We start from the raw sequence: 108,422 nt of genomic DNA, 5'->3' as shown, positions 1-108,422 counted from the left end.
TTAGCGGCTGCAAATGTACAACCTTTTTCCTTTCCTAAACAAACTTTTTATCTGGTTTTTATTAAGTTTTTTTGAAGTGAAATATACAGCGCTGAAAACGTGTAACTTATAATACATACTTCTATTTGAATTCTAACAAGACTATTAAAATAAACCTCTTTTTATTAAACTTATTAAAATAACAATATTTAGGACATGTTAATAGGTATACAATCAACGTCAAAAAACATAGAGAACCTTTTCATATGAATTTAAAAACTTATTGCGCAACTAATAGTTTTCTAATATCTTTGCAATCTTAATAAAAAAATATGATTCAAATAACGTTACCAGACGGTTCAATAAGAGATTTCAACAGTGGAAGTACTCCTATGGATGTTGCTAAGAATATTAGCGAAGGATTTGCTAGGAATGTAATTTCTGCAAAATTTAATGATACAACCATTGAAACTACTACTCCACTGACTGAAAATGGGAATTTAACGCTCTATACATTTAATGATGCTGATGGTAAAAAAGCCTTTTGGCATTCATCAGCCCACGTATTAGCACAAGCTATTACTTCATTTTATCCAAATGTAAAATTAACTATTGGCCCTGCCATTGAAAATGGTTTTTATTATGATATAGATTTAGGTGAAGATGTTATTTCTGAAAAAGATTTCCCTGCTATAGAAAAGAGGTTTTTAGAATTAGCCAGAGGGAAACACGAATTTAAAATGCGTGAAGTTAGCAAAGCTGATGCATTGGCAAAATATACAAACGAAGGAAACCAATATAAAGTTGAGTTAATAGAGAACTTAATTGATGGTGATATTACTTTTTGTGACCACTCAGACTTTACAGATTTATGCCGTGGTGGACATATTCCAAATACAGGACTGATTAAAGCTGTAAAAATAATGAGTGCTGCAGGTGCATATTGGAGAGGTGATGAAAAGAACAATCAGCTTACACGAATTTACGGTGTTACATATCCTAAACAAAAAATGCTTACTGAGTATTTAGAACTACTTGAAGAAGCAAAAAAACGAGATCATAGAAAACTTGGAAAAGAATTAGAACTATTTACTTTTTCAGCAAAAGTAGGACAAGGATTGCCTTTATGGTTACCTAAAGGAGCTGCTTTAAGAGGTAGGTTAGAAGATTTCTTGAAAAAAGCTCAAAAGAAAGCCGGCTATGAGATGGTAATGACCCCTCATATAGGTCAGAAAGAATTGTATGAAACTTCTGGTCACTACGCTAAGTATGGTGAAGACAGTTTTCAACCAATACATACACCCAAAGAAGGAGAAGAGTTTTTATTGAAACCTATGAACTGCCCACACCACTGTGAAGTTTATAATTTTAAACCTTATTCTTACAAAGACTTACCTAAACGATTTGCTGAATTTGGAACAGTTTATAGGTATGAGCAAAGTGGAGAATTACATGGACTAACACGTGTTAGAGGCTTTACTCAAGATGATGCGCATATTTTTTGCACACCAGATCAACTTGATGAAGAATTTAAAAATGTAATTGATTTAGTTTTATACGTTTTTAATTCTTTAAGTTTTGAAAACTTTACCGCTCAAGTTTCTTTAAGAGATCCTGAAAACAAAGAAAAATACATTGGTAGTGATGAAAATTGGGAAAAAGCCGAAAGTGCTATTATCAATGCTACTAAAGAAAAAGGGTTAGATTATGTAATTGAGTATGGTGAAGCTGCGTTTTACGGTCCTAAATTAGACTTCATGGTAAAGGATGCGTTAGGCAGAAGTTGGCAGCTAGGAACCATTCAGGTTGATTATAATCTACCTGAAAGATTTGATTTATCATACAAAGGTGCCGACAACCAGTTACACCGTCCGGTTATGATTCACAGAGCTCCTTTTGGTTCAATGGAACGTTTTATCGCTGTTTTATTAGAGCACACAGCAGGTAAATTTCCACTTTGGTTAACACCTGAACAAGTTATTATACTACCAATCAGTGAAAAATATCAGAAATATGCAGAAAATGTTTTACATTTGCTAGAAAATTCCGAAATTCGCGCCCTCGTAGATGATAGAAATGAAAAAACTGGTCGAAAAATTAGGGATGCTGAATTGAATAAGATTCCATTTATGTTGATTGTTGGTGAACAAGAAGAGAAAGATGGTTCTGTTTCAGTTAGAAAACAAGGAGAAGGAGATTTAGGATCATTTACAACAAACGAATTTATTTCGTTTTTGAATAAAGAAATTAATAGTACATTAAAACAATTTTAGTTTAATTTAAAATTTACGGTTATAGCAATCAAGAGACGATCAGGGGGAAGAAAGCCTTGGAGAGTAATTAAGGAAGATCAACATAGAATTAATGAGCACATTAAATTTGTTGATGAAGTACGTTTAGTAGGTGAAAACGTTGAAGTTGGCGTATATTCAATTTCAAAAGCAAAATCACTTGCAAGAGAACAAGAGTTAGATTTGGTGGAAATTTCACCAAAAGCCAAACCTCCTGTTTGTAAAATTATAGACTATAAAAAATTTCTTTACGAACAAAAAAAGAGAGAAAAGGCACAAAAATCTAAAGCTTCGAAGGTTGTTGTTAAAGAAATTAGATTTGGTCCGAATACAGATGAGCATGATTTTGAATTCAAAAAGAAACATGCCATTAAGTTTTTACAAGACGGCGCCAAATTAAAAGCTTTTGTGTTTTTTAAAGGAAGATCTATTATTTATAAAGATCAAGGACATATCTTATTATTAAGATTGGCTACTGAATTAGAAGAATACGGAAAAGTTGAGCAAATGCCTAAATTAGAAGGTAAACGAATGATTATGTATTTAGCTCCAAAGAAAAAATAAAATATTAAGCAAGATAAAAAGTAGAAGAAAATGCCTAAAATGAAAACAAAATCTAGTGCTAAGAAGCGTTTTAAGCTTACTGGTTCTGGAAAAATAAAAAGAAAACACGCTTTTAAAAGTCACATTTTGACTAAAAAAAGTAAGAAACGTAAATTAAAGTTAACTCATGATGGTTTAGTACATAAATCAGATACAGCTAACATTTTACAACAGTTAACTTTAAAATAATAAAGTTACAGGGAATTTAATTATTAACCTTGGAGTAGTGCTTATACAAGTATAAATTAATTTTTATCGCCTACTACAAAAAAACAAATTGAAATTATGCCAAGATCAGTAAATTCAGTTGCTTCAAGAGCTAAAAGAAAAAAGATATTGAAGCAAGCAAAGGGTTACTTTGGACGTAGAAAAAACGTTTACACAGTAGCAAAAAATGCGGTTGAAAAAGGAATGTTATATTCTTATAGAGACCGTAAAAACAAAAAGAGAACTTTCCGTGCTTTATGGATTCAACGTATTAACGCTGGAGCTCGTCAGTATGGATTGTCTTACTCACAGTTTATGGGGAAAGTAAAAGCTAATAACATTGAATTGAATCGTAAGGTTCTTGCAGATTTAGCGATGAACAACCCAGAAGCTTTTAAGGCAGTTGTAGATCAAGTAAAATAGATTTTTAATTTCTTGCTTATATAAAAAAACCCAATCATATTTGATTGGGTTTTTCTATTTATAAATTTCAGTAGTTTATTTTTCTATTTCGCGTAAGCTTTCCATTTTCTTGTTGGCCATAAAACTTGTAATCGTTTCAAAATGTTCTTTTACACGTTTATTTCCAAATTCAAAAACCTTATCAGCCAAACCATCTAAAAAGTCACGGTCGTGAGAAACCAATATTAAAGTACCGTCAAAATCTTTTAAGGCATCTTTAATAATATCTTTTGTTCTCATATCTAAATGATTTGTTGGCTCATCCAATATTAAAACATTTACGGGCTCTAACAATAATTTTATCATTGCTAAACGTGTTTTTTCACCACCAGAGAGCACTTTTACTTTTTTTGTAGTATCATCACCTCCAAACATAAATGCGCCCAATAAGTTCTTTATTTGGGTTCTAATATCTCCAACTGCAATATGATCAATAGTTTCAAAAACTGTTAGCTCTTCATCTAATAATGAAGCTTGATTTTGGGCAAAGTAACCAATTTTAGCATTATGACCCACTTCTAGTTTTCCTTCAAAATCAATTTCTCCCATAATAGCTTTTATCATGGTTGATTTACCTTCACCATTCTTACCAACAAAAGCAACTTTCTCTCCACGTTCAATTACTAAATTGGCTTTCTGAAAAACGGTATGTTCGTCATATTTTTTAGTTAATTCACTAACAACTACAGGATACTGTCCACTTCGTGGAGATGCTGGGAATTTTAACCGCAATGCTGAAGTATCAACCTCATCAACTTCAACCAATTTCAACTTTTCTAACATACGCACACGTGATTGCACTTGGTTTGTTTTAGAATAAGTTCCTTTAAAACGCTCAATAAAATCGGTATTTTCTTGAATCATTTTTTGTTGTTCATCGTATGCTTTTTGTTGATGTGCCCTTCTATCTTTTCGTAACTCTAAATATTGAGAATAATTAGCTTTATAATCATAGATTCTTCCCATAGTAACCTCAATAGTTCTATTGGTAATTGTATCAACAAAGGCTTTATCATGTGAAATTACGATCACAGCTTTTGCCGAATTCATTAAAAAATCTTCCAACCATTGTACACTTTCAATATCAATATGGTTGGTTGGCTCATCTAATAAAATTAAATCGGGTTTTTGAAGTAAAATTTTAGCCAACTCGATTCTCATACGCCATCCTCCAGAAAATTCAGAAGTTTTCCTATTAAAGTCTTCATTGGTAAATCCTAATCCTTTCAAAGCTTTTTCTACTTCAGCTTCGTAATTAATTTCTTCAATGGCATAAAATTTTTCACTTAATTCTGAAACGCGTTCAATCAATTTCATATAATCGTCGCTCTCATAATCCGTTCTCACTGTTAATGCTTCATTTACCTCATCAATTTCAGCTTTCATTTTAAATATTTCTGAAAATGCTTTTGAAGCTTCTTCCATAACTGTAGTATCATCTTGAACTAACAAATGTTGTGGCAAATATGCGATTTTAGCTTCTTTTGGCGCTGATATATTTCCTGAAGAAGGTTTTTTGGCTCCTGCAACAATTTTTAATAAGGTAGATTTTCCTGCTCCATTTTTACCCATTAAGGCAATTTTATCATTTTCATCTATGGAGAAAGAAACATTTTCGAACAATGTTGTTCCTCCAAATTGCATTGTAATATCATTAACTGTAATCATTTATCCTATTTTTGAAAGCCGCAAATATACATTGTTTTTTCTGATGTATAGTACTGATTTTTTTACACAAAAAAAGCAAGAATTTTTATTCTTGCTTTTAAATTTTATGAGTCAATATAAATTAAAATACTTCTCCTAATTCTTTTAATTTCTCTGTATTTTCGGCTAATTTTAATTCTTCAACAATTTTATGAATATCTCCATTAATCACATTCGATAAATCGTATAAAGTTAAACCTATTCTGTGCTCTGTAACACGTCCTTGCGGATAATTGTATGTTCTAATTTTAGCTGAACGGTCTCCACTAGCAACTAACGAGTTTCTTTTAGCTGAATCAGCAGCTAACTTTTTCTCTAATTCTTGCTCATATAAACGAGAACGCAATACTTTCATTGCTTTTTCTTTATTCTTATGCTGTGATTTTTGATCTTGACATTGCGCTACCAAACCTGTTGGGACGTGCGTTAAACGAACTGCTGAATAGGTTGTATTTACAGATTGACCTCCAGGACCTGAAGAACAAAAATAATCTACACGAATATCGCTTGGTTTTAATTCAACATCAAATTCTTCAGCCTCTGGCAATACCATTACTGTTGCTGCAGAAGTATGCACACGACCTTGTGTTTCAGTTTGAGGAACACGTTGTACCCGGTGCACTCCAGATTCAAATTTCATATCTCCGTATACATCAGTACCTGTAACACTAAAAATAATTTCTTTAAAACCTCCTGATGTACCTTCGCTAATATCTTCTACTTCAGTTTGCCATCCTTTATCAGAACAGTATTTTGTATACATTCTATATAAATCTCCTGCAAAAATACTTGCTTCATCACCACCTGTACCTGCTCTAATTTCAACAATTACATTTTTAGCATCTTCAGGATCTTTAGGTATTAACATAAACTTAATGTCTTCTTCCAATTTTGGAATACGGGCATTTGCTTCTTCTATTTCCATTTTTGCCATTTCAGTCATTTCTGCATCTGAACCATCAGCAATAATTTCTTTCGCTTCCTCTATATTATTTAATAACGATTCATATTCTTCAGCAATTTTCATTACTGCGCTTAAATCTTTATATTCTTTATTAATTTGAATGTAACGTTTTTGATCTGAAATAATATCTGGTTGGATGATTAAATCAGAAACCTCATCAAATCGTTGTTTTACTATTCTTAACTTATCTAACATCTACTTTTTTATTGGATTGCAAATTTACGATATTTTCTTGACACTCTATTTCTGCTCCATTATTACTTCTTAGAACAAGCAATTATTTAACAATTTTTTAGTTTCAATTTTGAATAATTTAATACTCAAAAATACCGTATTCACTTTTAATTGTTAATTTTTTAATTTCTGAAGCCTCCACTTTTCCAATAATTTGAGCGTTTACATTAAAACTGTTTGAAATTTCAATAATATCTGAAGCCACTTCAGGAGAAACATACAATTCCATTCTATGCCCACAGTTAAACACCTGATACATTTCTTTCCAATCTGTTTTACTTTGCTCTTGAATAAGTTTAAACAATGGCGGAACGCTAAACATATTGTCTTTTACAATGTGTAAATTATCTATAAAGTGAAGAATTTTAGTTTGCGCTCCTCCACTACAATGCACCATTCCATGAATATTCTTTGCGTTGTACTTTTCTAGTATTTTTTTAATAATTGGAGCGTAGGTACGTGTTGGAGAAAGCACCAATTTACCAGCATCAATTGGAGCGTTTTCAACAACATCGGTTAATTTCATATTTCCTGAATACACTAAATCTTCTGGAACTGCAGCATCAAAACTTTCTGGAAATTTCTCAGCTAAATATTTATGAAACACATCATGACGTGCTGATGTTAATCCGTTAGAACCCATTCCTCCATTGTATTCTTTCTCATAAGTTGCTTGTCCAAATGACTCTAAACCAACAATTACATCACCTGGTTTAATATTTGAATTATCAATAACATCGCAACGTTTCATACGTGCTGTAACTGTTGAATCGACAATTATAGTTCTTACCAAATCCCCAACATCTGCAGTTTCTCCACCTGTAGAATGAATTTCTACTCCAAAACTTTTTAAATCTTGAAGCAACTCTTCGGTTCCATTTATTATTTCAGAAATAACTTCTCCTGGAATTACATTTTTATTTCTACCAATAGTTGAAGACAACATAATATTATCTGTTGCTCCTATACACAATAAATCGTCAATATTCATTATTAAAGCATCTTGCGCAATACCTTTCCAGACAGAAATATCTCCAGTTTCTTTCCAATACATATAAGCTAAAGATGATTTTGTTCCTGCTCCATCAGCGTGCATTATTAAGCAATAATCTTCATCACCTGTTAAATAATCAGGAACAATTTTACAAAATGCCTTCGGAAATAACCCCTTATCTACATTCTTTATTGCATTATGAACATCTTCTTTTGATGCTGAAACTCCTCTTTGACTGTATCTTTTACTTATTTCTGAACTCATTTGTGCTTAATTATATTGTTTTGCAAAAGTAATTTTTCTTTTTTAATTATGATACATAAAAAAAACCGAATGCTATTTTCATTCGGTTTTTTTTATATTTAATTTGTATTATTCCCAATCTGGCATAAAAGCATCTTCAAACATTTTATTTCGATCTATATTATTATCACTATCGTAAAAAATAGAAGTTCTATAAATTGTATTGGTTGAAATTCCGTCGTTTGATGTATTTACAAATATAACTTCTGCTTCATTTGGAGAAAATCTTGGATCTAAATCATTCGTACCTTGTACTTTATTTATTGAAAGATCTGTTATTGTGGCTGTTGCAAATTCATAAATAAAAATTTTAGTATCTAATTGTCTATTATTTGAACTCTCGTAACCTGAAACGTCGTGTGTATAAACTAATAATTTATTATCAATTGAAATATTTAAACCTCCTGCAGCACCATTTACTTCAGATAGAATTGTAGTAAGTATATCTCCAGACATATTTATAGTATAAATACGTACATTAAAACCATTAATATCATTTGTTTTTAAAGCAATCATACTTTCATTATTACTCCAATCACATTCAGAAATAAAACTTCCATCAGATGTTTGGTAAATTAATTGCAATCCACTTCCATCCTTATTAATCTTATATAATTTATCGTAATTTGAATAAATAAGTCGATCTCCATTTGATGCCCAAGAGAAATCCATTTCATTCATATTATGACCATTCACAGGTACGGCTGAAGTTACCTGAAATACATCTGAACCATCAGTTTTCATTGTAAACAAATGGGTTGCATTATTAGCTGTTTGCAAAAATGCAATGCGGTTTGATGCTTGATTTTTTCTTGGTCTCCAGCTATTTAACTCTTCAAGTGTTAACTGTACTTCATTTTGGGCAACTGCATCATCTTCATTAAAACTAGCAGAATAAATTACATTGTTATTATTCGTAAACTTTTTAACATATAAATACCTATTATCTGGGTTTATCTTTGTTCTAAAAGAATTAACGGTACTTAATACCTCTTCATTTATACCATCATTAGCAGCTATTTGCCAAAAATATTTTACTCCATATTTTAAATCTGAAATTACATACGAACTATCAGCAATATCCAAAACTTCTAAAATTTCATTATCATAATCATTCTTCACTTGCAAGGTATACAATATTTCATCTCCACCAGGATCAGTTGATGACCAAGTTAATTCAACAGAAAGTTCATGGTATTCACTTCCATCTTCAGGTGTTTTTAACACGGGGGTTGTAGGCGCTTTATTTAAAGCTTCATCATCTTTCATTTCAAATATTACATTCACTTCAATACCTGCAGTTACTGTTGCTGATTCAAAAGTTGTTAAATAATTTTCCTTTGTAGCTCCTACAGAATAATCTCCTTCTTCAACGTCTTTAATAGTAAAGTACCCACCATCATCGGTAAAAACAGTATTATTTGTTGGGCTTAATGATACTTTTGCGTTTTCAATTGGCTCAAAACTATTTGCTTCAACAACTCTACCTGTAATTGTTCCAATACCAACTAAATCAACGGTATCTTCTTGACAACTTAAAAATAAACTGACAGCTATTAAAACAATTAAATTGACGATTTTTTTCATTTTTATTTTTTTAAATTATCAAAACATTTCAGAGTCTACCCTATTATAAGGTCTTCCTAAGTAAAAATTTAGACCAATACCAACCCTCCAATAATAATCGTTGTATTTTCCTTGTTCAATCCCTTCCTGCTTATCAGAAAATAATAGATTTTGTTCTCCAAAAAGTTTAATTCCAATATTATTCACTGGTAAATATTCTATTCCAAGTCCGTATTGAAATTTAAAAAGTGGGTTTTCGAGATTCAAATCTGTGATAGTACCAATTCCGGCATATACAAAAGGAGTTAAATCGTCGTAAGGTAAAATATCATATCCTAAATTTATATCAAAATTCATGTAATCTTCCTTATAAATCCCTTCATTTTCTAATTGAAAATACCCCAAACCAACATTTAAATTAAATTTTGGTTCATTAAAATAAAATTTATAAGAAACATTGGCGCTAATTTGTGCTGTAGAATTTGGGTAATCGTTTGAAACAAAAGTTGCGCCTCCTTCAGCATTTATGGCTGACTCACCTCTTCTATCTTCTAATTTTCTATCAAAAAGAACTGTAGCATCTGCTGCTGCTTTTTCATTTAAATACCTTTCTTTTACAATTTCAACTACAGGTTCTCCTCCTTTTGGATCCCACAAACCATCAATTATTCCTTCAGTAATTAACAATTCAACTGCTTTATCTATCGCTTCTTTTACCGCTAATTGTGCGGGTTCATTTTTAGTAACACCTGTTTCAACTTCTAACAAACGTTGAAGATTTACATATCTAAATAAATTAGCTGAAATACCTTGAGATAAAATTGTTTTTGAAACATAGACATTCTTTAATATTCGGCCGCTTGATGTTGAAACCGCTCTTAGGTAAACGGTAATTCTATCTTCTCTGTATTGTGTTGAAGCACCTACGCCAAAATATCTGGCTCCGGTTCCACCTGTAATTATATTGGAATCGTAAGAAACAACTCCACCTTCTAATATAATTCCAGCAAATAATAATGGAGGTATTGAAGTGGTTTGATTTTTATTGTCCTTACTGTATTCCTGCCTTGTAGAACGTATAATTTGTCGTTCATTTAATAAATTCCCAATATTTTCACGTTCAATTGGGTTAAACCATTCAGAGTCTTCCAGCGATTTTAATAAAATTGATGTTCCGCCTTGCGTCACAGCTGTACTAAAAGTAGATCCATTTTCAACAGGTTTGTATTGACCTGTTTGGTCTCTAAACTTATAAACACCTACAACGGTTTGTTCTACAGGTACAATATTTTCTAGTAGACCTTCCCTTTTTGTTGTATTTTCTCCAATTCTAGCCTTTTTTGTTTTAAAGGGCTGATTAAAAAAGGTTCCACAACTTGTTAATGAAACGAATAGAAATAAAGTAACTACTTTGCAATACTTTTTCATAAGTTCAGGATTTGCAATTTTATTCTTTAATTAGGTATGATAATTTGAGTTTGTTCACCTGTAATGGTATCCAAAATACTGACCGATAAACCTCCACTAGTTGGAGATATTTCAACAACCAAAGAACCAAATACATAGGTACCTTCAGTAAGTGCTTCATTACCAAATTGATCTTGGTATAAATCTTGAGATAAAGAATTAAGCAACTGACGGTTTAAACTTTCAGAAAAGTTTTCTAAATCAGAAGCTTGCTTAAAATCGAAACCAGCATCTTCCTCAAAGCTATTCTGTGCATTTGCAGAAGCTAACATTTGCTGGTAATTAAATGTATCTCCTCCAAAAAAAGGATTCATTGGCTTATAAACGATGTCTTGCGAATACAGTAAATAAGGTAGAATTAAAAATAAAATAGTACTAAAAACATTGCTCTTTTTCATACTTAAATTTAACCAATATTTTTTAAATTCTACTGTTTCTAAGTAATAATTTTCGTTGTTTTGCATATTGATTTATGTTTTGTAATGTTTGCTTTACTGCTGATTTTAAAAACTCTTCATCTGGACGTGGCATAAATTCATAAATCTTTCGATCATCAACTTCTATCGAAACAATACTGTTTCTTCCCAAATATGGTTTTTCTTTAATATTAATTATAAAAGGATATTTTATTCCTGAAGTTATATATGCTTGGTAAAAATAATCGTGAAAATCTTTGCCCATTTTGGTAATTACATCATCAACAACAATCCCTGTAATTACAAACTCTCCCTCATTCACAACCTCATTTTTTTTTTCTTTTTTCTCGGTAGGTAAAATTAATAATGAATCTTTTGAAACTAATATATCTTCATGTTTTATGAATAAATAAACCTTAATTTCTTCATCGCTTTGAATACTCAATCTCAATTCAGAAACATCTTTGCTTTCTTGAGGCTTTAAAGAAAACTCCCCTGATTGCCTATTACTTGAATAATTGCCCGATACACTCTTCTTTAACCCAACTAAATTATAAGTCAAATTATTTTTAAAAATAAGCTCACTATTATCTACATGCGCTTTTACAATAATAAAATTATCAATTTCTACTACGTTTATTTTTCCAACTACGTACTCGCTTAACTGGGCTTTTATAGTTACTGTACTAAAAAGTAAACTTAAAAAAATTAGTGTCGAAAAAGAATGGTTCATTTTCTAATAGTTTTTAATAATCATTGTTTTAAAACTTGAGTTCTGTATGATACTTATATTTTCAATGATAGAATTCTGTCCATATATTTGTAAAGAGTTCGCTTCTCCTTGCTGAATGATATTAAAATTCGATGGATTACTATTGTAATAGTTTATAAAGTTATAATAATTTTGATTCCCTTTTTGAATAACCTGTTGAGAATTGTTAGGTTTACTTTTAATATCGATTTCATTACTGTTCCCAATTTGATTTAAGGAAACCACATTAGCTTGTAGTTCATTATTAAAATCTGATTTATTGAAATTGTGAGAAACGGATGTAGATTCTATACTTGACTTAAAATACTGATTAATTAAATACGTATTTTCATCTGTTAATTTTTGGGCACTACTATTAAATGAAAATAAGCATAAAAGTAGTACTAGAAAAAATAATATGTTTTGTGCTCTTTTCATGCTTTTTTAAATTTTGAAAAAAAGGAGGGAAAACCCCTCCCTTTTTTTTTTAAATTAAACTATACTTTTTTTAATTAGTTACTCCTCCTACTTGAGTTACGGTTGCTGAATTATGATCTCCAAATTGGTTTACATAACTCATATTATTACCGTCTAAATTTCCTGTTTGGTCAACCAACGATTCATTGTGCTCTCCATCTTGAAGAACGAAACTTTGATTCCAAGCTGCATCAGAAACTAACTGAATTACTTCAGAATGGTTGTGCATACCAAATTGTCGCACACTACTAAAGTTATTACCTAGTGTTGTTCCATCTTGTTTTACATTAGAATGATTTTGATCTCCTTGTTGATAAACCCAACTAGTATTAAAAGAATCAGCTGCATCTTGTTTTACCATAGAATGGTTATGATCTCCCATTTGAGTTACTACACTCATATTCATTCCACCTATTGCATCTTGTTTTACCATTGAATGATTGTGATCTCCAATCTGCATAACACCACTCATATTCATTCCACCTGCAGCAACTTGTTTTACTTTAGAATGGTTTTTATCGCCTATTTGAGCAACAGTACTTCCATTAATACCATAATCTGTTGCTGTTTGTTCTACTTTAGAATGATTATGATCTCCTGTCTGCATAACTACACTACCATCTGTACCCATATTAGCATCTTGAATAACTGAAGATTTGTTATGATCACCCATTTGCATTGCTAAAGCATTATTCCAACCTGAAGTAGAAATTTGATTTACTGCAGATTTATTTTTATCGCCTACTTGTTGCACCCAACTAGTATTCATACCACCTAAATCAGCAACTTGAGTTACACATGAAAGATTGTCTTTACCATTTTGCGAAACAGTAGACATATTCATATCAAATCCACCAGGAGTGGCCGTTTGATCTTCTACAGAAGTATTTTTTTCTCCAAATTGATAAGCCAAAGCATTGTTGTTAGACCCATATTGTTTTTGACTAGCTTCATTTTCAGTTCCATCTTGAGTAATGGTAGCTAAACTACCAAAAACACCATTTGCCCCTGAATTTTGGATTTGGATTGCATAATTTCCTTTACCTTCTTCACTATATTGAGTTATAAATGCTCTATTATTATCATTCCACTGTCTTTGATACGCTACATTATATTCATCTTCTTGTAAAATACTTGCAAAGTTGAATTGAGCCCAACCAGAACCAACTATTTGATTTGCATAGTTGAAATTTCCATCTTGAAAAACAGTACCTACATTTTCTTGGCCTTGTTGATCAATAAAAGAGTTATTTCCATAACCTAATTGAGTTACTGTTGCAGTGTTTAAAAAATCTAATTGATTTATTAAAGAATAGTTACCATCTCCTATTTGTAAAACAGTGGCTATATTAGATAAATCAAACTGATTAACTTCACTATAATTATATCCAGGAGCAATTAAAGTTGTTGCTATTGGTGTTATTTCACAATCGAAACATTCACCTTGTCCTTCACCACCTTTCTCTCCCTTTTTCCCTTCATGTTCTTCTGTATCTTCACCTTCATCGTGAGAAGTTAATACTGTTTTACCTTGGGCAAATATCATACTTGTAGAAAATATTAATGCCATCACTAATAATAATTTTTTCATAATAAAAATTTTTAAATTAATTAATAAATTACATTTGATAAATTCATAGGGGGGACTAAACTATCTATTAGAATGCTTAAAATTTTACAAACAAACCAACATAGTTCTATGCTTTTAAAATATAGGGTGAAAAAATTCTATATGAGGTTTAAACTCAGGGTGAGTAAATTTTGGGGAATTGAAATTATACCAATTTATTAAATTTCAATTACTATACTAAAATATAAATACTTATCAAAAAATCAAAGAGTTACATCTAGTATTTTATTAATTTAGAATGTATATAATTAGGTACTTATGTTACACAACCTAACTAACATACTATATTTAATAAATAGTGTATTTTAATAAATAAAACGCTTAGAAACTAAAAATCCCGTAAATACGGGGTTTTTAGTTCTATATTAAATTTTTAGCTTATCTGGTGAATAATAACTCTCTATATTTGGTTAATGGCCATAATTTATCGTCAACCATAAGTTCTAATTTGTCGCAATGATATCTAATTTCATCTAAAAATGGTTTCACTTTATTACAATAGGCACTAGCTCTTTCTTCGTGATTTTGAATTTTGTTTGCTTTTTTTCGAGCATTAATCATTTTATCAATCTTATAATGAATTCCTTCAATATGTTCGGATATTCTTTTAATTAACTTTATTTGTTCTTTTGCATGCGCTTCAAAATCATTTCCAAAAATTGTTTTCAAACCAGAAACATTTTCAATTAACATATTTTGGTAAAACACTGCTGTGGGTACCACGTGATTCCCCGCAATATCACCTAAAACACGTGATTCAATTTGAATACGCATGGTATACTCTTCTACTTCAATTTCATAACGAGCTTTGGTTTCAACTTTGCTCATAACTCCCATTTCTTCATACATAGAGAGTACTTTATCTGAAATTTTCACTTTTAAAGCATCAGGTGTTTTTATGTTGTTACTTAATCCTCGCTTTTTAGCTTCTTTTTCCCATTCAACACCATAACCATTCCCTTCAAACAAAATATTTCGAGAAGATTTAATATATTCTCTTAAAACATTAAAAATTGCTTCGTCTTTTTTGAAGTTTTTTCCATCGATTAATTTATCAACTTCAATTTTAAAATCCTTTAGTTGTTTTGCTACTATTGTATTTAAAACAGTCATGGGATTTGCACAGTTGGCTGTTGAACCTACAGCTCTAAATTCAAATTTATTTCCTGTAAATGCAAATGGAGATGTTCTATTTCTATCTGTATTATCTAATAAAACATCTGGTATTTTACCAACTACATTTAATTTCAAATCTGTTTTTTCTTCTGGCGAAAGTTTACCATCAGTAACTCCTTCAAGTTCTTCTAATACCTCGCTCAATTGCTGACCTATAAAAACTGAAATAATAGCAGGAGGTGCTTCATTTGCACCCAAACGATAATCGTTACTTGCTGATGCGGTTACTGCTCGTAACAACTCTTCATTGTCATGAACAGCTTTTATAGTATTTATAAAGAATGTTAAAAATTGTAGGTTACTCATAGGTGTTTTTCCCGGACCTAATAAATTAACACCTGTATCTGTTGATAAGGACCAATTATTATGTTTTCCAGATCCATTAACACCTGCAAAAGGTTTTTCATGCAACAACACTTTAAAATTGTGGCGTGATGCTACTCTTCCCATAACATCCATTAATAAGGAGTTATGGTCAACGGCTAAATTTGCTTCTTCATATATAGGAGCTAATTCAAACTGATTTGGTGCAACTTCATTATGACGCGTTTTAACAGGTATGCCTAGTAACATACACTCGGTCTCTAAATCACGCATAAAGTTCAACGCTCTACTTGGAATAGATCCAAAGTAATGATCGTCTAATTGCTGACCTTTGGCTGAAGAATGTCCTAATAAAGTTCTTCCTGTTAAAGCTAAATCTGGACGACTAGCAGCCAATGCTTTATCTATTAAAAAATATTCCTGTTCCCAACCTAAAGATGAAGATACTTTTTTTACATTTTTATCGAAATATTTACAGATTGCAGTAGCAGCAGTATCCACTGCATTTAAAGCTCTTAAAAGTGGTGTTTTATAATCTAAAGCTTCTCCCCTATAGGAAACAAAAATTGTTGGTATACATAAGGTAGTACCATATATAAAAGCTGGTGATGTAGGATCCCAGGCAGTATATCCTCTTGCTTCAAAGGTATTACGAATACCTCCATGTGGAAAGCTAGACGCATCAGGCTCTTGCTGTACCAATTGATTTCCTTCAAATTTTTCAACAGCCATTCCATTGCCTATAGTTTCAAAAAATGCGTCATGCTTTTCAGCAGTACCACCCGTTAGTGGCTGAAACCAGTGTGTATAATGTGTAACTCCCTTGCCCATAGCCCACTCTTTCATTGCACTAGAAACTTGATCGGCAATTTTCCTGTCTATTTTTTTACCATGTTCTATAGCACTCATTACACCTACAAAAGCATCACGTGTAAGATATTGTCTCATAGCGTTTTCATTAAAAACATTGGCTCCAAATAACTCTGAACGCTTTTTTACCTCTTCAATAAATACTGGTTTTCTAGACTCCGCTTTTTCAACCGCATTAAATCTTAATATTGCCATTTCATTACAAATTTTATTCAAAGTACGAATATAGTATTTTTTTAAACTATTTATTTATCAAATAATCTAAAAAAAATTAAATTATTTTTGGATAACCCCTAAAAAAAATAGGGTATCAATAAAAATGATGCCTCATATTTAATTTCACCCCCTTATATTTTTATTGTATTGCAAAAAAAATTATTTTTGAACAAATTATTTTTATTTATTAAATTAATTAACACTATGGCAAAAATAAAATTAGAGTATATTTGGTTAGACGGATATAAACCAACTCAAAACTTAAGAAGTAAAACAAAAGTTGAAGAACACGAAAATTTCCAAGGAACAGTTGAAGAATTAGGAGATTGGTCTTTCGATGGTAGTTCAACAAAACAAGCTGAAGGAGGATCTTCTGACTGTTTATTAAAACCTGTTGCAATTTATCCTGATCCAGCTAGAATTAATGGTTACTTAGTAATGACCGAAGTTTATAATGCTGACGGTACACCACATGAATCTAATGGACGTGCCACTATTGATGATGATGATAATGATTTCTGGTTTGGATTTGAACAAGAATATTTCTTAATGGATTCTAGAACACAATTACCATTAGGTTTCCCAATTGGAGGGTATCCAGGACCACAAGGTATGTACTACTGCTCTGTTGGAGGAAAAAACACTTGGGGTAGAGATTTAGTTGAGGAACATGCTGATTTATGTATCGATGCTGGATTGAACTTTGAAGGAATCAACCAAGAAGTTGCACCAGGACAATGGGAATTTCAATTATTTGCTAAAGGAGCTAAAAAAGCAGGTGATGAAATTTGGATTGCTAGATATTTGCTAGATCGTTTAACTGAGAAACATCACTACTATATTGAATACCACCCTAAACCTGTAAAAGGAGATTGGAATGGTTCTGGAATGCATGCAAACTTCTCTAATACTATTTTAAGAGAGTGTGGTTCTGCTGATAAATATGCTGAAATTTGTGAAGCATTTAGACCTGTTACAAAAGAACACATTGAAGTATACGGAGAATATAACGATGAGCGTTTAACTGGATTACATGAAACAGCAGCTATTACAGACTTCTCTTGGGGAGTTTCAGATAGAGGAGCTTCTATTCGTATTCCAATTATCGCTGTTGAAAAAGGATACAAAGGATGGTTAGAAGACCGTCGCCCAGCTTCAAACGCAGATCCATACAAAATTGCTGCAAGAATTATTAAAACAGTAAAACCTATTAAATAATTTGAAGTTTATAAAATCAAAAAAAACACCGCAATTGCGGTGTTTTTTTATCTACTATTTTCAAATTCCTTAAAAGAACATTTGAAACATAAACAATCCGTACAAGGAAATAAGTAGCAATCCTTCTTTCCAAGTTAATTTCATGCTAACAGGCACAAAGTTTAAAGGAAGTATTAAAAAGGAAATAGCTAACATCCAAAAAATATCATTTGATAATAATGCTTGATCTACTATTTTAAAAGGCTGTACAATTGAAGTTATACCTAAAACAGCCAAAATATTAAACACATTAGAGCCTACTAAATTTCCTAATGAAATTGCTTTCTCTTTTTTAAGAACCGCAATTACCGAGGCTGCTAATTCAGGAATACTTGTACCTATTGAAATTATAGTAATTCCAATAATCCGCTCACTCACTTCAAAATGTTTTGCCATACCAATAGCACCATCAATTAGCAACTCTGAACCACCCCACAAGGCAACACCACCAATAGTGATAAAAAGCACATCTTTATACAAGGGTAATTCCTCATCATCTTCAGGCATTTCATCAACCACAGCTGTTTTTTGAAAACGTAATAAATAAATCAAAAATATAACTAAAAGGCTCACTAAAATAATTCCTTCTGTTCTACTTAAAACATTATCAAACGCAATAAATACATATAACAAAATAGAAGAAATCATCATTACCGGCCAATCAGTTTTATAAAAACTTTTTTCGACACTTATCGTAGAGAGCAAAATAGTTATTGCAAGTACCAACCCTAAATTAGCAATATTAGATCCAATAACATTTCCTAAGGCAATCTCGGCATGACCTTCTAAAGCTGATTTAACACTTACAATTAATTCTGGGGCTGAGGTTGCAAAAGAGACAACTGTCATACCAATTACAATTTTTGGTATTTGCAATCGGAGTGAAAATCCCACAGCTGCCTTCAATAACCAATTCCCCCCTAAAACTAACAGCAATAATCCAATTACAACAAACAATAAATTCATATCAAATATTTTTGCAAATATAATAGAATTAACCTCGATTTAATGAATCAACTTAATTTCTCATAAAACTATTTTTTTAATCAACTTTACAAAAAAATAGCATAAAACTATTATTTTATTTATCAGGTTAGTAAACCATGAATTTTATTGAAATAGTCTTAATGGTTATAATTTATCACAAATTCTCCTTTACTTTTAGTTTATTAAACTAAAGACACCTTTAGTTAATTACATATTTAAATCAATTTTAATTTTTTAATTACACTTATAAATAAAATTGTAGTAAAAAAATTACACCAATAAGTTTAAGTGGTTTTTTAACATCAAATTTACACTCACTTCAATTAATAGTATAACTAGCATTTGGAGACAGTTTGATGAATATCCTATCTTCAATATATAATTAATTCACAAACATTTTATTAACCTAAAAACTTATATTATGATCGCCATTTTAACACTGGTAACGGAACTTGTATTGACTATTATTGAATTTCTATTTTAACAAATACAACTTTTATTACTAAAAACAAATCTACTCCACTTTAACAAATACAATCTGTTTGTTATAGTTCAAAATCTCACATTTTGTGAGATTTTTTTATTTACGTAACTTTGCAATATGAAAAAAAATCTATTTATTTTTTTAGCAAAAGTTAACTCATTATTACTTCCTAGCTTCACAAAAAAAGGACTTGATATGGCTTATGCAAAGAAATGGCAATTGGCTATTATTGGATGGCGTTATTTTATTACAAAAAATAGTTTGTAAATAATAAAATTATATTATATTTGCACCCGTTAAAACGGCCTCGTGGCGCAACTGAATAGCGCACTTGATTACGGCTCAAGAGGTTACAGGTTTGAATCCTGTCGAGGTCACTAAAGCTAATAAGAATTAGCAACAAAACCATCTAAATCCTATGATTTAGGTGGTTTTTTAAGTTTTTAGGAGTACATAGAATTTGGTTCTATTTGATATAAAATGGTAGTTAACTGTCTGCTATTTTTGAAAGTGTCTGCTCAGCAGACACTTTCATTAAATCAAATATAAATTAGTATAGTGGATTTGACTTTCGTCACAAACAATGTTAAACATTTAAAAGACGACTGCTATGCGTACAAAAAACACATTCTCAACAAACTCTTGGATATAAAGTTCAAGATTAATTAACAACGAAGCACTCTTATATATAAGAGTAACTGTAAATGGAAAAAGACTTAATATAAGTCTAAAAAAGAAAATCCCTTTAAATATTTGGAACCCTAAATTAAAAAAGGCTAAAGGAACCAAAGCTTAAGCTAGGCAAATTAACCCGAATTTAACACCAGTAAAGTACTGCAACAAAATTACAGGGTATTAACCCTTATTTGAAACCCATTAAGCTAAATGTTAAATAGCTTATTTTTTTTCCTAATAATTAGGAAAAAATATAAATTTACATATCACAACAATAAATTCAACTTTATTTAATTTTAATTATTATGAAACATTTTATCACACTTTTTTTGATTTCTTTTTTAATAGTTGGATGTAACGATAACGACGATAACGACCATGATTATCACTTAGAATATACAAGTGTTATAAGTGCTGAACTTCCCGATGAATTTGTTTTTGGACGGACCTATAGAATTAATGTCACTATAGAGTTACCAAACAGTTGTTATTATTTTTATAATCAATATGATTATTTCTATGAAGGAACTTCAAGGCTTATTTACCCAATTGTACATGTTGATGATGGTGTTGCTTGCACTCAAAACATTAGAGAAATTACATTTACAATACCTGTACAGGCCCTACAGTATGAACCTTATATTTTTAAATTTTATCAAGGAGAAGATCCCGATGGGCAAGATAAGTTCTTAACTATTGAAGTTCCTGTAATTTAATAAAAAAGAGAGGCTAAAATTTCACCTTGCGAGCACTAATTTGTAATTAGTGCTCATGTAAAGAAAAACTGTACCTCTAAATTAAGTTTTATTCCGGTCACATAGAAGCAATCAGCTCCATTGATAAATCCAATTTAATCCGTTTCCAAAACAAACTTTAGAACAAAGTATGATCATACGTGAAAGTAATAAGGTGTTCACAATACGCTCAATTTATTTCATAAAATATAATTACAAGGGAATTTCATTAAATACACTAAATTTCAACTCTTCACCTTTTAAGAAGAGGTGCCAAAGGTAAAGGGATTAAACAACAACATTGACTTAACATAAATTTTTCTAATCGTCAACAGCCTTCATTTAGCTCTATTTATTTTTGTCAACGCAATAAACATATTGCTCGCACACAGCTACTATAGCTTCATTTTTAAAACCTTGTTAAACTCTATGTTTTCAGCATATTCCCCTTCTGAATTAGAAATTGAAATTTCTTGTGCTGTTAAACCAATTAACTGTAGGTCAACTTCATCTTCATTTAGAACTATATAAATATCAGCCTCTTCAGAAAAAGTAATGATAACTGATTTATAGATTAATTTTTTAACACCAAAAATAAAATGTGATTGTTTTTTTGATAATGAAACAACATCGTTTCCGTCCAAATTAAAATTTATATTGTTTAGATTCCAACCTTTTAGATTAGGAGCATCGTCCAACTCGTTAATTCTATTGCTGTAACCTTTGTAAGGATAAATAGCGGTAATAAAATTAAATTTTGACGCTTTCTTTGAAAGTATTGCCCATTGCTTTCCTCTTGTTCCACCACTTTCAGCCTTGTCTACTTTTCGAAGTTGAAAAATATCTGATCCAGAAGCGTCATCAAAAGTAGCTCTCACTAAATTTGGTTGATTTTCAAATGAATAATGACCTTGCCAAACTTGCTTAAAGTTATGCTCTTCTGAAGCTTTGAAATTATCTTTTACAATCCAAAAATCGTTTTTAATATTTATTACTTGTCGTGTGTAATTTACACCAACATTCTCAAAACCATCATGACTTCCTACAAACAAATCAAAATCTTTATTGGTATTCCAAGCAATGACTTTTGGATTAGGTAATTCTTTAAATTTCCCGAAACCGCTTCCTCCTTGATTTGAAGTGTATTGTTTTCCTTGCAACTCATCATCTACCAAAGCAACATTTTTTACCATAGAATTCTTAAAGAATCCGTAATCCTTTAAAGAATAACGAACCTGATAATTTGGCAACACCACTTTTTGGTTTGCCATTGCCTGAACACCCAACATATCTCCGTGTTGATGATCAGGTTTGTGAGCGTCTAACCCAGCAGAAATAATCATCATAGCATTGTTAGCTTCCCAACCATCTCTTTGAATATAATAACCTGTAGTTGGAAATTCAACAGATTTAATTGTTGGTTTTTGTTTCTGAATTGCAGTAAGTAGCTGCAATTGCTTTTTGTTTAAATACCAATACATTTTAGATTCCACATGGGTGTTTGCAAAATAACCTATTGAAGGATCTTCAAACAACAAATAACCTAAAGTTAAAGCCCCTGAAATATCATTTTTTTCAGCCCAAGGATTGTCAGTATCATCTTGTAAAACTGGAGCCGATTTATCTGGATAAGCAATATTTGCCAAGGTAGTAAACAAAGATTTTAACTTGTTTTCCCAAAACTCATCTACTTTAATAGCACTAATTTTCGCTAATTGATACACATAATAATAATTACCAATATCACTCATATGATAGTGTAAAGAACGCTCAAATTGAAATCCGTCGTCATTAATTTCTTTTGATAAATGTTCTTCTAGCAATTTCATTGCATGCTTGTACCAAACATCCGTTCCTTCAAAATCTCTTAATAAAATTGAAACCATAGCCAATGCCGATAAACCTCTTGTTTGATGATTTCCGGCATGAAACTCTTGATTTCTTTCAAATAAATAAGATGCATGCTGCAATAACGTCGCAATTGTTCTTAATTGTGCTTCGTCTGTATAATCAGCTTCACCCAAAAACATATTGTGAATTTGCAACCAATTTAAAACTCTGTACCCAGATCTAAATGCTTCATAAACGCCATTACCATCTTCAATTTTTTCATATTCCCCGTTATGTAAAGCTGTATTTAATGACTTCATCTGATTGATGAAATAGTTTAGATATTGAGCATCTTTACCTTGGTAATTGTAATAGTAAGCAATATCAACCATTTTATGCTGACGCGCTAAATGCCTTAAGGCATATGCATTTACCGGAGATCCGTTTAAATAGTTAAAAGGTAATACCCAATATGTATTGGCATTGTATTTTGAAATATGATCTAAGGCTCTATCGGTATGTCCGGCTTCATTCTCCGGATAAATTTCTTTGTAGTTATTAAAACGATCTTCAAAATTTTTCCAATCGTAAAAATAACGTTCTGAAAACTTTTCTCTTAAATAAGCTGCTAATTGTGCATCAGAAATTACACCTTTTTCAGCTAATTTCTCTTTAACTTCTTTAGTTAAGTAGTTTGAAAGTTTTGAATTTTTAACTACTTTTTTTGAAGGAATTTGTTGAGCAAAACCTATCCATGAAAAAAACAAATAGGTACAAAAAATTAAATATTTAAATCTCATAATTGTATTCTATTTGTTTTTAGTTTAACAATAAAAAAGGAATTAATTCGTAGGAATTAATACATTAATTTCATTTTCAGGTTTTCTTCTACTAAAATTTTACCAGAATTTTGAACCTTATTATTTGAATGTGAATTATTTTTTGCTCCCCACAACAATGCTACTAATTTTACTCTGTTGTTTTTAAATACATTGTTTTCAATGGCAACGTTTACAATACCTCTTGTGTTTAGTAAAATATTAGTAACCTCTTTTGCCCCGCAATTTTCAAAAGTACTGTTACTCACCAATAAATTACCACCAATGGTAGATTCATCATAGCCACCTCTATAATAATCAACTATATTACTTTTTACGTTGATAAATCGGCAATTATCAATGGTTAAATATTCAACATTATAATCTCCCTTGTCATTGGTTTCTTCTGAAAGTTCTATTCCGTTTTCACAATTAGAAATTGCACTATTTGTGAACGAAATTTCTTCAGCAAAAGTTTGTTTGTAGGCTTTCAAAACATAGTTGAAATTACTGATTTCACATCCTGAAACAAATAATCCAAAATGATTAGACATATTTTCTTTTAAACTTGCAAAAGCTTGTTGCGTTCCATTTCCTGAAAGCACCACGTTTTTAAACGTTAAAATACCGTAAGGATTCAATTCAAATAAAGGAGTGTTATTTGCTCCTTCAAAAACAATTTCAGCTTTTTTATTAGATGACGATTGAATTGTAATACTTTTATTAATTACCAATGATTTTGAAACCACAAATTGTCCTTCACTTAAAGAAATAATATCACCAGCTCTAGCTTCGGTAAGTTTTGCTGTTAAATCTGTAGCATTTGTAACTTCAAAAGTTACAGCTTCATAAGCTGGTTTTTCATTTGAATACCAGCTAGCTCCATATTTTTTCTTATCTAAAATAGAAGGATCTTTAGCTTCAGTTTGAATAGTTGCTCCTATTGAATTTGAATTGGCTCTTGAGTTTCCAAAAAGATCTTCTGAAATAGCTTCAAAACCATAACCATTGTAAGGTTCAATTTCATTTGAAATACCTATTGGAAGAAATATATAATCAGCTACTTGTGTTAATTCAAAACTGCTTGGTGTAATTCTTTCCTCATCTTTAAATGCAACACCTTGATTGTTGATGATATTACTTTTAAATAGTACTCCATCTGCTTTATCATGTTCAATTATTGGCTCAGTATCGCCCACTTTATTGTAAATTACATTATTTGCAACTACAGATCTTAGTGGTCTTGCTGAACGAATTTCAGACAAAGGCAATACATCTTTTTGAGCAATATTTGTACCTACTCCAAATTGCCAAGGCGATTTACAGTTTACATAGGTATTATATGCAACTATAATATCTGTAACCTGATTGTATCTATTTAATGGTGATTTTGGTATGCCATTCATAACCGCCAAAGGACTTCTAAAGTTTTCACCTATTAAGTTATAGAAATAATTATTTACAATTGAATGACCTGTATTTATAATTCTAATTCCTCCAATATTTTCGTTCTTCCCGTCTCCAATAAAGTAATTTCCATCAATAACGCAATAGTTTCCGTGTCTGGTTACCACAGAGCCTTCACTCATGTAAAATACATTGTTTTTAATTTCGTTGAAATTGGTTTTACTTGAAATTACCTCTACCTCTCCATTACATTCTTCAAACAGGTTGTTTGCTATAACGGTGTTACTTGGACTCATAGATGTGAAACTACTTCCTAACTGAATAGTTTCGCCTCTTGCACCACCTTTTCTTGGCCTAGGACCAAAGTGATTGTTCACAATTTGATGATAATTTCTAATACTTTGGTTTCCTTTTAAATCAACTCTAACTGTTGGTCCTCCGTTTGTTTTACCAGCAATATAACAATGATCTAATTGGTTGTGTTTTCCAAAAAACTGTACCCATAAATCATCATTATCACGTTGTAATTGATTAAAATCTAAAATTACACAATTGGTTACTCTACAATTATTAGCTACTTGATCTGGACTAATTCTAAATGCAATTACATTTTTAGTTGGTGTATGTCCGTTTCTAAAATACAATCCGCTAACCTCTAAATACTCGCCACCAAATTCTAAATTTGAAATTCCTTCAATAAAAACCTTTCCCGCTGTTTCGGCTCTTAATATTATAGGTTGTTCTTTTGTTCCTTTTCCAATAAATTTAATTTGTACATCTTTCCAAATACCATTGGCTAGCACAATTTCATCTCCAGGTTTTGCCCCTTCAATTGCTGAATTTAACTGTTGAATATCTTCAACATTAATTGTATTTGTTGGTACCTCATTACAGGATATGAACAACAAAATCGACATAACTACTACTAACTTTTTATACATTGTATGAGTGTTTTATAAATTTAAAAATTATGAATCCCAGTTCAATATTTTTTTAAAATCGTATGCTGAAGGATCCTCAACATATTTTTTAGTTTCTACGTAATCGCTTTCTCCAATATATATTAAGTGCTTCATAAACAATTGAGCCATATCAGATTCAATATTCACTAATCTTGGCTGAACCTTTCCATTTTCATCTTCAAAATCTTTTAAATATAACGGAGCTATATCTCCATTTGAATTTGCACTTACAATACACCCTGTTATTCCTTTGTCGTATAATTTCTTAACACCTATTCCTAATAAGGTACATAGTGTTAAGTCGAAAGCAATTGGTTTACAACATCTTAATTCGTACCCAATTTCAACTGGTCTAGATTTAATATCTAAGCCTAATTCTTTTAGTTTAACTTGTAATAAATAATTAAAAATGTGTGATTTACTCACATTTCCTAATTCTGGATGACCGTGATCATCATAGGTAAAATTAATTCCTGAGTTTTTTATTTCATCTTCATCCATAAAATGAAATACACCTTCACTAACCATTGCTACACCGTATTCAATGCCACGAATTTTACTTTTTATAATCGACGAAATAATCATATTTGTCAACTTTTCAAAAGTGATGTTGGTTTTATTGAACATTTCAGGAATAATCATCATTGGAAAATGACAGGCTGAAGCAATACCAAATGCTAAGTGTCCTGCTGATCGTCCCATTGCAGAAACTACAAACCAATTTTCACTGGTTCGGGCATCTTCATAAACCGTATTTCCAATACGAACCCCTTCATCTTTTGCTGTATGAAATCCAAAAGTTGGATTTCTATCAGGTAGCGGTAAATCGTTATCTATTGTTTTTGGAACGTGAATATGTGTTACATCTAATTTTTTATTTGTTAAATACTTTGTTAGTCTACTTGCTGTAGAAGCAGTATCATCACCTCCAATAGTTACCAATAATTTTACATTGTTATTTTCAAAAAAGTTTGCTTTAAAATCAGCATCTTTTGGTTTAAAACGACTCATAGTTAACGTAGAACCGCCTAGGCTAAAAATGCGATCAGCACTTTGATAGTCAAAAGATTTTACAGATGGGTTTTCAGAAAATAACCCTTTATATCCATGATGAACACCCAAAACATTATATCCATCTTTCAAAAATGTTTTAGCAAGCGTGCTAATAACAGTATTAATTCCAGGTGCCGGACCACCTCCACAAATAATTGCAATTGATTTTTTCAAAAGGGTACTCATTTTTTATGGTTAATTAAAGGGGACCATTCAATAAAAAAATTGAACACTCCCCTTTAATAAAAAATATTGTATTACTATATTCCTAAAGCTTGACCACCACCAATTTGGATCGTTTCAGCTGTAATAAAAGAAGCATCATCACTTGCTAAGAAAGAAACCACAGATGCTACTTCTTCTGGTTGACCTAATCTTCCTAATAAAACACTATTTGCCCAAGAAGCAAAAACTTCTGGCTTGGTTGCTTTAATTTGCGCGTGAAAAGGCGTATCAATTGTACCAGGGGATACTGCATTTACTCTTATTCCGTATTCAGCTAAATCTTTAGCTAACGCTCTAGTGATAGATTGTACTCCACCTTTAGACACTGCATAAATACCAGCTCCTGGTCCTGCACCATTCCATGCTGCATTAGAAGTATAGTTTATGATTGAAGCATTTTCACCTTTTTTAAGGAAAGGAATAGCTGCTCTTGAAGCAAAAAATACTGAATCAAGATTTAAAGCCATAACAAATTTGTATTGATCAGTTGTCATTTCTTCAAAACGAGCTCTAACTCCAATACCACCTGTATTGTTTACAAGTAAATCAATTTTCCCGTATTTTTCACCAATTTTAGTGATATTTTCAGTAACCGCTTCGTCATTTGTCATGTCAAAACCAATATACTCAGCTGTGATTCCTTCAGCAGTCAATTCTTCAACTCTTTGTGCTCCTATCTCATCTTCAATACCGTTTAAAACTACAGTATAACCATCTTGTCCTAATCTTTTTGCTACTTGAAAACCTATTCCACCTGTAGCTCCTGTAATTACTGCTACTTTTTTATTTAAATTACTCATTATTTTTATTTTTTGATTTTTATAATAATTCTTATTTTTTATTCTTCTACTGATTTAATATCTCTTGCAAAGAAATAAATTGCACCAACTCCTAGCGGCACAAAAACGGCTATTGCAATAAAAATTGGAGTGTACGATACTTCTGCAATTACTGGAATTAAGAAATTCATAATAATTACGGAGAAAACTCCTACCATTCCTCCAAGGCCAGCTAATGACCCTACTGATTTACCACTAAAAAAGTCACTTGGTAATGTTTGTACGTTACTAATAGCAAACTGAAATCCGAACAATACAAAGAATACAATTGCAACAAATATTTCAGCTGAATCAGCAAATAATACAGTTGCTATTAATCCTATAAGCATAATAACACCACCAATAAAAATGGTTGTTTTTCTACCTTTATCTATTGAATTAGTTTTGGCTATAATTTGTCCAGAAACATATCCTCCAGCAATACTTCCAATGGCAGCACCTACGTAAGGTACCCAAGCAAACATACCTACTTCTTTTACGTTAAAACCGTAAACATCAAATAAATAAATTGGCATCCAACCTACAAATAACCACCAAATTGGTTCTAAAAAGAAACGACCAATAACTATTGCCCAAGATTCTTTATGTGAAAGGATTTCTTTTAAACTTTTACCTTTAGTTTCAGATGTGGCATTTTGATCCGCTACACTTTGACCTTCAACAATATATTTTTGCTCTTCTTTAGTAATCCAAGGGTGTGTTTTAGGACCGCTTTTATTAATTAATAACCAAGGTATAATCCATAAAATACCAAAAGATCCAATTACCATAAAGGTAATTCTCCAACCATAAGCAACAAACAAAGTTGCTATAAATGGTGGTGCAATTACAGAACCAATGGAAGCACCTGCATTAAATAACCCTTGTGCAATGGCTCGTTCTTTAATTGGAAACCATTCAGCATTACTTTTAACACCTCCTGGCCAGTTACCGGCCTCAGATAGTCCTAAAGTACTTCTTAAAAACGCAAGTGAAAACATTCCTCTTGCCATAGAGTGAAAGAAAGAAGACAATCCCCAAACTCCAATACTAATAACATAACCTACTCTAGTACCCACTTTATCAAATAACTTACCTGAAAAAAGTTGTCCTAACGCATAGGCTACCATAAAAATATTTAAGATAAGGCTATAATCACTTTTTGTAAGTCCTAATGATTGTGAAATTGAACCTTCAACATTTTCATTTCCCCACATGATGGCGAGCGCACTTCTATCGATGTAATTAATAACGGTTGCCAAAAAAATTAGCCCAATTATTACCCATCTTAATCCTTTAATTTTCATAAATTATAATATTTAATTAACTGTATTATCCTTTGTATAAATCTGTATACCAATCTTTTAAATTTGATTAAGTAATATTTAAAAACTTTTGTTTTAATTCCTATTCAAATTCAATATTATTATCATTATAGCAATATTGATATAATTCATTAAAATGAATTTTCAATCTCATTTTTGCCTGTTTAGCATCTTGATTTTTAATTGCTTCAAAAATAGATCTATGTTCTTGTATCGCTAAATTAGCTTTACTTGTATCGCAAACATGATGTTTTTCAAAGTTGGTCATAATACCTGGTGTAATAATTAGCATTAATTTATTTAATGTTGTATTACCACTAGCGCTTGCTATACTTAAATGAAATAACAAATCTTCTTGTATAGCATCTTCTCCTTTTAAAACTTTTTCTTCGTAAGAAATAAGTGCTGATTCTAATTTAATTAAATCTTCCTTAGTTCTTCTAGTTGCTGCCAAACCTGCTGCTTTCAATTCTAATAAAATTCTTGTTTCAACTAATGATCTAAAATTAGGATCTTTCATTCCCAAAATTTCATCAATCATTCCATTAAGGGCTATAACTCCAATATTTGCTACAAATGTTCCACTTTGCGGAATAGACTTTAATAATCCATAAAATTCTAATTTTTGAATAGCTTCTCTAACATTGCTTCTAGATACTTCAAATCGTTCAGAAAGCATTCTTTCAGAAGGTAATTTATCTCCAGGTTCTAAGTTTTTGAAGTTGATCAATTCTCTTATTCTTGAAATAATAGAGTTTTGAACTTCATGATTGTCATTTTTTGTTATTATATCTAAATTCATTTTTAAATATTGGTTGAGTGATTAGCGCTCAATTTATAAAAGTGTAAGAATATTAAATAATCCACTTTGGACATAACATTTCAAATAATTGCTCATATTTTATAAGATTTTACTGGTCTAACAATTAGACCAGTATAATCTCACCAAAATATTAATCAAACTAAAATTATAGTCATACTTAATGGTTTTTATTTAAAAACTTTAATCAGTTAATAGTTCTTTTACTTTTTTAATTAATGTGATGCTTCAAGTTTGTAATATTTAACTTTAGAAAATGCATTTTCTCGTTTACTTACAAGGTAGTTTCCTGCTTTAAAATAATTTTCAAAAACACCCCACTTTTGCATGTGAATATCATCATAAACAACTGATGCATTGTTATTTAAAATCACTTCCATTCTACCTTCAGAAACTTTCACTTCTAATGTAAACTTATCAAAACCTACATACTCTGGAAATGAATATCCATTATCATCACCCCATGCATCTGTATATAAAATTTCAGTATCTGATGCATTTAAATCTTTTAATACTTTTGTTTTAACTCTAACTTTACCATCAACCCAATAAATTTTTAATATTGGTGGTGCATTGTTATCATCTTCACCTATTAAATCACGCTGTTCATTGGTTAATCTGCCATGAATTTGCATAATAATAGTTCTATCATAATCTCCATTTTCATCTTTTGAAATTTCAGCCATTGAAAGCGTTCCTTTTAAATGTCCCCCTTGTTTAAAGGTCCAATTTGTGGCGCTTTTATCTGAAGGATTCATAAGCTCACGCAATTCAGTTCTTGAATAAGATGAGTTAGCTGTTGAGCTATTAGGGTATGTATAAAAAACAATAGCTCCGTTGATTGAATCGTTGAACATAAATGGTTTCAACGTTTGGTTAGTAGCATAATCTAATATCTCTGGAGGCAACACTTCCGTAGGTTTTCCTATTGGAAGTGTAACTTTCCAGTGACTTAAATCTATAGTTGGCAAATTATACGTTTGTTCAATATCTTCGTTTATATCATCTTCAGGAGTAACAATAACTACTGTATCCTCTTCAGAAATATTATCTTGATTCTGGCAACTTACATTAATGCTCAAAACAAACATTAATGCAGCTCCCAGGTAAAACTTAAAACAAACTCTATTAACCATAATTAATATTCTATTATTCTTCTTTTAATGCAATTGAAAATTCATCAATTCTAGCTTCTGCTCCTTCATTTGTAATTAAAATAGCAATTGTAGAATTATCTCCTGAATTAAAAGGTAAATCAACTTGTACATAGGTATTAGCATCATCTTGATCAGTACCTGTAAATGATGTAATTGTAGCACCTGCAGCTTCACTTAAATCTGATATTGAACCTCCTAAAATAGCAACTGTTATTGATCCAACAGGGCTAGTTTTGATTGTATAATGATACGTTAGTACAAAGTCTACATTTTTTGTTACTGCTATTTCTTGGTATGCTGTTCTACCTCCATCAGAAGGAAATTTAGCCGCTTGATCTCCAAAAGAAACTGGTGAACCTGTAATTTGCATAACTGATCCAAAACTACATCTCCAAGAATCACGTCCATCACCAGTACCATCAGGTAAAGATAAATCTTCAAAACCTGGCTCTAAAATAACAGGAATAGGAATTACTGGTACTTCTGGTTTCAAAACAATAATCTCTTTTGAAACAGTACTTACAACACCCAATTTGTCAGATGCAGATAAAGTAACTGTATAAGGTGTACCATCTTCATCAGTAGCTTCTTCAGCATACACGTGTGTTGGATCTTGACTTGTAGATGTTGATCCATCTCCAAAGTTCCACTCATAATCTGTTGCACTTACTGAAAAATTCGCAAAATTATATTCCAAATAATCTTCAGTAACAGTTGCTCCAAAATCAGCACTTGGCGGTGTATCATCAGGCTTAGAATTTGCTTCAGGTAAATCAAACTCACAAGAAGTTAAAGACAACATGAATACCGCAACCATTAGTACCGAAGTACTGATGTGTTTTAAATATTTTATATTATTAATCATAATAAACTGTTTTTAATTAATTTTTAATTACTTATTAGTAACCTGGGTTTTGCGTTAACAACCCAGCACTTAATCCAATTTCTCCTTGTGGAATAGGTAATAAAAGATCTGTTGGTGAATATCCATAACCATTATCTGCAGAGAATTTAGTGTATACTTCATTTGCAGCACCAAACCTAATTAAATCAAACCAACGTTGGTTTTCAAAAGCTAATTCAGCTCTTCTTTCATCTAATAACTCTTGCTTAGTTATACTTGAAGCCAAAGGCATATCAGCTCTTGCTCTAATTTTATTGAAGGCTATTAAAGCACTTGCATCAGACGTTTCAGTAGCTGTACCCATTGTGGCTTCAACATACATTAATAAAACATCGGCATATCTCATAATTATCCAGTCGTTTCCTGCTAAAGTAGGATCTCCTGAAGTTGGCTCAATACCTAAATTAGCGTCTCCATTAGGGATGTATTTTGCTACTTGATTTTGTGAAATTTGTATTTCATCCAATCTATATGAATACTTAGTTCTGCTTCCTCCTAGCAAATCTAATGCAGCAGCAGCTTCAGTTGTTACATAGTTTAAACCTACTGTTCTACCAACTGAGTTCAACCATTCAGCAGAAAAGTTTTGACTATCAGTTGCATTATCTCCATCATAAACAATAGCCCAAATTACCTCATCATTACCTTCATTATAAAAAATATCTTTAAAATTAGATTCTAATGTAAAACCAGCTCCCATAACATCTAAACATAATTGTTTTGCTAAACTGTGTTCACCCAATGTTAAATATACTTTAGCTAATAATGCTTGTGCAGCAGATTTTGATGCTCTTCCATAAGTACCAGCACCTAAACCATCAACAGCAGTTATAAGATCAGAAACAATTAAATCATACACAAGATCTTCATTAACTCTTGTAAATTGAATTTCTTTTTCTAAAGGGTCAATAACTTTATCAATTAAAGGAATATCTCCAAATAAACGAACTAAATTGAAATAAGCATAAGCTCTAACAAATTTAGCTTCAGCTTCAAATGAAGGTTTCATAGCATCAGATGCTGATCCTAAATTATTTAAAACAATATTAGCTCTGTAAACTACATTGTAATAACTTCTGTAATAATCAGCTACAATACCATTTGTTGGATCTACATTAAAAGCATCAAATTGTGCAGATTCACCTTCTCCACTTTTAGTTCTAGTGTTATCACTACGCATTTCAGTTACTTGAAATTCTTGTTGAATTCCATGGTTATCAGTACTACGTGTTGAATTCAATCCTTGAATTCCATCATACATATTGATTACACCTGTCAAAATCTCACTATCATTCTTGAAATAACTATCAGCTGTTATAGCAGATAAAGGTTCAGGTGATAGGAAATCACTACAAGAGGAAATTGATACTCCTACGAATAGTAATATTAATATTTTTATTTGTCTCATAATATTTTTATTTAATGGTTAAATTAAAAGTCTAAATTGATACCCATAGAAATAGTTCTAAACACCGGACTACCAGCTCTTTGATAACCATAGGTTGTAGGTGATGTATTATCAACTGATTCAGGATTAAAACCTGTATAATCATCAGCAGTTAAGTACATTAAATTACTTCCAGTAGCATAAATTCTTAAACTACCCATACCCCATTGCTCCATTAACTCTTGAGGAAAATTGTACCCAATATTTACGTTACGTAATGCAATGTATGACGCATCTTGAATGATATCACTTGTAAATATTTTTTGTTTGATAAATTGTTGATCTGGAGTGGTTGCAGGATCGAAATCTTGTCTACTATTAAAGTGGTTGAAGATATATTGATCTCCCATATTTCTAATTTGAGCACCGTGACTTCCTTGAAACATAAACGCAACATCAAAATTAAATATTTTGAAATTATTAGAGAAACTCCAAATAAAATCTGGATATGGATCACCTAAAATAGCTTTATCATCATCGTCAATTAAACCATCTCCATTTAAATCTTTTACATATACATCTTGAGCTTCAGCACCTACTGGGTGATAAGGATTTTTAATGTATTCTAAAGGAATATCTTTATCAACTACCCATCCGTAGAAAGATGAAATTGGATTTCCTTCTAAGTTAATCCACTCAGCAGCTCTTTTTGTATCTACGTTTTGAATTTGACCGTTAGAATCAGCAAAATCAATCAAGGTATTTTTATTCCATGAAGATAACCAAGATGCATCCCATCTAAAGTTTTCTTTATCAAATATTTTAGCTCTAAATTCAAATTCAAAACCTGCATTCTCAACTTCACCTAAGTTTACTAAAGCATTGCTAAAACCAGTTGTTGAAGAAATAGGGTTAAACAATAATAATTGGTCACTTTTTCTGTTGTAATAATCAAGAGATCCAGTAAATGTTCCATTTAAAAATCCAAAGTCAATACCAGGGTTAAATTCTATAGAACGCTCCCACTGTAACTCATTGTTTGCAATATTAATTGGATTGAAAGCTCCCAACCCATTGTAAGTTTCAGCGGCTAATAATGCTTGAGATGGGTAATAATTACCTAAAACATCACTATTTAACACACTATAACTATATAAGTTAATACTGTTATTACCAGTAACACCATAACTAGCTCTTAATTTTAAGTTACTAATAACGTTACTGTTATTTAAGAAATCTTCTTCAGAAACTCTCCATCCAATAGAACCTGCAGGGAAATTACCCCATTTGTAATCGCTACCAAAAACTGAACTACCATCACGTCTATAACTAAATGAAGCTAAATACTTATCATCATAAGCATAAGTTACCCTACTAATTAAAGATTGTAATGTTTTTTCCCAAGAAAGTTGATTAGCTGCAGCAATTGTAGTTGCATTGTTTATCGTTTGAACATTGTCATTATCATAACCAGTTCCTTGAATTGCAGCATATGTTTCTGTTTCATATTCAGCAGCATATCCTAAAATAACACCTAAATCATGCTTGTCAAAAGTTTTGTCGTATGAAAAATAGTTATCTGTAACAACTTTGTTGTAGTTTTGATCAGAATAATCCATTTGTGTAGCAGCTACCCCATTCCTACTTGCCTTAGTACCTTGATATCTAGATCTTTCAGTATTTTGATAAAAGTGAGAGAATGTAGTTTTAAATGTTAAATCATCAATAATTTCAAGTTTAGCATAAGCACTGCTAAACAATTTAAATTTAAGATCTAAACGCCTACGTTCTAGAACTTTAGCCCCTGGATTTGTATTTGAAGTATTACTAATATCTGTTCCACTTCCTGTACTTGGCATACCATTTACTAAATCGTAATCATCAAACATACGTTGTTGTGCATAGTCTCCAACTTGAACATCTGCATATGCAGCTTTGTTTGTATTTACATATTGAATAGTGTTTTCATCTAAATATAATGGCAACCAAGATGGTTGTCTTAAAATATCATGTGTAGAACCATCAAATCTTCTTGTTCTTGTATACGTAGGCGTTACTCTAACACCAAAAGAAAAACGATCAGTAACTTTAGTATCTAATTTAATATTTAAACCGTATTTTTTAAAATCATCAGTTAATAATACTCCTTCATCATGTAAGTAGTTTAATGAAGTACTAAACTTTGTTTTTTCGTTACCACCTCTCGCACTTAAATCATAACTTGTAATAGTACCACCATTAAAAATAATGTTTTGCCAAGGGTTGTCAACACCTAATAATTGTTTGTATTTTGTTTGATCTGAAAGCACACCGTTTGCTGCTAATTCAGCAGCTGCAGTTTCTGCAACAGTTAAAGTATAAGCATCACTATGACGCGCTTCTTTAATACCAGCAAAAGTGCTGAAACTAAATTTAGTATCTCCATCTTTACCTGATTTTGTTGTAATCATAATTACACCATTACCACCTCTAGATCCAAAAATAGCGGCAGAAGCAGCATCTTTTAAAACCTCAAAAGATTCAATATCATTCATATTCAATGAACTCAAAATATCAGAATCCATCGCTAATCCATCAACAACAACTAATGGACCTGAGTCTCCAGTAATAGAACCCGTACCTCTAATACGAATTGTAGGAGCTGAACCAGCACCACCATCTGTAGCTGCAATATTTACACCTGAAACTTGCCCTGTTAAAGCATCATCAACCCTTGCAACTGCAATTTGATCTAAGCTTTCGTTTACTACTTTTGATATTGCACCTGTTAAATGGCTTTTCTTTTGTTTACCATATCCAATAACAACAACCTCTTCTAATACATTTTGATCTTCAGCTAATTGAATTGAGATATTGTTTTGACCTGAAATAATAATTTCTTTTGTTTGAAAACCAACAAAAGAAAGTTGTAAAATATCACCAACAGCAACTTCTAATTGAAAATTACCATCAAAGTCTGTTGAAGTTCCTTTTGAGCTATCTTTAATTAAAAGGCTCACCCCAGGTATAGGGTCATTAACGTTTGAAACTACTGTTCCTTTTAACACATAGCTGTTTTGAGCTATTAAGGAAACATTTAGCAACAACATTAATAATAATGTAAGCTTAATTTTTAAATTCATAATAAAATTGTTTTTTGTTTAGTGTTTGATTTTATTAATACTTTGTATTAATTGTGTATAGATAGTTAATCTTAAATTTCCTAAACTTTATAAAAACTAGAATTTGAAGTTTATGAATAGTTTCATACTTTTGCAAAATCATGTTTTTATTAAGTAATTACGTGTTCAAATTACTTCCCACTCTAAAAGAAGTATTTTTTTAAAAGGATAGGCTGGCACCTGTCCTTTTTTTGTTTGGTTACATACTGTTCATTAAATCGATTAAATTTTTAATTATTAATAGTTTGTTTTTTTGGTTGCCCAAAGTGGTTGACCAGTTTGGTTTACCAAAAGTATGTTAATTATTACTTAAAAAAAAATATTTTAACACATATTTTAAATTACCTTATTTATTTACTTAATTAACATTTAAATTAATGAATAAAATAGTCGTAAAACTTAAACACCTCGCTAACATGAACTTAAATAAATAAACTACTCCGTAAAGTCTTCGCTAATTAGACTAAAAAAATCAATCAAGATACCTGATTTTCACCGATTACTACATAAAATACATATAGTAGAATGTATACAGAATCTTCTTAATTGAATTTTACTATTTATAACCACTCGTAATTACAAGCAGTTTTTTACTCATCTTTATCACCAAAATAAGACACCCCATCACCACTTAAGAAATCTTCTCTTACTGGGCTAAATGTATCTATTAGTTGTCCTTCTTCTAAACAAACTGCACTATGCCATAAGTTAGGTTCTATATACACTCCATCTCCTGCTTCAACAATTTGTTTAACTCCATCTATTTCAAATTCAAATTTACCTGAAACACAATAGGTTGCTTGTGTGTGAAAATGTTGATGTGGCGCACCTAATGCTCCTTTATCAAATTTCACGCTTACCATCATGATTTGATTATCGTAACCTAAGAATTTTCTTGATACTCCTCCACCAAGTTCTTCCCATTCCATTTCTTTTGTAATGATGTACTTTTCACTAAATCGTTTCATTTTTTTATTTTTTTTAATTAATTTATTCGTAATAATAAGAACCTACCCAAGTATAGTTCTTGTTGTTAATTGTTAATATATGTTTTGCTTCTTTTGAAGCATTTATATTTGCTGTAATAAATAGCTTCGTATTACCATTTATATTCGTAATTTCTATTGCCGTATAATCTGCTGTATCAAGAACGAGTTTTAATTCTTTTATACTGCTTTTTGAGTTTACTGCAGATTCTGTAACTGGACTGTAACTTCCGTGGGCTTCAATTGTTGAAACAAAAAGTGTGTTTTTAGTGTCTTTTCGTCTTAACATGAAAGCTGCTTCACGTCTTAAATTAAATTCTGGATCGTTTGCCCCAATTCTAGTGAATAATAACTCATCATTATTATTAGTTAATGATGTTAACGTATAAAATTTACCTTCATTTAACCATGATAGTTTACTGTTTTCACTAGCAGCTTTCGCTGTTCCTTCAAGATATAAGTGTTGATACCCATTTTCGCTTCCTAAAGTATTTAATGTTTTAGGTGTTTTGTACTCAAAGTTTGTTTGCAACACTTGCCCTAAGAAGTAATAAGGGAAATCATATTTATTTACTTTATTAGAAGTCACCTTCATAATATCTAACAGATATGGTTTTTCAAAATCTTCATCCTTTATAATTGCCATAGTACGAAGCATTGCTGTTCCAGGATATGCATTACTTTCTTTTGCACTTGCAACTTGTACGTTTTCATTTTCAAAAGAAAAATAATTTAGTATCGAATGATGTTGGCTTCCAATGTCATACTTCCCGTTAAAATGTGAAGTTTCATTTTGTGTTACTGTATTATGTGCAATGGTTTGTTTTGCCCAAGTTTTGTTTTCCTTTAGATAATTTCCACCACCTTTTTGCTCAATATTTACAAATCGGGCTAAGCCATAATCTTGAATTACTTCATCGCCTTTTTCATATAAGGAGTAAGATAATTTATCATAATGACCATGACTAGATCCTTGTGCAGCATATTTGAAAACTAATTCGATATCTTCATTTCTTAATATGGCAACACCACCTTGCTTCCCCTCTGGTCCATCAGATAAATTAATTGATTTTTTTTCAAATGGTTTTGCTTTTCCATTTTTTACACCAATCGCTACTGCTAAACCTGAATCATCTAATAATACTTTATTTTGTTCTGCAGCAATTGTTAACAAACCTGGATCTTGCGTACCAAAATGATATGAAATATCTACTGCCGTAACCAAAGCGCTTGTATAATAAGACATTCCTTTTTGACCATCATTCAATGGGAAAAATTCGCCATCTGCATCAGATAAATTTAATAAGGCATTAATAGATTTTAACAGTACACCTTCTTTGTATTCAAATATTTTCAATGCTGGTTTTACATTATGTAAAGCTTCTGCAAAAATTAAAAAAGGATACATAGCGTAACGTTGGTAATATGGCCCTTCATTATAATAACCATCTGGTGAAAAAGGTTCTTCTATGTTTGCTAAAAAACCAGCTTTACCGTCTTTATTTAAAAAACCACCATCATCATCTTTTTCTTTAGTATCTAATTTTAAATCTTTAATTCCATACAAAGCACGATCAATTAACTCTTCATCACCCATTACTAAACCAATCATACCAACAGCCGCATTTCCCCAAGTACTGTGGTTATGAACTCTTTGGTAAAATTGTGGACTATCTATTGAAATATGATCTGCAAATGGTCTAAATAAATTTGTTTCCAGCTTGTTGCGTTCTTCTTCAGATAAATAATTATAAACACAATCATAAGCCTGACTAACGTAAACTAACCAATTTGCATCATTTAAACATTGCCAAAACAATTTACCTCTTGCATATGACCTTGTTTTTGGATGCAATGGTAATGTTTTATACATTTCCTCGTATTGCATTAGCATGTCCTTTACATACTTAGCATATTTTTCATCATCTAAAATTTGATATAAAACTCCGGCCTTTTGAAGTATTAAAAAGTTTTTTTTGTGTACTTGATGCGTATACCCTCCAGAATAATCTTTAGGCACAGGCACATCAATTCCTAATTCAATTTCAGCATCAACTATTTTTTTTGTTTCTGCTAATGAGCTATCAAATAAAGGAACAGTTCCTAATTGCGCTCTTATTTCTTCAACTCCTTTTTTAGTAAGAATTAAACTTGGATGTTGAGAATCCGATTGAGACTCATTAACAACTTCAGTTTTTTCACCACAAGATATCGTAATAAATAAAATAACTAAAAATGCACTTTTAATAGGTATAAATTTTATAATTCTCATTCTTTTTTGTTTACTTATAGAATATAAAACCAAACTGGTTAACCAGTTTGGTTGACCAAATATATGGATATTTGTTTATTAAACAAGTAAATGTTAATAATTTTAACTTGTAACTGTGTTATTTTAACTTTTAAACTATTAGTTAATCAACTACAAATACGTAATACAATTTAAAGTTGATAATTAAATTATAAACTAAATTTATATTTCAACTAAATCTTTTTTTTAATATTCACCATAATCAAATGAAAAACCTTATCAGATTATAAAAGTTTTTAATTTGCTACTCTTTAAATTTAATTATATTTGAATTAGTATTCATCAAAAAAATGATAAAAATGCATTACAAGAACACGCTATTTCTTTTGTTATTATTTATTTTTGGAACAGTTTATTCTCAGGATATTGCTTCTTCAAATGAAAATTATTTTTCGAACAAAACAACTGCAACAACTGAAAATTTACAACTTAATGGAGATTATCAAAAAAAATGGAGTTTTGGAGGAAGTGTTGGTTTATCGTTTTGGAATAATGGCACCGATATTCTTATTGCTCCAAAAGCCTTTTACAATATTTCACCAATTGTTATTACTGGTGTTGGATTGACTTATATTTATTCAGATTATAAAACAAGTTTTTATACTTATAAATCAAATTCTTACGGTGGAAGTATATTTTTTGCAGCAAGACCTATTGAATTTATTCAAATTTCAGCTGAATACGAAGGCTTACAAACCAGTAGACGAGGAAATTTTGACGAAGATTACTGGAATAACTCTATATATTTAGGACTTTCATTTGTTTCAGGACCAGTATCTTTTGGAGTGAGATATGATGTATTATTTGACAGCGATAGGAGCCCTTACAGTTCTGCGATAAACCCTGTGATAGGTTTTTATTTTTAATAAATACTTTTTTTAAATTATTTGCTTAATTGTTAATTTAGGAGTTTAATTAAGTTTCAATTATTATAATTGATTTTATTTAAATATCTTTGAATTTTAAAATTGGTTTACCAGTTTGGTAAACCAAGAAGAATTTTCCTAAATTTACACAAAATGACAAATAAAAAATTTACTTTACTAGTGTTATTTCTTTTATTTCAAATACTAGTTACAGCACAAGCTACTTCAACTACAGTATCTAATATTATTGAATTTGATGCTGCAATTAAAAAAGCAGTTCCAGGCTCTAAAATTATTTTAAAAAATGGTATTTGGAAAGATGTTCATTTAAAAGCAAATGGTATTGGAACAAAAGAAGCTCCTATTTTAATTACAGCAGAAACTGATGGTGAAGTTATTATTACCGGAGATTCAAGATTAAATATTTCAGGAAAATATGTAATTATAAAAGGACTTTGGTTTAAGGATGGAACACCAACTACAAAATATTTAGTTGAATTTAGAAAAGATTCAAAAGATTTTGCCTATAACTGTCGCTTAACTAATTGTACTGTTTCATATTACAATCCATCTGACCCAAGCATAGAGAGCCATTGGATAGATTTATGGGGTAAAAACAACCGGGTTGATCATAATAATTTCACAGGCAAAGAAAACGGAGGAACAACGCTAGTTGTTTGGCTAAAAGGGCAAGAACATACAGAGAACAACCACCGAATTGATCATAATTTTTTTGGAAACAGACCTGAATTAGGAGCAAACGGAGGTGAAACTATTAGAATTGGTACGAGTACAAATTCTTTGAAATCTTCAAAAACGCTTGTTGAGTATAATACATTTAAACATTGCAATGGTGAAATAGAAATTATCTCAAATAAATCTTGTGACAATATATTCAGAAATAATTTATTTCTTGAAAGTGAAGGAACTTTAACACTAAGGCACGGAAATAATGCTTTGGTAGAAAACAATGTGTTTATTGGAAATAATCTTCAAAAGGCAGGTGGTATTAGAGTTATAAATGCTGGTCATACCATTCAAAACAACCTACTAATAAATGTTGTAGGAGATGATTATAGAGGCCCTATTGTTGTAATGAATGGTGTTCCTAACTCACCTTTAAACAGGTATAACCAAGTTAAAAACGTTACTATTCAAAATAACACACTCATTAACTGTAGCGCCGTTCAATTTGGGGCAGGAAAAGATGATGAAAAAACACTTCCTGCAATAAATACCATATTTGCCAACAACTTAATTACAAATACAAATGGTGGACAAATTATAAACGAACAAGATGAAATTAAAGGAATTCAGTTTTTTGGAAACATTGTTGACTCTGAAGCTACTGTAAACCCTAACCTATTTACAAAAGCAACCATTGATTGGCAAGTTCTTAAAAATTTACCAATGCCATCAGCAACAAACGAACTATTAAAAACAGCCAAAAAAACTGCTAAAAGTCCTAAATTTGATATGGCTAATTCAAAAAGAGAAACATTTGTAGCTGGTGCATTTAATTTAAACAATACCGTTTACCCTTCGGTTTTATTAGCTAGGACAGGCCCATTTTGGAATCCAATAATTGAAGAAAGAAAACCAAGTGTTGTTGAAAACACCAATATATTTGTTGAACCTGGGACTGAAACTATTAGTAAAGCACTTAAAAAGGCTGGTTTAAAAGGAACTTTAATATTAAGTCCAGGTACTTATACTCTTGAAAAAACAATGAAAATCAGCGGAGAAATAACTATTAAAGGGGATAACGAAAAGGGAGAAATTATTATTAAATCTGCCGATGATTTACAAAAATCACTTACCTACTTGTTTAGAGTAAATGAAGGAGCTACAGCTAAACTAGAAAATTTAACTTTAGACGGTGAAAGTAGCAGCACCACAATTAAATACGCTGTTGTGTCTCCTGATAAAAATTTAGCAGGTAAATACAACTTATATGTAAACAATTGTACTTTTCAAAATTTCTCAAATAAAGACGGAGGAGCTGTGTTTAAAGCCTATGTAGGAACTTTGGCCGATACAATTAGTATTAAAAATTCAATTATTCAAGACAGTTATAGAGGTTTAAACCTTTCGTATGAAAAAGGACCTTATGGAAAATACAATGCCGAAACTATTGTATTATACAATAGCGTATTTAAAAATATTGAAGAATTTGCTGTTAATTATATTAGATCTGGAATAAACCCTGTAACTAAAGGTGGAGAATTAATTGTTGATCAATGTGTGTTTAGTAAGGTTTACAATACTGAAAAAGGGTACATTTTAAAAACTAAAGCTATTAATTTTGTTACTATTAAAAATACTGTTTTTGAAAATAGCTACAAAGTTATAACTCCAGTAAGCTTAAGCGGCAGCAATAATAGTATAGATAACTCACTTGTTTTTAACTCTGGCTCAATAAAAGTAACTAATAAAGCTAAAAAAGGAACTGTTACTTATAAAAATCCTAAGTGGGAAGATCATCAACTATTTTTACCAAGCCCTAAATCTCACCTTCTTAAAGAAAATAATAAGGTTGGAAGAATTGGACTTATAACTCCTTTAAAAAATTAAATTTTAAACACATATTTATAAAAAAAGCATAGTTAATTAACTATGCTTTTTTATAATTCAAACTCCTTATCATCAGCTTCTTCACTCCATAAAGGCAATGTAAATATAAATTCTGTACCGACATTTATTTCACTATTCACCCAAATTTTTCCACCGTGCTTTTCTACAAAATCTTTACATAATATGAGGCCTAAACCTGAACCCTGCTCATTTGCTGTACCAATATTTGTATTTTTAACTTCAATATTAAAAACATTTTCAATATCCTCATTAGAAATCCCAACTCCATTATCAGTTATTGAAATTTCAACCATATCATTTTGAACTTTTGAAAGCACCCTTATTTCACCCTTTGGGTTTGTAAATTTTATAGCATTTGAAATTAAATTCCTAAGAATGGTATTTAACATATTCTCATCAGCTTTTACCGAAAGATTATGATCTACATTATTATAAATTTCAATTTCTTTTTTTATTGCTTGAATTTCTAATAAGGAAGTTACATCCATTACTTGGCGTACCAACTCAATCTTTTTCGGAATATATGTCAAATTACCCGATTGTGAATTTGCCCAAATTAATAGATTATTTAACAGCATAGAAGCTTTAATTGTAGAGTCCTTAATAATTTTCAGAAACTTCAATTGTTTCTCTTCTTCATACTCTCCACTATTATCAATTAACAGTTCAGTAAAGCCTTTGATAGAATTGAATGGATTTTTTAAATCGTGTGCAATAATTGAAAAGAATTTATCTTTTGTTTTATTTAACTGATTTAAATAATCTCTTTGCTCCTGAATTTCATCATTCATTTTATTTATTTGAAAATTTCTAAATTCAAGTAAATTATAGGCTTTCTTTTTTGAAGTTTGTTGATGAATTAACAGCACTAGTAAAAATGCAAACACAACAATTGCTATAATCAAGAAATATGAAATTTTCTTTTCATTTTTGTACTTTAATTGTGCTATCTCATTTTTAGATGATAAATCTGATATGGTATAATATGTTTCCTCTAATTTATTTAGAGCATTAAATAGTTGCACTTTTTTATCTTTATCATAACTATAAAGACTGTCTTTAACAACATCATGTTGCTTATATACTTTCAATGCTTCAGTAGTTTCACCAATTGCTTCATAGGCATCAGCTAAAAATTTCAAATTATCCAATTCAAAATCGAGCTTTCCAATTTTTCTTGAAATATCTAAGCTTTTTTTTGCGTAAAAAATTGTTTGATTGTATTTTTTTTGCTTTTCGTAAAGATCGGCCATATTCAAATAAATAATAGCTATCAATTCTTGGTCTTTTATTTTAGTTGCAATATTTAAACCTTTTTGAAAATATACTTTAGCTTCATTAAAATTTGATAATTGAATATTACAATCTCCTAAATTATTGTAATTAGTAGCTATTCCATTTTGGTCATTCAATTCTTCTTCTAAAATAATTGATTGTTTGTAATAATCTATTCCCTCATCATACACACCTGAATCACAATAAACATTCCCTAAATTTGTGTAAGATGCAGCAATCCCCTCATTATCTCCCAATTTTTCATACAACGTTAATGCATCTTGAAAATATTTTTTTGCATTTTCATAATTTTCCTGATCGTAATACAAGTTACCAATATCTATAAAATTCATAGCCTTTCCTTCAGCATCGTCAATACTTTGATATATTTTTAAAGATTTTAAGTAATACTCAATAGCCTTATCTTCTGCATATAAGTTAATATAACAATAGCCTATATAATTATATAACCTAGCCATATTTTTATTATCATTTAGCTCAATATAAATGGCTAAACTACGCTCAAAATTAAGAATCGCTTTTTCAAAATTGTTTTCAATTTCAAAATTAAATCCTTCGTTATCTAAAATTTTTGCAAGTTGTTTTTTATATAAAATTGAATCGGCTAATAACAACGCATTTTTAAAGTAGTAGTTTGAAGAGTCTTTTTCTAAAGAAGAAAATGAATTAGATAATTTAACATTTAATGAGATTTTAATAGAATCGTTCGCCTCTGCACGTAATGCTTGTTTTAAATAAGAAATTGTTACTGTATTTTGACCATATAAAACTATAGACAAAAACAAAGTGAAAAGAAACGTTATTTTATTTTTCATTAAATATTATTTGGGGTCACTAAATAAACGTCTAACACTTGAAAATTAAACGATTAAAAAAACAAATTTACTATTATTTTATCAATAATTAAACAAGTATTTTTCACTTTAATTTTGGATTAATATCAAGTACTTGTTCATTAAAATATTTACTTAGAAATTCAGTGGTTAAATAGTCACGTCCCTTAATATCTAAGGAATTAAGCATATATAATGAATCTAATTTTAAAATTTTTTTAAAACAACTATAAGAAATAGGTTTATAACTATAATGCCAAGGTTCATATTTAAAACCTTTTCGATATCCATTTTTTGTATACACTAAATAAAATCCAAATTTTTCTGAATTTTCATCCATCCATTTTTTCAATTTCTCATAACAGCCTCCTTTAATGAAATTTTTTTCAACCAAATAATTTGTTGGTGTTTTTACTGAATTGTCAATTATGTCAATTTCTGTTCCCCAATGATGGCGAGAAGTTCCTGGTAATGTTGAAAATTCAATAATTTTATCTAATACTTTTTCAGGAGACATTCCTTCAGCTGTATATTTTTTGTATTTTCTATTCCAAATATTTTTTTGTGTTGAAAAACTTCTATACCCTGAAAGTATTTTTATAGAAATGCCGTCTTTTAAAGCAGCTTCTTCCATTTTTAAAAATGCTTTATATGCATCTGGATGTAATTTCACCTTAGTACCAAATAATTCTAAATCACCCCTACCTGTTAATGCCAAATTTGAATAATCACACTGTGCATAGGTGCATAACCCAGTTATAAGTAAAAAATAAAAAATATAATTTCTACAATTCATATTATTTCAACTCATTAAACATTAAATAATGAGACCCCACATATTTGATATCAAATAATTCTCCTGCAATTTTAAACCCTTGTTTTTTGTAAAAATCAACGGCAATAACACGAGCATTACACCACAAATAATCTATTTTCTGTGTTTTCAAAATTTCTATCGCTTTATCAACCATTAATTTACCAGCACCTAGGCCCTGAAAGCTTTCTAAAGTAGCCATACCTCTTAGTTGAAACTGATCTCCATAAAAATTATTGTTTGAAACTTTCATAAAGCTTGAAACAGCAATTAATTGGTTATTTTTAAAAGCTCCCAAATGAAAAGTCTCCTTTTCAAAATCTCCATTGAACTTATATGGTAACGGAATATCTTTTCTCAACACTTCAAAACGAATTGTATAAGTTTCTTCTGTAAGGATTTTTTTAACTTTTATCATTTAAATTGAGTGTAAAACTACTTGTTTTTAATTTTAAAAAATGGTTTTTTAAACCATTCGTAGGCTAATTTACTATTAAAATAGAAATTATTGAAATTAATTTAATTTAGAATACTACTTTTTAAAAAGGTTTAAATATCCCTAAATCTTATAACACATCAACTATTTTACGCTATTTCAAAAACACAAATTACTGGTTATGAAGCAACTGAAATAAATAATAATTAACCCCCATAAAACCCTTACCGTATTATAAAAACAACACACATGATAACAACTTTATTTTTATTTAAAAAAATTGAAAATTTATTAAAAAAACGTTTGCTAAACTGTAAAAGGGTTGTATATTTGCATCACCAATTGCGAGAGTAGCTCAGTTGGTAGAGCTTCAGCCTTCCAAGCTGACTGTCGCCGGTTCGAGCCCGGTCTCTCGCTCAAAAAAAAAGCCAAACATTTGTTTGGCTTTTTTTTTATTTATATGTTTTTTTTAAGATTTTCTATACTTACTTGTGATTTCAAAAACGTGTTCTAAAATACGTTGTTCAACCTCATCAAATTCTTCATTTTTACGTTTCATTACCAAATTTGCAGTTTGTTTAGCCTTGTTAATTTGGTAAGTTGTAATACCAGCTGCTCCACCCCAACTGAATGAAGGTACAAAGTTTCTTGGGAAATTACTGCCGTAAATATTTGAACTTACTCCTACAACAGTTCCTGTATTAAACATGGTATTTATGGCGCTTTTAGAATGGTCTCCCATAATTAATCCACAAAACTGCAATCCTGTCTTCGCAAAATTTTCTGTTTCATAATTCCATAGGCGAACCTGCTCGTAATTATTTTTTAAGTTAGAATTATTAGTGTCAGCACCTAAATTACACCATTCACCTAGTACTGAATTACCTAAGTAACCTTCGTGACCTTTACTTGAAGATGCAAATAAAATAGAATTATTTACCTCTCCTCCTATTTTACATTTAGGACCCAATGTAGTTGCTCCGTAGACCTTAGAACCCATTTTAACCACAGCGTGTTCACACATAGCAAAAGGACCTCTAATAAGGCTTCCTTCCATTACTAAAGTATCTTTACCTATATAAATTGGACCTTCTGTTGCATTTAGTACCGAAAATAAGACTTGTGCACCTTCCTCAATAAAAATATTTTCTTTATTTAGGTATTGAACACCTTCAGGAATGGGTTCCGATTTTCTTCCATCAGTGATTAATTGAAAATCTGCTTTTAGGGCTTTGTCATTCAATGAAAATAAATCCCACGTATTTTTAATTTGAAGTAATTCAGCTTTAAATTCAATTTGTTCGTAGGTTTCAAAATCAACATCTTCTTGTTCTTCAGTAGTGTAAAAAGCAATTACTTCTTCATTTTGAAAAACAGCCTGATTTTCTTTTAAATTTTGAATAATTTCTACTAATTGTGTTGTAGGTAAAAATGAAGCATTTATCATTACATTTTGCTCCATTTCAACCATTGGATATTTTTCTTCTAAATATTCCTCAGTAAGTGTAGTTGTAGTGTAGCCTAAAAAAGTTTCCCATTTTTCTCTAATGGTTAAAATCCCTATTCTTAAGTCTGCTACAGGTCTGGTATATGTTAAAGGCAATAAAGAATCTCTAACTGTTCCATCAAATAAAATATAATTCATTTCGTAAATATTTTAAGCAAATGTACAGTAAGTTTTCACCTTTTCAAACGAAATAAACCACGGTATTTTATAAAATACTTTTTTTTCTAAAATAAGTATCAATTGTGTCTGCTGTATCAAAACAAGCGCTTACTGTGTTAATATCTGTACAGTAACGAGAATCAATAGTATGCCCTTTACAAGCTATTGCACTCATTTCAATGGTTTTAAAATCAGGATCAATATTTACACATTTTTCATATAAAGAAGCCATCGTATCTTCCATACTAATTTCAACATTATTTTTCAGCAAAAAACCTTTTAAATAATTTTCAATTGCAAATTGTGAATTTTTACAAACAGAAAAACCTAATAAATCTTCTGAAGGCTTCATTAATTCTTCTTTAGCCAATTCTAAATTTTTATCTGCCTCACTTAAAAATGCTTTTGACCTTGAATCTCCATCTATCATAGTTATATATTTTAAATAAAAGTGCCAAGTATACATAAAATACTTGGCACTTCAAAATTGTGATTAATTATAAATTTTTATAAAGCTCTAAACGCTCCCATTGAACATCAACTTGTTCTTGTGCTTGTTCTAACAACATTTTTGCTCGTTCTGCATCTTCTTTTACAACTCTAGTAAAACGAGTTTCAGAATACATAAACTCTTCTAATGGTGCTGAAGGTGCTTTAGAATCTAATTTAAATTTCTTTCCTTTAGGTGCTAATGGATTGAATCTAAATAATGGCCAGTAACCAGTTTCAATTGCTTTTTCTTGGTGTTGAGCTCCAAACTTCAAATCATAACCGTGATCTCCACAATGTGAGTATGCTATAATAATTGATGGCCCTGGATATGCAGCAGCTTCTTCAATTGCTTTTAATGTTTGCATATCTTTTGCTCCAATTGCAATTTGAGCTACATAAACATTACCATAAGATACTGCTTGTAAAGCTAAACTTTTCTTGTTACTTGCTTTACCATTCATTGCGAATTTAGCACTTGCTCCAAGTGGTGTTGCTTTAGAAGCCTGACCTCCTGTGTTAGAATAAATTTCAGTATCCATTACTAAAATATTAATATTCTCACCTGATGCTAATACGTGATCTACACCACCATAACCGATGTCGTAAGCCCAACCATCTCCACCAAAGATCCAAACAGCTTTTTTACGTAAATATTCAGATAAATTTCTTAATTTTTTAGATTCAAGAGTGTCTATTGATTCTAATTTTTCATTTAATTCAGCAATATGATCTAACTTCAATTCTTTTAAAGTTTCAGTCTCTTCTGTATTTGAAATAATATCATTTACTAAAGTACTTCCTACTTTATCTTCTAAACCTTTTAATAATACTGCAGCAATTTCTTGTTTTTTAGTTAACGCTAATTGCATACCTAAACCAAACTCTGCATTATCCTCAAATAAAGAGTTAGCCCAAGCTGGACCACGACCTTCTTTATTTGTTGTATAAGGTGTTGTAGGTAAATTACCACCATAAATTGAAGAACATCCTGTTGCGTTAGCAATCATAATGCTATCTCCGTATAATTGTGTAATTAATTTAATGTATGGTGTTTCACCACAACCTGAACAAGCTCCTGAGAATTCGAATAATGGCTCTAAGAATTGAGAACCTTTAACCGTACTTGTTTTAAGTAATTTTCTATCGTAATCAGGTAAGTCAATAAAGTAATCCCAGTTTGGAATCTCAACTGCTTCAACTTCTAATTTTTTATGTAAGTTAATTGCAAAAACACCTTCAACTTCTTTACTTTCTGCTGGACAAACTTGTACACAAAGATCACATCCAGTACAATCTTCTGGAGAAACTTGTAAAATATAGCTTTCAGTATCTTTATCAAACGGTCTACCTTTAGCTGGTACATATTTTAATCCTTCTGGTGCATTTTCTAATAAGTCGTTAGAAACTACTTTAGCTCTAATTGCTGCGTGAGGACAAATGTTAACACACTTGTTACATTGTGTACATCCTTCAGCATCATCCCAAGTTGGAACAGCATCTGCAATACCACGTTTTTCATATTGAGTTGTTCCTGTAGGGAATGTTCCATCAGCTGCAAAAGCACTTACAGGTAGAGAATCTCCATTACCTGATAAAATTGTTCCTAAAATTTCTTTTACAAAATCATCAGCATTCTCTGTCATCATAGGTAATAAACCTTCTTTATTTGTTGTATGACGAGGATACTCAACTTTTTGTAAGTTTTCTAATGATTTATCTACCGCATTAAAGTTCATTTGAACTACTGCATCTCCTTTTTTAGAGTAAGATTTTACAATTGCTTCTTTAATTTTCTTAATAGCTTCGTCTTTTGGAAGTACTCCAGAAATAGCAAAGAAACATGTTTGTAATACAGTGTTTGTACGTTTACCTAATTTAGCTTCTTGAGCTACTTTGGTTGCATCAATCACATAAAAATCGATATTGTTATCAATTATTTTTTGTTGCATTACACCTGGTAATTCAGTCCAAACTTTATATTTATCGTAAGGAGAGTTCAATAAGAATGTTCCTCCTTCTTTAATATGCCCTAATACATCGTATTTATTAATAAAGCTAAATTGATGACAAGCAATAAAGTTTGCTGTATTAATTAAGTATGAAGAATAAATTGGGTCTGGTCCAAAACGTAAGTGAGAAACTGTTTGAGCTCCCGCTTTTTTAGAATCATACACAAAATATCCTTGCACAAAATTATCTGTAGTTTCACCAATAATTTTAATTGAATTTTTATTTGCACCAACAGTACCATCAGAACCTAAACCGTAGAACATACAGTTAAATGTAGATTTTTTAGTTTGGAAATCTGGAGCATAAGGTAAACTCGTAAAAGTTACATCATCATTAATACCAATAGTAAAGTGATTTTTTGGAGAATTATTTTCTAGTTCATCAAAAATACCTTTTACCATTGTTGGAGTAAATTCTTTTGAAGAAAGACCATAACGACCACCAACAATAGTTGGCATACTTTCACCCATTTCAACGTACGATGTAACAACATCTAAGTATAACGGATCACCTGTACTTCCTGGCTCTTTTGTTCTATCTAAAACAGCTACTTTTTTAACTGTTTTTGGCATTTGCTCAATAAAGTTATGAACTGAGAATGGACGATATAAACGTACAAATAAAGCTCCTACTTTTTCTCCTTTTTCAACTAAAGTATCAATAGTTTCCATTACCGGCCCTTGACCAGATCCCATGATAACTATCACTTTTTCAGCTTCAGGATGACCTACATAGTAAAATAAGCTATATTTTCTTCCTGTGTGCTCATAAAATTCATCCATAGTATCTTGTACTATTTCAGGAACTGCTTCATAATATTTATTTGAAGCTTCACGCGCTTGGAAAAATACATCTGGATTTTGAGCAGTACCTCTTAATACTGGATTATCAGGATCTAATGAATTCTTTTTATGTTTCATTATTTCCTCTTCAGGCATCATTGCTTTTATAGTTTCGTCAGAAATAGCATCAATTTTAGAAATTTCGTGAGAAGTTCTAAAACCGTCAAAAATATTCATGACAGGAACTCTACTTTTTAAAGCAGCTACCTGAGAGATTAATGCAAAATCGTGTGCTTCTTGAACTGTTCCTCCAAATAACATTGAAAAACCTGTTTGACGAGCAGACATTACATCTGAATGGTCACCAAAAATTGATAACGCATGCGTTGCTAAAGTTCTTGCTGCAACATGTATTACAGTTGGTAGTAATTCACCAGCCATTTTATACATATTAGGTATCATTAATAATAAACCTTGTGATGCTGTAAATGTAGTTGTTAATGCTCCTCCTTGTAAAGACCCATGAACAGTACCTGCTGCACCGGCTTCACTTTGCATTTCAATAATTCTTGGAACATCGTTCCAAATGTTTTTTTGCCCTTTAGCACTATAAACATCAACATGCTCACCCATAGGTGAAGCAGGTGTAATTGGGTAAATAGCGCAGACTTCATTTGTTTTGTGTGCAACTATGGCTACTGCCTCATTAGCATCACAAATTAATTTCGTTTTTTCTGATTTCATTTTACGTTCTATTTATACTTAATAGTTTACAAAATCTTTACTAAAAAGAGAGAAACCTTGTAAACTATATAATTCGACTATTCGATTTAATATTGTAAAATTATACGTTTTATGTAAGAATTAGGATGATATATGTCAGCAAAAATAGACCGATTTTTATTTAGAAAGATTAAAAATAAATGAAATTAAAAATTGAAAACCAGATGGTTAACCTATCTGGTTAACCAATTAACTAATTCCATGTAACAATAATAACAAAACTTCAACCTTCTAATTTAACACAAAAAAAGGTTCTGTTTTGTTAAAAAACTATTTTTGAATTCAATAAAAAATTAAAAAATAATGATGAAAATATCTAAAACATTTAGCTCGATAAGCACTTAGAATGAATTTATAAATAATATATTTACATATCTAAATTTGATAAATAAGCTCCAAATGTATCTCTAAAAGAAAATCCTTTTGAAATGCGTTGTTTATTTAATTTTTTATTTTCAACCAAAGACCACAAAACAAATTCTTTTATAAACAGGCTGTCCTTAGATTCATTATCGGGCAAATATTTATTAATTAAAGCATCTAAAGGTGTAATACTATTTAAAATTGTACTATAATCTTTTTCAGAAGCGTCATCCATTAATTCAAAAGAACCATTCTCAAAAAACCAGTCTAATACTTCCCCGTACGGATCTTCTTCATTTTCGTGCTTTAATTTTTTAATCTCAGGAAAATAATTTGCAAACAGTGTTTTAGCTGCATTACCTATTAAAGATTCAGCTACAAAAGCTGCGCCCTCTTGTTCACCTTCATAAACCAACTCAATTTTACCTGTAATAGCAGGTACAATACCTAACACATCACTAAAACGAACAGTGGTATTTTTTTCTTCTGAATTTAAACACCTATACTCTGCGGTACTTAATAAGTTTTCATACGCTGTAATACTCATACGTGCACTAATACCACTTTTATTATCTACATATTCGCTATCACGTGCTTCAAAACCAATTTGCTCAACTAAATCTTTCACAATTTCTGGTATGTAAATTTCACAAGCTCTATTGGTTTGTAATTTGGCTTCTTGAGTTGTAATGGTTTTTGAAATTTGAATGTTTTCAGGATAATGCGTTAATATTTGAGAACCTATTCTATCCTTTAAAGGTGTAACTATACTTCCTCTATTTGTATAATCCTCTGGATTAGCTGTAAAAATAAATTGTAAATCTAAGGGCATTCTTAATTGAAAACCTCTAATTTGAATATCACCTTCTTCTAAAATATTAAATAATGCCACTTGAATTCTGGCTTGTAAATCAGGTAATTCATTAATTACGAAAATACATCTATTGGCTCTTGGAATCATCCCAAAATGTATCACTCTTTCATCAGCATAATTTAATTTTAAATTAGCTGCTTTAATAGGGTCAATATCTCCTATTAAATCTGAAATAGTAACATCGGGTGTTGCTAATTTTTCGTAAAAACGGTTAATTCTATGCAACCAAGAGATTTTTGTTTCATCCCCAAATTTAGAAACTTGCTCTTTTCCGAAAACACTGATTGGATTTAAAGGATCGTCATTTATTTCAGAACCTTCAATTACCGGTATATATTCATCTAACAGCTGCACCATTAAACGTGCTAATCTTGTTTTAGCCTGTCCACGCAATCCTAATAGGTTGATATTATGTTTTGAAAGTATTGCCCTTTCTAATTGTGGAATTACAGTGTTTTCGTACCCGTGAATACCTTTAAAAGAGATTTTGTTGTTTTTTAAATTCTCAATTAAATTAGCCCGTAATTCATCTTTTATGCTTTTTGAAGTATAACCCGTTGCTTTTAATTCTTTTATAGTTTTTATAGTAGTGTACATATTATCTAATTCTTTTTTTTCTATTATTTTCATAATCGTGAAAAATCATTTCACCTAAACCTTCCAATCCTGTATAAAAAGCTTTCCCCCTATTTGACTCAGTGAATTTCTCTACAAAAGATTGTAAATATGGATCTTGAGCAATCATAAAAGTTGTGATTGGAATATGTAATTTTCTAGCATGAGCTGCCATGTTGTAACACTTTTCAACAATAAATTTATCTAAACCATTGCTGTTTTTATAATATGTTCCATCGGGCATTTGTAAACAACTCGGTTTACCATCAGTAATCATAAAAATATGTTTATTTGTATTTCTTTTTCGTCTTAAAATATCCATTGCCAAATTTAAACCAGCAACTGTATTTGTATGGTAAGGCCCAACTTGTAGGTAAGGTAAATCTTTTACTTTTATGGGCCAAGCATCATTTCCAAACACTAAAATATCCAAGGTATCTTTAGGGTATCTGGTGGTAATTAATTCTGCTAATGCCATTGCCACTTTTTTGGCAGGAGTAATTCTATCTTCACCGTACAAAATCATACTATGGCTTATATCAATCATTAATACAGTACTCATTTGAGATTTATGATGTGTATCTTCCACCACTAAATCCTGTTCGGTTAACTTAAAACTTCCAAGACCGTGATTAATTTGGGCGTTTTTTAAACTTTCAGTAACTGATAAACGATCTAACGAATCTCCAAACTCAAAGTTTCGATAATCGCCTGTATGCTCATCTCCTAAGCCTGTAATTTTTGTTTTATGATTACCTACTCCACTTTTTTTAAGCTTTCCGAAAATTTGATTTAATGCATTTTTACGAATGGCTCTTTCTGTTTTTGCAGTAATACTACTTTTAGAATTGCCATCTGGTGTAATGGTTTCTTTTAAATAGCCTTTATTTTTTAAGTCTTCAATAAAATCATCAATAGTATATGCATCAGTCGTAAGCTTGTATTCTTTGTCTAACATTTTTAACCACTCAATAGCTTCATCAAAATCTCCAGAAGTATGCGTAATTAATTCTTTGAAAATTTCGAACAACATCTCAAAAGGACTTTTTTCTTTCGCCTCGTATGGTGTAAACTTAAAACCTGTTCTATTTATTTTTTTACTCATAACTTTCTAAATGTCATAAAAACTTAAAATGCGCTGTTTTACTATACCTAAAATTCTTTTATTGATATCTTTAGTCGATTTTTTGTAGAAAACATACTCTTCAACAGAAAAATGACCTATTATAAATCCTTTTAGCTCATTTTTTAGTTGTTGATCTTTTAAAAAAGCAACAGTAATAAATTTACTTTTCTGTTCCTCTGTATAGTTCTTAATTGCGATTTTCTTTAATTCAGTATAATTCTGAAAATAAGCGAATAACAAATTGTTCAACGATTTTATGATTGGGCGCAGTGTTTCATTTTGAAATATTTCTAGCTCTTTTGTTTTATCTAATATTTGTGCATTGGGAATTATTGGTCGAGATTTCATTCTAAAATAATACTATCTATTAGCAATTGAAATTTTTGGTTTTTCTTGTTCCCTATTAAAAAACCTATCTCTTCCAATTCTTTTCCTTTATAATTATCCATATCTAATATTCTACCTCTAAAAGTAGGTATTAAATCGGTTAATTTTATTTCAATAGTTTCCCATGCTGTTGTAGTTTGAAAATAAGTAGTGTACGAAAACTGATTGAACTGATTAGGTTTTACTCTAAATTGATATTTATTACCATCACCCTTTACTCGAATCTTTATCTTCTCAAATTTAGAAATATTTAATTTATCAAAACGATGTCTTAAAGATGAAAATCCACCATTATTAGCTGTTGAAACAGTTCCTGAAAAAACTGCATGACCTTCATTATTTAATTTAAAATCACCATTTGATTGCCCTCCCATAACTACATCATCAACTACACGCCAACCTATAAGACTGGTATTTTTATTAAAATCAATAATTGTTAAACTGGTACTTATTGTAACTGCCATAATTGCTATATAATTTAAGATAAACATTTCTTAATTTTTAATTTCACCAAAAAGCTCTATCAACTTTTTTGTTCTGTGGTTAAAAATTTCTATTAACTTAGGTTTTACCAAAATTGGATGAACCAATCTTCCTAAAAAACCAAGCGGCACTTTATAATCGATAATATCTTCCATTTCAACTCCGCCTTCAACGGGTTTAATAAAATGCTTATGATGCCAAAGCGCATATGGACCAAAACGCTGTTCATCTACAAAATATTCTTTATCAACCACGTGCGTAATTTCTGTAACCCAAGTTGTTTTAATTCCCAAAATAGGCGTTACAATGTATTGAATTATTTGTCCGGCAAACATTGGTCTATCCGCTCCGCTAATAATATCAAAACTCATATATTTTGGTGTAATTTCTTTTAGATTAGCTGGGTTAGATAAAAAATCCCAAGCATCATCCATAGAAATTGGTAACCGTTGTGTTGACGACAACCTATATACTTTTCCTTTCGTTGAAAATTTCATAAAATTAGTTATTAATAATAATGTATAAGTTTAAAGAGCTAGCCAACAACAACCAAACAAAATAAGGAACAATCCATAATGATGTTAATTTTAGTCTGTTTTTAAAACCGAATAAAAAGAAACCAACAACAAGCGTTAAATTTGAGATAATTAAAAAGCCTTCGAATATTAAATGTTTATTAAAAAATAGATAATTCCAGGAAACATTTAAAATAAATTGTACTGAAAACAAAAACCAAACAAGATATTTATGTTTACATTTCAAAATTAAATTTGCCATATATATTGAATAACAAATCATAATTGAAAACCACGCAGCTCCAAATACCCAACCCGGTGGTGTCCAAGGTGCCTTATTTAATGCTAAGTACCAATCCGTTAAAGGACCGTTATTCATAAAATAACTACCAATTGCTAACGCTCCAAAATTCAGCACTATAAATAACAATATGTATTTAAATTTTTTACTCAAAATATTTTGTGATTTTTGAACTCATAGGTTTTGTCATCGAATAGAAATAATCTATGTACGCACCATTTTCATCAATTAAGTATTTTTGAAAATTCCATTTTACCGATGAACTTTTAACGCCGTTCATTTCTTCTTTAGTTAACCAAGCATATAAAGGGTGTTGGTTTTCACCTTTCACATCAACTTTTTCAGTCAATAAAAAAGTAACTCCATAATTCACTTCACAAAAAGTTTTAATTTCAGTAAATGTTCCTGGCTCTTGACCTCCAAATTGATTACAAGGAACTCCAATAACTACCAACTTATCTTTATACGTTTTATATAATTTCTCTAAATCTTCGTATTGCCCTGTAAAACCACATTCTGAAGCAGTATTCACTATTAATATTTTTTTTCCTTTGAAATCACCTAAATTGATAGGTTCTCCTGAAATACTATTGATTTCGATATCATAAATTGAAGAAGTTGCACCCATTGTTTTTGACGTTTTATTTGTAAAGTTAAGTGTAAATACGGCTACTAATAAACTTGTAATTGTTGCTATAATTTTCATTTATATCTATTTTAATTATCTTTTAACTTTTAATAGTGGTAATACCACAATCCATTTCAATTATTTGACCAGACATTGACCCTGCCTTTTCTGAAATTAAAAAAGAAGCCATTTCAGCAATTTCTTCTGGTTGCAAATATTTTTTTAAAGGGTGTCTTTCAATCATTTGATCCTTCAATCTATCATTTCTCAAAAGCTTAGACGCTAATGTTGTATTAGTAACTGTTGGTGCAATCGCATTTACTCTAATTGTTGGTGAAAATTCTGCCGCCAAAGATTTCACCAAACCTTCTACAGCTGCTTTTGCCGAAGCAATACTTGCATGAAAAGGCATTCCTAATTTAGACGCTACAGTGCTAAATAATAACACCGATGGTTTAGCAGACTCTTTTAATAAAGGTAAATATTTTTGAATGGCCTTAACAGCTCCTAAGAAATTAATTTCATAATCGTTTTTAAAATCTTCTAAATTCAATCTATTAAAAGGCTTTAAATTGATGCTTCCAGGGCAATATATTAGCGTATCAATAGTTTCTAAATCGGGTAATTCATCAATCAAAATATCACAATTATAATGTGTTAAATTTTGATGATAGAATTCAGGATCTGATCTACTAATATTAATTACTTTATTATTTGTTAGTTCTAGCTGTGAAATTGCTTTCCCAATTCCTTTGCTTCCACCAATAATTACAATTGTTTTCATTGTTGAATTTTAAATAGTAATTCTTAAGTTTAAACGTTTTTCAACTTTCCGTTTTATAACGGTTAGGCGTTTCATAATATCCATCAATTCAGGATTTTTAGTTTTCTTATAAATCTCATTCAATCCTAAAATTAAGGTTTTTAATTTTTTTGAGGCAACAATTCTATCGCTAGTTGTTTTTAATGAAAGCTTTTGTTGCTCGTACCTTAGTGCTTCATTTATTAAATCCATAATTTACTGTTTTAAATAATTTTGAAGTTCAACAATTTTTTCTGGCTTATTAAATATACCTCCATAATAACTAGTTACTGTTGCTGAAGAATCATCTTTAATTCCTCTTGAAGCAACACACAAATGCTTAGCATCAATAATAACTGCAATGTCATCGGTTTCTAAAACCGAAGCTAATTCCAACGCAATTTGATTGGTTAAACGTTCTTGAACTTGTGGTCTGTTTGCAAAATATTGTACAATTCGGTTTATTTTAGAAAGCCCAATTACTTTTCCTGAAGACACATAAGCTACGTGTACTTTCCCAAAAATTGGGACAAAATGATGTTCGCAGTTAGAATAAAATTGAATATTCTTTTCAACTAACATTTGACTGTATTGGTATTTATTCTCAAACAAGGCAATTTTTGGCTTATTTTCGGGATTTAAACCTGAAAATATTTCATCAATATACATTTTAGCTACTCTTTTAGGAGTACCATTTAAAGAGTCGTCGGTTAAATCTAAGCCCATTACTTGCATAATTTCAGCAAATAAACCTGCAATTTTATCCTTCTTTTCGTCATCTGATAATTTAAAAGCATCTTTAGTTAAAGGAGTATCAATACCTGTATATAAATGATCGTCTCCTATTTCATCAAAACTAAAGCCATTTAGCTTGTTTCCGTTAGTAGGGAAATTCAACAAAGTTTCTTGGTGTTTCATAAAGCTTAATTTTTAATTCGTATTTATCCTCAATAAGAGGTCTTAAAATCATATAAATAATCATAGCAATGTTTTCAGTTGTTGGGTTTAAAACTTTAAACTCTTCAACATCTAAATTCAAATTTTTGTGATCAAATTTATCTAGCACATTAATTTTAATAAGATCTGATAAGTGCTTTGTATCTATCACATATCCCGTATCCTCATCAATTGTACCTATTAATTTTACTTCTAACTCATAATTATGTCCGTGAAAGTTTGGGTTATTACATTTTCCAAATACACTTGCATTTTTTTCATTAGACCAGTTTACATTATGTAAACGATGTGCCGAGTTAAAGTGTTCTCGTCTTGTTACAGCAACCTTATAATTCATTTTGTTCATATTTTACATATACAAAGTTAAACAATAAAATCAACCCACAAAAACATCACTATTGATTTTACTTATGATTTAATAAAGTTTTAACATAACCAATAATAAATTTTATCAATTTATTTTGTTTAATTTGTATTTAAATAATTTAAACAGAATTAAAAACACATATATTATGTCAAATAAAAAAATAAATGCAATAGAAATTATAACAATGTACATGAACTTTGTACTAGAAAACAATACAAAACCAACAACTGTTTATGCTTTTGCTAAAGAAAATAAATTTGAAGAAGCTTTATTTTATGCTCATTTTGGATCATTTGAAGCAGTTGAGAAATCAATTTTTAATGCTTTTTATGAAAACACCATAAGTGTTTTAGAAAAAAGTAAAGATTACCAAACATTTGATGCCCGAAATAAATTATTAAGTTTTTACTATACCTTTTTTGAAAACTTAACTGCAAATAGAAGTTATGTAAGTGCTGTTATTAATGCAGACTCTATGCAGCTTAAAAAATTAAGTACACTTTCTGAACTTAAAAATAGCTTTACTACTTATATTGATTCGTTAGAAATTGAAACTATTGATTTAAAACAAAAAAATCTTGCTCAAATTCAACAAAAAAGCATCAAAGAAAGTGCTTGGCTTCAATTACTAATAACCATTAAATTTTGGTTAAACGATTCTTCAGCCTCTTTTGAAAAAACAGACATATTTATAGAGAAATCCGTCAACACAAGCTTCGATATAATAGACACCACTCCTTTTAAAAGTATTATAGACTTAGGAAAATTTTTATATAAAGAAAAAATGAATTTAAATTTTTAATTATAAACACTCTTAAAATGTATTTCCAAAGAATTCCAATCAAAAAAACAAAATTCAACCTCCTTTTCATTACAATAATGATGTTATTATTTTCTTCTTGTACAAATGAAGACGATGAAATTTACATTGATCATCTAAATGAAAATAGTATTGAATACATAAACATGGAATTGGAGATACTTGATTTAGTAAATAATTATAGATCTTCAATAGGGCTGAACTCCTTAGAAAGAATGAATTTAATTTCAAAAGTTGCAGAGTCGCACTCAAATTTTATGGCTGAAACAGGAAGGTTAAGTCATGAAAATTTTCCAAAAAGAAATCAAGAACTAATGGCTAAAGCTAACGCAAAAGCAATTGGGGAAAATTTAGGATTTGGATATACTACAGCCAAAAGTGCTTTTCAAGCCTGGCTTAACAGTGGTAAACATAAAAAAGTTATTGAAGATAAAAAATACACTCATTTTGGAATTTCAATCAAACAAAACGCTAAGGGGAAAAATTTTTTCACTCACATATTCATAATAAGATAAACTTAAAAACATACAACTATGCTAAAAACTATAGATACAATTCCGGTTTCAAAAATTCACAGAGCCTCAAAACTAGTACAAACTGGCGCAAAGGTTGGTATGAATTATTTAAAATATTACGGTGATAAATTAGTAAACACTGAAGATGAAGCTAAAGAAAAATTAAACAAAAATAATGCTGAAGATATTTACGATGGTTTAAAAAAATTAAAAGGAAGCGCCCTAAAAGTAGCTCAAATGTTAAGCATGGAAAAAAGTGTTTTACCGCAAGCTTACGTAGAAAAATTTTCTTTATCGCAATTCTCTGTTCCTCCATTATCAGCACCATTAGTTTTAAAAACATTTAAAAAATACTTTGGCAAAGCACCCAGTGAAATATTTGACACCTTTAATGCAAACTCTGTAAATGCAGCAAGTATTGGTCAAGTTCATAAAGCAGTAAAAAACGGTAAAAACTTAGCTGTAAAAATTCAATACCCTGGTATTGCAAATAGCATTTCTAGTGATCTTACTTTGGTAAAACCTATTGCTATAAGCATGTTTAATATTAAAGGAAAAGATTCTGATAAGTATTTTAAAGAAGTTGAAGATAAATTAATTGAAGAAACCAATTACTTAATTGAAATGAAACAAAGTAAAGAAATTTCTGAAGCTTGTGCTCACATTCCTAACTTACAATTTCCTAAGTATTATTCAGAATTTTCTTCGGAAAGAATTATAACTATGGACTGGATGGAAGGCGAACATTTATCAGAATTTACAGCGCACAATACAAATGCTGAAAAATCAACCAAAATAGGTCAAGCATTGTGGGATTTTTACATGTATCAAATTCATACCCTTAAAAAAGTACACGCAGATCCACATCCTGGTAACTTTTTAATTTCAAAAGAAGCTAACTTAATTGCACTAGATTTTGGCTGTATGAAAACTATTCCTGATGATTTTTATATTCCATATTTTGAATTAGCTAAAAAAGAAAACATCAATAATCCTGAAATATTTCAACAAAAATTAATAGAATTAGAAATTTTAAGAGCTGATGATTCTCTTGAAGAAATAGCATTTTTCACAGCCATGTTTCATGATATGTTAAGCTTATTTACACAGCCTTTCCACCAAGAAATATTTGATTTTTCAGATCCTAATTTCTTTCAACAAATTGCAGAACTAGGAGAACGGTATTCAAAAAGCACTGAACTTAAAAAAATGAATGGAAACAGGGGTTCTAAGCATTTTATATACATTAACCGAACCTTTTTTGGATTGTATAATTTAATGTTCGATTTAAAAGCAACTAAAGTGAGCATCAACAATTTTAAAAATTTATAATGATTTACCTTAACAATCAAGAAATCAATAAATTAGAACACCTGTACAAAATTAACCTAATTAACAGTTGTGCAGGGTATAAATCGGCGAATTTAATTGCTACAAAATCAGCAACTGGCAACACAAATGTAGCTATCTTTAGTTCAGTAATACATTTAGGCTCTGAACCTCCATTATTAGGTTTTATTTTAAGACCAACTTCAGCCCCTAGAAATACGTATGATAATATTATGGAAACTGGTTTTTTTACTATAAATCACATCCACAATAACATTTTAAAAGACGCACACCATACATCGGCTAAATACAAAAAAGACATTTCTGAATTTGATGTTACCAATTTAGAAACTGATTATAAAAATAGTTTTTATGCGCCTTTTGTTAAAGATTGCCCTATTCAATTAGCTTTGAAATATATTGAAGCGTATGATATAAAAGCAAATAACACCAAACTTGTAATTGGCGAAATACAAGGACTGTATATTAAAGATGAACTTTTACACAATGATGGTTTCATTAATTTATCAGAAGGACAAATCGCTACCATAAACGGGTTAAATGGGTATGCCATTCCCCAATTAAAAGAACGTTTTAACTATCAAAGACCTATAAAATAAATGAAAATTCTTGTCACAGGAGCAACAGGCTATATTGGAAAACGCTTAATTCCGTTATTATTAAATGATGGCCATACTATTGTTTGCACTGTAAGAGACAAGGATAGAGCCCCTAAAAGTTTTAAAAACCATAAAAATATAACTCTAGTAGAAGTTGATTTTTTAAACCCTGAAAGTTTAAAAAACATTCCTAGTAATATTGAGATTGCTTACTATTTAATTCATTCTATGTCTAATTCATCAACTGAATTTCATACACTTGAAGAAAAATGTGCTGAAAATTTTAAAAAACATATCGAAAACACTTCAACAAAACAGGTTATTTATTTAAGCGGTATTACAAACGATACAAAACTTTCAAAACATTTATTATCTCGAAAAAATGTAGAAACAAAATTACAGTCAAAAAATTACGCCTTAACAACATTTAAAGCCGGTATTATTGTTGGGTCTGGAAGTTCTTCTTTTGAAATTATTAGAGATTTGGTTGAAAAATTACCTATTATGGTAGCTCCAAAATGGCTAAACACTAAAACACAACCTATAGCCGTTAGGGATGTTTTAACTTTTTTACAAAGAGCTATTAACAATAAAGATTTATTTGATAAATCATTTGACATTTTTGGCCCAGAAATACTTACCTACAAACAAATGTTGTTGGAATTTGCAAGCATACGAGGTTTAAAAAGACGTATTATTACCATTCCGATAATGACTCCAAAATTATCCTCTTATTGGTTGTATTTTGTTACATCAACCTCCTATAAACTAGCTGCTTCATTGGTAAATAGTATGGGTATTGAAATTATAGGAAATCCTAGTAATATCAATAAATTACTCAACATAACACCAATACCTTATAAAGAAGCTGTAGAAAATGCATTTGTAAAAATTGAACAAAACAGTATTGTTTCTAGCTGGAAAGATTCCTTTATAAGCAGTGAGTTAAACAGTGATTTACACGAACATATAAACGTACCTACATATGGCTGCTTTACTGATATAAAACAACGTACCGTAACAGATGTAGACTACACTTTAACTAAAATATGGTCTATTGGAGGTGAAAATGGATGGTATTACGGAACATTTTTATGGAAATTAAGAGGCTATTTTGATAAGTTTTTTGGAGGAATTGGCTTAAGACGCGGACGCACGCATCCTACAGAATTAAATAATGGCGATTCGCTAGATTTTTGGCGCGTAATTTATGCAAATAAAGAAGCTAAAAAATTATTACTATATGCTGAAATGAAACTTCCTGGAGAAGCTTGGCTAGAATTTAAAATTGAAGACAATATATTGTACCAAACCGCCACCTTTAGACCTCAAGGCATTGCAGGCAGATTGTATTGGTATGCAGTTACACCTTTTCATTGGTTTGTTTTTAACGGCATGATTTCTAAACTAGTTTAACTTTGAATCAAAGACTTTTTTACAATATCTAAATAGCGTAAACGGGCAAACTTATGTTCCACTATTTCTGGTATATTTTTGTAGTTAGGATTCCATTTTTTAATGTAATCAAAATCTGGATCAAATTTTTGTTGTTGCGTAGTTGGGTTAAAAACTCTGAAATAAGGAGCCGAATCGCAACCTGTACCCGCAACCCATTGCCAATTTCCATTATTTGCAGACAATTCATAATCCAAAAGCTTTTTAGCAAAATAGGCTTCACCCCAACGCCAATCAATTAACAAATGTTTGTTTAAAAAACTTGCAACAATCATTCTTACTCTATTATGCATGTATCCCGTTTGATTTAATTGCCGCATACCTGCATCAACAATAGGGTAACCTGTTTTACCTTGACACCATAATTCAAATTCTTCTTCATTATTTCTCCAAGGAATAAAATTGTATTTAGATTTAAAGTTATTATTTACAACTTTTGGAAAATGCCATAAAATCTGCATAAAAAACTCTCTCCAAATTAACTCGCTTAAAAATACCGCTTCAGTTTTATGGGCATACGCTACTAATTTACGAACACTAACCAAACCAAACCTTAAATGCACAGAAAGATTTGAAGTTTCTACAGAAGGAATATCACGATATAGATTATAACCTGGTATACAATTTACATTTATGGGCAACACTTCAATAGCACTTTTAACAAAACCAATAGTTGCTAACGTAGGAAACTCGAAAGTAGATTTCAAAAATTTATTCAACAATTCTTCGGAAGGGTAATTTTTAGGTAAACTTTGGTTGTATTTGGCCAACCATTTATTTTTATATGGTGTATAAACGGTATAAGGTTCACCATCTTGTTTAGTGATTTCATTCTTTTCAAAAATTACCTGATCTTTATACGAAAAAACTTGAATTCCTAAATTTTCACATAATTCTGTGATTTTTGAATCTCTTTGAAGCGCATAAGGCTCATAATCTCTATTGAAAAAAATTTGCTTCACACTAAATTTAGATAAAATAAATTTCCAGGCATTCTCAACAGTATCATTCAATATCAATAACGAAGTATTTTCTTTTTTTAATTGGTTATTAACATCTTGTAAAGTTTGATGTATAAATTGAACACGAGGATCATTTTTTGGTAGTTCTGACAAAATTTCTTTATCGAAAATAAAAATTGGGAGTACTTCATAGTTAGCATTTAACGCATGATAAAGTGCGCAATTATCTTTTAAACGCACATCTCTTCGAAACCAAAAAACAGCAACTTCTTTTTTCATTTAAACAATTTTATTTTTGAATTTCGGCTTGAATTTTTCAATTAAAATTAAAGCCATATACAACATATTAAAGGCATAAAAAGTATCTTCAACAGGAACAGTTCCTATTCTAACACCTAAATTTTCAGCATTATTATACCAAACCACCTGCTCTTCAATAAAGCTACCTGTAAGTAAACCATTCACTATAAAAAACGGAACCAACACCAATAAAAACGTAATGTAAAAACGGTTTAAAATTTTATCTTTCACAACCAAAGCATACATCATTAAACTAAGAAAAAGACTAAAATTAACCGTGGTATATGCTTTTGGAAAGCTAAAAACTAACACAATTACTGCTGTTGTTAACAAATTAACCGTTATAAAACGTGTTAATTTATTTGATAATTGAGTGTCTTTAAAAAAATATTGAAAAGCGTAATGTGTAAAAATACTGGCGTACGGAATACATATAAAAAAAAGGATTTCTTCTAAAGGCAAACCATAAATAGTTACTCCTAAATAGTATGCAGGATTAAAACCCCAAACTCCATTTTTAGTAAAAATTACATCCCAAATTAAAAAAGGAATTGCGACTAAAATTATTACTAAAAATACTGATTTCCAGTATTGAATAAAGCGCATTTTTTTTTCAAAACTATATATAAATGGTACTGAAAAACTTGCTATGTTAATCAATAAATATAAATAGGTCATACTTTAAAATACTTAAATGGCACATATAACATACCGAAACATTCACCTTCTTCTTTTCCTAAATGCTTGTGATGAACTTTGTGTGCTTTTCTTAAGCCTTTTAAGTATGCATTATTTGTTTTATTAAACCAGTTAAAACGCCTATGAATTAATACGTCGTGTACTAAAAAATAAGCCATTCCGTACAACATAATTCCTAAACCAATAAAAAATAAATAGTTTAAACCGCCTTGCACACCAAAGTAAAACAACGCAATACTTGGTATGGCAAAAATGATAAAAAACACATCATTACGTTCAAACCAATTTTGATATCGTGGCTGGTGGTGGTCTTCATGAAAATACCACATAAAACCGTGCATTACAAATTTATGTGTTAACCAAGTTACACACTCCATTAATAAAAAAGTACCTAAGGTAATTAATGCAAACATTATATGTTAGTTTCTAATTTAGTTAATATCTCTTTTTCGTTATCAGTTAAATTACTCACCAATAACATATTGTTAATTATTTTAAGCTTAAACGTATTATTATAATTGCTTTCAACTAATTGAGTTGAAAGCAATTTAAAATCTTCTTCAATATTATCGCTATAGTTTAAAAAACCTGGAATTTGTTTCTGCATTAAATAACGAATATACCGCATTTCAATATTTTTAGGATTGTTTAAAATTACAGCATCTAATTCTTTTTTACCAATTTTAAAATATTTCAGTTTCGTAAAAGGATTTTTAACAAAGCGAGATTTCATAAAATTCATAGCAGCAATATAACTTTTAGCTTCGGCGGAAGCATCCTTAGTTAATTGTTCTATAAAATTATCCGCTTGTTCTTCCGAAGAAATTTCAGGAAACTGATTTCTTACCTCTTCTACAACTGGAGAAGTTTTAAATGAAAATACAGAAATAAATAAAAAAAGTAAAATTTTCATTACAGTAAATTTAATTTATAAACCACAAATGATCTTGCTAATAAACTAATCTTCATTGGATTTGACACTCTAATACGTGTATTTAAAATTTCATTTGAAGGTGTACTATTCAATTTTTTCAACAACCTCCTGTAGTAAACATAAGCTGTATAAACGCCGAATTTAGCTTCAAGAGGCAATTTTTTTATTCCAACAAAAGCCGCTTTAAAATCGGATTCAATATCAGCTATAATTTCAGCTTTTTCTTCTACACTTAACTCTTTTAAGTTTACACCTGGAAAATAAGATCTATGAAGTATCTCATAATCATCCTTCAAATCACGCAAGAAATTTACTTTTTGAAATGCAGAACCTAACCTCATTGCAGGTTTTTTAAGGCTTTCGTACTTTTCTTCATCACCATTCACAAAAACTTTTAAACACATTAAACCAACAACATCGGCTGAACCATAAATGTAGTCATTGTACTCTTCAACGGTTTCATAAGTTTCCTTTTTTAAATCAGCTCTCATACTTTTTAAAAACGACTGAATTAAATCATCGGTTATATTGTATTTTTTTACAGTTAACTGAAAACAATTTAAAATAGGGTTTAAACTTATGTTTTTATCAAATGCCCTGTAATAATTTTGTTCAAATTCATTAAGTAATTCTTCTTTTTCAAAGTCGTGAAATGAATCTACAATTTCATCAGCAAAACGCACAAAAGCGTAAATACTGTAGATTCCCTCTCTAATTTTTGGAGATAACATATTTACCGCCAAGGAGAAAGATGTACTGTATTTTTTTGTAACATTTTTACTACAAGTAAAAGATACTTGATCATACAATTGTTTCATAATTATTTTTTTAGTTAGTAGTTGTAGTTATTTTATTTTGGTATTTAAAACCATATCCGAAACTATTTTTCCTGAAATAATTGCCGGTGGCACCCCAGGCCCCGGAACTGTTAACTGTCCAGTGAAAAATAAGTTTTCAACCTTTTTACTTTTTATTTTCGGCCTTAAAAATGCTGTTTGAAATAATGTATTTGCCAAACCATACGCATTTCCTTTGTATGAATTATAGTCTTTTTTAAAATCATTTACACAAAATGATTCTTTAAACAACACTGAATCAGCCAATTCTTGACCCGTAAGATACTCTAATCTTTTTAATATTTTTGAAAAATATTCATTTCTTAACTCAGGACTATCATTTAACCCAGGCGCTAAAGGAATTAAAAAAGTAGCCGCTTCTTTTGAAATAGGGGCAAAACTATTATCTGTTATACTTGAAAAACTAGCATAAAAAAGCGGCTCCTTTGGCCATTTTGGCGTATCGTAAATATCCTTTGCATGCAAATCAAAGTCGGTATCAAAGAACAAGGTATGATGCGAAACATTATTTAATTTTGTATCAAAACCAACATAAAAAAGTAAGGATGAAGGGGCAAATATTTTTTTCTCCCAGTATTTTTCAGAATATCCTCTATATTTTTGGTCTAGTAAAGTTTCAGTATGATGGTAATCTGCACCACTTATTACAACATCTGCTGTTCTGAATTTTGAATTAGATTGAATCCCCTCAATAACACCTTTATTAACAACTATTTTTTCGATAGCTTCATTGGTTTCAATTTTAACACCCAAACTTTTTGCTAGTTTTACAAATCCGTTAACCACTTCAAACATACCCCCTTTTGGATGCCAAGTTCCTAAACCAAAATCTGCATAATTCATAAAATTATAAAAGCTTGGTGTATTACTAGGTTTTGCTCCTAAAAACAGTACTGGAAACTCTAATATTTGCTGCAATTTATTGCTTTTAATATTTTTTCGAACTGTATTTCTTATAGAAGTAAAAAACTGATTAACCTTGGATATGGTAGTAAAGTTAATTAACTCGGTAATTGATTCACCTGGCTTATAAACAAGATCATTAATTGCAACTTCATAATTAAATTTAGCTGAATCTAAAAAATCTTTTAAGTATTTTGAACTACCTGGTTCTTCCTTTTCAAATATTTTATAAATATCTTTTAAGTTGTCAGGAATTGTAATTGAATCATCTCTACCAAAATAAACCTGATAAGCTGGACCTAACTTTTCAAGTTGGTAATAATCTGAAGGTTTTTTGCCAAAATCTTTAAAAAATTTCTCAAAAACATCTGGCATCCAGTACCAAGTTGGCCCCATATCAAATGTAAACCCATTTTGTTTAAACTGTCTAGCTCTTCCTCCTATTGTTGAGTTTTTCTCAAGAATAGTAACGTTATTGCCTGCTTTAGCTAAATAGCAAGCTGTTGAAAGGGATGAAAATCCTGAACCTATTATAATTATATCTCTCATTTGTTTAACAAATATAACTATTTATTAAACTAAAACAAATTTGTTGAATGAAATTTACAAATTATTTAACAATTCATCCAATGATTTAAATATACGTACTTTATCAGATTTCGCTACAACTTCTTCTTCAGTAGTTTTTCTTCCCATTAACCACAATTCATCTTCTGTGCCTTCTAATACCATATTTTCTATATTTTCAACATATTCTGAAACAGATTCTTTAGAAGGTTCAACGGTTAAAAAACTTACAAAACAAATAGAATTATATACTTTTTGAACATCTCCTAAATTTTCTGAAGGAACACTTGGACCTAAATAAATAGATTGGTATCCGTGTAGCAATAATTCAAAATGAAGATATAACAAACCTAATTCGTGAATTTCATTCATAGGCAAATACAAAACGAAAATTTTATCAAAATTTGTTGGAGATGACAATTGCAACCGCTCAATATTAATAAATATTTTTTGTTTAATAAGATTTGTTATAAAATGTTCATGTGCTGGAGTAATAGAATTTACTTGCCACAATAACCCTATTTCATTTAAAAAAGGCAAAAACACATTTTTAAACACCGCTCTTAGTGAGGACTGAGCTATAAGATTGTTATAGGTAATGTTAAATAAATTTTCATCAAAATTTAACATTGCCAACTTCAACGTATTTGAAGCCTGACTATCTGCACCATTTTTAGCAACCAATTCTCTTACTGTTGCATTTAATTTTGACTCAGGTAATTCAGAAATTTTTGAAATTTTATAACCATTAGCGTTTAAATAAGATACGTTTAACAATTTCAGAAGATTATCTATATCATAATATCTAATGTTAGAATCGGTTCTATTTGGAGCTAACAAATTATAGCGCTTTTCCCATATTCTTATAGTATGCGCTTTGATTCCTGAAAAGTTTTCAAGATCTTTTATCGTAAATTCAGACTTTATATTGTTCAATGTAAATTGTTTTTATTTAAACAAAGATACAAACTTTATTTAAATAAACAAAAAGAGCTCCAAAAAGGAGCTCTTTAATTTAATTATATTAAGTATTACTTACTTAAGTACATTTTTCTTCGAGAATACAATTCATAAAATTGATCGTCTTTTAAACTATCAATAAACAAAATGCTTTCTCCTGTTGATTTCATCTCAGGTCCTAATTTTTTATCTACATTAGGAAACTTATTAAAAGAGAAAACTGGTTGCTTAATTGCATACCCTTCTAGTTTAGGATTGAAATTAAAATCTTTCACTTTATTTTCTCCTAACATTACTTTAGTAGCGTAATTTACATAAGGCTCTTGGTATGCTTTTGCTATAAACGGCACTGTACGTGATGCTCTTGGATTTGCTTCAATAATGTAAACAATATCGTCTTTTACCGCAAACTGAATATTAATTAACCCTTTTGTTTCTAGGGCCAACGCAATTTTCTTAGTATGATCTTTTATTTGTTGCATTACAAATTCACCTAAATTAAACGGTGGTAATGTAGCATTTGAATCTCCCGAATGCACTCCACAAGGCTCAATATGCTCCATAATTCCAATAATGTAAACATCTTCACCATCACAAATTGCATCAGCTTCAGCTTCAATTGCACCATCTAAATAATGGTCTAACAACAACATATTGTTTGGGATTTTACGCAATAAATCAACTACGTGCTTTTCCAACTCTTCTTTATTGATTACAATTTTCATTCCTTGACCTCCTAATACATAAGAAGGACGCACCAAAATTGGAAAATCTAAATTATCAGCTATTGCTGCAGCTTCATCAGCAGAAGTAGCTGTACCATATTTTGGGAAAGGAATATCTAAATCTACCAATAATTCTGAAAAACGTTTTCTATCTTCAGCCAAATCAAGTGCTTCAAAACTAGTTCCTATAATTTTCACACCCCATTTAGATAATTTCTCAGCTAATTTTAATGCGGTTTGCCCACCTAATTGAACAATTACACCTTCAGGTTTTTCGTGCTCAATAATATCGTAAATATGCTCCCAGAAGACTGGTTCAAAATATAATTTATCCGCAGTATCAAAATCTGTTGAAACTGTTTCAGGATTACAATTAATCATAATTGTTTCATAACCTGCTTCTTTAGCAGCTAAAACACCATGCACACAACAATAATCAAACTCAATTCCTTGCCCAATTCTATTTGGACCAGAACCTAATACAACTATTTTTTTCTTCTCAGTAACTACACTTTCATTGTCTGCTCTGCTTACACCATCAGGCGTAATCATTTTGTTTTCAAAAGTTGAATAATAATATGGTGTTTGCGCATTAAATTCAGCCGCACAAGTATCTACCAATTTATAAACACGATTGATATCTAATGCTGTTCTTTTAGCCTTTACATCACTTTCTAAACAACTTAACATATGTGCTATTTGCCTGTCTGCAAAACCTTTTTGTTTTGCTTCTAACAATAATTCATAAGACAACGTTTCTAGTTTATTTGTTGAAATTTCAACTTCCAAAGCTAATAACTCCTCGTATTGCTTTAAATACCACATATCAATTTTTGTAATTTCGTGAATTCTACTCAAAGGAATTCCCATTTGAATAGCATCATAAATAACAAAAACACGATCCCAACTTGCAAATTTTAATTTCTGGATAATGGTATCGTAATCTTTTTCTCCTTTTCCGTCAGCACCTAAACCATTACGCTTTATTTCTAAAGATTGTGTTGCTTTATGCAAAGCTTCTTGAAAACAACGACCAATTCCCATAACTTCACCAACCGATTTCATTTGAAGTCCTAAAGTTCTATCAGCTCCTTCAAACTTATCAAAGTTCCAACGAGGAATTTTTACAATTACATAATCTAATGTTGGCTCAAATAATGCCGAAGTAGTTTTTGTAATTTGATTGTTTAATTCATCTAAATGATAACCAATTGCTAATTTTGCAGCAATTTTTGCAATAGGATACCCTGTTGCTTTTGAAGCTAAAGCTGAAGAGCGAGATACACGTGGGTTAATTTCAATTGCAATAATATCTTCTTTTTCATCAGGACTTACAGCAAACTGTACATTACAACCACCTGCAAAATCTCCAATTGAACGCATCATATGTATTGCCATATCACGCATTTTTTGGAAAGTAGTATCACTTAAAGTCATTGCTGGAGCAACAGTAATTGAATCTCCTGTATGAATTCCCATAGGATCCATATTTTCAATAGTACAAACAATTACTACATTGTCATTACTATCTCTCAATAATTCTAATTCATATTCTTTCCAACCTAATAAAGCCTTATCTATAATTACTTCGTGAATTGGGGAAGCTTCTAAACCTCTACTTAATAATTCATCAAAATCTTTTTTATCATAAACAATTGAAGCTCCGTAACCACCTAAAGTAAATGAAGGGCGAATTACCAATGGAAAACCATACTCTTGTGCAATTTCTTTTCCTTTTAAAAATGAAGTTGCAGTTGTTGATGGTGCCTGACCAATCCCAATTTCAATCATTAATTTTCTAAACTGCTCTCTATCTTCCGTAATATTGATTGCATCAATATCAACACCTATTAATTCTACATTAAAGTCTTCCCAAATACCTTTATCATCAGCTTCAATACATAAATTTAAAGCTGTTTGACCACCCATTGTAGGTAACACAGCATCAATATTAGGATGCATTTGTAAAATCTCAATAATAGATTTTGTAGTTAATGGTTTTAAGTAAACATTATCCGCTAATGACGGATCGGTCATAATAGTTGCAGGATTAGAATTGATTAAAGTAACTTCAATCCCCTCTTCTTTCAATGATCTAATTGCTTGAGATCCAGAATAATCAAATTCACAGGCTTGACCAATGATAATTGGACCTGATCCAATTATTAAAATCGATTTAATTTTTGTGTTTTTAGGCATCTGTTCGTGTTAAATATAAAATTTTGTAAATATCTATAAAAATCGTTTTTTTCTGAAATTAAGTTTTCAAAACTTATCAAAAAAACATAAAAAAAGGTGTTACTAATAAAAAGTAACACCTAATGTATAAAACTATCGTTTCATTATTTCTTTGGTCTCGGATCTGAAGAAACACTAACTCTTTTTCTTCCTTTAGCTCTTCTTCTTGCTAAAACTTTTCTACCAGTTGCAGAAGCCATACGCTCTCTAAAACCGTGTTTATTTCTTCTCTTTCTTTTCGAAGGCTGATAAGTTCTTTTTGGCATTACTTTAAAATTTTAAAAATCGTGTTTCTTTTTTTGATGCTTTTTACTGAAGAAATCCTCTCCTTAAAAGCGTTGGCAAATATACAATTAGTTTTGTGTTTGACAAATAGAATATAAAAAAAAATAAAAAAAAATAAAATACATCTTAAACCCCCTTAATAAAGATGCTTTTGGAATCCTAAATATATAATTCGTATTTAAAATGAAGTTTAAAAATTTATTACTTTTCCTTTTTGTCAACTAAAATAGCTTTAGTACTTTTGCCCAAACGTAAGATTAATGAAAAATACAAAATATGTTTTTGTAACCGGTGGGGTTACTTCTTCACTTGGGAAAGGAATTATTGCAGCTTCTTTAGCCAAATTACTACAAGACAGAGGCTATTCTGTTACCATACAAAAACTAGATCCATATATAAATATTGACCCAGGAACTTTAAATCCTTATGAACATGGCGAATGCTATGTAACTGATGATGGTGCTGAAACCGATTTAGATTTAGGGCATTACGAACGTTATTTAAACATTCCTACATCTCAGGCTAACAACGTTACTACTGGTAGAATATATCAATCTGTAATTGATAAAGAGCGTAAAGGTGAGTTTTTAGGGAAAACCGTTCAAGTTATTCCTCATATTACTGATGAAATAAAAAACCGTATTCAAATTCTAGGAAATACGGGAGATTTTGACATTGTTATTACCGAAATTGGAGGTACCGTTGGTGATATTGAATCATTACCTTATGTAGAATCTGTTCGACAGTTGTTATGGGAATTAGGTCATGAAAATGCCATTGTAATTCATTTAACATTAATTCCTTATTTAGCTGCTGCTGGAGAATTAAAAACAAAACCAACACAGCATTCTGTTAAAATGCTAATGCAAAGCGGGGTAAGTCCTGATATTTTAGTTTGCAGAACAGAACACCATATATCACAATCTATTAAAAATAAGTTAGCTTTATTTTGCAATGTAAAAAAAGAAGATGTTATCGAGTCTATTGATGCTGAAACTATTTACGATGTTCCTAACTTAATGCTAAAAGAAGGTTTAGATGCCGTTGTATTAAAAAAATTACAACTTCCTAACGACAAACAACCAGAACTAAAAGCTTGGAATCAGTTTTTAAAGAAATTTAAAAATCCAAAAAACACTATTGAAATTGGTTTAATTGGTAAATATGTTGAATTACATGATGCCTACAAATCTATTACCGAAGCTTTTATTCACGCTGGTGCTCAAAACGAAGTTAAAGTAAATATTAATTGGATTCATTCTGAAGATTTAACAACATTAAATGTTCCAAGAAAATTAAAAAATTTAAACGGAATTTTAGTTGCTCCAGGTTTTGGTGAACGTGGAATTGAAGGGAAAATTGATGCTGTAAAATATGCCCGTGAAAACAATGTTCCTTTTTTAGGTATTTGTTTAGGAATGCAAATGGCAGTTATTGAATTCTCTAGAAATGTGTTAAACTTAGCTGATGCTAGTTCAGCAGAAATGGATAGCGAAACTAAAAACCCTGTTATTGATTTAATGGAAGAGCAAAAAGACATTACTGAATACGGTGGAACTATGCGTTTAGGTGCTTGGGATTGTGAATTGAAAGAAAACAGTAAAATTAAAGGTATTTATAAGAAAGAATTAATTAGCGAACGTCACAGACATAGATATGAATTCAACAGTGACTATTTAACTCAAATTGAAGAAGCTGGTATGATTGCCACTGGTAGAAATCCTAAAACTAATTTGGTTGAAGTTGTTGAAATTCCTTCTCACCCTTGGTTTGTTGGTGTTCAATACCACCCAGAATATAAAAGTACGGTATTAAACCCACACCCGTTATTTGTTGATTTTGTAAAAGCAGGTTTGGAACACTCTTTGAAGTAATACACAATCATCAATAAAAATCAATATTTAACTATACATTTACTACATTTGTCGGGCTTTTTAAAAAGTTTTAAAAAGCTAATGACAAATTGACATTTTAAAAACAAAGATGGAAGAAAAAAAATTCGATTACAATTCTATAATTGGCTTCGGCTTATTATTTGTAATATTCATTTGGTGGGCATATACCAACCAACCTACTCCTGAGGAATTAGAAGCTCAGAAAAAAGCAAAAACTGAACAAACACAAAAAGAAACAGAAACAGCTGCTACAAATGCGGCAAGTTTTAATACTACTGCTGAAGTTCCAGTTCAAGCTACAGATTCTTTAAGTTTAGCAAAAGCTAAAACAGCCTTAGGAGCATTTGCTTCTTCAGCAACATTAACTAATGCTGAAACTATTTTAGAAAACGATGTTTTAAAACTAGTAATTTCTAATAAAGGTGGTCAAATTAAAGAAGCTTTAATTAAATCTCACGTTACATACGACTCATTACCGTTGTATATGATTAAAGATAATAACGCCTCTTTTAACATCAACTTTGGAACTACAGACAATAGAGCATTAAACACAAAAGATTTACTTTTTGAGCCTACATTAACTAAAAATGGCGAAGAACAAGTACTTTCTATGAAGCTAAAAGTTTCTAACAATCAGTTTTTAGAGTATAGCTATGTTATGAAACCAGGAGCATATATGGTTGATTTCAATATGCGTTCTCAAGGGTTAAATTCTACCATAAACAGTTCTCAAGCTATTACTTTAGATTGGAATTTAGATGGATACCGTCACGAAAAGAGTATTCGTTATGAGAACCAACAAACTGAGATGTATTATGAAAAAGAAGATGAAAAAATTGACTACCTTTCTGTAGGTGGTGAAGATGATGCTGAAGAATCTGACGTAAACTGGGTTGCTTTTAAACAACATTTCTTTTCAACTATCTTAATTTCAAATCAAGCTTTTGAAACTGCTAAATTAGATTCAAAAACACTTACAAAAGACGAAGAAACTGACGCTTTTACAAAAGCATTTTCTTTAAAAGCTCCGTTAGCACTTCAAGGTGGAGAACTTAATTACAATATGAATTGGTATATTGGACCTAATGATTACCAAATTCTAAAAAAATACGATAGAAACATAAAAGAAGTCGTAAACCTAGGTTGGGGAATCTTTGGTTTTATTAACCGTGTAGTTTTTGTTCCTGTATTTAACTTTTTACAAGGGTTTATAGGTAATTACGGATTAATTATTATCCTATTAACTATTGTTGTTCGTATTTTTATGTCTCCGCTAGTATACAAATCCTATTTATCTAGTGCGAAGATGAAGGTATTAAAACCTGAAATGGAAGAAATTAACAAGCGTTTGCCTGGAAAAGAAAACGCTATGAAACGTCAACAAGAAACTATGGCATTGCAAAGTAAAGCTGGCGTAAGTCCACTTGCTGGTTGTATCCCTGCAGTTTTACAAATGCCTGTATTCTTTGCATTGTTTAGATTTTTCCCTTCAAATATAGATTTACGTCAAAAAGGATTTTTATGGGCCGATGATTTATCTGCTTATGATTCTGTTTATGAACTCCCTTTTCATATTCCAATGTATGGGTCTCATATTAGCTTGTTCCCAATATTGGCATCAATCGCAATTTTCTTTTATATGAGAATGAGTCAAAGTCAACAAATGAATATGCAGCAACCTACGCAAGAAGGAATGCCTGATATGCAAAAGATGATGAAAATGATGATGTATTTCTCACCAGTAATGATGTTAATTTTCTTCAACATGTATGCTAGTAGTTTAAGTTTATACTATTTTGTATCTAACTTATTAACTATCACAATTATGTTGATTATTAAGAACTACATTATTGATGAAGACAAAATTCATGCAAAAATTCAAGCAAATAAATTAAAACCTAAGAAAGAAGGTAAATTTAAGAAGCGTTTGAATGATGCTATGAAGCAAGCGCAAGACCAACAAGCACAACAAAAACGAAAAAAATAACCATTCATTAAGTTATTGAAATGTTAAAGTCCTAAAGTTTTAAACTTTGGGACTTTTTTTTTAACTTTAGAAGAAATTCTTAAAATGTCTGCTTTAAAAAGTTACTATGAAATTCTATTAGAGATTAACTTGGTGATAGAATACCATATTGGAATACTTAAAGCTGACTCTTATATTAATTTTAAAAAAACGCTTTTTAACGATCCTTTATTTAAACCAAATTTAAACCATTTTATTCATTTTAAAAACGTAACATTTGATACCAATAAGGATGATATTAATGAGTTTGTTAATTTTATGAAAACAAATACAACATCAATTGGTAAAAGAAAAATTGCATTTATAACAAACACTCCAAATCAAGTTGTTTCAACAACATTATATAAAATGATGTTAAATAGCTTAAACCAATCTGTTGAAATATTTTCAACCAATGATAACGCTTTAAAATGGCTGAAAGTACCAAATTTAGGAATTGGTGCTGTTATCAGTATTCTTATTAAATTTGCTAACAAATAACCCTTTTCATCTATTTTTTTTAGATTAAATTCACTCTTATGAAAAAAAGTATAAATCTCTATTTTATCTTAAGTTTTAGCTTATTGCTGTTGTTTTCCTGTACAAAAGATGATAACACGGCAATTACACCTCCACAAGATACGCTTAAACAACTCACTATTTTTCATATAAACGATCAACATGGGCGCTTAGAAAATTTCTCGAAAATTAAATACATTATCGATCAGGAAAAACAAGAAACCAATGTACTAGTAACTTGTGGTGGCGATATTTTTTCAGGAAATCCTGTTGTTGATAATTACGAAGAAAAAGGGTTCCCTATGATAGATTTAATGAACCTAGTAGGCTTTGATATTTCAGCTATAGGAAATCATGAATTTGATTACGGTGAAAACATCTTAAAAAACAGACTTACACAAGCTAATTTTAATTGGGTGTGTGCCAATGTAAATATGAATTCAACTGGTATTCCTGCACCGTTTGAATATAAAACAATTACAAAAAATGATGTGAAAGTTACTTTTTTAGGTTTAGTTGAAACCAATGGAAAAGAAAATGCTGTTATACCATCAACACACCCGTGGCGCGTTCAAAATTTAACATTTCAAAAATATACAGATGTAGTGGTTAGTTACCAAAATATTAAAGAAGAAGAAAACTCCGATTTATATATTGCTCTTACACATTTAGGCATTTCATCTGATAAAAATTTAGCAACTAAATTCCCTTATTTTGATTTAATAATTGGAGGCCATTCACATTCCATAAATAATGAAGTTACAAATAACATTCCTATTTTTCAAGCTGGTTCAAACCTAAACTATTTAGGTAAAATAAAATTAACAATTAAAAATAAACTAATTGAAAGTTTAAATTATGAACTTATAGATTTAGAAAAATTCAACAATTTAGACAATTCAATAAAACAAGTTATTGACACTTATATTGAAAATGCCAACTTAAGTGAAGTTATTGGCTATGCCGAAGCTTACCATACAAGAACTGCCGTTGGAAGTTTTTATACAGATGCCCTAAGAAATGAACTAAATGTTGATATAAGCATTCAAAATACAGGTGGTGTTAGAAACAATTTAGATGAAGGTGATATTTTAAAAAGTGAAATTTATAGTATTGACCCTTTTAACAACGGAAGCGTAACCTATACAATGACTGTTGGAGAAATTAAGGATTTTTTAAAAGAAACTAAAGTTGCCATTTACTATGCTGGAGTTGATATTGAACAAGAAAATGGAATAATTACAATAATTAAAAACGGACTAGAATTAAGCGATAACCAAACTTTAACAATTGGGTTGAATGATTACATTCCTGCTGTGTACGATAGTTACTTTACGCAAACACCAACAATTAAACCGTATACCACTGCCGAAACAATTATAAATTATTTAGAAAATAATACTGCTCCTATAAATTATTCTCAAATGAATAATTATTTTAAATTTCAATAAAAAAGAGACTGTTTGGATTGTTAGCTTTTCGCTAACCTAAACTAAATTCAGGTTCTCATCAATGTTAAAATTAGCATGATGAGATTCTGAAATAAATTCAGAATGACACGCTTTCCGCTTTCCAAACAGCCCCTTAAATTATTTGTATAAATCCCTATTTATTTAAAAAGGCCAATACATTTTTTTCAATGCGCTCTTGAATATTAGATACATCTGATTTAACAAAAGATTCGCCAGTAATTTTCTCGTACAATTCAATATATCTATCAGAAATTTCGTTGATTTTTTCATCACTCATTTCAGGAACAGTTTGTCCTTCTAACCCTTGAAAATCATTAGAAATTAACCATTGACGTACAAATTCTTTCGATAATTGCTTTTGAGCTTCACCTCTACTTTGTCTTTCCTCATAACCATCCGCATAAAAATAACGAGAAGAATCTGGTGTATGAATTTCATCAATCAATAAAATTTTACCATCTTTTGTTTTTCCGAATTCATATTTAGTATCAACCAAAATTAAACCACGTTCGGCAGCAATTTCAGTACCTCTTTTAAATAATGCTTTTGTATATTTTTCTAAAACAGCATAATCTTCTACAGAAACAATTCCTTTTGCTATAATATCTTCTTTCGAAATATCTTCGTCGTGATCACCATCTTCGGCTTTTGTAGCTGGCGTAATAATTGGTTCAGGAAATTTATCGTTCTCTTTCATTCCTTCAGGCATTGCAACACCACACAACATTCTTTTCCCTAATTTATACTCACGCGCTGCGTGACCACTCATATAACCACGAATTACCATTTCTACTTTAAAAGGTTCGCACATATACCCAACAGCAACATTAGGATCTGGTATACCTAAAATCCAATTTGGAACAATATCACTAGTTGCAGCTAACATTTTTGCTGCAATTTGATTTAAAATTTGCCCTTTAAACGGAATTTGTTTTGGCATTACTACATCAAATGCTGAAAGCCTATCTGAAGCTACCATAACTAAAGTTTCGTTGTTTATATTATAAACTTCACGAACTTTCCCTTTGTACACTGTTTTTTGTCCTGGAAAGTTAAAATCGGTATTATTAATTGTATTACTCATTGCCTACTTCAATACTTTTATATGCTGAAATTATTTGTTTTACTAATCTATGTCTAATTACATCTTTATCATCTAAATGAACAAATGCAATACCTTTTACTTCTTTTAATGTTAACATGGCTTCTTTTAAACCAGAAACCTGTCGTCTTGGTAAATCAATTTGACCTGGATCACCTGTAATAATAAATTTAGCACTTTTTCCCATACGAGTCAAAAACATTTTCATTTGGTTGTGAGTGGTGTTTTGCGCTTCATCTAAAATTACAAAAGCATTGTCTAAAGTTCTACCGCGCATAAATGCTAATGGTGCAATTTGGATAATTCCTTTTTCAATATACGAATCTAAACGTTCAAACGGAATCATATCACGCAAAGCATCATATAAGGGCTGCATATACGGATCTAATTTTTCTTTTAAATCTCCAGGTAAAAAACCTAAATTTTCACCAGATTCAACAGCTGGACGGGTTAATATAATTCTACGAACTTCCTTTTCTTTTAAAGCCTTTACCGCCAACGCAACTGCAGTATAAGTTTTACCTGTTCCTGCTGGTCCAATAGCAAAAAGCATATCGTTTTTTGCCATTTTTTCAACCATTTTACGTTGATTAACAGTTTGAGGTTTTATTAATTTACCTCCAACACCGTGAACCAAAACTCCATCGGCAGATTTAGCACTTTTATGCTCTGTTCCGTTTGAAGTTAAAATGCGTTCAATACTATTTTCGTCTAATTTATTATAACGAGTTAAATACTTCATTAGCATTTCTAGTCGCTTTTCAAACTCATCTAAAATATCGGGTTCTCCGTATGCTTTTAAGGTATTGCCTCTTGCAACAATTTTTAACTTCGGAAAAAATTTCTTTAGAATTTCTATATGAGAATTATGCGTACCAAACAAGTCGTTTGGATTAATTTCTGTGAGTTCAATTAGACGTTCGTTCAAATGACAAAGTGTTAAGTTTAAATGAAAAATTGTATGCAAAATAACCGAATAATTGATTAGATTTGCATAACAAATTTAATTATATCTAATAACAAATTTTTAACCTGCTCTAATAAGTTTTAAACATTTTATTAAGTATTTTAACTATTGTTAATTTAAAAAAATCGCTCGCATTTTATATGTCGATAATTACGCTAACTACTGATTTTGGAACGAAAGACCACTTTGTAGGTGCTATAAAAGGCACTATATACAGCGAACTTCCCAATGCTCGTATTGTTGATATATCACATCATATATCTCCATTCAACATTACTGAAACGGCGTATATTTTAAAAAACGCTTATAAAAGTTTTCCTGAAGGAAGCATTCATATTATTGGTGTTGATTCTGAATTAAATGAAGAAAACAAACACATTGCATTGAAATTAGATAATCATTATTTTATTTGTCCTGATAACGGAATTATTTCATTATTAGCTTCAGAAATTAAACCTGAGAAAATTGTTGAAATAAATATTCACGATCGTATTTCTACTAGTTTCCCTGTGCTTGACGTATTTGTAAAAGTTGCTTGTCATATTTCAAGAGGTGGAACTTTAGAAGTAATTGGAAAAATAATTCCTGATTATAAAAAGTTAGTAGAGTTACAGCCTGCAATTTCTGCAGATGGTAAAACTGTTCAAGGAAATATTATTTATGTTGATAACTACGGAAATTCTATTAGCAACATCAATAAAAAGTTGTTTCAAGAAGTTGGAAAAGGACGCGATTTTGAAGTAATTGCCAATAAATACGTTTTCAATAAAATCAACGCAAAATACAGCGATATTATAGATTTCTCTGTACCTGAAAATATTCGTCAAAAAGACGGTACACGATTGGCTATTTTTAATTCAGCAAATTATTTAGAAATTGCCATTTACAGAAGTAATTTAAATACCGTTGGCGGAGCTTGTTCTTTACTTGGATTAAATTATAGAGATACTATTTCAATAAAATTTTGTTAAACCCTTAATTTATGCTGGTACGAATTGTAAAATTAAGCTTTGACTCTTCTAAAATTGATGAATTTTTAGAGAATTTCAATAAAAACAAACATAACATACGAAATTTTGAAGGTTGCCGTTTATTAGAATTGTACAACGACAAAAAAGATTCCAATATATTTTTCAGTTATAGCTATTGGGAATCTGAAACACACCTTGAAAACTATAAAAGTTCTGAACTTTTTAAAACTGTTTGGGCAAAAACAAAAGTATTGTTTAACAACAAACCTGAAGCTTGGAGTGTTACTAAATTTGAAAGTTTACCTTAATTAAATGAAAGCTATTTTAACAAAAGAACTAAATTCATTCTTTTCTTCACCAATTGGTTATTTGGTGATTGCTGTTTATTTAATTCTAAACGGCTTATTTTTATGGGTTTTTGAAGGAGATTTCAATATTTTACACGCTGGTTTTGCCGATTTAAATAGCTACTTTTTTTTAGCTCCGTGGATTTTTATGTTCTTAATTCCAGCCATTACAATGCGAAGTTTTTCTGATGAAATAAATATTGGAACTATTGAAATTTTAAAAACCAAACCCATTGGAAATTGGCACATTGTTCATGGAAAATACTTGGGTTCTCTTATTTTAGTGTTGTTGGCTATTGCCCTAACTTTAGTATATATTTATAGCGTTTACCAATTGGGAAATCCTGTTGGAAATATAAATTTAGGAAGCACATTTGGGTCGTTTATTGGCTTGCTATTTTTAAGTAGTGCTTATGTAGCGATTGGTGTTTTTTCATCAACCATTTCTAAAAATCAAATTGTATCATTTTTAATTGCAGTTTGTATTTCTTTTTTCATTTTTTACGGATTTGAAGCTATTTCAACCTTGAATTTATTAGGTGACTTTAATTATACCTTTCAACAATTTGGAATGCTAGAACACTTCAATAGTATTAGTAAAGGTGTTTTAGACTCTCGTGATTTATTGTACTTTACATCTATTACTTATTTGTTTTTATTTTTAACCAAATTTAGCATTCAACATGAACAATAAGTATGCTAAAATAATAACAGTAATTATAAGTTTGATACTTATAAATTATATAGGTTCTAAACTATATAAACGTTTTGATTTAACTGAAGATCATAGGTATACACTCTCTGAGACTACCTTAGATATTGTTGAAAATATTGAAGAAAATATTCTTATTACAATTTATTTAGAAGGTAATTTTCCTGCGGAATTTAAACGCCTTCAGGTTGAAACTAAATTGCATTTAGAAGAGTTAAAAGCAATCAATAAAAATATTCAATTTAAGTTTGTAAACCCAACTGATATTGCCGAAGATTTAATTGAATCGGGTCTTGATCCTAGCCGTTTACAAGTACAAGAAAACGGTAAATTATCTGAAATCATCATTTTTCCTTGGGCCGTTGTTCAGTATAAAAATAATAGCGAAACCATTCAGCTATTAAAAGATATTTTTGCGAATTCTCAAGATGAACAATTGGAAAGTTCCATTCAAAATTTAGAATATGCTTTTGTAAATGCTATTCATAAATTGACTTCAAAAAAAGAAAAGAAAATTGCCATTATTAAAGGTAATGGTGAGTTAGATGATATTTATATTGCCGATTTTTTAAGAAAAATAAGTGAATATTATCGTTTGGCTCCTTTCACGCTAGATTCCGTTGCTAAACAACCTCAAAAAACACTGAAAGAACTTTCAGAATTCGACTTAATTATTGTTTCGAAGCCTACAGAGCAGTTTTCCGAAGAAGAAAAATATACGTTAGATCAATTTAGCATGCATGGTGGAAAATCGTTGTGGTTAATTGATAATGTGCAGGCTGAATTAGACAGTTTAATGCTTACCGGAGAATCTTTGGCATATCCTAGAGATTTGAACTTAACCGATTTATTTTTTAATTACGGTGTGCGTATTAATTATGATTTAATAAACGATGTGTACAGTTCTAAAATTCCACTAGCAACAGGAAATGTTGGAAATAAAACGCAATTTAATGCTTTCAACTGGAATTATTTTCCATTGGTAAATTCAAAAAACAACCACGCAATTACTAACAACATTGAAGCTGTTAATTTAAAATTCCCGAATAGCATTGATACGTTAAAGAATGACATTCAAAAAACAATTTTATTACAAAGTTCTCCACTTTCAAAAACCATAGGAACACCCACAATAATTTCATTAAAATCTATTGCCGAAAAAACAAATCCTGCAGAATATACAAATGGAAATATTCCTATTGGAGTATTACTAGAAGGCAATTTTAAATCGGCTTATGCAAGTCGTACAAAACCATTTACAATCAACAATTCAAAAGACAAAAGTAGCGTAACAAAAATGATTGTTATTGCTGATGGTGATATTATTGCGAATGAAGTTGCTAAAGGTCAACCATTAGAATTAGGTGTAGATAAATGGACCAATCAACGCTTTGGAAATAAAGAATTTTTATTGAATTGCGTGAACTATTTATTAGATGATAATGGTTTGATAAACATTCGTTCAAAAACCATTAAAATCAACTTTTTAGACAAAGAAAAAGTTTTTAATGAAGCGCGCAAATGGCAACTTTTGAATATCCTATTTCCCTTAATTTTACTGGCTATTTTTGGTGTTACTTTTAAATACTACAGAAAGAAAAAGTACCAATAATTAGGACTACCTCCATCTCATAAAATATTGTTAAATTTAAACCTCACTTATAATGCGGTTTTTATATAAGCTATATTTGTTATTAAACATTAACTTACTACTATGATTAAAAAACTATTTACCATTTGCTTATTTGTTGGATTATCTTCAACACTAACTGCACAAATTAAAACACCACAACCTAGCCCAGCTGCTAAAATTGAACAAGTTGTTGGCTTAACTGATGTTACTGTAGAATACTCTAGACCTGCTATGCGAGGAAGAACCATTTTTGGTGATCTAGTACCGTTTGGAACTGTTTGGAGAACTGGTGCTAACGCTAATACTAAAATTACATTTAGCGACAATGTAACTATTGACGGGCAAGAGCTTACAAAAGGAACTTATGCAATTTATACAATTCCTTCGGAAACTTCTTGGGAAGTTATCTTTTATAGCGAATCAAACAACTGGGGAACTCCTAAAAAATGGGACGACAACAAAGTTGCAGCTAAAACAACGGCTAAAGTTGAAACAATGCCAATGCCTATAGAGTCTTTCACTATTTCTATAGATGATTTAGCTACAAGTTCGGCGGTTATTGGATTTTTATGGGAAAATGTATATGTTGGTGTAAAAGTTGATGTTCCTACTGATGCTATTACTTCAAAAAATATTGAAACAGTAATGGCTGGCCCTTCAGCAAACGATTATTTTCAGGCAGCTACTTATTACCATACTGAAGGTAAAGACTTAAATAAAGCCTTAGAATGGATGAAATTAGCTACTAAAGGTGAAAATCCTCGTTTTTGGTATTTACGTAGAATGAGCTTAATTCAGGCTGATTTAGGTGACGTAAAAGGGGCTATTGCAACTGCTCAACAATCTTTAGCTGCTGCTGAAAAAGCTGGCAACGCTGATTACGTAAAAATGAATAAAGAATCAATTGCTGAATGGACTAAATAGTTATTAACTTTTAAGACATCTAAAAAAGCGCATTTTTGAAAAATTCAAAAATGCGCTTTTTGTTTATACATATTTCTAACAATAATAATTTGATATTGTTATGCTGGCTCCAAATTATTCTTACTTAATGATTGTATCAACACTGCAATCCCCATCACCAACGCACATCCAAATAAATTCAACCATAAATAAGGCATCCAATCATAATACCAACCTATAACAACAATAATTTGAGTAATTAAAGCAGCCATAAATACGGCGTTACTTTTCACAAATTTTATAAAAAATGCCAATAAGAAAATTCCTAAAACATTTCCATAAAATATGGAACCGATAATATTTACTAATTGAATTAAATTATCAAATAAATTAGCAATACAAGCCACAGAAATTGCTATAATTCCCCAAGCCAACGTAAACCATTTTGAAGCTTTTACATAATGCGCATCGGTTTTATCAGAAGTTACATTTCTTTTATACAAATCAATTGCTGTGGTACTCGCCAGCGCATTTAATTCAGAAGCTGTACTAGACATTGCTGCTGATAAAATTACCGCCAACAACAAACCAATCAATCCTCTTGGTAAATTATTCAGAATAAAATGAATAAACACATAATCTTTGTCGTTGGTTTCTGCGGAAGCATCAGCTTTTGAAATAACTGCTTTTGCTTGTGCTTTATTTTCAAACTCCAAGACGTTTAATCGCTTAATTTCTTCAACATAAGAAGCGTTTTTTAAATCCTTCCCATAATTTAAGTTCGCAATAAATTTTTGCGCTTCTAAATCTTTATGTTTAATCTCTAATGCTTTATACTCTTCAGAAAATTCAGAATCATGAACAATTTTAGTTGCTGCCGGATTAAAGTTTAATGGAGAAGCGTTGAATTGATAAAAAACAAAAACCATAACACCAACCAACAAAATAAAAAACTGCATTGGCACTTTTAACAAACCGTTAAAAATTAATCCCCACTGCATTTCTTTTACTGATTTACCCGATAAATAACGTTGCACCTGACTTTGATCAGTTCCAAAATAAGAAAGTGCTAAAAAACTTCCACCGATAATTCCACTCCAAAATGTATAACGATTATCTAGGTTAAAAGAAAAATCTAACACATCCATTTTACCACTAGCACCAGCAATTTTTAAAGCCTTGGTAAAATTAATATCTGCAGGTAAATAACTTACAATTAAATAAAATGCGATAAACATTCCGGCAAAAATAACACCCATTTGCTGTTTTTGAGTAACACTAACAGCTTTTGTACCACCTGTTACCGTATAAATTATAACAAGTACACCTATAATTATATTTAGTGTTGTTAAATCCCAACCCAATACTGCCGATAAAATAATGGCAGGCGCAAAAATGGTAATACCTGCTGCTAAACCACGCTGAATTAAAAATAAAATAGCCGCCAAACTTCTTGTTTTTAAATCGAAACGCGTTTCTAAATATTCGTAAGCAGTAAATACTTTTAAACGATGATAAATAGGAATAAAAACCAAACAAATAATTACCATAGCAATTGGCAATCCAAAGTAAAATTGCACAAATCCCATACCACTGTGAAATGCTTGTCCGGGTGTTGATAAAAAGGTAATTGCACTAGCTTGTGTTGCCATTACAGATAAACCTATTGTCCACCATTTGGCTTCACTTCCACCTTTAATATAGTCGGTTACGTTTTTACTTCCTTTGGTTTTGTATGCACCATAAGATACGATAAACAATAAGGTTCCAATAAGAATAATCCAGTCTAATTGTTGCATAATTTAAGAGAATATGGTCATTAAAATATAAAACAATACTATGTAGACTGAATTGGCTATTAACACTGCCGTATATTCTTTTTTCCAAACATATTTAGGTTTTTCCATATTAGTTTTTTAACGGTTTTTTTACATTGTTTTTTCCAACAGAAAGCATATTCGCAAATAATTTATAAGCTCCTGGAACACCTGCTGGCAATTCCCTAAACAAACTTAAACCCGTATAGATAAAAGTACCTTTTCCGTACTTTGCAACTAACAAGCTTCCGTTTTTAGGTGTCTCATTTTTATCATTCATACTAATAATTGCCTCGTAATTGGCATCCCATTTATCAGGAAAATACAAACCACGCTCTTGAACCCAGCCTTCAAAATCAGTTTTAGTTATTTTATTAGGGTAGTTTAATAACTCGTGTGTTGGGTTTATAATACGAACTTCTGAATTCTCGTCTGTAACTCTATCTCTAGAAAGTTCTATTGGATACGGGCCAACTTCGTTAACTTTTAAACGACGATTAGTATTGTATTGCACAATCATAGTTCCGCCATTATGCACATAATTATGTAAATGTTTTTGATAAAACTTTGCTCTATCATTGGTGTTATAAGCTCTAATTCCTAAAATTACAGCATCAAAATTTGCTAATTTTTCAGGAGTAATATCATCTTCATCTAATTCAACAACAGTATAACCAATTTGACGTAAACTTGTAGGAATAACATCTCCTGCTCCTTGAATATAGCCAATTACTTGTCCTTTTTTTTCAATATTTAATCGTACAACTTTGGCTTCCGAAGGCATTATAATAGATTGAAACGGAATGTAATCGTAATCAATTTCTACCAATTCATTGGTATAACTTTTTTCGCCTACTTCAATAATTGTAGAAATTAATCCTTCAGACTGTTCTTTAGGTGGCGTTACTTCAAATTCAAAAATTTGCTCTTCACCTTTTTGCGTTAAACTAATTTCGAAATTTTCGGGAGCAACTTTCCAATTTTCGGGAGTGCATAAAATTAAATTCCCTTTAAAATTATTTTTTATCGTTTTTACTTTTATTGAAATTTTTTGAGTTTGTTCTTCAGAAAAAATAAATACTTTTTCACTAAAAGATGCCGAAATTTCAGGAAGAATTTCAAATGGTTGATAAACTTCTCCCTTTACAGGATCGTTGTATTTGTAGACTATTTCTTTTCTGAAATTAATTACATATCCGTTAAAATTTAAATTGAAATCGGAAAACAAAGCTCTTGGCGTTTCTGGTAAACTTATCAAATTAGCATCATCTACTTTATACATTCCTAAACTCCCTTTTTCACGCAACCAATAAGGATATGTTGTATTTATGTTTGAAGGAATTTCAATATCTATTTCAAATTTATGCGAACTATTATTTGTCAATGTTTTAGCAATATCTTTTTCAGAATTTAACGGTTGAATCATAACCGATTTTAAACTTATAGGATAATCACTTCTATTAATCGCTTCAATTTTTATGGTGTTTTTTGCTCCCGAAGTTGTTGAAGAACTATTTGCAACAGCCTCTATATATAAACCAGCACAAGCAGCAATAATGTTTTTAATTTCTTCTGATTTTATGCTTTTCCAATGTACATTATCTAATTGTTGAATTAATTGATATGCTTTTACCAACGCATCAATACTTGCTGAAGGATTTTTAAAATCGAATTCATTTTCAACTTCATGAAGCATTTTACCAATTTTAGCACCACCCTCAACTCTATTCCAACTAGTGTCTATACCGTCAAAAACGGTTTTATTTTCGGGAAAACTTCCTTTCAAAAACTCTAAATATTCTATTTGGCTACCACGAGTTCCAGTACTTCCAAAACCTTGTGACTGATGTTGACTTCGACTTAACGAAGCTATTTCACTATTTGACAAACCTTTATTTGCATAATACGTTCCAATATCAACGCTTAACAAGTTTGTTTTATCTGCTTTATTAAAATTTTCTTCACTTCCATAAAACCACCACGAAGTATTAAAAAACAAACGTGTTGGTTGCCAAAAATCATCATGTTCTAAATGTGTTTTGTAATTTTTGTTTGAAGCCAATTCAAAAGCTTCCACGCTTAAAACTGCAGAAGAGGTATGATGCCCGTGTGTTGAACCCGGAGTCCTGTTATCAAAACGGTTGATAATAACATCTGGCTTAAACTTTCTAATAACTGCAACAACATCTTTTAAAACCTCCTCTTTATTCCAAATTTCCAAAGTTTCATCGGGATGTTTTGAATAACCAAAATCGTTTGCGCGTGTAAAAAATTGCTCCCCTCCATCTATTCTACGAGCTGCTAATAATTCTTGAGTTCTAATTACACCTAACAATTCTCTAATTTCAGGCCCTACTAAATTTTGACCTCCATCACCGCGTGTTAAACTTAAATATGCCGTTCTGGCTTTTACATCATTTGCCATATACGATATCAATCGTGTATTTTCATCATCAGGATGCGCAGCTATATATAACACTGTTCCTAAAAAATTTAATTTCTGAATGGCATCAAAAATATCTCCTGAGGTTGGTTTTTTAGGGGCTTGTGCAAAAATTAAAGGAATTGAAACAATAAATAAGAATAGAAATGATATGTATTTCTTCATGTAAATTTTAGTTTTAGTAGTAAAAACAAATATAAAATTTATATGATTGGATGACCTCTAAAATTAATCATATTAACATAATTATAACTTTTTTGATTTTTAATTTATAACTACCTAAAATCGTAATATTTACACTATTTTTAACGCTTAAAAACTGTTAATAAATAACTTTTTGAATACAACATATTTAGAATATATTTGTAATTCATTCTATATAAAAAAAGCATACATGAAATTTATAGTATCAAGTAGTCAATTATTAAAACAACTTCAAGTTTTAGGAGGTGTTATCAATAGTAGTAATACGTTACCTATTTTAGATAATTTTTTATTCGAATTAAATCAAAATGAATTAAAAATTTCTGCTTCTGATTTAGAAACCACAATGAGTACAAGCATTGAGGTTGAATCTGATTCTGAAGGTTCTGTGGCTATTTCAGCTCGTTTATTGTTAGATACTTTAAAAACATTTCCAAATCAGCCATTAACTTTTAAAACTGAAGAAAACAATACTGTTGAAATTAGTTCTAGTCACGGTAAATACGACATGGCTTATTTTGATGGAAACGAATTTCCTAAAGCCGTTTCTATTGCAACACCAAGTAAAACCGTAATTCCTGGTGAAATTTTAGCTACTGCAATTTCAAAAACAATATTTGCTGCAGGAAATGATGATTTAAGACCTGTAATGAGTGGTGTATTTTTCCAATTTAGTACAGATAGCTTAACATTTGTAGCTACTGATGCGCATAAATTAGTTAAATATTCAAGAACTGATGTTGTAGCAAATGATACTGCTGAATTTATTATGCCAAAAAAACCTCTGAATTTATTGAAAGGAATTTTAGGAGGAAATGAAAGTGATGTAACTATTGAATATAACGATGCAAATGCAAAATTCACATTTGATAATGTTGTTTTAGTTTGTAGATTGATTGATGGAAAATATCCTAATTATGAAGCGGTAATCCCAAAAGAAAATCCAAACAAATTAACTGTTGAAAGAGGAATCTTTTTAAACTCTGTAAAACGTGTTTCTATTTTCTCAAGCAAAACAACACATCAAATAAGATTAAAAATGGCTGGGACTGAATTAAATATTTCTGCTGAAGATATTGACTATTCAAACAAAGCTGAAGAGCGTTTGGTTTGCGAATACCAAGGTGACGATATGCAAATTGGTTTCAACTCTCGTTTTTTAACTGAAATGTTGAGCAACTTAAATTCAAACGAAGTGTTAATTGAAATGTCTATGCCAAACAGAGCCGGAATTTTAACACCAATTGACGGCGTTGAAGAAGGCGAATTTATTACAATGTTGGTAATGCCTGTAATGCTAAACAGCTAAAATTATTTAAATATAAAATAGGAGCCATAACTAAAAAGTTATGGCTTTTTTGTATTATTGTTTTAAAATTAGTTTATGAATTTTTTAGCGCATCTTTATCTTTCAAAAAGCAACAAAAACATATTAATAGGGAACTTTATTTCTGATGCTGTAAAAGGTAAAGCCTATGAAAATTATCCAAAAGAAATTAAAGCGGGAATTTTACTTCATAGAGAAATAGACCACTTTACCGATACGCATCCAATAGTTAGAAAAAGTATGCACCGCTTGCATGCGAGGTACAGACATTATGATGGTGTAATAATTGATATTTTATACGATCACTTTTTAGCGAAAAACTGGGCGAATTATTCTGAAATTCCATTAGAGATTTATGCTGAAAATGTGTATGCTTTTTTAACAAAAAATAGTGAAACATTTCCTGAGGAACTTCAAAAATTATTACCAAGTATGATTCAATACAATTGGTTGGTAAATTATGCTTCTTTGGAAGGTATTGAACGTGTTTTGAGCGGAATGAATAGAAGAACAAAAGGTATTTCTCAAATGGATTTGGCTATTGAAGATTTAAAATTGCATTATACTGAATTTGAGGAAGATTTTACATTATATTTTAAAGAATTAGAATCTTTTTCAGATAAAAAAACAGCATATTTATTAAGTTCCTAAAAACAAAACTATTAATTTTAAAAAATTACTATATTTAATAAAATTATTATAATGGATTCTAATACAATTTCAAAAGGCATATTAAGAACTATAGGTGTAGTCATAGGCATTTCACTATTATTATTTTTTCTCTTTAAAATTCAAACAATAATAATTTATATTGTAGTTGCAGCCATTGTTTCATTAATCTCAAGACCTTTTATTCAGTTCTTAAAAGAAAAGCTAAAATTCCCAAATACGCTTGCGGTAATTATCAATTTAATCGTATTGATATTTTTAATGATTGGCTTAATAAGTATGTTTGTTCCGTTAATTATGAAACAAGGTGAAAACTTATCGCTGCTTAATACAGATACGCTTCATTTAAACATTCGTACATTATTACGTGAAATAAATATTTATTTTTCTAATTATAATATTGATTTATTAAGTGAACTTAAGGATTTGAATATTCTTAAAAATTTGAATGTTATACCAAACCTTTTAAATTCAATTATTGGTCTACTTGGCAACTTTAGCATTGCACTTTTCTCTATAATTTTTATCACTTTCTTTTTCATGAAAGATCGAATGCTGGTTGAAAACGCTGTAACCCTCATGGTAAACAATAAAAGTCAACAAAGAGTAAAAGCTTCATTTGAAAAAATAAAAAATTTACTTACTCGCTATTTTATTGGGCTTGTTTTCCAAATAACTATTTTATTTATTATTTACACAATTACACTTATTACTTTTGGAATTGAAAATGCTTTTGTAATTGCTTTTTTATGTGCTTTGCTTAATTTAATTCCTTATGTAGGCCCTTTAATTGGGGGAATTCTTATGTTATTTTTAACAATGAGCAGTAATTTAGGATCTGACTTTAGCTCCGTAATTTTACCAACTACTGTATATGTAATGTTTGGTTATGTTATAGCTCAACTTGTAGATAATTTCTTAAGTCAACCTTTAATATTTTCTAATAGGGTGAAATCACACCCATTAGAAATTTTCTTGGTAATTATGATTAGTGGAACTTTATTTGGTATTGTAGGAATGATTATTGCCATACCTACTTACACTGTAATAAAGGTTATATTACAAGAGTTTTTATCCGAAAATAAAATTGTTAAATCGCTCACAAAAAACTTTTAAGTAATGGCTTCCTACATTGCATTGTTAAGAGGTATAAATGTAACTGGCCATAACAACATAAAAATGGCCGATTTAAAACAGCTATTTTTAAATCTTGGTCATTTGAATGTAACTACCTACATTCAAAGCGGCAATGTAATTTTTAACAGTAAAAAAACTAATATTGAGACTTTAGAAAAAGAAATTATTGACACCGTTTATAAAAATTTTGGGTACAACATAAAAGTTTTAGTTATAACAAAAACAGAATTAGAAACAATTTTTAATAACAATCCTTTTGTTAAAAAAAATACTATTGATCGCTCAAAATTACATGTAACGTTACTTAGCTACAAGCCTAATTTAAATAAAATAGAAACAATTAACTGCTTAAATTCAACAACTAATGACGAGTTTAAGATAAAAGATAAAAGTATTTATTTAAACTGTCCTAATGGTTATGGAAAAACCAAATTGAATAATAATTTCTTTGAAAAAAAGTTAAATGTTTCAGCTACAACAAGAAACTGGAAAACAATCACCAAGTTAATAGAATTAAGTGCTTAAGAAATTGAACCTACATATTTTACATACCGATGTACAGGATTTTATAACCAAAAACCTAAAAAAAGATATCACAAAACTTGTTTTAAAAGGAAGTCGTTTTGGGAATGTTTCAATTCAAGAAATTGCCGAGCAGATTGTTGCTAAAAATAAGTGTGAACAAAAATTACCAACTTGGTTTACTCAAAAAACCATTTATTACCCAAATAAATTAAATATTGAACAAACCTCTTCTGAAATAACCGCTCAATATAAGTCGGAACTTGTTTCTGGAAATGTATTAGTTGACATAACCGGTGGTTTTGGAGTAGATTCCTATTATTTTTCAAAAACCGTTAAAAATGTAACTTATTGCGAAATTAACGAACACTTATATCAGATAGTAAAATACAATTTAAAACAATTAAATATTCAAAATCTTAAAACACACTTTGGAAATGGCTTAGACTTTCTAAAAAATTCTAAAGAAAAAAAAGATTGGATTTATGCAGATCCTTCAAGAAGAAACGATTTAAAAGAAAGAGTTTTTTTATTAAATGATTGTTTGCCTAATATTCCGGAAAATTTAACCACGTTATTTGAAAAGTCAGAAAATATTTTATTGAAAATTTCTCCCGTATTAGATATTTCAAGCGCAATTAATGAATTGAAATTTGTAAAGGAAATACATATTGTAGCGGTAAAAAATGATGTAAAGGAATTACTTTTTATTTTAGAAAATGGTTATTTAGGTGAAATAGCTATTAAAACGATTAATTTCACCACAAACAGAAATCAATATTTCGAATTCATTTTTCAAGACAGCTCTTTTACAACATACTCAGAGCCAAAAAAGTATGTATTCGAACCAAATGCAGCAGTACTAAAAGCAGGTGCTTTTTATCAAGTAGCAGAACAATTAAACATTGATAAATTGCATCAAAATTCTCATTTATACACTTCAAATGAGTTGATAAAATTCCCTGGAAGAAGGTTTGAAATAAAACACTGTGTTCCATATGATAGAAAACAACTTAAAAAAATAATTCCTTCATTAAAAGCAAATATTACAACAAGAAACTTCCCTGAAACTGTTGCTCAAATTAGAAAAAAAACAAAAATTAAAGATGGAGGGAATCTGTATTTATTTTTTACAACTGATATTTATGAAAACCATATCGTTCTTATTTGCGAAAAAATTTAAATTACATTTTAATATTCTTTTACTTGCTAAAGTAGGATTTACACAATTTTTTGCAAACTAAAATTAATACTATATCTTTGTATTAATAAGGGCGTCCCTATAACTAAAATTCTTTACGGAGAAGAGTTTTGTTTGTTGATTTTTCATATAAAATTCCCCAATTTTATAATCCTAAAATCAAATTTTGCTTTTAAAATCTCCAAAATAGAAATTTTATTTAATAAAATTTTGAGTGATTTCAATATTGATATTTAAGCAGCAAACCCTTGAAAATCAAAATTTTAAAAACTCCTGATTCTCTTTATTTTTAAAAACACTTAAAAATAAAGCAGGATAACTTTTGCTTTTTATTAAGATTTAATTACATTTGATGTTCTTACTAATCATTTAATTCTTACTAAAGATGAAAAAATTAAAATTAATTTTCGGATTACTTATGGTATCTGCTTTTGTAGCAGTTACAGTTTACAGTTACACTTCTTCAGACAGCCAAGCTGTTAGAAAAGATAGAGTTATCATTCCAAGACAAGGTTAAATTAAACTCAACCTTTAAAATTAGATTTTAGTATCTAATTTTTCAAAAAACATACCACAATATAGTTTATATTGTGGTTTTTTTATTGGGTCATTTTTTTTAATTAGAATATTTTATTTATATTTATAGATTAGAACCCCGAAACACTGCTTAATGAAAAATCAAAAAAGAAGATCATTATTACTTGGTAGTCTAATTATAATTTTAATAGTTTCAACTCCATACCTATTATACATCTATAGAGCTATTCCTGATGATGTAGAAGTTTATAAAACTTTTTTCGGATTTGAAATAAAAGGAGGTTATTATAAATATGTTCAATCTTACGTTTATACTTTCTTTGGTAAATTTGTTCCTTTTTTTCTTTTAATTATTTGGTTTATTACAAACAAGCATTGGTGGGTACATGCCTTGATTATTCCTATCTCTATATACTTATTTCAAATTATTGCAGTAATTAATGATAGTGAATTATATTATGATGAAATAGAATTCATCTATACGGTACCAATCGGAGTAATTATAATGGTTATTCTTTATTTCTTAAGAAATAAAATGTCTGTTTATATCCAAGCGCTAGATTTAAAAAGAGAGATGGATGAAAACATGAAAGTTCCAAAAAACTTTAAATAAACTTTTTACTTTAACTTATTTCCAAATAACAATAATAAAATTATTGGGATTCCTAATAAAACAACGGTTACAGTACTTTGCATAAATATATTTGGCGACACTAGTAAAGTTAACCCATAACCTCCTATTGCACCTCCTAAATGCGCCGAATGACCAACATTACCCAATTTATTTTTCATACCATATATAGAATACAATAAGTAACCTACTCCAAATATATAAGCCGGAATTGGTATAGGTAACGGAAACATAATTAACCTCATATTAGGGTTGAGTAATATGGCTGCATAAATTACACCAGCCACAGCTCCAGAAGCTCCTACAGCACTATAATACAACTCATTCTTATGAAAACTTAATGTAAATAAACTCCCAGTAAATAAACTCCCTACATATATAATTAAAAATTTAATAACTCCTAAATTTTGAATTAATTGAGGTGCAAAAATATACAATACATACATGTTCAAAATTAAATGTAAGTAGTCAACATGTAAAAAAGCTGAAGAAACAATTCTTATTTTTTCACCACGCTTTATAGCTCCTATCTGAAACTTATATTTGTCAAAAAAAGAGCGATCACTAAAACCTTTTATAGAAATTAAAACATTTGTAATAATTATAAAAAGTACTGATGTATCAATATTCATTATTTACTTATTTTTAATGAAAAACGAAAGTATGAAAAAATGCTGATATTGAATTAAAGTCATATAAAGTATTCAAAAATAAATATTATTTTTGTGCTTGTTATGATGAATTTAATAATTTACATTCTAGTATATCCTATTATTTGGTTTATTTCTATTTTACCATTTCGATTATTATATATAATCTCCGATTTTTTTTACTTTATTGTTTTTCATCTAATTGGTTATCGAAAAAAAGTGGTTTTAAACAATTTACAATTGGTATTTCCTAATAAATCAACTGCCGAATTACTAATAATTCGGAAAAAGTTCTATCATCACTTTGTAGATATTTTTATGGAAATGATTAAAACATTTACCATCTCAAAAAAAGAATTAGACAAACGTTATACTTACAAAAATATTGAGCTGGTTCAAGAACTTAAAAAAGATGGAAAAAGTGTAATTCTAATAAGTGCTCACTATGCAAATTGGGAGTGGATAATTGGAATGAATGCCTTTATAAATTACAATGCTATTGCTGTTTACACTAGAGTTAGCAACCCTTATTTCAATAAAAAAGTGATTAAAACACGAGAAAAATTTGGAGTTAAACTAGCACAGTCTTCAAAAGTTATTCCATTGATGTTAAAAAATTATCAAAACAACATACAGTCTATTTACGGTATGTTAAGTGATCAATCTCCTCAATTAAGAAATAACACTTATTGGAGTCGTTTTTTAGGTATACAAGTTCCTATACATACAGGTGCTGAACTATTGGCAAAAAAATACAATATGAATATAGTATTTTTAGATACTCGTAAAATAAAACGAGGGTATTACGAAACAACATTGAGTACAATTACTAATGATGCTAGTAAGCATACTGACTTTGAATTGACTGAACTTTACTTAAAAAAAGTTGAACAACAAATAAAAGAACAACCCGAATACTATTTTTGGACACATAAACGATTTAAGCATAAAGATAAAGCGCCAAAATAATAGTTCAACAAATACACCTCATTTTCAAAAAAGATTTATAAATTGCACCTTGTAATTAAAATTGGTTTTAACTATATTAAGTAACCGTTTTAAAACATTAAATACATTTATTTACCAAAAATAAGAGTATATCCAAATTTAGCAGTGGATTAAACATCTTCAAATTAATTAACTGCTTTAAAATTTCACAATGAATCTTTTCGTTTATACTTTAGCATATCCTTTTATTTGGATACTTTCAATATTACCATTTAGAGTTTTATATATTATTTCTGACTTTATCTATTTAATACTTTATTATGTTATTGGGTATCGAAAAAAAGTAGTGTTAAATAATTTAAAATTAACCTTTCCCGAAAAATCAATTGAAGAATTACTAATAATTCGCAAAAAATTTTACAAACATTTTGTAGATGTTTTTATTGAAATGATTAAAACATTTACAGCATCAAAAGAATTAATTTACAAACATTACACCTTTACAAATATTGATTTTTTAAATGATTTATATAAGGATGGTAAAAGCATTATTCTTGTTGGTCCACATTATGCAAATTGGGAATGGATTATGAGTTTAGATTCATTTGTTAAATATAAAGGATATGCAGCGTACTCAAAAATTGGAAATAAATATTTCAATAATAAAATATTAAAATCTAGAGCCAAATTCGGCACCACTATGCTACCTACCTCAAATATTGTCTCTGAAATTATTTATAACTCTCAAAATAACATTCAGGCAGCTTATGGTTTGTTAAGTGATCAGTCTCCTCAATTAAATAAAACGCATTATTGGAGTACGTTTTTTAATGTAAAAGTACCTATTCATACTGGAGCTGAAATGTTAGTGAAAAAATACAACATGAACATGGTTTTTATTGAAACCAAAAAAGTAAAACGTGGTTATTACGAAACTTCATTTAGTTTGGTTCAAGAAAAATCAACAAAAAATTCGGCTTATGGACTCACTGACAACTTTTTAAAGAAGGTTGAAAATCATGTGTATAAACAACCCGAATATTATTTATGGACTCATAAACGCTTTAAACATAAAGATAAAGTCCCTTTATAAACTTTTAAAAACTAATCCCAAACAGGCAAAACACAATCTTTAGATAATTGCTGTAAAAGTGGCTGAATTCCTTCAACTAAACTTTGCTGCATGAGGCTTGAATTTTCTTTATGACATTGCAAACATGCGCCCACTAACAATAATTGTTGTTGTTCTTTTACCGAAAACGGTCTAAAATCGGTTCGTGTTGAATTTACAACAGCAACATCAACTTCTTTTAGAAATGGAATCCAAGCGTCTTCAGGCAAGCCATCATTTGGATTGTTAGCATATTCCGGTATAAATTGCCACTTTCCAACTTTATTTTCAATTACATATTTTAGAGTTCCATTTCCATAGCCTAAACTAGCCGAATTTGTATGACAGCTTTTACAATCTCTTGCTTTTGAGATTGTTGTATGTGGTGAATTTGGAGCATACAATCTGTGAAACGAAACATCCTTCCCTAATTCTTTCCCTGCATAACTTCCTTTATCAATTGTTAAAATCATTCCCGGAATAGCAGGTTCAATACGCTTTCCTTCTTTGGTTGAACGAACTCCCATTGCTGGTAACGACGAAGAAAATTCGGCCACAAACTCTTTCCACTGCCCTTTTCCATATTTTTTATCCAATAAATCAAAAGCTCTTGGTTCATTTGAATCAAATTCATTATGACAGCCAATACAACGAGAAGTCCACGAACTATGACAGGTGGAACAACTCACATTTTTATGTGCATTGTCTCTAGAACAAATTTCAGGTTGTGGGTTCAACGGATGTAATTCACCATCTTTTTTTCCAATTAAAAAAGCATTTCCAACAGAATCTATAAAAGTATTCACCAAAGGATGCCCTCCATTTTCAACTGCTATTATTTGCTTATCGGTGTGTTCATAATCTCTATGTAAAAAAACCAACAAACTTTCGGCATCTAATGAATCGTAAGGAATTGTATTTGGCTTTTCTTTAAAATGACAATCTGAACATTGCACTTTTACAGCCTGCTCTTCGTGCGTGTATTTTTTACCATCACCCATAACTTCATGTGATGAATGGCAATCTATACACAACAAGTCTTTTGTATGATGCACATCTTCTTCAATATATTTATAAACACGTTTGTCTTCAAAAACTTTAAAACCTTCTTTATTTACAACAGCACTTTCATCAAATAGCGTTTCTTGAAAACCTTCATAATTGGTTGAAATTCTACTTGAACGACTATGGCAACCAAAACAATGTTCATTCTTAACAAAAATATTAGTAGCAGGATGATGCATTGGTAACGTATTTTTTCCCGAAGAAATATACATTTCTAAATCTTGCTTAGCTTCATCCGAATAATTTAAATGACAGGCATTGCAACCTCCACCTCTACTTAACTGTGTAATAGCACCAAACTCTTTTTTTTCAGCTCCTAAATGGCAATTAGCACATAAATCTCTCAAATGTTTATCAGACGCTGAATTTTTAATCAACTGTATATGATATTGAGCGTTTGGCGAATCTGCTTCCCCAAAAATATATTTATCAACCGCAACTATACCACTGTTTGAAGTCATTAATGAATTTTCAATTTTATGCAGTTCATTAGGATGACATTTTCCGCAGGTTTTTGCTGCGTCAGAAAGGTTTCCTGGGATTAAAACCATTCCTTTATGAGCTATATCTTTTTCAATCGCAATAGTATTTCCTAAATGACAACTTGCACAACCAATTAAATCAGGATTATGATAATTAGAATATCCTTTGGTGTTTTTATGACAAGTTAAACAACTTTCAGTAGTAGTTGTTTCAATTTTAACATACTCATCTTCAATAGAATTAAAACTATGATATAATAGATTTTCTTTAAAGAAAAACAAAAGAAGTAATACAACTAAGAAAACTCCAAAAAACCAGCTAACAGTATTTTTTTTATTCATAATATATAATGACTGAACAAAGTTACAATAAAATAAATTTCACATAAAAAATTAAGAATACTGCAAGTCTCTGATTCCCAATAACAAAACCTTTTTATGTCACATTTGTTACTTTTATAATATTGATTATCAATCACTTAATGTAACCTATGTTACTATCTCGTTTGAGTTTTTATGACTTTTATCATACTCTACATTAGTCTCGGTAAATATCTTTACCCCTGAAATAAACAAATAAACTTATGACTACTTCAAGAAGAAAATTTATTAAAATTTCTGCTTTAGGTTTGGGAGGTGTAGCAGCTACAACAAGCGCTTTAAATATGTTTGGATCTAATTCATATATAGATGAGCTTGTTAAAGAAAATGTTGCTAAAAAATTTAAAAGAACCCCTACCTATTGCGAAGTTTGTTTTTGGAAGTGTGCTGCTTGGACTTATACAGATGAAAAAGGTGCCGTTAAAAAAATTATTGGTAATGATAACGATCCCCATTGTTTCGGTCGCTTGTGCCCAAGAGGAACAGGTGGCGTAGGAATGTACAATGATGAAGACCGTTTGAAAACACCATTAATTAGAACAACCGTTAATGGTGAAGAAACTTTTAGAGAAGCCAGCTGGGAAGAAGCACTTGATTTAATTGCCTCTAAATTTAATGGTATTAAAGAAAAGTATGGTGCAGAATCTTTAGGATTAATTAAACACGGTGCTCCTGGAGCACATTTAGAACACTTATACAAAGCTATTGGATCTGATACCATAGCTGAACCTGCTTATGCACAATGTAGAGGGCCTCGTGAAACAGGATTTGCATTAACTTTTGGTTCTTGGGTTGGGTCTCCTGAACCAACAGATATTAGAGATACCAAATGTTTGGTTTTAATTGGTTCGCATATTGGTGAAAACATGCACAATTCACAAGTGCAAGAAATGTCTGATGCTATAGATAACGGCGCAACTATTATTACTGTTGATCCAAGGTTTTCAACAGCAGCTAGTAAATCTACACATTGGTTAGCTATTAAACCTGCAACCGATATTGCTTTAATGTTAGCGTGGATGCATGTTTTAATTGAAGAAAATCTATATGATAAAGAATATGTTAAAAAATATGCTTTAGGATTTAAAGAATTGAAAGAGCATGTAAGTCAATACACTCCTGAGTGGGCTTACGGAATTACAACTATTGAGCCTGAAGAAATAAGAAAAACTGCACGAGCAATGGCACATGCAGCGCCTTCAGTAATAGTACATCCTGGTCGTCATGTAACTTGGTATGGTGATGATACGCAACGCGCAAGAGCTATGGCTAGTTTAAATGCTTTATTAGGCTCTTGGGGACGTAGAGGTGGATTTTATTTTAAAGAAAGTATAAAAGTACCAAAATACCCACATCCTGCATATCCGCATCCAAAATGGGGTTGGCATGAAATTGGCGCTCAATATCCTTTAGCGCAAATGGGAATTACTACTGAAGTTGTAAAAGCATCTATTCCAAACCCTGAAAACAAATATCCTGTAAAAGCTTGGTTAGTAGCGGGGACAAATATTACAAAATCAATTCCGAATCAAAAACTATTGAAAGAAGCTATAGATGCTTTAGAGTTTATGGTTGTAATAGATACCATGCCTATGGATGTTACTGGTTATGCCGATGTTGTATTGCCAGAATGCACGTACCTAGAGCGTTATGACGGAATTAGATCTGCCACAAACAGAGAACCTTCAATAGCAGTTAGAGTTCCTGCGGTGCCACCAAAATACGATTCTAAACCAACTTGGTGGATTGCCAAACAATTGGGTGAACGAATGGGTGTTGGAGAATTTTTTAATTATGATGATTTTGAAGAAGTTATTGAATGGCAACTTCAAAAAATGGGTACTTCATTAGATGAAATGAAGAAAATTGGAGTTAAAAATTACCCTCGTACTTCTGGTCCTTTATTCTTAAATGAAGATGAAACGTATAACTTTCCAACACAAAGTGGAAAAATTGAATTGTATTCTCAAGAATTGAAAGATTTAGGTTTTGACCCAATGCCTAAATACACTAAACATCCTGAACCTGAACAAGGTTTTTATAGATTAAACTACGGAAGAGCCCCTATGCATACGTTTAGCAGAACGGCTAATAATCCTAATTTAAACGATTTAAAAAGTGAAAATAACCTTTGGGTAAATCCTAAAGTTGCACGAATTATTGGTTTAAAAACGGGACAAGAAGTTTGGTTAAAAAATCAAGATGATATTATTTCTAGTTTCGGAATTAAAGTAAGAGTTACCGAACGCATTCGTTGGGATTCTGTATATATGGTGCACGGTTTTGGTCATAAAGAAAAACAATTAAGTCGTGCCTACGGAAAAGGTATTAATGATACAGAATTAATTTCAAAAATAGCCGTTGATCCAATTATGGGAGGAACAGGTATGAGAGGAAATTTTGTAACTATTTTAACTGAAAACCCACATAAAAATACTGAGATATGAGATATGCAATGGTTATAGACACGTTAAAATGTGTTGGTTGTAGCGACTGCGTTGTTGCTTGTCAAACTGAAAACGATGTACCAATTGGGTACTGTAGAGATTGGATTACCGAAACTGTGAATGGCGCATATCCAAGTATAGAATTAGAACTAAAATCTGAACGTTGCAATCATTGTGAAAATGCTCCTTGTGTACGTTGTTGCCCAACAGGTGCTAGTCATCAATTAAACAATGGTATTGTGTTGGTTACTGGAGACGAATGTATTGGTTGTGGTGCTTGTATAGAATCTTGTCCTTATGACGCTCGTTACCAGCACCCTGATGGTTATGTTGATAAATGTACCTTCTGTCACCACAGATTAGAAAAAGGTCAGCTTCCTGCTTGCGTATCGGTTTGTCCAACCAAATGTATGTATTTTGGAGATTTAGACAATCCAAATAGTGAGGTTTCAGAATTATTAAAAAAGCGAAAATATAAAACTTTAGCTCCAGAAGCCGGAACTAAACCTCATGTTTATTATTTAATTTAATTTTTAGATTATGCAAGAAGAATTATTTACAAGCGGAAGAAATATTCCGAATATAGATCCTTCATTACAAATTTGGCATTGGCCAATTTCAGTATATTTATTTTTAGGAGGTTTAGCTGCAGGATTGTTATTTTTTGCAGGATTGATTACTGTTCTAGGAAAAGATAAACAATACCCTACAAGTGTAAAATTTGCGTCTATTGTTTCGCCAATCGCTTTAACTTTAGGTTTATTAGCATTGTTTTACGATTTGACTCACAAATTGTATTTCTGGAGACTGTACACTACCATTAGAATTGAATCTCCTATGAGTTGGGGTGCTTGGGTATTACTAATTATTACACCTATATCATTTTTATGGGTACTTAGTTATTATTCTGAATTATTTCCGAAGTGGAAATTAAATTACAAATGGTTTATTAACCTTGAAGAATTCCTTCAAAAGAACAGAAAAAATATGGCATTAGTTTTAATTCCATTGTCTGTTGTTTTAGGAATATATACAGGAATTTTATTATCAGCCTTCAACGCAAGACCTTTATGGAATAATGCCATTTTAGGTCCATTATTTTTAACATCTGGACTTTCAACAGGAGCGGCAACTATAATTTTATTAGCCAAAAGCGCTAAAGAAAGACACCTGTTCAGCAAAATAGATTTAGTCTTAATTATTATTGAATTAGGATTAATAGTACACATGTTAATGGGAATGTACGCTGGTTCTGAAGTTCAATTAGAAGCAATGCAATTATTAGTGGGCGGTGAGTTTACTTTAATGTTCTTTGGCTTTGTAATTATACTTGGTTTAATTGTACCTGCCATTATGGAAACTATTGAAATTATGGGCTTTAAAGTACCCGTTGCTGTACCTGCAATATTAATACTTATTGGTGGGTTGGTATTTAGATTTGTAATGGTTGAAGCCGGACAAATAACACGTTACTTATATTAAAAATGTAAATTATGAATTTAGATAAAATTACAAACAAACACATTTATTGGAATCCTTATTTTGGAGGATTTTTACTTGGAATCTTAATGCTTTTTACATTTTTTATAACAGGAAGAGGTTTAGGTGCTAGTGGAGCAATGAAAAGTGGTGTGGTAACAATTGTAGACACAGTAGCTCCTACACATGCTGAAAACAACGCGTATTACAGCAAATTTATTTCTGAAGATAAATCTCCTATGAACAACTGGTTAGCATTGGAAGCTTTAGGTGTTTTATTAGGTGCTTTTATTTCTGGTGGATTGTCTGGTAGAATTGGATGGCGGGTACAACACTCTCCAAAAATCACTTCAAAAAGAAGATTAATCTTTGCTTTAGGTGGCGGTATCCTATTTGGTTTAGGAGCACAAATAGCTCGTGGGTGTACAAGTGGTGCAGCACTAAGTGGTATGGCGGTAATCTCATCTGGAGGTTTTTTAACTATGATAGGTATTTTTGGAACAGGCTATATCGCAGCTTATTTCTTTAGAAAAAATTGGATTTAACAACTAAAAATTAAAAAAATATATGGGACCTTTAATTCCTAACGGTATAATTCCTGAAGAGTGGAACAGTATTATTGCAATCATCATTGGTATCTTCTTTGGGTTTATTTTAGAATCATCAGGATTTTCATCATCAAGAAAATTAGCAGGTGTATTTTACGGCTATGATTTTGCTGTATTAAAAGTATTTTTTACAGCAGCATTGGTATCAATGATAGGTGTTTTATACATGGATTATTTAGGCTATGTTGATATGACCCAATTATATGTGCACCCAACTTATTTATGGGGAGCAATAATTGGAGGTGTTGTAATGGGTGTTGGGTTTGTAGCTGGTGGTTTTTGCCCAGGTACAAGTTTATGCGCAGTTGCCATTGGTAAAATTGATGCCATCGTTTATGTAATAGGTATTATGATTGGTGTATTTATTTTTTCTGAATTATTTGAACTATTTGAACCTCTTTACAACGGTTATTTTTATGGAAACATTACACTAATGGACACGTTTGGAGTAAATCCATATTGGTTTGTGTTTATATTTTCATTAATAGCTATTGTAGCTTTTCTGGTTTCTGATTTTGTAAGAAAAAGAACTAAAAAAATATTTTACTAATTAAACAACATTAAAAATGATAAACAGAAAATTAGCAAAAGCGTCGTCGTTTAGATACATGATTCTTGCCTGTATTTTAATTTTACTTGCTGGTGGATTAGTATTATTACCAAAATACCAACAACACGAAGGTATTAAACCTCAAGAATTGTTAGGTAGAGCTATTAGCCCTGAAAGATATATTTCAACTGATGAAGTAGCTTCACTAATTATAAATCAAGATCCTTCTTATTTATTTATTGATGTAAGAGACGAAGAAAGCTACAATAAATATAGCCTGCCAAATGCTATTAATATTCCACTTGATAAATTATTAGATGAAGATTTTGAAGCCTATTTAAATCAAGATGAATATGATGTGGTTTTATTTTCAAACGATCATTTTTACGCAAATGAAGCTTGGATTATTTGCAATAGATTAGATTATAAAAATCTACGTGTTTTAGAAGGCGGTTTAAATAATTGGTTTCATACCATCATAAATCCAACAAAACCTACAGAGAACATGGCTGCTACAGCATTTGAATTATATTCAACTAGAAAAGCAGCGAGTATGTATTTTGGAGTTGCTTATCCAGAACAAGTAAAAAAGGAAACTGTTCCGGCTAAAAAAGCAGTTGTTAAAAAAACAATTGTTCCTGTTAAAAAGAAAAAGAAAATGCCTACTGAAGGCGGATGTTAGTTTTTAAATAGTATAAAACCTTTTTTATGAAAGAATTAGAACAAACCAAAAGAATATCAATAGCTTCAGTACTATTTATACTAATAATACTTATTGGGTTATTAACATATAAACGACCAAAATACATTTATGAATTAACACCTCAACAAGCAGTTGAAAATGTTGTTTCAGATAATTTTTTAATTTCATTAAACAACATACCAACTACAGATGCAGCAATTATTGATATTAGAAGTCCGTTTGAATTTCAAAAAGGACATCTAGAAAATGCAATCAATATACAAGCTGCAGAAATTTTGAATGAGGAAAATAAAATCATTTTTGATAAACTTAAAAATGAAAATACAACTGTAGTTTTATACGGAGCTAACCCAAATGAAGCGCTTGCCCCTTATATGATTTTAAACCAGTTAGGTTATACAAACTTAAAAATTGCGACCATTAATTTAATTTATACTCAAAATAAATTAGTTACACAAAACGCAACCTTAGAGCTATCTGAAGCTGATGTAAATGCTTTTATTGCAGCATCGCTAAAAAAAGCCATGGTTAAAGAAAAACCAAAAGCTAAAACACCTTCGCCACCAAAAAAAGTAATTCCTATTAAAAAGAAGAAAAAAATGCCAACCGAAGGAGGTTGTTAACAAAAAAAGAAGGCTGTTTTTTAAAAAAAACAGCCTTCTTTTTTTTTGGAAAACAGTTGAATTTCTAAGTCAACCTTCTTTCTATTCGACATAAAAAATACGCTATAAAATTGAACTTTATAAAAGAATTGATTCACCATTAAAATTAGCCTCTTACAAAATAAAAAAATAACACACAACAACCTATATAACAAGCTTTTAGATATGTAACAAAAGTACCTAAAAAGAACAATTACATACTGTCGTTTTATGACTTTTATCAG

At 30.3% G+C, this 108,422-nt stretch carries 95 protein-coding genes and 2 tRNA genes; 42 read left to right on the top strand and 55 right to left on the bottom strand.

What is annotated here, in order from left to right; all coding sequences use genetic code 11:
- Positions 1-311: 311 nt before the first annotated feature.
- The 4 genes from thrS to rplT all read left to right on the top strand — a co-directional run bounded on the left by thrS (position 312) and on the right by rplT (position 3,503).
- Positions 312-2,252 (top strand): threonine--tRNA ligase, encoded by a 1,941-nt coding sequence (thrS, locus tag CHB67_RS15515; RefSeq protein ID WP_089382707.1) that lies wholly within the window; start codon positions 312-314, stop codon positions 2,250-2,252.
- A gap of 66 nt (positions 2,253-2,318) precedes the next feature.
- Complete coding sequence (gene infC / locus CHB67_RS15510; protein WP_262494291.1) at positions 2,319-2,834, top strand: translation initiation factor IF-3; 516 nt, start codon at positions 2,319-2,321, stop codon at positions 2,832-2,834.
- 30 nt (positions 2,835-2,864) lie between these two features.
- Entirely contained in the window at positions 2,865-3,062 is a 198-nt protein-coding gene (gene rpmI, locus CHB67_RS15505; RefSeq protein ID WP_089379680.1) for a 50S ribosomal protein L35, read from the top strand.
- A 96-nt stretch (positions 3,063-3,158) separates the two neighbouring features.
- Positions 3,159-3,503, top strand: coding sequence for a 50S ribosomal protein L20 (gene rplT / locus CHB67_RS15500; RefSeq protein ID WP_089382705.1), 345 nt, complete (start codon positions 3,159-3,161; stop codon positions 3,501-3,503).
- Positions 3,504-3,578: 75 nt separating this feature from the next.
- On the opposite strand, the gene CHB67_RS15495 is transcribed toward rplT, so the two are convergent.
- The 10 genes from CHB67_RS15495 to CHB67_RS15450 form a co-directional block, all read right to left on the bottom strand.
- Positions 3,579-5,210, bottom strand: a complete 1,632-nt coding sequence (locus CHB67_RS15495; protein ID WP_089382704.1) for an ABC-F family ATP-binding cassette domain-containing protein — start codon at positions 5,208-5,210, stop codon at positions 3,579-3,581.
- Positions 5,211-5,331: 121 nt separating this feature from the next.
- The gene (gene prfA / locus CHB67_RS15490) at positions 5,332-6,408 is read right to left on the bottom strand and encodes a peptide chain release factor 1 (protein WP_089382703.1); all 1,077 of its coding nucleotides are present in this window, start codon (positions 6,406-6,408) and stop codon (positions 5,332-5,334) included.
- A gap of 118 nt (positions 6,409-6,526) precedes the next feature.
- The gene (locus CHB67_RS15485) at positions 6,527-7,705 is read right to left on the bottom strand and encodes an AIR synthase related protein (RefSeq protein ID WP_089382702.1); all 1,179 of its coding nucleotides are present in this window, start codon (positions 7,703-7,705) and stop codon (positions 6,527-6,529) included.
- Positions 7,706-7,813: 108 nt separating this feature from the next.
- Positions 7,814-9,331 (bottom strand): carboxypeptidase regulatory-like domain-containing protein, encoded by a 1,518-nt coding sequence (locus tag CHB67_RS15480; protein ID WP_089382701.1) that lies wholly within the window; start codon positions 9,329-9,331, stop codon positions 7,814-7,816.
- Positions 9,332-9,349: 18 nt separating this feature from the next.
- Positions 9,350-10,738, bottom strand: coding sequence for a CsgG/HfaB family protein (locus tag CHB67_RS15475; protein WP_089382700.1), 1,389 nt, complete (start codon positions 10,736-10,738; stop codon positions 9,350-9,352).
- A gap of 26 nt (positions 10,739-10,764) precedes the next feature.
- The gene (locus CHB67_RS15470; protein WP_245813574.1) at positions 10,765-11,241 is read right to left on the bottom strand and encodes a curli production assembly/transport component CsgF; all 477 of its coding nucleotides are present in this window, start codon (positions 11,239-11,241) and stop codon (positions 10,765-10,767) included.
- Positions 11,198-11,926, bottom strand: a complete 729-nt coding sequence (locus CHB67_RS15465; protein ID WP_089382699.1) for a CsgE family curli-type amyloid fiber assembly protein — start codon at positions 11,924-11,926, stop codon at positions 11,198-11,200. The genes CHB67_RS15470 and CHB67_RS15465 overlap by 44 nt, the downstream gene beginning before the upstream one ends.
- Before the next feature lie 3 nt (positions 11,927-11,929).
- Positions 11,930-12,382, bottom strand: a complete 453-nt coding sequence (locus CHB67_RS15460; protein WP_089382698.1) for a hypothetical protein — start codon at positions 12,380-12,382, stop codon at positions 11,930-11,932.
- A 70-nt stretch (positions 12,383-12,452) separates the two neighbouring features.
- Positions 12,453-14,012, bottom strand: a complete 1,560-nt coding sequence (locus CHB67_RS15455; protein WP_089382697.1) for a hypothetical protein — start codon at positions 14,010-14,012, stop codon at positions 12,453-12,455.
- Positions 14,013-14,429: 417 nt separating this feature from the next.
- Complete coding sequence (locus CHB67_RS15450; RefSeq protein ID WP_089382696.1) at positions 14,430-16,616, bottom strand: glutamine synthetase III family protein; 2,187 nt, start codon at positions 16,614-16,616, stop codon at positions 14,430-14,432.
- Between the two features lie 225 nt (positions 16,617-16,841).
- Between CHB67_RS15450 and CHB67_RS15445 the strand changes: the two genes are divergently transcribed.
- Positions 16,842-17,855 (top strand): glutamine synthetase beta-grasp domain-containing protein, encoded by a 1,014-nt coding sequence (locus tag CHB67_RS15445; RefSeq protein ID WP_089382695.1) that lies wholly within the window; start codon positions 16,842-16,844, stop codon positions 17,853-17,855.
- 69 nt (positions 17,856-17,924) lie between these two features.
- Here the strand turns inward: CHB67_RS15445 and CHB67_RS15440 are convergent, their stop codons facing one another.
- The gene (locus tag CHB67_RS15440; RefSeq protein ID WP_089382694.1) at positions 17,925-18,860 is read right to left on the bottom strand and encodes a calcium/sodium antiporter; all 936 of its coding nucleotides are present in this window, start codon (positions 18,858-18,860) and stop codon (positions 17,925-17,927) included.
- Between the two features lie 622 nt (positions 18,861-19,482).
- Here CHB67_RS15440 and CHB67_RS15435 point away from each other — a divergent pair.
- The 4 genes from CHB67_RS15435 (at position 19,483) to CHB67_RS15420 (ending at position 20,756) form a co-directional block, all read left to right on the top strand.
- Complete coding sequence (locus tag CHB67_RS15435; protein WP_089382693.1) at positions 19,483-19,632, top strand: SsrA-binding protein; 150 nt, start codon at positions 19,483-19,485, stop codon at positions 19,630-19,632.
- A 36-nt stretch (positions 19,633-19,668) separates the two neighbouring features.
- Positions 19,669-19,742: transfer RNA gene (locus tag CHB67_RS15430), tRNA-Arg, on the top strand.
- Positions 19,743-20,029: 287 nt separating this feature from the next.
- Positions 20,030-20,161 carry an Arm DNA-binding domain-containing protein gene (locus CHB67_RS17480; protein ID WP_089382717.1) on the top strand — a complete coding sequence of 44 codons (132 nt, stop codon included), beginning with the start codon at positions 20,030-20,032 and terminating at the stop codon, positions 20,159-20,161.
- A gap of 184 nt (positions 20,162-20,345) precedes the next feature.
- Entirely contained in the window at positions 20,346-20,756 is a 411-nt protein-coding gene (locus CHB67_RS15420; protein ID WP_089382692.1) for a hypothetical protein, read from the top strand.
- Between the two features lie 413 nt (positions 20,757-21,169).
- Here the strand turns inward: CHB67_RS15420 and CHB67_RS15415 are convergent, their stop codons facing one another.
- The 12 genes from CHB67_RS15415 to CHB67_RS15360 form a co-directional block, all read right to left on the bottom strand.
- A complete protein-coding gene (locus CHB67_RS15415; protein WP_089382691.1) occupies positions 21,170-23,404 on the bottom strand; it encodes a heparinase II/III family protein in 2,235 nt (744 codons plus the stop codon).
- Positions 23,405-23,460: 56 nt separating this feature from the next.
- The gene (locus tag CHB67_RS15410; RefSeq protein WP_089382690.1) at positions 23,461-25,770 is read right to left on the bottom strand and encodes a chondroitinase-B domain-containing protein; all 2,310 of its coding nucleotides are present in this window, start codon (positions 25,768-25,770) and stop codon (positions 23,461-23,463) included.
- Between the two features lie 27 nt (positions 25,771-25,797).
- Entirely contained in the window at positions 25,798-27,018 is a 1,221-nt protein-coding gene (locus CHB67_RS15405; protein WP_089382716.1) for a 6-phosphofructokinase, read from the bottom strand.
- An 86-nt stretch (positions 27,019-27,104) separates the two neighbouring features.
- Entirely contained in the window at positions 27,105-27,869 is a 765-nt protein-coding gene (locus CHB67_RS15400; protein ID WP_089382689.1) for an SDR family NAD(P)-dependent oxidoreductase, read from the bottom strand.
- A 38-nt stretch (positions 27,870-27,907) separates the two neighbouring features.
- The gene (locus tag CHB67_RS15395) at positions 27,908-29,194 is read right to left on the bottom strand and encodes an MFS transporter (RefSeq protein ID WP_089382688.1); all 1,287 of its coding nucleotides are present in this window, start codon (positions 29,192-29,194) and stop codon (positions 27,908-27,910) included.
- A gap of 100 nt (positions 29,195-29,294) precedes the next feature.
- The gene (locus CHB67_RS15390) at positions 29,295-30,014 is read right to left on the bottom strand and encodes a FadR/GntR family transcriptional regulator (RefSeq protein WP_089382687.1); all 720 of its coding nucleotides are present in this window, start codon (positions 30,012-30,014) and stop codon (positions 29,295-29,297) included.
- A 233-nt stretch (positions 30,015-30,247) separates the two neighbouring features.
- Positions 30,248-31,123 (bottom strand): polysaccharide lyase family 7 protein, encoded by an 876-nt coding sequence (locus tag CHB67_RS15385; RefSeq protein ID WP_245813578.1) that lies wholly within the window; start codon positions 31,121-31,123, stop codon positions 30,248-30,250.
- A 58-nt stretch (positions 31,124-31,181) separates the two neighbouring features.
- Positions 31,182-32,054, bottom strand: a complete 873-nt coding sequence (locus CHB67_RS15380) for a PKD domain-containing protein (protein WP_089382685.1) — start codon at positions 32,052-32,054, stop codon at positions 31,182-31,184.
- 34 nt (positions 32,055-32,088) lie between these two features.
- Complete coding sequence (locus CHB67_RS15375) at positions 32,089-33,501, bottom strand: RagB/SusD family nutrient uptake outer membrane protein (RefSeq protein ID WP_089382684.1); 1,413 nt, start codon at positions 33,499-33,501, stop codon at positions 32,089-32,091.
- Positions 33,502-33,524: 23 nt separating this feature from the next.
- A complete protein-coding gene (locus CHB67_RS15370; protein WP_089382683.1) occupies positions 33,525-36,602 on the bottom strand; it encodes a SusC/RagA family TonB-linked outer membrane protein in 3,078 nt (1,025 codons plus the stop codon).
- Positions 36,603-37,231: 629 nt separating this feature from the next.
- Positions 37,232-37,609, bottom strand: coding sequence for a cupin domain-containing protein (locus CHB67_RS15365; protein WP_089382682.1), 378 nt, complete (start codon positions 37,607-37,609; stop codon positions 37,232-37,234).
- 22 nt (positions 37,610-37,631) lie between these two features.
- Positions 37,632-39,899 carry an alginate lyase family protein gene (locus tag CHB67_RS15360; protein WP_089382681.1) on the bottom strand — a complete coding sequence of 756 codons (2,268 nt, stop codon included), beginning with the start codon at positions 39,897-39,899 and terminating at the stop codon, positions 37,632-37,634.
- Between the two features lie 338 nt (positions 39,900-40,237).
- Between CHB67_RS15360 and CHB67_RS15355 the strand changes: the two genes are divergently transcribed.
- On the top strand, positions 40,238-40,804 hold the full coding sequence (locus CHB67_RS15355) for an alpha-ketoglutarate decarboxylase (RefSeq protein ID WP_141119733.1): 567 nt from the start codon (positions 40,238-40,240) through the stop codon (positions 40,802-40,804).
- A 153-nt stretch (positions 40,805-40,957) separates the two neighbouring features.
- On the top strand, positions 40,958-43,378 hold the full coding sequence (locus tag CHB67_RS15350) for a polysaccharide lyase 6 family protein (protein ID WP_089382679.1): 2,421 nt from the start codon (positions 40,958-40,960) through the stop codon (positions 43,376-43,378).
- Between the two features lie 50 nt (positions 43,379-43,428).
- Here CHB67_RS15350 and CHB67_RS15345 read toward each other — a convergent pair whose 3' ends face one another.
- From CHB67_RS15345 to CHB67_RS15335, 3 genes are all read right to left on the bottom strand, one after another.
- Entirely contained in the window at positions 43,429-45,510 is a 2,082-nt protein-coding gene (locus tag CHB67_RS15345) for a tetratricopeptide repeat-containing sensor histidine kinase (protein ID WP_089382678.1), read from the bottom strand.
- Between the two features lie 103 nt (positions 45,511-45,613).
- On the bottom strand, positions 45,614-46,246 hold the full coding sequence (locus CHB67_RS15340) for a M15 family metallopeptidase (protein ID WP_245813573.1): 633 nt from the start codon (positions 46,244-46,246) through the stop codon (positions 45,614-45,616).
- Positions 46,247-46,325: 79 nt separating this feature from the next.
- Positions 46,326-46,760 (bottom strand): GNAT family N-acetyltransferase, encoded by a 435-nt coding sequence (locus tag CHB67_RS15335; RefSeq protein WP_089382676.1) that lies wholly within the window; start codon positions 46,758-46,760, stop codon positions 46,326-46,328.
- Between the two features lie 362 nt (positions 46,761-47,122).
- Here CHB67_RS15335 and CHB67_RS15330 point away from each other — a divergent pair.
- Positions 47,123-47,195 (top strand) — tRNA-Gly (locus CHB67_RS15330).
- 52 nt (positions 47,196-47,247) lie between these two features.
- Here the strand turns inward: CHB67_RS15330 and CHB67_RS15325 are convergent.
- The 14 genes from CHB67_RS15325 to CHB67_RS15260 form a co-directional block, all read right to left on the bottom strand.
- Positions 47,248-48,423 (bottom strand): GlmU family protein, encoded by a 1,176-nt coding sequence (locus tag CHB67_RS15325; RefSeq protein ID WP_089382675.1) that lies wholly within the window; start codon positions 48,421-48,423, stop codon positions 47,248-47,250.
- 67 nt (positions 48,424-48,490) lie between these two features.
- A complete protein-coding gene (locus CHB67_RS15320) occupies positions 48,491-48,874 on the bottom strand; it encodes a HEPN domain-containing protein (protein ID WP_176461301.1) in 384 nt (127 codons plus the stop codon).
- Positions 48,875-48,941: 67 nt separating this feature from the next.
- On the bottom strand, positions 48,942-52,472 hold the full coding sequence (gene nifJ / locus CHB67_RS15315; RefSeq protein ID WP_089382673.1) for a pyruvate:ferredoxin (flavodoxin) oxidoreductase: 3,531 nt from the start codon (positions 52,470-52,472) through the stop codon (positions 48,942-48,944).
- Between the two features lie 406 nt (positions 52,473-52,878).
- Positions 52,879-54,378, bottom strand: a complete 1,500-nt coding sequence (locus tag CHB67_RS15310; protein WP_089382672.1) for an AAA family ATPase — start codon at positions 54,376-54,378, stop codon at positions 52,879-52,881.
- Positions 54,347-55,468 (bottom strand): vWA domain-containing protein, encoded by a 1,122-nt coding sequence (locus CHB67_RS15305; RefSeq protein WP_089382671.1) that lies wholly within the window; start codon positions 55,466-55,468, stop codon positions 54,347-54,349. Before CHB67_RS15305 ends, CHB67_RS15310 begins: the two co-directional genes overlap by 32 nt.
- 6 nt (positions 55,469-55,474) lie before the next feature.
- Positions 55,475-55,837, bottom strand: coding sequence for a hypothetical protein (locus CHB67_RS15300; protein WP_089382670.1), 363 nt, complete (start codon positions 55,835-55,837; stop codon positions 55,475-55,477).
- Positions 55,834-56,340: a CIA30 family protein gene (locus tag CHB67_RS15295; RefSeq protein ID WP_089382669.1), complete on the bottom strand. Its 507-nt coding sequence runs from the start codon at positions 56,338-56,340 to the stop codon at positions 55,834-55,836. Before CHB67_RS15295 ends, CHB67_RS15300 begins: the two co-directional genes overlap by 4 nt.
- Before the next feature lie 30 nt (positions 56,341-56,370).
- Positions 56,371-56,856, bottom strand: coding sequence for an SRPBCC family protein (locus CHB67_RS15290; protein WP_089382668.1), 486 nt, complete (start codon positions 56,854-56,856; stop codon positions 56,371-56,373).
- A gap of 4 nt (positions 56,857-56,860) precedes the next feature.
- On the bottom strand, positions 56,861-57,328 hold the full coding sequence (locus CHB67_RS15285) for a TspO/MBR family protein (RefSeq protein WP_245813571.1): 468 nt from the start codon (positions 57,326-57,328) through the stop codon (positions 56,861-56,863).
- Positions 57,321-57,803 carry a glutathione peroxidase gene (locus CHB67_RS15280; RefSeq protein WP_089382714.1) on the bottom strand — a complete coding sequence of 161 codons (483 nt, stop codon included), beginning with the start codon at positions 57,801-57,803 and terminating at the stop codon, positions 57,321-57,323. The genes CHB67_RS15285 and CHB67_RS15280 overlap by 8 nt, the downstream gene beginning before the upstream one ends.
- 100 nt (positions 57,804-57,903) lie before the next feature.
- On the bottom strand, positions 57,904-58,587 hold the full coding sequence (locus tag CHB67_RS15275) for an SDR family NAD(P)-dependent oxidoreductase (RefSeq protein ID WP_089382667.1): 684 nt from the start codon (positions 58,585-58,587) through the stop codon (positions 57,904-57,906).
- 9 nt (positions 58,588-58,596) lie between these two features.
- Positions 58,597-58,818 carry a hypothetical protein gene (locus tag CHB67_RS15270; RefSeq protein ID WP_089382666.1) on the bottom strand — a complete coding sequence of 74 codons (222 nt, stop codon included), beginning with the start codon at positions 58,816-58,818 and terminating at the stop codon, positions 58,597-58,599.
- A 3-nt stretch (positions 58,819-58,821) separates the two neighbouring features.
- A complete protein-coding gene (gene folE / locus CHB67_RS15265) occupies positions 58,822-59,523 on the bottom strand; it encodes a GTP cyclohydrolase I FolE (RefSeq protein ID WP_089382665.1) in 702 nt (233 codons plus the stop codon).
- Positions 59,486-59,899: a 6-pyruvoyl trahydropterin synthase family protein gene (locus CHB67_RS15260; RefSeq protein WP_089382713.1), complete on the bottom strand. Its 414-nt coding sequence runs from the start codon at positions 59,897-59,899 to the stop codon at positions 59,486-59,488. Before CHB67_RS15260 ends, folE begins: the two co-directional genes overlap by 38 nt.
- Before the next feature lie 172 nt (positions 59,900-60,071).
- On the opposite strand from CHB67_RS15260, the gene CHB67_RS15255 reads away from it, so the two are divergent.
- From CHB67_RS15255 to CHB67_RS15235, 5 genes are all read left to right on the top strand, one after another.
- Entirely contained in the window at positions 60,072-60,731 is a 660-nt protein-coding gene (locus CHB67_RS15255; RefSeq protein ID WP_394335361.1) for a TetR family transcriptional regulator C-terminal domain-containing protein, read from the top strand.
- A 77-nt stretch (positions 60,732-60,808) separates the two neighbouring features.
- Positions 60,809-61,264 (top strand): CAP domain-containing protein, encoded by a 456-nt coding sequence (locus tag CHB67_RS15250; protein WP_176461300.1) that lies wholly within the window; start codon positions 60,809-60,811, stop codon positions 61,262-61,264.
- Between the two features lie 18 nt (positions 61,265-61,282).
- Positions 61,283-62,596: an ABC1 kinase family protein gene (locus tag CHB67_RS15245; RefSeq protein ID WP_089382662.1), complete on the top strand. Its 1,314-nt coding sequence runs from the start codon at positions 61,283-61,285 to the stop codon at positions 62,594-62,596.
- Entirely contained in the window at positions 62,596-63,213 is a 618-nt protein-coding gene (locus CHB67_RS15240) for a flavin reductase family protein (RefSeq protein WP_089382661.1), read from the top strand. Before CHB67_RS15245 ends, CHB67_RS15240 begins: the two co-directional genes overlap by 1 nt.
- On the top strand, positions 63,214-64,629 hold the full coding sequence (locus tag CHB67_RS15235) for an SDR family oxidoreductase (RefSeq protein WP_089382660.1): 1,416 nt from the start codon (positions 63,214-63,216) through the stop codon (positions 64,627-64,629).
- Here the strand turns inward: CHB67_RS15235 and CHB67_RS15230 are convergent.
- The 9 genes from CHB67_RS15230 to rpmH form a co-directional block, all read right to left on the bottom strand.
- Complete coding sequence (locus CHB67_RS15230; RefSeq protein ID WP_089382659.1) at positions 64,626-65,909, bottom strand: cryptochrome/photolyase family protein; 1,284 nt, start codon at positions 65,907-65,909, stop codon at positions 64,626-64,628. The genes CHB67_RS15235 and CHB67_RS15230 overlap by 4 nt on opposite strands.
- Positions 65,910-66,608 (bottom strand): lycopene cyclase domain-containing protein, encoded by a 699-nt coding sequence (locus CHB67_RS15225; protein ID WP_089382658.1) that lies wholly within the window; start codon positions 66,606-66,608, stop codon positions 65,910-65,912.
- Positions 66,605-67,042: a sterol desaturase family protein gene (locus tag CHB67_RS15220; protein ID WP_176461299.1), complete on the bottom strand. Its 438-nt coding sequence runs from the start codon at positions 67,040-67,042 to the stop codon at positions 66,605-66,607. Before CHB67_RS15220 ends, CHB67_RS15225 begins: the two co-directional genes overlap by 4 nt.
- Positions 67,042-67,542, bottom strand: a complete 501-nt coding sequence (locus CHB67_RS15215; protein WP_089382656.1) for a hypothetical protein — start codon at positions 67,540-67,542, stop codon at positions 67,042-67,044. The genes CHB67_RS15220 and CHB67_RS15215 overlap by 1 nt, the downstream gene beginning before the upstream one ends.
- Positions 67,542-68,381 (bottom strand): phytoene/squalene synthase family protein, encoded by an 840-nt coding sequence (locus CHB67_RS15210; RefSeq protein ID WP_089382655.1) that lies wholly within the window; start codon positions 68,379-68,381, stop codon positions 67,542-67,544. Before CHB67_RS15210 ends, CHB67_RS15215 begins: the two co-directional genes overlap by 1 nt.
- Positions 68,382-68,408: 27 nt before the next feature.
- Positions 68,409-69,872 (bottom strand): phytoene desaturase family protein, encoded by a 1,464-nt coding sequence (locus tag CHB67_RS15205; protein ID WP_089382654.1) that lies wholly within the window; start codon positions 69,870-69,872, stop codon positions 68,409-68,411.
- Positions 69,873-69,926: 54 nt separating this feature from the next.
- Positions 69,927-70,826, bottom strand: a complete 900-nt coding sequence (locus CHB67_RS15200; protein ID WP_089382653.1) for a MerR family transcriptional regulator — start codon at positions 70,824-70,826, stop codon at positions 69,927-69,929.
- A gap of 95 nt (positions 70,827-70,921) precedes the next feature.
- On the bottom strand, positions 70,922-73,774 hold the full coding sequence (gene carB, locus CHB67_RS15195; RefSeq protein ID WP_089382652.1) for a carbamoyl-phosphate synthase large subunit: 2,853 nt from the start codon (positions 73,772-73,774) through the stop codon (positions 70,922-70,924).
- Positions 73,775-73,917: 143 nt separating this feature from the next.
- Positions 73,918-74,079, bottom strand: coding sequence for a 50S ribosomal protein L34 (gene rpmH, locus CHB67_RS15190; RefSeq protein ID WP_089382651.1), 162 nt, complete (start codon positions 74,077-74,079; stop codon positions 73,918-73,920).
- A gap of 279 nt (positions 74,080-74,358) precedes the next feature.
- On the opposite strand from rpmH, the gene CHB67_RS15185 reads away from it, so the two are divergent.
- The 4 genes from CHB67_RS15185 (at position 74,359) to CHB67_RS15170 (ending at position 79,968) form a co-directional block, all read left to right on the top strand.
- Positions 74,359-75,972, top strand: coding sequence for a CTP synthase (locus CHB67_RS15185; protein WP_089382650.1), 1,614 nt, complete (start codon positions 74,359-74,361; stop codon positions 75,970-75,972).
- 109 nt (positions 75,973-76,081) lie between these two features.
- Positions 76,082-77,980, top strand: a complete 1,899-nt coding sequence (gene yidC / locus CHB67_RS15180) for a membrane protein insertase YidC (protein WP_089382649.1) — start codon at positions 76,082-76,084, stop codon at positions 77,978-77,980.
- Between the two features lie 84 nt (positions 77,981-78,064).
- Entirely contained in the window at positions 78,065-78,499 is a 435-nt protein-coding gene (locus CHB67_RS15175; protein ID WP_089382648.1) for a hypothetical protein, read from the top strand.
- A 38-nt stretch (positions 78,500-78,537) separates the two neighbouring features.
- Positions 78,538-79,968, top strand: a complete 1,431-nt coding sequence (locus tag CHB67_RS15170) for a bifunctional metallophosphatase/5'-nucleotidase (RefSeq protein WP_089382647.1) — start codon at positions 78,538-78,540, stop codon at positions 79,966-79,968.
- Positions 79,969-80,122: 154 nt separating this feature from the next.
- Here the strand turns inward: CHB67_RS15170 and CHB67_RS15165 are convergent, their stop codons facing one another.
- The gene (locus tag CHB67_RS15165; RefSeq protein ID WP_089382646.1) at positions 80,123-81,073 is read right to left on the bottom strand and encodes a phosphoribosylaminoimidazolesuccinocarboxamide synthase; all 951 of its coding nucleotides are present in this window, start codon (positions 81,071-81,073) and stop codon (positions 80,123-80,125) included.
- Positions 81,066-82,019, bottom strand: a complete 954-nt coding sequence (locus CHB67_RS15160) for a PhoH family protein (RefSeq protein WP_089382645.1) — start codon at positions 82,017-82,019, stop codon at positions 81,066-81,068. Before CHB67_RS15160 ends, CHB67_RS15165 begins: the two co-directional genes overlap by 8 nt.
- A gap of 179 nt (positions 82,020-82,198) precedes the next feature.
- Here CHB67_RS15160 and CHB67_RS15155 point away from each other — a divergent pair, with 179 nt between their 5' ends.
- The 5 genes from CHB67_RS15155 to CHB67_RS15135 all read left to right on the top strand — a co-directional run bounded on the left by CHB67_RS15155 (position 82,199) and on the right by CHB67_RS15135 (position 86,645).
- A complete protein-coding gene (locus CHB67_RS15155; RefSeq protein ID WP_089382644.1) occupies positions 82,199-83,029 on the top strand; it encodes an SAM hydrolase/SAM-dependent halogenase family protein in 831 nt (276 codons plus the stop codon).
- Positions 83,030-83,040: 11 nt separating this feature from the next.
- Positions 83,041-83,337: a putative quinol monooxygenase gene (locus CHB67_RS15150; protein ID WP_089382643.1), complete on the top strand. Its 297-nt coding sequence runs from the start codon at positions 83,041-83,043 to the stop codon at positions 83,335-83,337.
- Positions 83,338-83,341: 4 nt separating this feature from the next.
- The gene (gene gldF, locus CHB67_RS15145) at positions 83,342-84,070 is read left to right on the top strand and encodes a gliding motility-associated ABC transporter permease subunit GldF (protein ID WP_089382642.1); all 729 of its coding nucleotides are present in this window, start codon (positions 83,342-83,344) and stop codon (positions 84,068-84,070) included.
- Positions 84,060-85,700 carry a gliding motility-associated ABC transporter substrate-binding protein GldG gene (gene gldG, locus CHB67_RS15140; protein WP_089382641.1) on the top strand — a complete coding sequence of 547 codons (1,641 nt, stop codon included), beginning with the start codon at positions 84,060-84,062 and terminating at the stop codon, positions 85,698-85,700. The genes gldF and gldG overlap by 11 nt, the downstream gene beginning before the upstream one ends.
- 102 nt (positions 85,701-85,802) lie before the next feature.
- Positions 85,803-86,645 (top strand): DUF2911 domain-containing protein, encoded by an 843-nt coding sequence (locus CHB67_RS15135; protein ID WP_089382640.1) that lies wholly within the window; start codon positions 85,803-85,805, stop codon positions 86,643-86,645.
- Between the two features lie 98 nt (positions 86,646-86,743).
- Here the strand turns inward: CHB67_RS15135 and CHB67_RS15130 are convergent, their stop codons facing one another.
- Both CHB67_RS15130 and CHB67_RS15125 read right to left on the bottom strand, forming a co-directional pair.
- Positions 86,744-88,423, bottom strand: a complete 1,680-nt coding sequence (locus tag CHB67_RS15130; protein WP_089382639.1) for a sodium:solute symporter — start codon at positions 88,421-88,423, stop codon at positions 86,744-86,746.
- Positions 88,424-88,532: 109 nt separating this feature from the next.
- On the bottom strand, positions 88,533-91,049 hold the full coding sequence (locus tag CHB67_RS15125) for a PIG-L family deacetylase (protein ID WP_089382638.1): 2,517 nt from the start codon (positions 91,047-91,049) through the stop codon (positions 88,533-88,535).
- 229 nt (positions 91,050-91,278) lie between these two features.
- Here CHB67_RS15125 and dnaN point away from each other — a divergent pair, with 229 nt between their 5' ends.
- The 7 genes from dnaN to CHB67_RS15095 all read left to right on the top strand — a co-directional run bounded on the left by dnaN (position 91,279) and on the right by CHB67_RS15095 (position 97,094).
- Positions 91,279-92,397 (top strand): DNA polymerase III subunit beta, encoded by a 1,119-nt coding sequence (dnaN, locus tag CHB67_RS15120; protein WP_089382637.1) that lies wholly within the window; start codon positions 91,279-91,281, stop codon positions 92,395-92,397.
- Positions 92,398-92,472: 75 nt separating this feature from the next.
- Positions 92,473-93,066, top strand: coding sequence for an acyl carrier protein phosphodiesterase (locus CHB67_RS15115; RefSeq protein ID WP_089382636.1), 594 nt, complete (start codon positions 92,473-92,475; stop codon positions 93,064-93,066).
- 51 nt (positions 93,067-93,117) lie between these two features.
- Positions 93,118-94,200, top strand: coding sequence for an AI-2E family transporter (locus CHB67_RS15110; RefSeq protein ID WP_089382635.1), 1,083 nt, complete (start codon positions 93,118-93,120; stop codon positions 94,198-94,200).
- A 3-nt stretch (positions 94,201-94,203) separates the two neighbouring features.
- The gene (locus tag CHB67_RS15105) at positions 94,204-94,746 is read left to right on the top strand and encodes a DUF1697 domain-containing protein (protein WP_089382634.1); all 543 of its coding nucleotides are present in this window, start codon (positions 94,204-94,206) and stop codon (positions 94,744-94,746) included.
- Between the two features lie 4 nt (positions 94,747-94,750).
- Positions 94,751-95,926 (top strand): THUMP-like domain-containing protein, encoded by a 1,176-nt coding sequence (locus CHB67_RS15100; RefSeq protein WP_089382633.1) that lies wholly within the window; start codon positions 94,751-94,753, stop codon positions 95,924-95,926.
- Positions 95,927-96,329: 403 nt separating this feature from the next.
- Complete coding sequence (locus CHB67_RS17405; protein ID WP_262494290.1) at positions 96,330-96,461, top strand: hypothetical protein; 132 nt, start codon at positions 96,330-96,332, stop codon at positions 96,459-96,461.
- Between the two features lie 153 nt (positions 96,462-96,614).
- A complete protein-coding gene (locus CHB67_RS15095) occupies positions 96,615-97,094 on the top strand; it encodes a hypothetical protein (RefSeq protein WP_089382632.1) in 480 nt (159 codons plus the stop codon).
- A gap of 5 nt (positions 97,095-97,099) precedes the next feature.
- Here the strand turns inward: CHB67_RS15095 and CHB67_RS15090 are convergent, their stop codons facing one another.
- Complete coding sequence (locus CHB67_RS15090) at positions 97,100-97,744, bottom strand: rhomboid family intramembrane serine protease (protein ID WP_089382631.1); 645 nt, start codon at positions 97,742-97,744, stop codon at positions 97,100-97,102.
- 102 nt (positions 97,745-97,846) lie between these two features.
- Here CHB67_RS15090 and CHB67_RS15085 point away from each other — a divergent pair, with 102 nt between their 5' ends.
- Positions 97,847-98,731 carry a lysophospholipid acyltransferase family protein gene (locus CHB67_RS15085; RefSeq protein ID WP_317045703.1) on the top strand — a complete coding sequence of 295 codons (885 nt, stop codon included), beginning with the start codon at positions 97,847-97,849 and terminating at the stop codon, positions 98,729-98,731.
- A gap of 190 nt (positions 98,732-98,921) precedes the next feature.
- Complete coding sequence (locus CHB67_RS15080) at positions 98,922-99,803, top strand: lysophospholipid acyltransferase family protein (RefSeq protein WP_089382629.1); 882 nt, start codon at positions 98,922-98,924, stop codon at positions 99,801-99,803.
- Positions 99,804-99,814: 11 nt separating this feature from the next.
- Here CHB67_RS15080 and CHB67_RS15075 read toward each other — a convergent pair whose 3' ends face one another.
- Positions 99,815-101,710 carry a hypothetical protein gene (locus CHB67_RS15075; protein WP_089382628.1) on the bottom strand — a complete coding sequence of 632 codons (1,896 nt, stop codon included), beginning with the start codon at positions 101,708-101,710 and terminating at the stop codon, positions 99,815-99,817.
- A gap of 242 nt (positions 101,711-101,952) precedes the next feature.
- Here CHB67_RS15075 and CHB67_RS15070 point away from each other — a divergent pair, with 242 nt between their 5' ends.
- Genes CHB67_RS15070 through CHB67_RS15040 form a run of 7 tightly spaced genes read left to right on the top strand, consistent with a single transcriptional unit; the run spans position 101,953 to position 108,159 of the window.
- The gene (locus CHB67_RS15070) at positions 101,953-104,196 is read left to right on the top strand and encodes a molybdopterin-containing oxidoreductase family protein (protein WP_089382627.1); all 2,244 of its coding nucleotides are present in this window, start codon (positions 101,953-101,955) and stop codon (positions 104,194-104,196) included.
- Positions 104,193-104,726 (top strand): 4Fe-4S dicluster domain-containing protein, encoded by a 534-nt coding sequence (locus CHB67_RS15065; protein ID WP_089382626.1) that lies wholly within the window; start codon positions 104,193-104,195, stop codon positions 104,724-104,726. The genes CHB67_RS15070 and CHB67_RS15065 overlap by 4 nt, the downstream gene beginning before the upstream one ends.
- A gap of 10 nt (positions 104,727-104,736) precedes the next feature.
- On the top strand, positions 104,737-105,678 hold the full coding sequence (gene nrfD / locus CHB67_RS15060) for an NrfD/PsrC family molybdoenzyme membrane anchor subunit (RefSeq protein WP_089382625.1): 942 nt from the start codon (positions 104,737-104,739) through the stop codon (positions 105,676-105,678).
- 11 nt (positions 105,679-105,689) lie between these two features.
- Positions 105,690-106,220, top strand: coding sequence for a YeeE/YedE thiosulfate transporter family protein (locus CHB67_RS15055; protein WP_089382624.1), 531 nt, complete (start codon positions 105,690-105,692; stop codon positions 106,218-106,220).
- 22 nt (positions 106,221-106,242) lie between these two features.
- Positions 106,243-106,833: a YeeE/YedE thiosulfate transporter family protein gene (locus CHB67_RS15050; protein ID WP_089382623.1), complete on the top strand. Its 591-nt coding sequence runs from the start codon at positions 106,243-106,245 to the stop codon at positions 106,831-106,833.
- Between the two features lie 16 nt (positions 106,834-106,849).
- Positions 106,850-107,515 carry a rhodanese-like domain-containing protein gene (locus CHB67_RS15045; protein ID WP_089382622.1) on the top strand — a complete coding sequence of 222 codons (666 nt, stop codon included), beginning with the start codon at positions 106,850-106,852 and terminating at the stop codon, positions 107,513-107,515.
- Positions 107,516-107,541: 26 nt separating this feature from the next.
- Positions 107,542-108,159, top strand: a complete 618-nt coding sequence (locus CHB67_RS15040; protein WP_089382621.1) for a rhodanese-like domain-containing protein — start codon at positions 107,542-107,544, stop codon at positions 108,157-108,159.
- Positions 108,160-108,422 lie beyond the last annotated feature (263 nt).

Origin of the sequence: Lutibacter agarilyticus, from assembly GCF_900188235.1 — a bacterium.
Lineage (GTDB): Bacteria > Bacteroidota > Bacteroidia > Flavobacteriales > Flavobacteriaceae > Lutibacter > Lutibacter agarilyticus.
This window is presented reverse-complemented; position numbering and strand designations above follow the sequence as displayed.

Excerpts from the sequence above, each read along its gene's own strand:
- thrS (WP_089382707.1), top strand. The coding sequence starts at position 312 with ATGATTCAAATAACGTTACCAGACGGTTCAATAAGAGATTTCAACAGT.
- rpmI (WP_089379680.1), top strand. The coding sequence starts at position 2,865 with ATGCCTAAAATGAAAACAAAATCTAGTGCTAAGAAGCGTTTTAAGCTT.
- rplT (WP_089382705.1), top strand. The coding sequence starts at position 3,159 with ATGCCAAGATCAGTAAATTCAGTTGCTTCAAGAGCTAAAAGAAAAAAG.
- CHB67_RS15495 (WP_089382704.1), bottom strand. The coding sequence starts at position 5,210 with ATGATTACAGTTAATGATATTACAATGCAATTTGGAGGAACAACATTG.
- prfA (WP_089382703.1), bottom strand. The coding sequence starts at position 6,408 with ATGTTAGATAAGTTAAGAATAGTAAAACAACGATTTGATGAGGTTTCT.
- CHB67_RS15485 (WP_089382702.1), bottom strand. The coding sequence starts at position 7,705 with ATGAGTTCAGAAATAAGTAAAAGATACAGTCAAAGAGGAGTTTCAGCA.
- CHB67_RS15480 (WP_089382701.1), bottom strand. The coding sequence starts at position 9,331 with ATGAAAAAAATCGTCAATTTAATTGTTTTAATAGCTGTCAGTTTATTT.
- CHB67_RS15475 (WP_089382700.1), bottom strand. The coding sequence starts at position 10,738 with ATGAAAAAGTATTGCAAAGTAGTTACTTTATTTCTATTCGTTTCATTA.
- CHB67_RS15470 (WP_245813574.1), bottom strand. The coding sequence starts at position 11,241 with ATGCAAAACAACGAAAATTATTACTTAGAAACAGTAGAATTTAAAAAA.
- CHB67_RS15465 (WP_089382699.1), bottom strand. The coding sequence starts at position 11,926 with ATGAACCATTCTTTTTCGACACTAATTTTTTTAAGTTTACTTTTTAGT.
- CHB67_RS15460 (WP_089382698.1), bottom strand. The coding sequence starts at position 12,382 with ATGAAAAGAGCACAAAACATATTATTTTTTCTAGTACTACTTTTATGC.
- CHB67_RS15455 (WP_089382697.1), bottom strand. The coding sequence starts at position 14,012 with ATGAAAAAATTATTATTAGTGATGGCATTAATATTTTCTACAAGTATG.
- CHB67_RS15450 (WP_089382696.1), bottom strand. The coding sequence starts at position 16,616 with ATGGCAATATTAAGATTTAATGCGGTTGAAAAAGCGGAGTCTAGAAAA.
- CHB67_RS15445 (WP_089382695.1), top strand. The coding sequence starts at position 16,842 with ATGGCAAAAATAAAATTAGAGTATATTTGGTTAGACGGATATAAACCA.
- CHB67_RS15440 (WP_089382694.1), bottom strand. The coding sequence starts at position 18,860 with ATGAATTTATTGTTTGTTGTAATTGGATTATTGCTGTTAGTTTTAGGG.
- CHB67_RS15435 (WP_089382693.1), top strand. The coding sequence starts at position 19,483 with ATGAAAAAAAATCTATTTATTTTTTTAGCAAAAGTTAACTCATTATTA.
- CHB67_RS15420 (WP_089382692.1), top strand. The coding sequence starts at position 20,346 with ATGAAACATTTTATCACACTTTTTTTGATTTCTTTTTTAATAGTTGGA.
- CHB67_RS15415 (WP_089382691.1), bottom strand. The coding sequence starts at position 23,404 with ATGAGATTTAAATATTTAATTTTTTGTACCTATTTGTTTTTTTCATGG.
- CHB67_RS15410 (WP_089382690.1), bottom strand. The coding sequence starts at position 25,770 with ATGTATAAAAAGTTAGTAGTAGTTATGTCGATTTTGTTGTTCATATCC.
- CHB67_RS15400 (WP_089382689.1), bottom strand. The coding sequence starts at position 27,869 with ATGAGTAATTTAAATAAAAAAGTAGCAGTAATTACAGGAGCTACAGGT.
- CHB67_RS15395 (WP_089382688.1), bottom strand. The coding sequence starts at position 29,194 with ATGAAAATTAAAGGATTAAGATGGGTAATAATTGGGCTAATTTTTTTG.
- CHB67_RS15390 (WP_089382687.1), bottom strand. The coding sequence starts at position 30,014 with ATGAATTTAGATATAATAACAAAAAATGACAATCATGAAGTTCAAAAC.
- CHB67_RS15385 (WP_245813578.1), bottom strand. The coding sequence starts at position 31,123 with ATGTTTGTTTTGAGCATTAATGTAAGTTGCCAGAATCAAGATAATATT.
- CHB67_RS15380 (WP_089382685.1), bottom strand. The coding sequence starts at position 32,054 with ATGATTAATAATATAAAATATTTAAAACACATCAGTACTTCGGTACTA.
- CHB67_RS15375 (WP_089382684.1), bottom strand. The coding sequence starts at position 33,501 with ATGAGACAAATAAAAATATTAATATTACTATTCGTAGGAGTATCAATT.
- CHB67_RS15370 (WP_089382683.1), bottom strand. The coding sequence starts at position 36,602 with ATGAATTTAAAAATTAAGCTTACATTATTATTAATGTTGTTGCTAAAT.
- CHB67_RS15365 (WP_089382682.1), bottom strand. The coding sequence starts at position 37,609 with ATGAAACGATTTAGTGAAAAGTACATCATTACAAAAGAAATGGAATGG.
- CHB67_RS15360 (WP_089382681.1), bottom strand. The coding sequence starts at position 39,899 with ATGAGAATTATAAAATTTATACCTATTAAAAGTGCATTTTTAGTTATT.
- CHB67_RS15355 (WP_141119733.1), top strand. The coding sequence starts at position 40,238 with ATGCATTACAAGAACACGCTATTTCTTTTGTTATTATTTATTTTTGGA.
- CHB67_RS15350 (WP_089382679.1), top strand. The coding sequence starts at position 40,958 with ATGACAAATAAAAAATTTACTTTACTAGTGTTATTTCTTTTATTTCAA.
- CHB67_RS15345 (WP_089382678.1), bottom strand. The coding sequence starts at position 45,510 with ATGAAAAATAAAATAACGTTTCTTTTCACTTTGTTTTTGTCTATAGTT.
- CHB67_RS15335 (WP_089382676.1), bottom strand. The coding sequence starts at position 46,760 with ATGATAAAAGTTAAAAAAATCCTTACAGAAGAAACTTATACAATTCGT.
- CHB67_RS15325 (WP_089382675.1), bottom strand. The coding sequence starts at position 48,423 with ATGAATTATATTTTATTTGATGGAACAGTTAGAGATTCTTTATTGCCT.
- CHB67_RS15320 (WP_176461301.1), bottom strand. The coding sequence starts at position 48,874 with ATGATAGATGGAGATTCAAGGTCAAAAGCATTTTTAAGTGAGGCAGAT.
- nifJ (WP_089382673.1), bottom strand. The coding sequence starts at position 52,472 with ATGAAATCAGAAAAAACGAAATTAATTTGTGATGCTAATGAGGCAGTA.
- CHB67_RS15310 (WP_089382672.1), bottom strand. The coding sequence starts at position 54,378 with ATGAAAATAATAGAAAAAAAAGAATTAGATAATATGTACACTACTATA.
- CHB67_RS15305 (WP_089382671.1), bottom strand. The coding sequence starts at position 55,468 with ATGAGTAAAAAAATAAATAGAACAGGTTTTAAGTTTACACCATACGAG.
- CHB67_RS15300 (WP_089382670.1), bottom strand. The coding sequence starts at position 55,837 with ATGAAATCTCGACCAATAATTCCCAATGCACAAATATTAGATAAAACA.
- CHB67_RS15295 (WP_089382669.1), bottom strand. The coding sequence starts at position 56,340 with ATGGCAGTTACAATAAGTACCAGTTTAACAATTATTGATTTTAATAAA.
- CHB67_RS15290 (WP_089382668.1), bottom strand. The coding sequence starts at position 56,856 with ATGAAATTTTCAACGAAAGGAAAAGTATATAGGTTGTCGTCAACACAA.
- CHB67_RS15280 (WP_089382714.1), bottom strand. The coding sequence starts at position 57,803 with ATGGGTGCAACTTCTTCAATTTATGATATCGAAATCAATAGTATTTCA.
- CHB67_RS15275 (WP_089382667.1), bottom strand. The coding sequence starts at position 58,587 with ATGAAAACAATTGTAATTATTGGTGGAAGCAAAGGAATTGGGAAAGCA.
- CHB67_RS15270 (WP_089382666.1), bottom strand. The coding sequence starts at position 58,818 with ATGGATTTAATAAATGAAGCACTAAGGTACGAGCAACAAAAGCTTTCA.
- folE (WP_089382665.1), bottom strand. The coding sequence starts at position 59,523 with ATGAAACACCAAGAAACTTTGTTGAATTTCCCTACTAACGGAAACAAG.
- CHB67_RS15260 (WP_089382713.1), bottom strand. The coding sequence starts at position 59,899 with ATGAATTATAAGGTTGCTGTAACAAGACGAGAACACTTTAACTCGGCA.
- CHB67_RS15250 (WP_176461300.1), top strand. The coding sequence starts at position 60,809 with ATGATGTTATTATTTTCTTCTTGTACAAATGAAGACGATGAAATTTAC.
- CHB67_RS15245 (WP_089382662.1), top strand. The coding sequence starts at position 61,283 with ATGCTAAAAACTATAGATACAATTCCGGTTTCAAAAATTCACAGAGCC.
- CHB67_RS15240 (WP_089382661.1), top strand. The coding sequence starts at position 62,596 with ATGATTTACCTTAACAATCAAGAAATCAATAAATTAGAACACCTGTAC.
- CHB67_RS15235 (WP_089382660.1), top strand. The coding sequence starts at position 63,214 with ATGAAAATTCTTGTCACAGGAGCAACAGGCTATATTGGAAAACGCTTA.
- CHB67_RS15230 (WP_089382659.1), bottom strand. The coding sequence starts at position 65,909 with ATGAAAAAAGAAGTTGCTGTTTTTTGGTTTCGAAGAGATGTGCGTTTA.
- CHB67_RS15225 (WP_089382658.1), bottom strand. The coding sequence starts at position 66,608 with ATGACCTATTTATATTTATTGATTAACATAGCAAGTTTTTCAGTACCA.
- CHB67_RS15220 (WP_176461299.1), bottom strand. The coding sequence starts at position 67,042 with ATGTTTGCATTAATTACCTTAGGTACTTTTTTATTAATGGAGTGTGTA.
- CHB67_RS15215 (WP_089382656.1), bottom strand. The coding sequence starts at position 67,542 with ATGAAAATTTTACTTTTTTTATTTATTTCTGTATTTTCATTTAAAACT.
- CHB67_RS15210 (WP_089382655.1), bottom strand. The coding sequence starts at position 68,381 with ATGAAACAATTGTATGATCAAGTATCTTTTACTTGTAGTAAAAATGTT.
- CHB67_RS15205 (WP_089382654.1), bottom strand. The coding sequence starts at position 69,872 with ATGAGAGATATAATTATAATAGGTTCAGGATTTTCATCCCTTTCAACA.
- carB (WP_089382652.1), bottom strand. The coding sequence starts at position 73,774 with ATGCCTAAAAACACAAAAATTAAATCGATTTTAATAATTGGATCAGGT.
- rpmH (WP_089382651.1), bottom strand. The coding sequence starts at position 74,079 with ATGCCAAAAAGAACTTATCAGCCTTCGAAAAGAAAGAGAAGAAATAAA.
- CHB67_RS15185 (WP_089382650.1), top strand. The coding sequence starts at position 74,359 with ATGAAAAATACAAAATATGTTTTTGTAACCGGTGGGGTTACTTCTTCA.
- yidC (WP_089382649.1), top strand. The coding sequence starts at position 76,082 with ATGGAAGAAAAAAAATTCGATTACAATTCTATAATTGGCTTCGGCTTA.
- CHB67_RS15175 (WP_089382648.1), top strand. The coding sequence starts at position 78,065 with ATGTCTGCTTTAAAAAGTTACTATGAAATTCTATTAGAGATTAACTTG.
- CHB67_RS15170 (WP_089382647.1), top strand. The coding sequence starts at position 78,538 with ATGAAAAAAAGTATAAATCTCTATTTTATCTTAAGTTTTAGCTTATTG.
- CHB67_RS15165 (WP_089382646.1), bottom strand. The coding sequence starts at position 81,073 with ATGAGTAATACAATTAATAATACCGATTTTAACTTTCCAGGACAAAAA.
- CHB67_RS15155 (WP_089382644.1), top strand. The coding sequence starts at position 82,199 with ATGTCGATAATTACGCTAACTACTGATTTTGGAACGAAAGACCACTTT.
- CHB67_RS15150 (WP_089382643.1), top strand. The coding sequence starts at position 83,041 with ATGCTGGTACGAATTGTAAAATTAAGCTTTGACTCTTCTAAAATTGAT.
- gldF (WP_089382642.1), top strand. The coding sequence starts at position 83,342 with ATGAAAGCTATTTTAACAAAAGAACTAAATTCATTCTTTTCTTCACCA.
- gldG (WP_089382641.1), top strand. The coding sequence starts at position 84,060 with ATGAACAATAAGTATGCTAAAATAATAACAGTAATTATAAGTTTGATA.
- CHB67_RS15135 (WP_089382640.1), top strand. The coding sequence starts at position 85,803 with ATGATTAAAAAACTATTTACCATTTGCTTATTTGTTGGATTATCTTCA.
- CHB67_RS15130 (WP_089382639.1), bottom strand. The coding sequence starts at position 88,423 with ATGCAACAATTAGACTGGATTATTCTTATTGGAACCTTATTGTTTATC.
- CHB67_RS15125 (WP_089382638.1), bottom strand. The coding sequence starts at position 91,049 with ATGAAGAAATACATATCATTTCTATTCTTATTTATTGTTTCAATTCCT.
- dnaN (WP_089382637.1), top strand. The coding sequence starts at position 91,279 with ATGAAATTTATAGTATCAAGTAGTCAATTATTAAAACAACTTCAAGTT.
- CHB67_RS15115 (WP_089382636.1), top strand. The coding sequence starts at position 92,473 with ATGAATTTTTTAGCGCATCTTTATCTTTCAAAAAGCAACAAAAACATA.
- CHB67_RS15110 (WP_089382635.1), top strand. The coding sequence starts at position 93,118 with ATGGATTCTAATACAATTTCAAAAGGCATATTAAGAACTATAGGTGTA.
- CHB67_RS15105 (WP_089382634.1), top strand. The coding sequence starts at position 94,204 with ATGGCTTCCTACATTGCATTGTTAAGAGGTATAAATGTAACTGGCCAT.
- CHB67_RS17405 (WP_262494290.1), top strand. The coding sequence starts at position 96,330 with ATGAAAAAATTAAAATTAATTTTCGGATTACTTATGGTATCTGCTTTT.
- CHB67_RS15095 (WP_089382632.1), top strand. The coding sequence starts at position 96,615 with ATGAAAAATCAAAAAAGAAGATCATTATTACTTGGTAGTCTAATTATA.
- CHB67_RS15090 (WP_089382631.1), bottom strand. The coding sequence starts at position 97,744 with ATGAATATTGATACATCAGTACTTTTTATAATTATTACAAATGTTTTA.
- CHB67_RS15085 (WP_317045703.1), top strand. The coding sequence starts at position 97,847 with ATGATGAATTTAATAATTTACATTCTAGTATATCCTATTATTTGGTTT.
- CHB67_RS15080 (WP_089382629.1), top strand. The coding sequence starts at position 98,922 with ATGAATCTTTTCGTTTATACTTTAGCATATCCTTTTATTTGGATACTT.
- CHB67_RS15075 (WP_089382628.1), bottom strand. The coding sequence starts at position 101,710 with ATGAATAAAAAAAATACTGTTAGCTGGTTTTTTGGAGTTTTCTTAGTT.
- CHB67_RS15070 (WP_089382627.1), top strand. The coding sequence starts at position 101,953 with ATGACTACTTCAAGAAGAAAATTTATTAAAATTTCTGCTTTAGGTTTG.
- CHB67_RS15065 (WP_089382626.1), top strand. The coding sequence starts at position 104,193 with ATGAGATATGCAATGGTTATAGACACGTTAAAATGTGTTGGTTGTAGC.
- nrfD (WP_089382625.1), top strand. The coding sequence starts at position 104,737 with ATGCAAGAAGAATTATTTACAAGCGGAAGAAATATTCCGAATATAGAT.
- CHB67_RS15055 (WP_089382624.1), top strand. The coding sequence starts at position 105,690 with ATGAATTTAGATAAAATTACAAACAAACACATTTATTGGAATCCTTAT.
- CHB67_RS15050 (WP_089382623.1), top strand. The coding sequence starts at position 106,243 with ATGGGACCTTTAATTCCTAACGGTATAATTCCTGAAGAGTGGAACAGT.
- CHB67_RS15045 (WP_089382622.1), top strand. The coding sequence starts at position 106,850 with ATGATAAACAGAAAATTAGCAAAAGCGTCGTCGTTTAGATACATGATT.
- CHB67_RS15040 (WP_089382621.1), top strand. The coding sequence starts at position 107,542 with ATGAAAGAATTAGAACAAACCAAAAGAATATCAATAGCTTCAGTACTA.